Source organism: Fusibacter fontis, from assembly GCF_055378735.1.
The window spans coordinates 1,095,758-1,211,100 of sequence record NZ_AP042445.1 but is presented as its reverse complement, the minus strand read 5'-3'; the positions used below and the strand labels follow the sequence as shown (position 1 = coordinate 1,211,100).

The window sequence follows — 115,343 nt, the reverse complement described above, 5'->3', positions numbered from 1 at the left end:
GCCCGGAGCCGCTCCGTTAGCGAAGAATTTCGCACCGTATTCCTCTGTGGCAATGGCAAGTCCCACGGCATTCTTCGCCATTGCGATGGGAGAGTAACCGACCAGACCGTCAAAGCCAAGACCAGGAATATGCAAGACATCGGAAGGAGCCAAGTAGACTTGACTGTCTTTGCCGAGGGAGGGAGTGTCCTCGTTACTGCGCTGGTACAAATAGAAAAGCCGACCGTTTGAATCTCGGTCGACCGTCATTTTGTTCGGCATTAGAGGATAAAGTGCAACGACCTCGCCACGGGCGTTTCTAATGATCTGCGCATAGGCGTTCCCCCATAATAAAAGATGACTCATCAGCGTTTCTCTAAACGCAAAGGAAGTCATCTCAGGATTTGGTTCGTCATGAAGCAGTTTGTACAGTGGGTGTTTGAGGTGTTTTTCCTTGCCTCCGGAATCATTGTATTGATATATATGGAGCGGAAGCCCTGCCAATGTTTCAGACAATATCCTCACGCAGCTGTATACGGCTGTCATTTGCATTGCGGTTTGCTCATTAACAGGCTTTCCCGCGCTGGTGCTTCCGAAAAAGAAGCTGTATCGGCTGCCACCGAGGGCATCTTTAGGCTTGTCTCGCGCCTTAAATATTCCTTGCAGTATTCCCATAGACATCACTCTCCTTTACTAAAAAACAAGTAGGCCACGATCGTCATAGACCGAAGCGCCACTTTCGTTGCCACACCGAATCGCCCGGTCGAGGGCCATAATGGTGGCGACTGCTCCGTCGATTTTCTCGGTTGATTTCTCTTTGTCCGCTTTTATATTGCCTGCCGGGTCGGTGCGGATATAGATGTTGTCCATCATCCAGCGCAGGACCGGATGACCGCCGTGGGCAAGCTTTTGTTCTAAGGTTAGCTTCATGAGCTCCTTGGTCGGTGGACTCATATCCTTGAAGCCCTGACCGAACGGAACAACTGTAAAGCCCATGCCCTCAAGGTTCTGGACCATCTGTACAGCACCCCAGCGGTCAAAGGCAATTTCGCGGATGTTGTATTTCGAGCCCAATTCCTCAATAAAGCTTTCAATGAAGCCATAGTGGACCACATTGCCTTCGGTAGTTAAAAGGTAGCCTTGCTTTTTCCATACATCATAATTCACATGGTCACGCCGCACACGCAAATCGATGTTGTCCTCCGGTATCCAGAAGAATGGGAGCACGACATACTTGTCATCTTCGTCCAGCGGCGGGAATACCAGAACAAAGGCAGTAATGTCGGTGGAAGAGGATAGGTCAAGCCCGCCGTAGCAAATACGGCCCCGTAAGGCTTCCGGATCTACAGCAAAAGCACAGGCATCCCATTTGTCCATTGGCATCCAGCGTATAGCCTGTTTGACCCATTGGTTCAAGCGAAGCTGCCTGAAGCTATTCTCCTCAGCGGGATTCTGGCGGGCTGACTCAAAGGCTGCCTTTACCTTATCTATGCCGACTGTAATACCGAGGGAGGGATTGGCTTTTTTCCACACCTTTGGATCTGTCCAGTCATCCTCCTGCGCTGCACCATATATGACCGGATAAAAGGTCGGATCGTTTTTTCTGCCGTCGATGATATCCAGAGCCTTCTGATGCACCTCCCAGCAGATGCTGTTCTGGTTGTCTCCTGCGGTTGTGATCAAAAAATAAAGCGGCTGCATTCTCGCATCACCGCTGCCTTTAGTCATAACATCATAGAGCTTTCGATTTGGTTGTGTATGCAGCTCATCAAATACCACGCCATGTGTATTGAAACCGTGCTTGTTGCCGACATCGGCAGACAGTACTTGATAGGTGCTCCCGGTTGGCAAATAAACAAGCCGTTTCATGGAATCGAGAATTTTGACTCGTTTTGCGAGCGCTGGGCACATCCTGACCATATCCGCCGCAACGTTAAAGACGATTGAGGCCTGATTGCGATCGGCAGCGCAGCCATAGACCTCGGCGCGTTCCTCATTGTCGCCACAGGTCAGTAGAAGAGCAACAGCAGCGGCGAGCTCTGATTTACCCATCTTCTTTGGAATTTCCACATACGCTGTGTTGAACTGCCGATAGCCGTTGGGCTTGATGGTGCCAAAGATATCCCTAATAATCTGCTCCTGCCAGTCAATCAGCTCAAAACGTTTGCCAGCCCAAGTTCCTTTTGTATGCGAAAGGGATTCTATAAAGGCAACCGCATAGTCGGCTATATCCTTGTTATAGTGGGAATCCTTCGCCATATAAGCGGTGGGTTTATATTTTTTTAGTTTTCGCATCTATAATCAACTCCTAAAATGAGAAAAGCTTCTTTAAATTTGACATTTTGACTATAAAACCGCATACATAGTATGGATTTCATTGACTTTTTGAATACCATATATTACCATTTAATCATATATGTTTTGGAGGTCACCATGAAGTCTACTGGTATCGTTAGAAAACTCGACGAATTAGGTCGTGTTGTAATCCCAATTGAAGTCAGGAGAGTATTGAATATTGCAGAAAAAGATGGCTTAGAGATTTATACAGAAAATGAAACCATCATTCTAAAGAAGCACGCACCTCACTGTTCCATTTGTGGAGAAGCAAAAAACAACATCAAGTTTAAAGACAAGTTAATATGCATCGAGTGTATCAATGTAATAAAGGAAGCAGGCCGTTAATGAGAGCCTGCTTTTTTCATTCTATTTAAATTGATATCATTATTTGGCTATTTTTCGTTTCCGGTCAGGATAAAGTGAGCATATTCCTTGCGGTTTTCCTCGAGGTATACGACCAGCGTATAAAAGCCCATGTCGTTTGCTAGAAGCTGCACCGCTAATACATCAAACATATTTGTTAAGCCGGTGTCGCGAATGGCCAAGATCTGCTTTTGCACCTTATCGGTCATCATCGCACCTCCGGCAGAGGTCCTCGCCATAGACCACGTTCAGTCCGCTGCCGTTGTCCCAGCTAACCATGATGCTTGCTGTGTCATCCACACCGGTTACGGTGCCTTTGGTGCCGATGGGCGGAGCCTGCACATCATCCATGCGAAGAAGCTCAACGCGGCAACCGACCGGAAATTGACGGCGGATGCGCTCGACTATTTCTTTATTCGGAAATCCCATCGTTAGCCACCTCCTTTTCGCTTAGCAGGTCCTCTGCGCTAAAGCCTTTCTTGGCTCCGGTTCGAAATGCAGCGCTGCCGGTCAGGTTCCGAAGAAGCGTCCGGCGCGTTTCCTTGAACTCATCGCCAATAAAACCGAGCCTTAGGAGGAAGCAGCGGAAGGCATATTTCTCATTGTCGGTTTCCTTTTCCTTGGCAGTCACACGCTTATGGCTCTTAGCTGCATCAAGTAGATGCCCAAGGAAATGAGAAGCTGCGCTGATGACCTCGGGCTCCGGAATGCGATCAAACCAAGGGAAGCGGATACGTTCCTCGGTGACCTCAATTTTTAAGCTGTCAGAACCGAGCGCCTTTTTGATGAGCGTTGCTTTGCTATCCACCATCCTGCGTAGGTTTTCAATCGCCGCTTCGGTGGTGTCCTTTAGTGGAAACTCGATGCAAAGCCCATCGGTGACTTCCTTGGTCTCAGCTTCAAAGCCCATTTCACAAAGGCGCTCGATAAGCTGTTCGCCTTTTGCGTGGTCGTTGAAGGAAAGGATGCCGTCCTTGCTAATGGTGTAGTTGTCCACCTGATAAGCACAGGATGGAACGCCGAGGTACTTGGCGTCGCTTTCGAGAACTTGTGCGATGGCCTGTACCAGTCGCTTGCGGTCGGGTCCAGTTACGTTGTACTTAATTTCCATTTTCAAAACCTCCTATCGTTTGGGTATGTACATACATCACTCTAAACGCACCATATAGCAAGTGATTTTCGAGAAATATATGTGCCAAATCGAATCGGAGTAATCGACTGTTTATCATCAGCAGTGCTGTCGTCAAGCCTTGCTATCCTCGCTGGCTGTCACCTCCGCATAGGAGTAGAGCAGACCATCGCGCTGGACAGAAACCTTGTCGCTAGAACCGACATGTTCGATGTACCGTTTGACGATAACGTCGCAGAACTTCTCATCAAGCTCGATGGTGAAGCAGGATCGGTCAGACTGTTCACAAGCGATGAGCGTTGAACCGCTGCCGCCGAAGGGATCGAGCACAAGCGTGTTGCTCATGCTGCTGTTCATAATCGGATACGCCAAGAGCGGGACCGGCTTCATAGTCGGGTGATCGCCATTTTTCTTAGGTTTATCAAACTCCCAGATGGTGGTTTCCTTCCGACCGGTGTACCACTGATGCTTTCCGGTTATCTTCCAGCCGTAGAGCACAGGCTCGTGCTGCCATTGGTAAGGAGAGCGCCCTAACACAAGCGACTGCTTTTTCCAGATGCAGCAGCCGGACAAATAAAAACCGGCATCCACAAAGGCTCTCCTGAAATTCAGCCCTTCGGTGTCGGCATGGAAAACATAGATGCTGGCGTCAGCTGCCATTACCGCTTCAGTGTTTGTAAAGGCATCGAGCAGAAAGTGGTAGAAAGCGTCGTTACCCATGTTGTCGTTCTTAATTTTTCCGGCGCTGCCTTCATAGTTGACGTTGTACGGCGGGTCGGTGATCACGAGATTGGCTTTGGTACCGGCCATCAGCAAGTCAAAGGTGTCCTTCTTGGTACTGTCGCCACATACCAGCCGGTGCCGACCAAGGGTCCAGACGTCGCCGAGTTTGGTAATGGGAGGTTCCTTTAGCTCTGCTTCTACATCAAAATCATCATCGTGGATGCCGTCTTTGGTACTATCCTTAAACAAATCATCCAGTTCAGCGGGATCAAAGCCTGTGAGCGATACATCGAAGTCCGCACCTTGTAAATCTGCAATGAGCAGAGCCAGCTTTTCTTTATCCCATTCGCCGGAAATCTTGTTCAGCGCGATGTTGAGAGCCTTTTCCTTCTCGACGTCCATTTCGACCACTACGCACTCAACTTCGGTGATGCCCATGTCGATGAGCACCTTCAAACGCTGGTGCCCACCTACAACACAGCCGGTCACCTTATTCCAGATGACCGGCTCGACGTATCCGAACTGTTCAATTGAGCGCTTCAGCTTATCGTATTCCGGATCGCCGGGTCTTAAGTCCTTGCGGGGATTGTAGTCCGCAGGCAGAAGCTCGGCGGTTTTCTTTTTCTCAATCAGCATATTTTTTTACCACCTCTCGTAGTTCGTTATAACGGTCCAGCCATTCCCAGCGAGAAAGCGTTCCGCTGAAATGGCCATAGGTTGCTGTATCTGCATAGATGGGATCTCGCAAACTCAGCGTTTCGATGATTGCAGCTGGACGGAGGTTGAAAACCTCGATGACCGCTTTGCGAAGAATTTCATCAGAAACAGTACCTGTACTGAAGGTATCAATCTCAACTGCAACAGGATCAGCCTTGCCGATAGCATAGGAGATGGCCACCTGACAGCGTTTGGCATAGCCGCAACGGACGATGTTCTTTGCGATGACCCTTGCCATGTATGCACCGGAGCGGTCAACCTTCGTCGGGTCCTTGCCGGAAAACGCACCACCGCCATGAGCAGCAAGTCCGCCATAGCTATCGACCATAATCTTTCGACCGGTCAATCCGGTGTCAGCTGCAGGTCCGCCCTCGACAAAACGTCCGGAGGGATTGATGAGGATTTCAGTGTCATCATCAAATGGGAACTTCTCGAACACCGGCCACAGCACTTGGGAGATGATCTCACTGCGGAGAATCTCTAAATCCTTATTAGTGCGGTGCTGTACAGAAACAATAATCATTTTGATGCGTTTGGGCTTGTCATCTTCATACTCGACAGTGACTTGGGCTTTGCCATCAGGACCGATGCCTTTGATGATGCCGTTCTTCATGGTGCTATCAAGCTTTCGACAAATGCTATGAGCAAATACCAGAGGGAGCGGAAGTTTTTCTAGCGTCTCATCCGTAGCATAGCCATAAACAGTACCTTGATCGCCAGCGCCGAGCATGGAATACCAAGAGGTATCTCCGGTGCGAGATTCCAGCGCTTGATCCACACCACCCGCGATATCCTTGCTTTGCTGGTGGACGAATACAAATACAATGAATTTCCAAGGGTTGTAGCCGACCTCCTCAAGAACTCTACGGACCACCCAGCGGATGTCTACTTTCTTCGAGCAGGTGATTTCGCCCGCTACGATGATTTTTCCTTTAGTCGCCATGACCTCGCAGGCCACGCGAGAAGTTTTATCTTTGCGAAGACATGCATCAAGAATGCTGTCTGCAATCAAGTCGCAGAGTTTATCTGGGTGACCCTTGCAGACACTTTCAGAAGTTTTGTATTTTGTCATATCATTTTCCTTTCCGGGCGGTTAAGAGCCGCTCCATAACATCATCTTGCGGATTCACACCGCTGTACTCGCCGGTGCAGTTTTCCTTTACGATCTGAAAAATCTCCATCCATAGGCGGTTTGTTTGGTTCATGTAGTTTTGACCCATCGCCACATAGGGGCTCTGAATTGCATTGCCTGTAGTGGGATGCTTTGCCAGAAAGCCGTATTCAGTGACTGCTTCCTCGCACTGAATCCACCTGGCCACGCTCATGGCGTACCGCTCCAGAAGCTGCGGAGCTACAAGCACCGCACAGCCACGTTCGTTCAGCCAAGTCCAGGCGGATTTATAGATCTCGCTTGCGACGAGTGTCTTACCGTCTTTCTGTATGGCTTCGAGCATTTTGTTTGGTTCAGGCATTTCAAGTCCTTTGAGATCTGCTGCATCTTGAAATTCCATCACAGTAAGTTTTCTGCCGCCGGGATTGCCCTCGGCTATTTTGTCGGCTAAGGGCTTCTTTTTTGCGCCTGCACCGATACGAGCGCCGCCACGGTTGGTACCGTCTTTTGCCAAAAATATCACCTCACTTTGCGGGGATGGGGCTATTCCCTCGTTTGAAAGTGCGTTTTTTAACACGAAGCCCCACGCCGCTGTCCAGTTTGAAAAGTTTTAGAGATTTGATCACCCCCACCGGTCACCGCTTTCAGCAGTAATTCGGGAGTGACAGGATTTACATAGAGCCATCAGATTACTCTTTTCATTGCCGCCACCCTTGGAGAGCGGAAGGATGTGGTGGACCTCTTCGGCAGGCGTCAGCTTGCCTTGCTTCTCGCACTCCTCACAAAGGGGATGCAACTTGATGTAGCGGTCGCGGATGCGCTTCCAGCTTCTGCCGTAGCGTTTGTTGGACTTGGGGTCTCGCTCGTACTGGTTGTACTGTTTGTCCACGACCTTTTGATGCTCGGCGCAGTATTGCTCACGATCAGCGAGCCGACCGCATCCGGGGTAGGCGCAGGGACGCTTTGGTTTATATGGCATGGGTTCACCTCCTTGTGCACAAGAAAAGCCCTGCGGGATTGCTCCCACAAGGCTCTCTTAGATTCTATCTTCCTGATTATAATGATATCAGGAGTGGCACGTGTCTTTCAGTGTCTTTTTGTGTCTACTTCATTGGGAGCAGGAATTCTGCAGTCATCCAGTGCCCGGGTGTGGAGCTTATGAATATAGCGAAGGTCATAGCCCATATCCACCGCAATCTTCTCCCAAGAGAGGAAGCAGAGATAACGCTTCTCCAGTATGGTCTGGTGCTCCGGATTTACCACAGCCTTGATGACACTCATGATTTCTTTCTTGAGATCAACCAGCATGTCGATGTCATGATTAATATCGTTCTGCAGGTCAACGATCTTGCAAATTGCATCAGCCATGCGGGAGGTTGAGCCGCTGGGGTTTCTCGGCATACGATGTGCAGGTTGTTGCCAGTTCGTTCAGAGAATCAACTTGCTGGAGCTTGGATTTGATACGCATATCCAGATAGCGTGCCTGAGAAAGGTAGGTTTTAGTATTCATAGCGCACCTTTTCCTTTCTCAGCTTAGTGATGAGGATTTCTGGATTAATATTCGTGAGAACACCAAACCAATCAGAACGGAAGAAGCGTTCGATGCTGGCAAGTTCTTGCTCATCATCGTGCAGGCGGTAGTCCTTAACTGCCTGAAGTACGATGGCGTTTGCTAATTCTTGATAAGGGTCCATAATCTGTACCTCCGGATTTTTATTTCTCTCGGATTGGCACTGATTGTCGTTGATTGTCTCAGGCTTGCAGATCGGCCTTTACAGCATCGATCAGGGCGGCTTGGGTGCTGTCCTTCTTGGATAACACCTTTAGAATCCGCTCGTCGATGGTGTCTTTGGCCACAATGTGCTGCACCACAACCGTTTCAGAATTTTGTCCTTGTCGCCATAGGCGGGCGTTGGTCTGCTGATATAATTCCAGTGACCAGGTCAGCCCGAACCAGACAATACAGGAACCGCCACTCTGAAGGTTTAAACCGTGACCGGCAGAGGCGGGGTGGATCAGAGCTACGGGTAGTTCGCCAGCATTCCACTTTCGGATACTGTCGGCGCTGTCCAGCTTAGAAAACGGAACATGAAGCTTTTGTAGACGCTCCGTGATGCGGGCAAGGTCATGCTTGAACCAGTAGGCCACAAGAATCGGCTTGCCACCAGCGGCCTCGATGATATCCTCCAGTGCATCCAGCTTTCGGTCATGGATGGAGAAGGTGTCGCCATCGTCGGTGTAGATCGCACCATTTGCCAACTGACATAACTTGCCGGTGAGCGCGGCGGCATTAGCAGCAGTGATATCTCTGTCAGGAAGTTGCAATACGAGGTCCTGCTTCAGCTCGTCGTAACGCTGGCGCTCCTCGTCAGAGAGGCGGACGGTGTATTCGCTACTGACCAGTTCCGGCATTTTCAAAAGGTCGGTAGACTTCATGGAAATGGTGATGTCGGAGATCTTGTCATAGATGCGCTGTTCAGCTCCGGGCAGAGGCTTGTAGCTGAAGATGACCTGTCCGTTACGTTTGTCTGGCTGGAAGTAGTCTAGCCGGTAGTGGCTGATGAATCGTCCGAGGCGAGCACCCATATCCAGAAGCCTGAACTCAGCCCAGAGGTCCATGAGACCATTTGCGGAAGGGGTACCCGTGAGGCCAATGATGCGCTTGACCTTAGGTCGTACCTTCATCAGAGCCCGAAAACGCTTTGCCTGATAATTCTTGAAGGAGGACAGCTCGTCTACCACGACCGTGTCAAAGTTAAATGTCAGCTTACTTTCCTCAATGAGCCACTGAATATTTTCCCGGTTGATGATGTAGATGTCAGCGGGTTTGATAAGCGCCGCACGACGCTCTGCTTCAGTGCCGACTGCAACGGAGCAGATGAGGTTCTGAAGATGATCCCACTTATCTGCTTCAGCAGGCCATGTATCCCGAGCTACTCGCAGTGGTGCGATCACCAGAATGCGGTGGGCTTCAAAGCTGTCAAACAGCAGATCGTTCAGCGCCGTCAGCGTGATGCTCGTCTTGCCAAGACCCATATCGAGTAGAACAGCGGAGATGGGATGCTCCTCGATGTAGCGGGTGGCGTATTTCTGGTAATCATGCGGTTTGTATTTCATCAAGAAGCCCTCCAATCTGCTGCTCGTCATCAAGTACATAAACCTTGAAGCCAAGCCCGCGTAGTAATTTGTGCCTTGCCAGCTGAAGTGGTCTGGGCTTTTCGCCGGGAGCCTTAACTTCAACGAAAGCGATATGACCACCCGGTAGAAGCACGATGCGGTCAGGCATTCCGTCAAATCCAGGACTCGTGAACTTTGGTGCAATGCCTCCGGCAGCCTTAACTGCCGTAACCAGTATTCTTTCGATTGTTTTTTCTCTCATATTCACTCTCTCCATCAGGATTTTTAAGGATGGGGTAACCTCGATGCATGTCATATATAGAACTTTTCTTAGAGCTATTTTTTTAGTCCTTAAGAGACTTTTTGTATATGACCTTAATCGAGGTTACCCCATAGTCCATCAACTCAAGAAATCCTCAAAATCTCCGTCATCGATTTTAAGCCTCAGTCCTGAAAAGAACCGCTTGTTTTTGACCTTGATACGGCCATGCCCAGCAGCCTCCAGTGCAGAATAGAAGTCCGTAGTGCTGCGGATATATTCATTTGTGTCAACGCAGTAATTGCGATACGCCCGATAAAGCGAACTGGAACTTTCGCGAAAGCTTGCATCAAGCTCGCATTTCTCCTCAAGAAAATGGCCAAACCAGTCGTTTTGCGACCGGTACTCCGATATGGCTTGCTGCACGCACTCCGGCACAGGAATTTTGTAATCCAGCGCAATGACCTTCTTGGCACCCTCAATCACCCATGCGAGAATGCTCTCGCCAGCGTTCTGATAGAGGTACTCGCCGTAGTTCTTAATGTCACTGCTACCCTCAATCTTGGCGTCGAAGGGTATAACAACCAATCTGCGCCAGATACCGTCATCAGAGGCGCTGACCTTCGGCAGGTGGTTTGTATAGAGCACCAGCGTATGGCAGGGCGTGAAGCTGAACGGGTCCTTGTACTTCTTTTCAGCGAATACATCGTCGGTAGAGCAGAGTTGCTTGACTGTAGAGTCGTTGAGTCGAGCGCCTTCCTGTATCTCAGCAGCGATAAGCAGGCGCTTGCCCTTAACCTCGGCCATTTCCGGCTTGATATTTCGGCGGCATCCAACCGTCAGGGTATCTGCGGAGATGTTGCCGCTATAAAGGCCAAGCACACGGGAGATGGCGTTCCAGAAGGTAGATTTACCGTTGCGCCCGCCGCCATAAGCGATGATCAAGGCTTCCACGTAGACTTTGCCGATGGCGGCTAAGCCGCAGATCATTTGCACATAGTCGATAAGCTCCTGATTGCCACAGAAGATAAGGTCCAAACTGTTCTGCCAGATCTGTTCGCCCTTGGAACTGGGTGAAACGGACGTCATTTTCGTAATGAAGTCATCAGGTGAATGCTCTCTGGCTCCTGTCATCCCTTTGCGCAGATCGTAAGTAGCAGCAGGCGTACAAAGTAGAAAGCAGTCCGCATCAAGATCACGTGGAGAGATTTCCAGCATAGGACGGGACTCCTTTAGCGTCGCGGTGATATTCTTTGAATCTCGGCGACGGATGGCGAAGGACTGGTATGCTTTGGCTGAAAGAAATGCTTTGTAAGCCTCGAGCTGTGTATCGTTCATAAGTGATTCAGCCTTTGCCTTTGATGCGTTTGCTAGGATTTCCTGAGCGCCGTTTTGTGTCAGGAGCATCATTGCAGCCTGCAGATCCTTTGTGGCTTCCTCCAATTGACGGCGAGTCAGCTCATGCGCAACGGCCTGTGCGCCGGGTTCGCTTTCTTGCCAGTAATGGCTGGTGTAACGGATAAAATGGGTAGCCGGAGAATACCGTAGTTCCCCAGAGAAGTATTTTGCCAGCACCTCTGCTTGTCCTACATCAGAGAAATCGCCTGGCATATAGGACGTCGGGTCGTTGTAGACCTCCGGAGAAACATAGCCGTCCTGCTGCTGTACCTTTGAAAAGAAGCGCTGGGCGCTGTGCCAAATGGTCATGAGCTCTGCTTCATCAAGCGGAGGTGAGCATTTTGCAGCTTCCTCTAAAAAACATTGAAAAGCGGCGTCGCTGTCACCGTATTTTTTGATGACTCGACCGGCAAAACGGGACATGGTGGCGTTTCGACTTCCTTCTGGTATGACTTGAGTGGAACGATGGCTACCTGCCATATCAGCATCGAACTCTTCGCCCACCAGAAACTCACTCAAGTTCATGCTGCCGGTGTAGATTTCAACTTCCGGAGAGGTCGTCCCGAAGAAGAAACGTGCGGCATCCAGCGCCTTGGTATCGAAGTACGGAAAGATGGCGTTGACCAGCTTCTTCATATCGCTGTAGCAAGCCGCGTTTGTAACGTGGTCAATGGGAAACAGTACATGGAATTTGGGTCGAGCGGGCTTGCCGTTTTTCTCGCGCATATTGTAGCGGCTATAATGAACGGCAAAGGTGACGCTGGGGAACGCCTCCATGACGTCGGCGGGTAGCACCCAATCCTCCGGTTGCTCTGAGTGATCATTGTCGCAGTCCACCGGTAGGCAATTGCTACCGATGTAGTTTTCACCATTCCTGTAGCTGTTCCGGTATTCGGCGCACACATAGTCATGGCCAACAGCTGCGATCAAGGAACTTGCGTCAGTGACCTCAACCTTGTGTGGATATGAGCAGTTGCCGGGGTTGCCGATGAAATCGGCGTGATAAAGAGTGAACATCAGTCGTTCACCTCCGTTGCGCCATCCTCCAGCACTTTGATGATGAATTTGAGTGCGGTGATGATTGTTTCAAGCTCGCAGTCACCACCAAGAGACACCTCTATGCCATCTGTGCCATACGGCCCGATCAGATGCGCTTCAATGTCGGTACCTCCAGCGTTCTCGATGCGAAAGTAAGTGCGGCTGCCGTGGCCGGAATCTCCACCCTTATAACCGTTGGTGCCAGCCTCGACTTCGAGAACATTTGCGTTGAATATGTCGCGGCTAAAGGTTGTGATAATGGTGCCGTCGATATTTCTTTCCTTTTCTGTGATAGCGTACATGATTTAAACCTCCTCGCAGTTTTCAGTAAAGTAGCGCAAGCGGTAGTTCTTCCACTTGGCTCTCTTGATTTCAGCCGACATACCAGCTGAGATGGTGCTGCCGAACACCCAAACCTCGGAGCACTTGCTCATCAGCGCATTCCCAAAGAACAGTCCAAGCTGGCGTTCGGCAGGAATGTCGTCGTTCAAAAACTGCGGAAATAGCAAATGCGGCGCAATGGGGATAAAGCCCTTGTCAACGGCGAAACGGCTGTAGCGTTGTGCAGCCTTTACGTTTGCTTCTACATCTCCTGAAAAGGGAGAGCAGATGTAGACAATTGGCCTGAATGCTCGAAGTGCCTTTTCTTCTTTTTCGATAGCAGACAAGGCTTCGTAGGCGGTTGGGTCGTAGTAACCCTCGCTGTTAAATTTATCAATGCTCATTTTGACCTCCAATCCGGGCGGGCTTTTTGTCCACCTCTATTACCCAATGGAGGTCAAAAACGGGTTTGAACGAAAAAGGCTCAATCTTTTTTATAAAAATCTGTCTCGTAGCCATCGGCTCGGAGCAGTAGCCCCTTAGCCCAAGACGGCGTCCGGCCCATCAGCTCACAGACAGCTTTCAGAGACACTCGTGGATCAGCCTCGATGACGATTTCGTCGTGGACATGCATGACGATGGAGCAGTGCCGGAGTGTTTGCATGGCACTGCAGAGGATGTCGCGGGCAGTTGCCTGCACAATGTTTTCCACGAACTTTGGTCCGTAGGAATCCAGCCGTTCCCACTTTTTAGTTGCGCCTACACCTTCGTAGGTGATGCACTGCCCACCGAACTTGTTTTCACCGATTCGTGGCTTCACATAGGCAAGCCGCCTACCGGAAGGAAGCGTAATGAAAAGCATCCCACTCTGGCAGGAGAAAGTGATCCCATGTGTCAAGTTGGTGCGTTTATACCGAACCGCCTCCATAACGGCCTTATCCACGTCCCACCAGAATTTCACGATGCGCGGATTGGATTGCCGCCACGCGTCAACCAGCGGATGGAGTTCGTGCTCATCGAGCCCCATTTCGATGGCGCCCATTGCTTTGAGCGCACCCACTGAGCCGCCATAACCGAGCGCGAGCTCAGCAATCTTGCCTTTTTGACGAAGGTGGCCGTTGACACCATGCTTTTCAACCGGCACCTTAAACATTTGTGATGCGGAAGCGCAGTAGATATCGCCACCCTTGGCAAAGACGTCCTGTCGCCACTGTTCACCGGCCAGCCATGCGATCACGCGGGCTTCGATGGCACTGAAGTCTGATACGATGAACCTAGCCCCGGCCCTTGGGACGAAGGCAGTGCGGATAAGCTGCGAGAGCGTGTCCGGCACATCCTCATAGAGCATTTCCAGGGCATCAAAATCACCGGAGCGAACAAGGGCACGCGCTTCGGCCAAGTCCTCCAGATGGTTCTGAGGGAGGTTTTGCATTTGAATAAGCCTGCCTGCCCAGCGCCCGGTCCGGTTGGCTCCGAAAAATTGAAACATCCCACGGGCGCGACCATCGGTACAGATCGCATTTTCCATAGCCTGATATTTCCGAATCGATGATTTGGCAAGCTGCTGTCTTAGTAAGAGTACATCTGCAAGGTCCGGAGGCGCTGTTTTGAGTAACTCTGCCACAACCTTTTTCCCAAGCGTGTCGGTTTCCATGCCATTGTCGGCAAGCCATTGCTTCATCTGCTGTACCGAATTTGGATTTTCAAGTTCTGTCAGCTGTTTCATCGCGGTGGAAAGCTCTGACCGCGAGCGACCGTCCATTGCGATAGCCTCTTTGACCAGTGTCATATCCAGCGCAACGCCTTGGTCATTAATCTCCTGATCGAGGTGGTATTCGTCCCAGATACTATCCTGAACCGGGAACCTGGCGAGCTTTTCTTGAATGGACATTTCAGCTTCAACATCACGGATATTATATTTCTTAAACGCAGACCATTTATCGGGTGCGTGATAGGGATGATTCCGGCTGCGCTGACCGTTGGCTTTCGTTGGAGCACAAGGTTGACAGAAGTATTTGATGAGGTCCTTGCCTTCGGTGAGTTTCTGCTTATCCAGCTTCAGCACCGAGCCGACGCCTTCCAGCGACAGAGGCAGCCCCATCGTCGCTGCCCATACCATTGAACATTTCCATGAGGCAGGGTTGATGTATTTGCCGGTAGGGAGCCCAAGAAAACGTGATAGGCAGACCCGTTCAAAGTTTGCGTTGAACGCCCATTTGATCACTGTTTCATCCATGAGTGCGGTGATAACATCGCTGGGCAGCTTCTCTCCGCTGGCAAGGTCAACGACCTGGACATTATCGCCGTCAATGCTGTAGCTGAAAAGAAGTATCTCGAAATCTGGTGATTCGACATAGCGGTATACACCTGATTTGGCGAGATTGGCGCTGCTATAGGTTTCAATATCTATTGAGAGTGTTTTCATAGTTGACCATCCTTTTATAAGGAACGGCGGTAAAGAAGTTCTCTACCGCCGTCCACAGTTTTTTATTTGAAGTCACGCATCCGTTTTTCGTGATACTCTTTATCACGAGCTTCGCGTTCTTCATCGCGTCTTGCTCTCTTGCGATCACTTCCAATGCTCTGAACCATTGAGACCAGGAACGTGACACACAGAGCTGAATACAATCCCAAAAGGATGTTTAGTAAAATAGTTGTCATTGGTTTACCGCCCTTCCTTAAGACAAAAAGTCGTCATCATCGTCTGTTGCGAAATCGGACTCGGCACTAACCTTGCCACCGAGAGGCTCGCCGTCGCGCACCTTCTGCAGGTTGTTCAGACCGCAAGCGATGCCCTTGTTGCCGTTTGAATTGAAAGCGTAGAAGCTGATGCTGGCCCTGCCATACACGCCGGAGTAAACCTCGGAGCGGGTCAGAACAGGATTGCGATCAGCGTCCACGATGCCAGGAGCAGTAGCGGAATTGGCGTTGATGAAGTATGCATTGGCGTAGGCCGGATCATCTGGACGCTCGCTGTCGCCATCTCTGAGCGGAGTCTTGATTGCCGCCATCGGGGGCACGGACTTGCCACTACCTTTGAGCTTGGCTTCGCCTTCGTGGTAAGCAGCTTCAATAGCCGCCTTGATCTTTGCGACGGTTTTGGTATCAGACTTCGGTATAATGAGCGAAACAGAGAACTTAGGAGTGCCGCCGTTGATACTCTTAGCCTCCCAGATGTTTGCATAGCTCCAACGGGTGTCGGGTCCAGTGATAACCTTCATTGGGTTGTTGGCTTTGTTTGTGTTGTTATTCATAATTGTTTTCCTCCATAAAATCATTTTTGGCTGTGTTCATGACCGGGCGTTTGTCGCTCTCCGATACAAGCGTGGGTTTACCTTGCGGCTTTTCGATGTAGGGCGCGAGTAGTTCGTCAAAGCGGGATTTGCCTAGCAGTTTCTGCATGGCGGTGACACCGAGGACCTTGTGGTCATATGGGTCATAACCTGCGCTGCTTACTGTGTTGGCGACTGCTGTTTCATTGGTGTACCTGCGATTTGAGCGGCCTTCGACCAGCTTCCAACCGTTCCATTCCTTGCCGCTGATGGCCTGTTGCAGGGCATATTCCTTGATATCTGTGGCCCAAGAGACAAGGTCATCGACTCGGGTAAGGATTTCTTCGACTTCCTCATTAGTAAGTAGCGGCGGCAGCTTGAAGTCGTAGCGGGCAAGCTCCATATTGGCATCGGCTCTGGCGCGGCAGTCGTGCTTTGCCTTACAGAAACCACACCATTCACCGCAGAGAAAGTTACCATCACCGGCAAAAGCAAGATCGGCGGTAGGCTTGAGAATCTCGTCTGCCCAGCGGTAAAGCTCATCTTTTGAGAGCTCATAGGTTCTGATGTTATCGCGCCGGGGCTGATAAATGGTCATGAGAACGGTGTCGATGTCGTAGATTCCGTCAAACAGCTCCAGGGCACCAAGGGCGTAACACTGCATTTGCGGATTCTTTTCAGCGCTTACGAGAACGCCTAACCCGTGTTTGTAGTCGCATATCTGCAAGGTGCCGTCTGCAATAATGATGCAGTCAGCGGTGCCGAAGCCGGATTCTACCCAGCGAGAGAAGTCCACACGCTGCTCGATCAGGACAACAGGGTCAGAGCAGTTTTGCTTGGCTGCTTCTACTTGTTCAAGGATGTAGGCGGCGTAACCAGAAGCGCAGTCAGCCATTTCTTCGTTGAACCAGGTGAGGTTCTCGGTCGGGTCCTTTGCCTCCATGCCAAGTGCCCGGCGGAGCTTGTACTCACAAAGCTCGTGAGCGTCGGTGCCTTCGGCAGCGTAATTGCTGCCCTTATCGTCGTAGCTCTCGCAAAGTCGAGCGCTGGGAGGGCAATGGAGCCAACGCTCCGATGAGGATGCGGATAGAAGTGCATGTCCTTTAGGTGGCATCGGTTAGTCCCTCCACATCTTCAAGCAGGGCCTTGTAGTTTGCCGGGTCAATACCGGACAGCTTATCGGCACCGTACTTCTGGAGCAGAGAGCGAATCTGAGCGGTGAAGCCAGTGCGGGACTTATCCGCAAGAACTGCTCTGACCGCTTCCAGCGTAAGCACCGGTTCGGTGGGTGTGGGCTCCGGAGTTGGTTCATTGCTGCTGAACTGCTCCGCTAGCCAATTTGCGGCTTCGTTAATAGCTGCAGCTGCGCTGCGTAGTTCTTCGATGGTCATGGCCATGTCGCTCATTTTGCTCATGTGCTTTTCCTCCTTCCTTGGATTGGCTCTGTCCGGCGAGCAAGGTCAATTTTCTTGCTAACCGCATGGATACAACGCTGATCGCAGTGAGAACATCTACGAGCTCATCATCAGCAGCGCAGCTCCGTGGTCTTGTCTGTGCCTTTTGCATTTCTTTCACCTCCTTGGAAGGAGCGATTGTCGTTTTGCTCTTTCCACTACCCAATGGAGGTGAGAATGCGGTTTGAACGAAAATCAGGAAAAAAGATTTTCTCCGGCCACCAATTTTGGCAGCCGGAGAAGGATGGATTTACTAATAGATGTAGTCGCGCAGAAGCTCCCGCAAAGCGTCAAACGCCTTTTTCTTCTTGTAGTTGATGGTGGATTGCCGGGAAATGCCCATGATGGAAGCAATCTCTCGTTCGGACTTTTCCTGGAGTAGTAGCTCGCAGATGCGGCGACCGTCGGGGTCGAGCTTGTCCAGTTTGCATAGAAGGGCGTCTAATAGTGCACGCTCCTCCAAGATAGACTGAGCGCTTGGAGCATCGTCTGCTAAATCGTCGAGCCAGCTCTTTTCGTTGCCGTCCTCGTCAGTAACGGTGTAATCAAGGGAAAGCTCATCGCCAGCCTTGTGAAAACGGCAGGTCCAGCAATCCATATCACAAAGGTAGCGCTTGTTTGCTGGGCAGACACAGCGGCTGTGCTCCTGTTGCCTGCGGCGATAGGCATTGATATCGCGGTAATAGTTGTCGTAGTCGGTCTTGCTGACTTGCACCCATTGGTGCAGGTCCTTGAGGTAGATTTTCCGTTCGTTGGTTTGGTCCTGATTGTCATGGTTTGACATAAAAATTCCTCCGTTTTTCGTTGTCTCGAAACGGAGGAATTGAGCTGCTCAGCTGAAAAAGGCAATAAAAGCCCGACCGCAGTCCAACACAGATTTCTCCGTTTCGGATTGCAGCTCCCATTTCCAGTTGGCAGCCGTAGTATTTAGTTGTTCTGCCAAGTGACACTGGAACATCCGAGGCCAGCGGATGTATCACTTAGCAGCGTGGCGTTAACCACTATCTGTAGAATACTGGGGATGGGGTTTTTCAAACAGGAAGTGCGACTTCCGAAAAAGGCTTATGAAATGGCTTAAAAGGGCAAAAAAAATAAGACCCTTGCGTCTATGACAGATATCTGTCAGACACAAAGGCCTTATTATCAAGAGAATATTCTACCGGAAGTCGCACTTCCGAATTATTTATACAACGGCGTTTTTATTTCCGTTTTTGGGCAATTGCTGAGGTATCCCAGCGTCTTGTAGCTTCTGATTCCACATATAGATGCTTTCCATATGATGATGATCTATTAGGAAGCGATAAACAAGGTACTCCTCAGATGGGATCATGATATTATGGCCAGCTTTAGTGATTAAATCATATGAAAAGGCTGGCTGCAGATTAAGTCCAATACAGAGGGCTAGTACACTTTGCAACATTGGTTTTGCATCAATTTTCTTTCGATAGTCCTGAATTGTTCGTGAGCTTATACCCGATAGTTCTTCCATCTTTTCATTTGTATAGGACCGTCGATTTACATGAAAATCAAGAGTACCGCAAAATGTGGGAGGAAGCTGGCACATTATATCCTGTACTCTTTTTGCTTCATTTCGGACTAAAGCCATCTCTCGAGCACGTTTTTGAACATCTTCGTTTTTACCTTCGTTTCGATTGAATCTTGCCTCTACAAAACTTTTTGAATCTGCATCTCGGCAGAGAAAGCAAATTCGATAGAAGGAGTCGTCGAAGTTGTTGCTAACACGAGTCGTCCTATCAAACACGAGGCAGCACTCGTCAGCATGCTCGAGGGCGTAATCTGTCAACGTGGCTTCGTGGCCTTCTTGAATGTTGACAAACTTTGGATTATTGATGACAAACATACCGCCAGCGTATATAAAATTTCCAGCTTTTATATCATCAATGAGATCTGGATTGAGCACCGCTTCGACAATAGCGTTATTACGATCAATGATGAAAGTTTGTCCTTTTTTCAGGCTACCGTTATCGAATGAAAACGGCGGGTAATTTCTACCGTCGACAAAATTGAATACACCAGCAGCTTGTTCGAAACCTAACTCGACAGCCCTAATTTTTGCAGCGGTAGTAGAGACCTTGAAAAAGTCTGCAAACTCACTTATTGTAAGTTCCATTACATAAGCGCTACGAAGACTAGAAAATGCTTGCTGTAAGCGGTTAAATATCTCGATAAGTTTTGCACGACCGGTTCGGGCTGGAATGAGAATTTTTGGAGCTATGGCATTTGCTTGCCACTCCATCCATGCCAGTTCTTCGGAAAGATGATCAGAACCTTTTTTGTATTCCTCCACCACTGCGCATGATAATGACGAAAAATCAGGGTTTAAAAGCTTTTGCAATTCAAAAAACTTAAAGTGTTTGTCCCAGTGAACGCACTCGTGGATAATCGTGTTATTCACAGAACCGATATTCCTCATGAAAAAGTTATCAGGGTTTACAAGAATTGTCCCAGGTTTGATTTCTTCTACTGTGACATTGCGATCCGTAGTGTTATTGAATACCTCAACAGCTGCATCATTAAAATATGTACGACCAAAGACCTCATCTGATAACGGAGCCAGACGAACTGTTAAATTCATTGAATTAAGAATTTCTTTGATCGGTAATGCCATTGGCTCATTTAATGCGCGAGGACAATACTTTAGAAGAAATTTTTCCGCATGTGAATCTAAATCCTTAGCGTAAACATAGGGGACCAGGTATTTAGTAAGCGAATCTTCAGCATTGAAACGTTCTTTGGAGTATTCGCTGATATCGAGCAATTTCACTTGATGCAGGCCATTATTAAGGACTGCAGAAAAAGAGATAGAAAACCAGCAATCCGTAGTGTCACTCTCAAAATCTCTACGTCTTTTGCCGGAGATTTCAATTTCTGTTTGTATTGACGCTCGAAATTCTATCTGGTCATTATCCAACTCACGGAAAGTGACACTCATAACGTGAAAATCACTCAACTCTGCGTAGCTCGGATCAGGCACAGAATAAGTGGAAAGGTTCATTCTCTCTCTGTTGTTAATGATATAAAACTTTATCCTATCGAAGATTTGATTGTAATAGACATCTTCAAGATAAGAAGAAAACGAAGTATATTTCTGTGCCAATGCTGCGCCTCTTTACGATCGTAATCACAAAGTATGAGTATACTAAAATATATCATGAAAACGGAGATAATTCAATATATAGCAACGGTAATTCTTGCGAATGCAGAGATTTACTCTTGTGACAAACACACTTTTCATGATATAATAATTTAGTCTCGCATGGAGCCCGTGTGTTTATAGAATTTCCGAGAGGTGGTCCATATGGAAGTAAGTTATAAAAAGCTTTGGAAGATTCTTATAGATAAGGATATGAAGAAGAAAGATCTGCAGGCTAAAGCTGGAATCAGCTGGGCATCTGTAACGAAGCTCTCTAAAGGCGAAACCGTTAGTATGGATGTCCTTATTAAAGTATGCAAGGCTCTCGACTGCGATATTGGTGACATTGTGGAGTTAATACCTAATGAAGATAAGTGAGGTGTTAGTTTTGGCGAACACAAGCAACGATGAAGTAATCAGCAGAGCTAGTGCGCATACCATAAAGAAATTTGAGTTGATCGAGAAATATGTTCAAACATGGGCTCAAAAGCTGCTAAACAACCAGTATTGTAAGGGCCTTGTCTTTATAGACTGCATGTGCAATAGCGGTGAGTATTATGATGATGATGGACAGCAGGTGTTCGGCACTGCTGTGCGAGTATTTAAAGTGCTACGTGATGCAGCAGGTCAGTATGCAAATAAACAGATTGACCTGTATTTCAATGATATAGACGCAAACAAAGTTAACCATTTGAAGCAGCTTCTCAGCAACAAGGACAAAAGGAATTTTCATGTTCATTTTAGTGAAGAAGATGGGAACGAGCTTTTGAAGAAACAGGGACAGAACATATATAAAAACCAAGATATCCATTATTTGCTTATATATGACCCATATGATGCAAAGATAGATTGGAATGCCGTTTATCCCTTCTTTAACAACTGGGGAGAAGTGATTATTAATCATGCGCTTATGGACTCTACACGTGCTGTGAAAATGGCAAAATCTGAATCAGCAGTAAATAAGTATGAAACTACATATCAGATGAAAATTGGTGAGTTGAGCGCTTATGGAAGCGATCGAGCTGCATTTGAAAAGCGTATCGAAGATATTATCGTGGCACTTCGATGTGATAAAAGGAAAAACTACTATATTGCTGCTGCCCCGTTTTTTAATAAGAAAAATGCTATCGCTTATAATTTGATTCACTGCACAAGCAATATTGCAGGTTTCCGGCTTTATAAAAAGTCAGCTTGGCAGACATTTGGTGGGAAATCGTCAACTAAGGATACTCATGGTGCTGAGAACCAACTTGTTCTGGATCTTAACTGCGGGTGCAGTCCTACTACCAAAACAGACGATGACTGCTATTACTCTAAAGATATTGCTAAGTATTTGCAGTCCGTTTTCGATGGACAACAGGATGTAGGTTTGGATACGGTCTGGGAAGCGTTAGATCGCCATCCGATTTTTCCATACGACTGCTGTCGAAAAGAAATTAAGGATGAACTTAAACAGTATTATGGCGCTAAGATTCAGAAAAGCTCAATATGCTTTTCTTCAAGGAGTTAAAAGGCATGAAAAAGGTAACCGGATATATTCAAAGAAAGACCATGCTCTACAAAACCGGTGTAGAGTACGGCGACTATACCATGAACCATGTGCAAGGTTGCGCGCATGGTTGTAAATATCCTTGTTATGCGTTCATGATGAAGAAGCGTTTCGGACAAGTTGCCTCATATGAGGATTGGTTGGAGCCGTATCTGGTTTCCAACACTTTAGAACTTCTTGATAAAGAGATCCCGAGGTTGAAAGATAAAATTGAGTCTGTACAGTTATGTTTTACAACTGATCCTTTCATGTATGGATATCCAGAAATTGCAGAGATGAGCATTGCTGCTATTAGAAAACTAAATGACGCTGGAATTAAATGCTGTGTCTTAACAAAAGGGACTCTGCCCAATGACTTAGCGAAGCTATCGAAGCGTAACGAATATGGCATAACCCTTGTCTCATTGGATGAAAATTATCGAAAGAAAGTCGAGCCTGGGGCCGCACCTTATTCTGAACGCTTGGCGTCATTGAAAGTGCTTCATGAAAAAGGGTACCAGACATGGGTCAGTGTCGAACCATATCCGACGCCGAATCTTATACAGCAAAAGTTAAATGCTATTCTTGAAGCTGTTGCTTTTGTAGATAAAATAATTTTTGGGCGCACAAATTATAGCAAAGAAGTTAGTGCATACAGAGAACACCGAGAGTTCTACAATGAGCAAGCGAAAATCGTGATTGCTTTTTGTGAAGAACGAGGAATTTCGTATCACATTAAAGATGGTACCATCACACAATAAATAAAGTGTAGAAAATGTAACCTGCTATACATAGGCAGGCTTTATCTCTTTATGTGAAATTAGGAATGATGAATACTTAAAGCGGAGGGAAAAATTTTGATACGATTTAGAAATCCAGGAACACAATATTCAACACAGGTTCAGGTTATAAAGCAACTATACAGTTCTCTAGGTGCACAAGCATTCTTTACGTTGGAAGATATGGCAATAGTCATTGCGCAAGGACGTTTAATGACCGCTTATGGTTATGCTGGTGATGACGCGCTAAGGTTGAGTAATACAGATCAGGACAGTATGAATTCTGCATTAATGAATGCCAAAATGTACGCAGAGGTATTTCGCATGCTTGGTTGGGTTACTCCCTACAGCGAAAAGGCATCGTATCCATTGGTATTTACATACATTGGAATTCACGTAGCTATATCTAATGGCGATATTTCTCGTTTATATGAGCAATGTGTTTTAGGCATTAATAATCCAACACAACTCACTGATAGAATGAGGTACGATGAAAAAGTTCGGTTTTTCAAGTGTGCCCTAAGAACATTTATAGATTTAGACGGAGTGATGTACAAACATGAGCTCTGCTTGGGGCCGATGAGTGTCAATGATGAAGATGAGGAAGAATATCAGAAAATGCTTGTTAATATAAGGTCAATAAGAGGAAATTATTCTCATCTGAAAAGAGCATTTTCAGACTTGGCTGATAGTCTTGGAATGAAAACTACACCGGTTGACAATTGCACACGCCTTCCTATTGGTTTTATGAAAAGTTGTAATTGGGTGGAAAGTGTCACTGATAGTAGCTTATATAACAAATCAATGTCTTGCCTAAGAATCACACAGCATGGGATTGATACTTATGAATCCATTAAAAACATGTATGATCTCCGTCTTGATCAATTTAACCGACTAGAAAAGCCAGAGCAAATGTCGATGATTAGACTTGGTACGTACGCGATGCTTGGAAGGTCAGGATATGATATATCTGGCGTTGAAGAGGTAATTGAAACCGATTTAAACATATGTAAGGATATTCTAGATGGAAAGGAACTTTTATTTTCGCCATGCCAAACTATTAGGAGAAGTCTGGTAGAAGAAGCCTTAGGTGTAGAACTTGGCAATGGAACAGATTCAGAATTTAGCATAGATATGTTTGAAAGCAGTGTTGGTGAACGTGTGGCACTTGCTATGACACAGGTTTGGTCGTTAAACATTCCTGAGGGCGCAGCGACCGACCTTCTCACTGAGCCTGAAGATATAAATTTTTTGTCTAGAGTTGAAAACTTAAAAGCTCGTGGATATGACAGTGTTGAGATTGTGGAATTGCTTTTTGTTCATTATGAAGATGCGAATCAAACAACATTTTATCCACTAATAGCAACTTTATTTAAAGTCATGGGATTCCAATGCTCGTTTTCAAGACCGGGAGATAATGGCGCCCGTTGGGATGCCATTATTGTTGATGAAACAAGAAGCATACCAATTGAGATCAAGTCACCAACTGAAGAACAACACTTGTCAATTAAAGCAATAAGACAGGCGCTTGAGAATAAAATCGTACTTTTATCTCGTAGAACGCATGAAACAACCCCGGATATTACAACCTTAGCTGTTGGGTATTACATGCCGAATGAACGTGCAGAAGTTAGCTGATTGATTATAGATTTCAAGGCTACATATGGATACCCAATAGGTGTAATAGATTTGAAATCATTATTATCATCTGCAGTTAGCATTCTTGTTGATGGTAGAGGCTTCGACAAGGAAAAACTATATTCGTTGGAGGGATTGATGAATGCAAGTATTTAAAGAGACTGCAAATAGAAAAAGAATATCAATTTTAACAGAAGTCCCAATTACAATTAGCTATGCTCCGGGCGCTCCTGCGGAAGCACATTTTTCTGATAGGACGAATTGCTCGATTGCTTGCTTAGGATGCATAAATCCGAAGTGTATGTATTTAAATGAGAGCGAAGTAAGCTGTGACGTTATAGACGGCTTTCCGCATGACCAAACACTGAATGCCTGTCCTACAGACGCAATAAAGTGGAACGAAGAATTGGATGTTCCTGAAATAGATTCTACAAAATGTATAAATTGTGGTATATGCGTTAGCAGGTGCCCAGTTGGTGCGTTGTATTTTGACAAAAAAATCAAAGTCAATTCTGCTACATCCATAAAACAGGGAAATTATCGAATTGACAATAACAGTTTAGATATTCATCATCACCAAATTGAATCCTTGTCACATATTAAAAAGAGTGGAACAATGGTCATCGAAACTGACGAATTGCTTGAGTCAATTTATAACAAACTCTCTGGCATTCGTAATAATTATCATAATATTATTGGTCGCAATTTACTTATTGCTCTTGGATGTAAGTGTTCTATGAGACGCATAGGTGATGTCTATACAAGAATGGATGCAATTTATTCATCTATGGGAGGAACCTTTGGTGCTGTAGAAATTGAATTTGGTAGAGATACACTTGATGCATCTAGAGGTGTACTGGACGATATAGCAGTTTTGTATACGCGTTATGGAGTCGACAAGCTTCGCAACAAGGCTCTAGTTATATGCCTGCAGTTGCCAAATGCCAGACAAGGATATTGGCAAGTGGTCAAAGATATTATGCATGTTGAACAGGTTAAAATAAGTACAACAACCATTGGTGCATTGATGCTTCTTATCTGGAACAGCTGCACGCTAATCCCAGAGAACGATTATTATTATGTGGATTACGATAATATGACTATAAGAGATACTATAGCCCAACAAATTGGAAGGCAAATAGAGCTAAGTGATAAGTCCTTAGGAATACTTGAACCTCTGAAATAGAATTAATAGTGTTGAATAGTGTTGAAATGTGTTGACAATATGCAGCTTTAGCGATATGCTATAAGCTGCATATTAATGTCGGGAAGGCGGGTACGAATTTGTCAAATAACGTAGTGAGTACAAAGAAAGCTGCAGAAATACTTGGAGTAAGCGTTTCTACAATTTATAGGATGATTGAGCAAGATATTCTTCAACCGACCAAAACTCCTGGAGGTCAACGGAGGTTTGATGTTAGTCAGTTGAATGAATTCCGAGATAAAAGTCGGAGTATAGTTGCGCCACAAAATCCATCTATTACAAGAAGTGCTAACAAGGAAGTAGAAGATATTGAATCTGAAGAACAGGATGGTCAGATTCTTCCTGTAGAATCTGAGAAACCAGTAGACCCTCGTAATCCCCTAAATGATTTGAATGGTTCTCAGTGGCTGCCGGAAACGAAGAGCTTTTTTTACCAAAAAGGATTAGGGGCTAAACACCCCCACGCTCAGATTGAAAGACAACACCCTGCACCATTCTCATATCAGGATGTATCGCACATGATCACTTTTTTTACAAAGAAAGGTATGCGCGTGCTAGATCCGTTTGGTGGAATTGGATCAACAGCAAAGGCATGTGAGCTTGAAGGTCGTTTCTGTACAAGTATAGAATTACAGCAGAATTGGAAAGACTTGGCTATTCAGCGCCTCGAAGTTGAAGTTGCTGAAGGAGCCGCAGCTAAGCATGATTTTATATTAGGAGACTCAAGGGAGATTCTTAAACAATTTGATTCTAGTTCTTTTGATTTTATGATTACAAGTCCTCCATATTGGTCAATTCTCAACAAGAAGGCCGACCATAAAGTTAAAAAGGAGCGTCTCGCTAATAAGCTAGCAACGAATTATTCTGAAAATGATCAGAGTGATTTGGCACATATACCGAATTATGAGGAATTTCTTAAAATCCTTGTTGATGAGATTTTTTTAGAGTGTGGGCGAGTACTGAAACCAAAAAAATATATGTGCTTAGTTGTGTCTGATTTTAGGAATAAGTCAGAATTCATCAGCTTCCACAGCGATCTAATTCAAGCATTGAATCACCGCGAAACTCGAGATGGATATAGAATAGCATTGCAAGGCGTTAAGGTTCTGCTACAGAACCATAAAACATTACTGCCATATGGATACCCCTTTGCGTATGTAGAAAATATTCACCACCAATACATCCTGATTTTCAGAAAGGATAAAAAGTGATTATCATGGATTATAGTGGTGTAATATGTGGGAATTCTGATTTTCTCCTACAAAAAATGCTTGACGATGGTGTTAAGGTTGACTTGATATTAACAGACCCACCATACAATTTAAATAAAGACTTCGGAAACAATAGTGATAGCCTTTCGTTGGATGATTTTCTTGCGATTTCGAGAAAGAGAATAGCATTGTGTCGAGACTTATTGCTTCCTTCTGGGAGCATTATATGGTTTGGTATACATCATTACATCGGCTTTATTCAGTCTATTATGTTTGAGGCAGGCTTGAATTATAGAAGGATGAACATTTGGTATTATGAAAATGGCTTTAGTCGATTGACAACAGCCCCTTTGACTCAATACGAACCTTTCCTCTGGTATTCAAAATCACCAAAGAAGTGGACTTATAATGTGGACGATGTGCGGGTTCCTTACAAAAGCACAGAGCGTCTGAAAAATCCAGTATACTACAAGAATTCAAAAGGAGAACGTGTAAAGTGGGAGCCTAATCCCCTTGGTGCTATGAGAGGAGATATATGGGCATTTCCAACTCTTGCCGGAAAGCTATATCAAGACGAAAAAACACCACATCCTACTCAAAAACCAGAGGCATTAATTACAGAAATAATCAAAGCTTTTTGCCCCAAAAATAGTGATGGATTTTACGATGGAGTGATACTTGATCCGTTTCATGGTTCTGGCACACTGGGTGTATGCTGCGAAAAGTTGAATAAGCAGGGTCATAATATTCGTTGGATTGGTATTGAGCTCGAAGAAAAATGGTGCGAAATTGCACGAAAGCGAGTGAAACTGATTGACCGGCTTGAAAAATGAACAGTGTCAAGTAACTAATCACCATAAAGAAAGTATAACTTTTAATTTTGCCACACTTTTTAATTATTACTTAGTTGGCTATTTTGCGGGGTAAGCACACTCAAAATCTATATATTACGCTGCAAATAAAATAAACAAAAAAGGGCTCTCGAAGCTCGCATTAAAAAGTTGCGAGACCTCGAAAGCCCTTATTTCAAGCTCTTTTCAGCACATTTGTGCCGGAGAGGGCTTTTTCTTTTTGTATCAAAATCAGCAGGAACATAGAGCCGTCATGTGATACGGGAGGTTTTTAATTGACTTGTTTCCGTGTACGGGTATAAACTGAAATAATAAGTGGATAAGAGTTGATGATAATATTCTGTCAAAAGGAGAAGTTATGGCTAATGAAAACAATATCAATAATAGATGATGCTATAATTCCTAAGACCATCTTTCACTATACTAGTTTTGAGAAATTTAAATGTATATTGCAGTATGGCACTTGGAGATTCAAACTGAGTACCCAATCAAATGATTTGCTTGATACTACTTACATAATTGAAATCATTAAGAAGCTTGAGATACAAAAAAATCTAACTGATGATCATCGAAAACTATTGGAGATGTTAATAGGTTACTTCAAGAGGGATGAATACGAGAGACAGTTTTTGTCGTATGTAACTTGCTTCACGGATAAATCTGATTCCAGGCTTTTATGGGATGCTTATACAATTAATAGGCCAATTACAAATTTAGATGACGTAAGAGATTATAATGGTGTTTGTATTGGTGTAAATAGAGATAAACTGCTTAATACGTTACAAAGTAAAAAGCCTGAATATTGCGATGCAGGATTTTTGGCACCAATATATTACACCCCCCAACAACAAATGCTCGCACTTGATTTCCTTTGCAAGAATGCTTTAGATAATTGGGACAAAACAAAAGATGATGAAGACCAATCCCAAGATATAGTACCGACAATACGAACGGCTTATGCGATAAAATTTGGAGATTATGTTGGGAAACCACATTGCATTGAGATGAACCTAAAAAAATCTTTTGTAAACTCCATGTTATCTTACATTGAATCCGTAGAGAAAACAGCACCCTACTTGAAACATCAGTTTTGGGAAGAGGAAAGTGAATATAGAGCATCACTGAATATGCATGTTTCAAAAAAGCCAAAGCATGATTATATTGATTTAGATATTAATGAAGAAATAATTGATTGTATAATTCTTGGACCTACGTTTTCAGGTAAGGAAGAAGAAATTATTCGGAAGATTCACAATGCTAAGTTAGATTTTAGTAAGATTAAGAAAGAAAAATCTGTAGGTACTGGTATTATACAAATGAACTAAGGCTCATTTTTTCATATGGTTACATCAACATCTTGGTTAAAAAGGGATTGAATTGTTCCCTTGAATAGTTAAAGCAGTAGTTTGAAATGAACATCAATCCTGCGATAGCGATGCATCCCATTATATGGAGTCCATCCAAATCGAGCACTCAACCTGGAAAAGTGGACGTATTTCCTTTAACGAGTAAAATGGAAAAAACGGTGTGGACCTGTTTCCTTGCACGAGAAAATTCGAAAATACACTCAAGACATTCAAACGGGAGCTTTTAGCCACGTAGAGTGCGTCGTGAAGCTGGAGAAGCGGTAGAAGTAAGTAATATCAATAATTTAAGCCACTGAATGAATATATGCCCTTCAGAGGCTTTTTTATGTGAAAATCATTCTGCTTCCCAAAAATAAATTGATTTTGGGAAATAGAGCGATGTTTACAATATTCCGATATCGGTATATTATATTTATGAGGTGATTTTTCATGAAATATATGAGTGTGACTGAAGCGAGTGAAAAGTGGCAAATCAGCGACAGAAGAATACGCGTATTATGTACAGAAGGAAGAATAGAAGGGGCTGTGAAGTTTGGCAGAAACTGGTCAATTCCGTATGCTGCTGCTAAGCCAATCGATGCAAGAATCAGTCAAAAAAAATCATATAAGGGCATTGGGTATGATTTTAGTGAAATTGATGAAATGAAAGAAAGAATCGATCAAAATAGACCATTTTCTAAGCGACTAGCAGAGTCGTTACATGAAAAGTTGATTATAGAATGGACCTATAACAGTAATGCCATTGAAGGGAATACATTGACATTATCGGAAACGAAAGTTGTTCTAGAGGGAATAACCATCGGTGGTAAAAGTGTTGTAGAACACCTTGAGGCGATCAACCACAGAGAGGCAATATTGTTTATCGAAGAACTTATTGAGACGAACGAGTGTTTGTCCGAATGGAATATAAAGAGCATTCATGGACTCATTCTTAAGGAGATAGATGCACTGAATGCAGGTAAATATAGGACGGAAAACGTAGTGATTGGAGGAGCTGTTCATATTCCGCCTAAGCATTATGAAATTGATTTATACATGCAGAACCTTATTTTAGAATATAAAGAAGAGTGGAAGAAATTTCATCCAGTATTAAAAGCAACTTTACTTCATGGGGAATTTGTAAAAATTCATCCTTTTATTGATGGAAATGGGAGAACGTCAAGACTTCTACTGAACTTTGAACTTATGAAAAGTGGTTATACACCCATTATAATAAAAAATGAAAATAGAGCACATTATTATGAAGTGTTGGACCACGCACATACCACAATGGATTATCAGCCATTTCTTGAGTTCGTTGCAGGATTAGTGATTGAATCAGAAAAGCTTTGGCTATCTTTATTGGAGTAAGAAACATCATTTAGGGGCTAAGTTGAAGGTCATACAAGGGAAAATCAGCTTATTTTTTTATTATGAAGTCCACACGCCTGAATTGAAAAAGGAAGTAGTGGCATTTGCAAATACAAACGACGGAACCATATCTATTGATTTTTAGAAAAGAGAGTGTATGAATAAAAAATTTGAAAACATGGGACTAGATGAAGTCCTACTAAAATCCATCAACTTATTGGGATATGAACAGGCGACTCCTGTACAGGAAGTGGCGATACCGAAGATTCTAGAAGGGCGCGATCTCGTCATTAAGTCACAGACGGGTAGTGGCAAGACAGCTGCATTTGCAATACCGATTCTCAATCAAATCACTTGGGAAGAAAGAGAACCTCAGGTCTTAGTATTAACGCCAACGCGCGAACTGGCAGAACAAGTAAAAGAAGAAATCTTTAATCTTGGTAGGTTCAAACGAATCAAAGTGGCTGCGATATATGGCAAGTCACCGATTCGAGCGCAAATCAAAACTCTAAAAGAGAGAGTTCACGTCGTGGTCGGTACTCCGGGGCGCATCCTTGATCACTTAGATAGAGGCACCTTATGCCTAAGCCGCATTCAGTATTTCGTCTTAGATGAAGCCGATGAAATGCTGAATATGGGCTTTATTGAACAGATAGAAGACATCATCAGTTTACTGCCGTCCAATCATGTCACGACGCTGTTATCGGCAACGATTCCTGAGAAAATTGCGACACTTTGTGAAAAAACCTTAAATAATCCTGAGTTTGTCGAGATTGAAGATTCCATACAAAAACCTGCCATCGATCAATGGTTATATGACGTTCAAAAAAAACAGAAGATGACGCTACTATTTGATGTGATTTCTGTGGTGAACCCTGAAAGCTGTATGATATTCTGTAATACTCGTAACGAAGTTGATGCCGTTAGTGAAGCGCTGCAAAAAGAAGGCTATCCGTGTGAAAAACTTCATGGCGGGATGGAACAGGACGATCGCACGAAGGTGATGCAAAGGTTTAGAAAAGGTGGATTTAGATACCTTGTAGCGACAGATGTGGCAGCCCGAGGTATCGACATCGACAATATCTCATTGGTTGTTAACTATGAACTCCCAGAGGAACCAGAAGTCTACGTCCACAGAATTGGTCGGACGGGACGAAAAGGAGATGAAGGCATTGCCATTAGCCTCGTATCTCCGAGCGAACGAAACATGCTGAGACTGATAGAGACATTGATAGAGGAAGAGATTCCCGAAAAAACGCCACCGTCTTTAGAACAGGTCGAAGCAGCAAAACAGGACCATATGGAGACACTTGAAACGGAGCGGTTGGTGAAAACAGATAAAAGTGCACTACTGTCAGAAGGCATCCTCAAACTCCACATCAACGCAGGGAAGAAAACCAAAATGCGTGCCGGTGATGTAGTCGGTGCAATCTGTAGTATAGAAGGCGTCACAGCAGACGACATCGGAATTATCACCATTGTAGACGTTTCTACATTCATCGAAATCCTCAATAACAAAGGCGAGATGGTCTACAAAGCGCTTCAATCCAAAGAGATCAAAGGACGCCTGAGAAAAGTCAGTCGGGCGAATGAATAGTAATTACACAAGGAGTCAAAATGAGATTATTACTGCTTTATGGCGTTAATTGCACAAGCAAGGTTTGGGACAGGCTTCGGCCATATTTAGAAAGATATGAAGTGGATTATGTAGAATATCCACACTCGATCACACAAGAAGCAAATGAGGTAGAGGTTATTTCAAACTGGGTGTATGAACAGTATCATCATCAGTCTTATGATGCGGTTATTGGACACAGTCTTGGTGGCATCGTGGCATTGCAATTGGCTACAAAATATAAAATGACGTTTCATAAGATTATCTACTTAGACACGAATTTGAGACCAGCGAACGAATTTTATCGAAATCTAATGACCGATGCGCATATGAATGAATTTGGTGATGAAATGATTTCCATGTTCAAAGAAGAAAGTAAGTTTTATCCATCAACGTTATTTAAATCAATACAAGAGGATTTCGACTTTACACCTTACTTAGAAGAATTGACTCAAAGAGTCTATGCGATTTATGGCGATCGAAATCAACCAGATTATGAACATCAAATTGATGACTTAAATTTACCAAAAGATGCATTATCAAGATTAGAGATTCGATTTATTCATAATGCGTGCCATATGATGATGGTAGAGAATCCTCGTGAGCTTAATGAAATGATTGAGGAGATATTAGAAAGTTAATATGCTCGAGCGAATCCATCAAGTAGAAAAGATTTCTTCTCCTTGATGTGAAGAATTTCAAATGCAAAATACTTTTGTCATGTGACTTAAACAAAAGTATTTTGCATTTTTTTGTGAATTAGCATTTAGTTGGACGCAGTTTTTTTAGAATGGTTTGTTTTTCGAGTCAAAAGATATAAAAGTGGCCCAAAAGAGCCAAAAGCCAAAGTAATGACAAGCCAAAAAGGAAAGTTTCGATTCATTCTCAGGGCATCTTGTCTTAGCCAAACTATAAAGAAAAAAGCACAAATGACTAAATCTAGCAAAATTTGTGTGGTTGCTGAGTTTTGCAGTCCCTCCTTAAAAATGCCAATCAGTCCAAATTGTCTCGTGGCAATAATGGTTAAAATTGTGAATGGTACAATGATGAGAAGTAAAATCGGTTTTGGAATTGAATCTACAAACGATGAATTTTTATCTAAATTCATATGAATCCTCCTTAAAATTTGAATGTAGTGTCCACTACATGGTATAATGTAGCACACACTACATTTGTTTGTCAATAGTGACTTATTTGTTTTGCATTTAAATAAAATGAACTTTGAGGTGAAGTATGGAAAGTTTTGAATTAAAAAAAGAAAAATATATAGAACGAATTTCCGAGTATGTTTTAGTCAATGGAATCTCGGATTCAAGCCTAAAAAAAATGGCTGAGGCAGCTTTGACAAGTGATAGAATGCTGATGCATTATTTTAAAGACAAATCAGAAATTATGGTTCATGTACTCAATACTCTTAACCGACAACTAATCTGTTTATTAGGTGGAAATTCTCAGCTTAGAATGGAATTCTCTGATTGCTTACATTATATTAATCAAGCATTAAAAGAACCGAGTTTTGGGCCATATTTAAATTTATGGTTTGAGATTGTACATTTATCATCAAAGGGAGAAGAACCTTATGTTTCTATTGGTAAAGAAATAGGAGAAACATATATGGAATGGTTAAAAACCATCTATCAGCCAAAAGAAACTGAAAATTATGAAGGAATGACATCGCTTTTATATGCTTTAACCGAAGGCTTCGTTTTTCTTAATAAGATTAATATGAATAATAGGATTACGCTTGCGATAGGCGCTCTAGATGAATTAAGTGCTGTAAAAAAAAGAGCACTCTTAATGTGAAAAACATAATGCTTTTGAAGACATGATTCACTAATTTCATGTTTAAAGAGCCCTAAACATAGGTAAATGAATATAAGCAACTTAATTGAATCATGTTAAAATGCGAACAATTAAAAGGTAGGTTAAAAATGAGTAAGTCAGTAGAAAAAACTCCGTTAAACAGCTCAATTAAAGTCCAATATAGTACACCTGAAGATTATATTGCGATGCAGCCTATAGAGCGACAAGTGGCATTAGAACAATTAAGACAAGTGATTCAAGCGAATTTACCTGAGGGGTATCAGGAGACAATCCAGTATGGCATGATTGGATATGTCGTGCCACATACGCTTTATTCAAAGGGGTATCATGTGAATCCAAAAGAGCCACTACCGTTTATTGCACTTGCGAATCAGAAGGGATATATAGCATTTTATCATCTTGGAATCTATGCGGATCAATCCTTGCTCGAATGGTTTGTAAAGTCTTATGAAGCTTTGAATATCGGCAAGCTTGATATGGGGAAAAGCTGTATCCGATTTAAAAAAATCGATAAACTTCCACTGGAGTTAGTGGGGGAGCTCTGCTCAAAACTAACGGTTGAAGCATATATTCAAATGTACGAAGCGAACAAACCAAATAAATAGAATCAACTGAATCAACTGAATCAATGAAAGTAGATCAAAATCTATCGAAAGAGGTGAATCGATTGAAAACGACCATGACAGGCAATGAAGCAATTGCAAGAGGTTTTTATGAAGCAGGTGGATTAATTGCGACAAGTTATCCGGGATCGCCAACAGTTGAAATGATGGAAACCATCAAACATCAGTATCCAGAAGCGTATTCCGAGTTTTCCGTCAATGAAAAAGTCGCTCTTGAAGTGGCAATAGGAGGGTCTTTTGCAGGTGCAAGGGCCATGGCAACTATGAAGCACGTCGGTGTCAATGTAGCCATGGATCCATTGATGACATTTACTCAGACTAAGATTCACGGTGGATTTGTCCTTGTGACTGGAGACGATCCAGGGATGGCATCGTCTCAGAATGAACAGGACAATCGACATCTCGGCAAGTTTGCCAATATGGCAATTTTTGACCCAGGAAGCAGTCAGGAAGCCATTGACTATGTGAAATTTGCATATGAAATCAGTGAAAAATATACGATGCCAACGCTCATTCGAATCACTAGCCGAGTGTGTCACAGCCGTGGAGTTGTGCATACAAAGGAGCGTATCGAAAAGCCAGTCTCTGGGTTTAATGGCGATATCAAAGATTACGGGATGATACCGCCCAATACATTTGCAAAACAATATGTGATGAAAGAGCGCATCGAAAACTTAGAGACGGATGCGATCGGTTTTGATATCAATCAGTATGAGCCTTCGCATAGTGGTCGAAAAGACTTTTTAATCGTGACATCAGGACTTCCTTATTATCATTTAAAGGAACTCGATACGGATCTGAGTATTTATAAGTTGGGAATGGTCTACCCATTACCAGTGGGGAAATTGAAAGCGTTGTCAGAAAAATATGAAAAGGTTATTGTTATAGAAGAAATGACGCCGTTTATTGAAAACGAGATCAAAATAGCGGGCATTTCTTGTGAGGGGAAGGCATATTTTCCATTTACAGGAGAACTTACGACAGAGCTGATTGAAAAAGGATTGGCAACAGCTGGTGCACTTGCTGAAGTGAAGCCAAACACTTCAGTAGCTGTGGAAACTGTCAATCGTCCAGCACTTTTCTGCGCAGGATGTCCTCATAGACCTGTCTTTGACATTCTGAAAAAAAGTAAAGCAAAAGTCATCGGCGATATCGGATGTTATTCATTGGCTGTCTTATATCCAATTGAAGTAAGTTCTTCGATTATTTCTATGGGGGCATCTCTTGGAATTATGAAAGGACTTAGCAAGGCATATCAATTAGGAAATATCAAAGAGCCTTTAGTTAACGTGATAGGAGATGGGACATTTTTTCATTCAGGAATGACTGGGATGGTCAATATGCTACATCAACTGGATCCGGATTTGAATATGACGGTGATTATATTGAATAATGGCCTCACTGCCATGACAGGCGGGCAACCATCGGCAAGCTCTGGACCTTACTGGAAGACGGGAGCGGATATGAATGTAAAAATCCCTGATTTGTTATCAGCTATGGGATTTGATCGTATCCGTATTGTCGATCAGTTTGATTATAAAGAAACCAAAAAAGTCATTGAAGAAGAAATCAAATTTGAAGGACTTTCCATTGTCATGACCACTAGGCCGTGTGCACTTAACTTTAAAGTCAAAGAAACGCCATTTTATGTGGATCCAAACGTGTGCATTGGCTGCAAAACGTGTATTAAAACCAATTGCCCACCACTTTTGCTGAAGCATTATGATGGAATTGAGAAAATGAAATCGTCTATCAACCCTGACATGTGCGTGGGGTGTTCCGTATGTTCACAGGTATGCCCTGTCGGTGCAATTAAACGGGTGAATCAGGCCGTGTCAATTGAGAAAGGAGAGTAGATAGAAATGATGAATACGATGAATACGATGAATACGATGAATATGACAAATATGACAAAGAATATACTTTTGGCTGGAGTAGGTGGTCAAGGCTTGGTGCTAACGACGAAACTCATTTGTTATGCCGCTTTTAATGCAGGATTTGACTTTAAATCCAATGACGTCATAGGTCTTTCTCAAAGAGGTGGCAAGGTGTGGGGAAGTGTCCGCATAGGAACTCAAGTTCAGTCGCCCAATATACCTCAAGGATGCGCAGATGTTTTGCTTGGACTTGAGCCATTAGAAGGATATCGGTGGAGTGGAATGTTAAAAGATGGAGGAATGGTTATTCTCAATACGTCTCAAATTCCACCGGTACCTGTTGTATTTGAAAAAGCAGAGTATCCAATGAATATTGAAGCCGAGTTATCTCAAAAATATCAGGTGATTGCATTTGATGCCAATGAAAAAGGACGTCAAATAGGCAGTCCGAAAGTTGCAAATACATTTTTAGTGGGTGTTTTAGCCAAGAATCTTCCGGAAATAGATGTGATTCATTGGGAAAATGCCATCCGCAATAATGTGCCTGAAAAAATGATACAGCTCAATTTAGAGGCATTTAAGATAGGATACACTTGGTAGAGACGTATAATCATTAAGGGGGATACACATGAACTGGGAGCCGTGGACGGGATGTTACAAAATAAGTGATGGCTGCACCAACTGTTATTTTTATGGGCCACATGCGAAAGGGTATGGTCAAAATACCATTCAAAAGACAGATAAATTTGACTGGCCCATAAGAAAAACGGCAAAAGGTGAGTATAATATCAAAGGTGATAAAATTCTGGCGACTTGCTTTGCAACAGATTTTTTTCTTCCCGAAGCAGATGAATGGCGTCAAGAAGTTTGGGCAATGATTAAGGAACGATCAGATATTGATTTTTTAATTTTAACTAAACGGGTCGATCGATTTCTTGTCTCGCTGCCAGACGATTGGGGGGAAGGGTATGACAATGTAAACATCGGCTGTACAGTTGAAAATCAAGAAGCAGCAGATTATAGACTGCCATTATTCCTCTCGTATCCAATCAAAAGGCGCTTCATCGCTTGTGCACCACTATTAGAAGCGATCAATTTAACGCCATATCTTCACGGTGTTGATCACGTTACAGTTGGCGGTGAATCGGGCCGTGATGCGCGCGAATGCGATTATGAGTGGGTTTTAGATATTCGTGAGCAATGCGTTAATGCAAATGTCACCTTTTGGTTTAAAAATTCAGGGTCTTATTTTAAGCGAGATGGAGTCGTTGAAAAAATCAATCCATTTAAGCAAACTGGAGTGGCAAAGGAATGTGACATTGACATTTTAGATGGGAAAAAATTGTTTTAAGAGTTGTACCAATTTTATGTGCTTATTTTGATAGTGTCAGCTAAAATTTGATTCGTATGCATCATCATCTATGATAGACGAAACATTCCGAATTTTGTATAATGAAAATGAGTGTTCAATTAATTGTTAAATTAAAACAAATTTTGGAGGAATTCATGGCTTTATATATAGCTACATACAGCATTGATGTAGTTGCACTTCTTTTTTTGCTCAGCATGCTTTGGACGGGAACATCATTGAATCGGGAACGAAAAAGCCCATTTGTGATGAGTATTCTATTAACGATCGTGATTATTTTTTCGGAATTTGGTACCATAATAGCCAATCATGCGAGCCTAGATTTACGCAGCTTACACATGGTGTTTAACGTGATTGGATTTTCACTTGCGCCTTTGATTCCGATTGCCATTACTCTGATATTTGATAATAGGATTTTGACAACCCACAAAATATTGTTTATCCCAGCCATTATCAATATTCTCGCAACGGGATTTTCTCCAGTTTTTAGATGGATTTTCTATATAGATGCGGCGAATCAGTACATGCGTGGAGATTTCTTCTTCATATTTATCATGGTGTATGTGTTCAATTACCTTATACTCGTGATGAGTACTCTCGATATTGGTAGAAGGCACAATTATCCAATAAAGGGAAAAATGATGGCATTATTTCTTTTTTCCATAGTTGGGACAAGTATTCAGGTCGTGAATCCGAGTATTTATTCTTCGTGGCATTGTATCACTTTGACTTTATTCCTCTATTTTCTCATGATGTCTGAATTTGATAGAAGTTTCGATACTTTGTCGGGACTCTATAATCGGGCAGCTTTGGACTCTGTAGTGAAAGGGCTTATAAAAGAAAAAAATCTCAGTGTGATCATGATCGATATTGATGACTTTAAGCGCATTAATGATACGTATGGTCACGATTGCGGTGACCGCGTGATCGAGCAAATTGCTGCAGTGATCAAAGAATCATTTGGCAGACATTATAAATGTTACCGTTTAGGTGGTGATGAGTTTGTCATCATCAGTGATGAAGTCGATCCAACAAAACTAGAAACCCATATTCAAAAAATGATGAAAATGCTCGCTGATATGAGAACAAAATGGGATATTTTACCCACCGTTTCACAGGGATATAGCATAAATAAACGCGGAGAAGGCATGGATTATACACAACTACTTAAACTAGCGGATGAACGCATGTATCAGAATAAGCGCTCTATCAACAAACAATCAAATATTTAAATGAATACAAAAATCTCCTACATCATGTGTCACATCAATGTGTCACTATTGTAGGAGATTTTTTTAGATTAGAAAATTGCATAAATCTAAATTGAATAATACATGATTTTCACACTTAAAAGGTAATTATGCAGTTTCCACAATTGTCTTATACTTGCTTTTTATTGAATATCAAAATAGAGATAGACAAAGTAGCTGCGATTAGTAGTGTACATACACTCATCGCCACTATAAAATCCGAAGTTTTAATTGCGTTAGACAGTAGCGCAACATTTTGTGTCGAAAGTGTCACGGGATTAAAACGCACGGCTTTCGGAAAAAGGTTGATGAGATTGAGTATAGTCACAGTCGCTCCTGTCAATAGCAGATTCCCATAGATATTTTTAAACAGAATACCTCCAAGTATTACCAACGATAGAAGTAAAGCACCAAATAACCAAAGTCCAAATAGGGATAAAAATAGATTTGAGATACCATCCATTGACCAAAAATATGCAGTATAAAAGTACGTAAGCAAGACGCAGAGGACGTAAGAGAGTGTCCATAGGCTCAGTGACGCCATCATCTTTGAGAGAATAACAGTTCGTCTTGGCAGTCCTTTAGTAAGGATGTTAATCAAGGTTCCTTTGCTGAGTTCGGTTGCCATCGATCCGCTGAACATCACGACAAGAATGATCAATCCCATCTGAGAAATGTTCTTGAAAAATTGCATCCATGAATCGATTGCAGCTGGTGGCGCCATAGTGAGGGTCATTCCTTCCGGTAAAAATGATTTTAAAAGTTCAGGCATGACCTTTGCAGCGAAGGGATTTAAAAATCCAAACAGCACGAATAAGGTCACAAGAATAAAAAATTTATAAGTTCGAATGCTTTCCATCCACTCTTTTTTTGTAAATGCAAAAAAGGCTTTCATGAGACCACCTCAATGAAAAGATTTTCAATACTGGGTTCAATGCGCTCTAGTCTTAGTGGAAAGATGTTTTGATCAACGAGGCAGCGAAGCAAAGCTTGTTGAATGGAGGCTATATTTGGTGCCATGAAATGGACACAAAGATCGGTTTCCGTCATATACTCGCTTAGCGCATGAGCCATATCACACGACATAAATTTCATTTTATCAGTCATGGAACTGAATTCTATCAATACCTTATCTTGTCGATGTCTTGCTTTTAGTTCGGGAATTGTACCGGAAAGTGCAATTTTTCCTTCATGCAAAACGGCGATTTCATCACAGATACGTTCTACATCAGATAATATATGCGTTGAGAAAATAACGGTGGTTTTCCCTTTTACTTTTAAGAGAATATCTAAAATTTCTTTTCGTCCAATAGGGTCAAGAGCGGATGTTGGCTCGTCGCAGATTAGAAGTTTTGGTTCATTTAAAAGTGCTTGTGCGATGCCCAGTCTCTGCTTCATCCCTCTAGAAAAACCTCCAATGCGTTTGTTCGCATGTTCTAAACCGACCATTTCAAGGAGTTCAGAAATTCGATTTTTATAAGATGAGCGAGGCAATCCGGTAATCTCAGCACAAAGTTTCAGATACTCTGAAGGTTTCATGTAGTGATAAAATTCTGGTACATCTGGTAAATAACCAATAAATGAATTGGTTTTATTTTGACCGTATCTCACTGGCTCACCACAGACTTCAATTTTGCCTGAGTCGATGCTTAAGAGTCCAAGAATCATCTTCATCGTAGTCGTTTTACCTGCACCGTTTTGACCGATAAAACCGAAAATCGAACCTTCTTTAACGGTCAAATTTAGGTCATTCAGGACGATGTGATCTCCAAAACTTTTGTGTAAAGAATCAATTTTAAGGAGATCCATTATTCGTCACCTCTTCCGAAAATAAAGTAAACAATTGGTCCTATAATTTGGATGAAACTCATGAAAATCCAGAAGGGTCGATTGCCAAATTTGTAGCTTTTATGCGTTAAAACATGGATTAAGGCAGCAATTGTCAGCGAAAGCTCTAGTATGATAATCGGAACCAGTATGGGTAAATAGGGCATCATTTCATTCATTAATTCATTCATTTGAATGACCTCCTTGTACATAGTATTTGAGTTTGTTGAGACACTGGATATAACGAATTTCCTCTTGATATTTTAAAAAGATTGGATTCTGAGTCAGTCCCAAAAGCATACTGTCTTTGATGACTTTTTCACCCCTCGGGGCGTGGTTTCCAAGGTCAAAATCTTGAAACCAACTCTCAAGAGCATCAAAAAAATCATCACCCTCGAAACGAAGCGGAAATTTCATGGAAAGACAGACATGTGTATATTTCTCAAGCATTTCTAGAACTTGATTGCGTGCATTTAATTGGTCATAGACGATAGCGGAAGCATAATATAATTGAGCCATGACATTGGGATTGAGAGCTTCTAAGTTAAAACTGTTCGTCACCGTCATCAAGCGATCGAGGATTAGATTAAAACTGTCCAAAGTATGATCGACGACTTGAAAATACAATGGAGCCATGCCAATAAAACTCATTAAGTGCTGATACATACATATTTGTAATACCGATTTTGCTTTTGAACGTTCTCCCATCATCTGATAAGCAGAGGCGAGAGTTGATTCATCGCCCATGATCGGTTTTATCGTGTGTTCTAATAGATCGATAGCGGAAACAGGATCACCTTGCATCAAAAATCCAAGTGCTTCAAACGAGTTCGCTTGTTTGACAATCCAGACGTCCTCACACTCTAATTTGATCCGTCTACATAACTCAATGGATTCTGATAGTACAGCAAGTTGTTTTGGTCGTTCGCCAGCCAACATGTGATGATTCAGATAAAGTAATGCCATCTGCAGTAAAAATGGGAAACAAGCATAATACTTTTTGATCATTTGCTGTGAATTTTCGTAGACTTCATCAAATGATTTTGTTTCAAAATCGAGCATAAGTCTTCGATAGGTCTTTTGAATGTCTTCCTTGGTCATCTGAGGCATATACCCCATCAGTTCATCAATGCTGATGTTAAAATACGTCGCTAGCATAGGCAGTAAAGTAATATCAGGATAGCTTTGAGCCGTTTCCCATTTGGAAACAGAAGCTTTGGTGACCCCCATGTGCTCAGCAAGCGTATCTTGTGTAATGGACTTTTCTTTCCGTTTTGCTATGATGACATTTGCAATATTGATTTCTCTCATGTTAACCTCATTTCTCTATGGTTTCATTCTGAACTTTGTCATTTGATCAAACTATCATACGATCAAACTATCAAACTATCAAACTATCAAACTATCAAACTATCATACGATTGTCGTATCAATCTTTAATTCTAATATATGCTTACATGGGAAAAGAGTAAATGGATTTAAACTATATTTTGGTTAATAAAATCAACTGCAGCGATACTTCGATGATACTTTGGCGATACTTCGATGATACTTTGGCGATACTTTGCCGGAGTTTGAGTATATAATAGTTGTTTGAAATGGATGCATTCAAAAGGGGTATAACTCATATAAGGAGGTGATGATATGAGCCATTATGAAACACCAGATTATGAACTAATTCAAAAAGAAGAGCCTTTTGAGTTAAGAAAATACCCGTCCTTTTATTTAGTAGAGTACGACAACGATGCTGATCCAGAAATTGATGATGGATTTAATACGTTGTTTTCGTACATTGGTAATAATAATGAAGATCATCGTAAAATTAAAATGACCATTCCAGTGATTGAAGAAATGGAACAAAATAAGAAAAAAATGGCATTTGTCGTGCCTAAGGAGCTCGGGGAAAAAATTCCTAAGCCGAAAGACAGTCATTTAAGCGTCATTGAATTTGAGGCAGGTTTTTACGCAGTTATCATTTACAGTGGGAAATCAACAACTTTAATTGAACACGAACAAGCAGACAAATTGCATCGTTGGATTGAAAAAAATGAATGGCTTGTGCAGTCAAACGACAAATTGGCATTATATAATGCCCCTTTTATACCCGGTATTTTTAGGCGAAATGAAATAATGGTAAAAATACAGAAAACCTTATAACAGAACGCTTGTTCTGAAATGCCCCAGATGATATAATAAAGTCAAAAAAGGAGAATTCAGATGACAGTGGGTGAATTAGTTACATTTGGGGATTATACTTGGCGAATTTTAGAAATAAAAGACGATCAAATGTTGTTGATTACAGAAGAGATTATTGAACAGAGAGATTATCATCATCAGTTGAAAGAGATTACTTGGAAAGACTCTGAAATACGAGCTTATCTTAATAGCACGTTTTATCAGTCTTTCAATGAAAATGATCGCGCAAGAATTCTTCCGACGATTAATTTGAATCCAGAGAATAATTGGTATAAGTCTCATGGAGGCGAAGAAACGAAAGACTATGTTTTTCTGTTGTCCATGGATGAAGTTGTGAGATTTTATTTTGGAAATAGCAGTCGCTTATTGGATTTCCCTGCGAAAAATCAACGCTATTGGTTCCAAAGAAAAGATGAAAACAATATCAAACGGCGAGCAAGATATCTAAATTCATCTTGGTGGTGGTGGGTACGGACTCCTGGGAAAAATAATAAAGTGGCTGTCTACATCCATGGAGATGGGAATATTGGCATTCAGGGGAATGGCGTGGCAAGGAGAAATACCAATGTCATCCATCCCATCACCAACGATACCAAAGGTGGTGTGAGACCCTCTGTTTGGATTAAAGTTGTGTCATAATGACCATCATGGGGACACCTGTTTCTGGAGGTGTCGCTAATTCCAGAACGATACCAGTACTTTTATCCGGAATAATTGGAGGGCCTTTTGTTGGGACCTTATCTGGTGTTATTGCTGGTTTACACAGAATGTTCCTATTTGAAGGCGGCGACCTAACGGCGTTTTCATGTGGTGTTTCCACGATTATTGCAGGAATTATGGGTGGATATGCCAAAAAGAAATCGCCTAAACGGTATTATAAAGGATTCCTGATTGGCATAATCGTTGAAGTGATTCAAATAGGCATCATTTTAGTATTAGCCACACCTTTTGATCAAGCACTTGCCCTTGTGAAGATTATTATTTTACCGAGGACATTTTTAAATGCATTTGGCGTAGGGATGTTTCTATATTTTGTTCAACAAATTTATGACGAAAATGATAATGCTTCTGCGAAAATGGCACATTATGATGCAGTGGCAATAACCGATACATCCATGATTTTATCTCATATTGGTGCTGGAGAGGATCATCATCGTCCAGGTGGACTTATATGGACGCAAAAGACAAAAGAAACACTTCAAACAGAAACTATACAGGAAGCACTGAATTTTAAAGACGTAAGTTGTAGTAAATGATATTTCGACGACTTTGCTTGGCGGTTTTGGTGGCGTTTTAGCCATTCTTGGAGTTGTAGCTGCGCCAATTACATCGGGTGATACAGCATTTAGAAGCGCAAGACTTGTTATTGCAGATGCTTTTAATTACAAACAAGAAAAGCTTAGAAGTAGATTTTTAATTGCAGTTCCTTTATTTGCAGTGGGTATAGGTCTTTGCTTTATTGATTTTACGATTGTATGGAGATATTTTGCTTGGTCAAACCAAACATTAGCGACCATTGTTTTATGGACTTCAGCAGCATATCTATATAAAAATGCAAAACCACACTGGATCGCATCAATTCCTGCAACTTTTATGACTGCAGTGGTAACATCCTATATAATCGTTGCTCCAGAAGGTTTTAAAATGTCAGAAAGTATTGGAATTCCAGTTGGAATTGCAGTTGCAGTGATCACATTTGCCTTTTTTATGATGAAAGCTACTATGGAAGGAAAGGCAAGATTAGCTGGAGAAAAAGCAAATAGTTAAACTAAAAGCAAATAGTTAAACCAAAAGTATTAAATCAATAATTGAATATTTGTTAGCATAAAAAAGCGGCTCGCTATCTCATTATAGCGAGCCGCTTTTGCTTAGTGGATAAGTCTGTTAATTCATTTTAGTTGGGTCTAATTGGGTAACACACTTCAGTTACAAGTTCGTCTGGATTTTGAGTTTGTGCAGGGCTGACATGGTAGATGCAGAACATGGAACCGTCAAAGGAATATCCGTTGTCATTTACCCAATGAGCAACTGCAAGGTTGACATCCGTTAGTTGCTCGTAACTTCCTTTGTACGTTGAAGAGGCAAATTTGATCTCAGGAACTGTTTTAAATACTACATGTTCGGTATTTTCAAAGGTTCCTTTAACAGCTACTTGAATTTCTACATCGACATCACTTTCTTTAAATCCTTCATCATGGAAAATTGCCATCCCTTCACCTACACATGCTTGTTGTAAGTTATTTTGAGCAGTTTCTGACATGAGTGTATTCCAAAGCATTCCTTCATGTTGATAAGACGGTATAACTTTACGGACACTTGCAACATATCTTTCGGGCATAGTTTTTAATACGACATTATATTTCATAGCAGTATCATCCTTTCTTAAACGTGTGATTGTCGTTTCAAGGAGGCGTATTCGTTGACTGATTTCTTTGCTTTGTTCTTCTAATTCAGTTTGTTTAATTTTTAGATACTCAGACAACGCATGTGAATCATCATAACAGTTAAGTATTTCCACAATTGCTGAAAGACCAAATCCCATATCTTTAAGGGATATTATTCTATTCGCTATGAGCAGTTGCTCTTCGCTATAGTAGCGATAATTTGTAGAGGGATCAATCAATTGTGGAACGAGTAATGCCATCTCGTCGTAATGTCTCAACATTCTGATGCTAATCCTTGATAACTTTGAAAAATCTCCTATTTTTAACATGAAATAACCTCACATATATGTGTTTGTTTGAGCTCATTTTTAGTATAAAGTATACCATTGTGTTAGAGTCAATACGAAAATTAAAAATATTATTATTGCGTGTGAAGAACTTTTGTATGCAGTTTTACTTTTTTAATCGCCCAATCATAATGGCTCGCTGTTGCTGAGGTGCAGTAACTACCAAGGGGTGAAGTTCCTGTCCAAGGAAGCGCATTTTTAGCAAATAACTCTTCGTTTGTAAACCGATCGATTAACTCTAAAACTTGTTGGTGGCTTTCATTAAGGAACGTAGTGGCATCATCCAGTGTTGTATTCTGATGTTTTTCCCAAAAAGCAACGTTCATCTGTCCATAGTTTTTCCAGTTATAAGGCTCGGGTAGAAACGGTTTTGAAACACCTGCGAGATTAGACTGTACCCAGTTGAGAAGTAATTGATGCCATTCATATAAGTGTATAAGAACATCTCTTAGATTTTGATCTCGATTCCAATGTGCCTCTTTCAGATTCGAAATTCCATCGAAATGAAAAGTAGCCTGTTTTTCTTCATCGGATAAGCGGTGGATGATGTCCCATAATTTTTCATATTGTGTCTGTGCAGACTTAAGTAAATCTTCTTTTGTAGTTGCTCTTGGCATTGGATTGACCTCCTATTGTCTTCATAATGTATGGAAGGGATTGGTTAGTTTTATTATACAAAAGATAATATGACAACAGCGTGTCATATTAAAAAAGAAAATGATCAAAATATAAACTGAGTGGGTTCATCATCCATCATCGCTTTTATGCGTAAAATGTTTCAAGCGTTTTAATGTGTTGATAGAGTTCATCTTTAAGACATAGGGGTTCAAGAATCTTTATATCCGTTCCAAAGGATAAAAGAAATCCGTATAGCCAACGGTCTTTAGGAACCTGAACACAAATGTTATAAGTGCCATCAGAATTTTTTTGAATTTGATTTTCATCGAATTCATCATAGATACGATAAGCTACGGACTGAGCAAATTGCAACTTTAAATGAATCCATTCAGATTGAGATGTTTCTTGAACTGATTCTGTCGTAACCGCCAGCGATTGGGGAACAAAAAATTCATGATGAAGCACGAGATGATGCATTCTTGAAATCTTAAAAGTTCGAGTGGATTGCTTTGTTTTGCAGTGTGCAACAAGGTACCAAGCATTGGACTTGTATATAAGTTTCATCGGATGAACCGTTCTCATGGTAATTTCACCATAGGTGCTTGCATACTCAAATGACAAAATTTTGTGTTCAGTCACAGCAGTTTTTAAAGTTTCAAATTTTATGTGATCGGACGTTGCGCTTCCCCAACGTGAAAAATCAACTTCGATCCAGTTTGTCTCAGATTTATGAAATAGAGCACTCAATTTTGACTCTAGACCACTGGATTCAATAAATTTCGTAGACGCTAAACTTTGTAAGCCAATCAGAATTTGATTTTGTTCTTCATCAGTAAAAGCAGCTTTGTCAAGAATGAAATGCTCATCTATGAATATGCCACCGCCTTTGCCTTTTGAAGTATAGATGGGAATTCCAGCTAACGTCAAAACATCTAAGTCCCTTAGTATCGTTCGCTCAGAAACTTCAAAATGTTCTGCTAAAAATCGCGCTGTTACTTTTTTTCGTTCTATCAAAATATAGATCATCTCAAATAATCGATGGCTATGCATAATTCACCTCGTGTTTTGTTAAGTTAAGTATACTACAATTCTTCTTAGAAAATTATTTTATTCAAGTTAATGAGAATCAAAAATGAATTTTATGATTTTTATAAGATCTAAAGGGTAAAGGGGGAATGAAAGATGGAAATATATCGTGTGCAGAAATAAAAATGTCATTAATGTAAGCGTTTAATTATGCACAGAAGTATTTTACGTGTCTGATAGTAGACGATTTTTATGGAGGTGTGATTATGAGTATGTTCTGTTTTCAATGTCAAGAGACTGCAAAAAATACTGGATGTACAGTTAAAGGCGTTTGCGGTAAGAACGAAGAAGTCGCAAAACTTCAAGATTTATTGATTTACGCATGTAAAGGCGTAAGTGAAGTGGTAACTAAAGGTCAAATGAACACGTCATCTCTTGGTGAAGTCAATCACGAAGTGATTAAAAGCCTTTTTATGACCATTACAAATGCGAATTTTGACGAAATTGCGATTGAAATGCAAGTACATAATGTTCTAAGACTCAGAGATGATTTAATAGAAAGCCTAGGTGATATTCCACTACACGATGCAGGAAACTTTACAGTGACAGATCGCCAATCGATGCTTGATAAAGCTTCGCTTGTAGGCGTTCTTTCAACTGAAAATGAGGATGTTCGTTCGCTGAGAGAACTCATTATTTATGGTTTGAAAGGGATGGCAGCTTACACGCATCATGCACTTAATATAGGGAAAGAAAATCAGGATATATATGGATTTATCTATGAGGCGCTTGTTGCAACATTAGACGATACACTCACAGCGGATCAGTTAGTGGCATTAACATTAAAAACAGGTCAATTTGGCGTTGCGGCAATGGCACTTTTAGATGATGCTAATACTTCTCGATATGGTCATCCTGAATTGACGACAGTCAACATCGGTGTTAGAAACAATCCGGGGATCTTGATTTCAGGACATGATTTAACCGACTTAGAACAATTGTTAGAGCAAACAAAAGGAACTGGAGTAGACGTATACACACATAGTGAAATGTTACCTGCTCATTATTATCCGTTCTTTAAAAAATACGATCACTTCGCAGGAAACTACGGTGGATCATGGTGGCGTCAAGTGGATGAATTTGGACCATTTAATGGACCAATTTTATTTACGACAAACTGTATCGTTCCGCCTAGAACAGAAGAACTCAAAAACAAAATTTACACATCAGGCGCTTCAGGGTTCCCAGGTTGTATGCACATTATTGCCGATAAAAATGGCAAAAAAGATTTCACTGCTGTGATTGAACATGCTAAAAAGTGTCCGCCACCAACAGAAATCGAATCGGGATCAATCGTCGGTGGATTTGCGCATGAACAAGTATTTGCCTTGGCGGATCAAGTTGTTGATGCAGTAAAATCTGGTGCTATCAAGAAGTTCTTCGTCATGGCTGGTTGTGATGGCAGAATGAAATCGAGAGAGTATTATACTGAATTTGCTGAAAAATTGCCAAAAGATACCGTTATTTTAACAGCTGGATGTGCGAAATACCGCTATAACAAATTGCCTCTTGGTGACATTGGCGGTATTCCAAGAGTTCTCGATGCTGGACAATGTAACGACTCATACTCATTAGCAGTAATCGCTCTGAAGTTAAAAGAAATTTTTGGTGCTGAAGATATCAACGATTTACCGATTGCCTTTAATATCGCGTGGTACGAGCAAAAAGCTGTAATCGTATTACTTGCACTTTTATATTTAGGTGTTAAAAATATTCATTTAGGCCCAACATTACCAGGTTTCTTATCTGCAAATGTCGCAAAAGTGTTAGTTGAAAACTTTGGAATCGCAGGAATTGGAACAGTTGAGGATGATATTAAACTTTTCATGGATTAATATATAAACATCCGAATGATAGTGATGAAAGCAGTCTCGATTTTGAGGCTGCTTTTTTAATTGACGATGTTGGATTCATCATTAGATAAATAGTATGATTTTTATAACAATTGATTAATTAATATGAATAGAGGGTAATCTAAAGAATACGGTTGTAAAATAAGTAAAAATGAACTGAAATTTCATGGAAGTAGGTGTGAGCTTAAGCGTATATTAAGGCTAAAAAGATGCTAAATTAATAAGTTTTACAGAATAATTACAAATATAAATGTGCGAGGTATCTTTCCGTGAAAAATAAAAGTTTACATAAAATAATACTTAGATTAATGTTTTTTTCTGCAGCACTTCCTATTTTAATACTGGGTATTTATGCTTATGTCAGTGAAATTGATGTATACAGTAAAGAAGTTGATACGAGTGCCAACGATTCACTTATGACGATTCAAGCGGTTATTGATGACTTCGATACAACAAGCAGAAGTCTTGTAAAAGTAATTGCAGACAGTATAAAAGTTATGAATACTGCGACAGACACGATTCATTATGAAGAAATTGGGAAAGAAATGAGACGGTTTGAAACGCAATTTACCCAGATTGAAAGAATTTATTTAGTGTTGAATGATGGACAAGTCATTGACAAAGAGGGCATTGTAAATAAATTACATGAACAAAATGATTTGAGAACTTCAATAGCCTATAAGAGTGCCTTAGCTTTACCAAATAAAGTTGTCTTGAGTACAAATAGTCAGACATTTCAAAAGTCAGATTCACCATTTTTGTCATATTCCATGGCTGTCATTCATCCAGATTCCAACAAAGTACTTGCAGTTATTGTGGTTGACATAAACCCAGAAAAATTGGAAATTATTCTGTCTGGAATTCATTTGAGGATTGATGGAACTCTTGTGGTTTCAGATGGTGCAGGGAATATAATTTTTGGACAGTATACACCACTCAGATATAAGCTGAGAAAATCACCTGAAGATGTCAAGCAGTTAATTGAGATGAAATCAAGCGAACAAATTAATTTATATAATGAGGACTATAAAATATATGGTAATAGAGGATTAAAGACTGGGTGGTATATTTTAAGTATTATACCAGTTTCCGAACTTAAGACTCTCCAGAAAAATATGCTTATCTCTGTCATTGTTGTAATTGTCATCATGCTAATTGCTGTAATGTGGTTATCGTCAAGAATTCAAACATACGCGACAAAACCAATTGATAAATTGGTGGATATCATCGGAAAATTTGGATTAACTGAACAAATTGATTCCATTGTATTTTCTGAAAATACGCCTAATGAGTTAGTTGTTATTAGCCATACGTTGAACCAAATGATTGAGAGAATTAGAGGACAAGGTGATGAACTCATTCAAGTCTTGTCAAATGCAATTGAAGCGAATGATGAATATACAAAAGGGCACTGTGAGCGAGTGACAAAAATTTCTTTGAGGATCGGTGAAATAATTGGGATGTCTAGCTCAGAACTTAATGATTTGGCGCTTGCTGCGATGCTTCATGATATTGGAAAATTAGGCGTTCCAAGCAATATACTGAATAAAGCAGACAAATTAACAGACGAAGAGTTTGAAATAATGAAGTTGCATCCCAAGATTGGATCTCAAATTGTAAGTGGTGTCTCCTCACTTGCAAAGGCGACAGAAGTCATTCATCAGCATCATGAGAAATTCGATGGAACAGGATATCCAATGGGGCTCAAGGGTGAAAATATTTTATTGATGGCAAGAATTTTATGCATTTCAGATTCGTTTGATGCAATGACGACACGACGTTCATATCGAATGACGCCACTGAGTATGGATAGAGTGAGACAAGAACTAATAAACGGCAAAGGCACTCAGTTTGATCCAGAATTAGTGGACATATTTATGGATTTAGTTGAATCGAAAGAGGACGAGGAGGCATTGTAGCATGAAAAAAATATTCGTTATTTTAGTAATCATAACTTTGGCTTCTAGTTTATTATGTGGATGTTCAGATTCAAAGGAAATTTCATTAGAAAATAGCGACACCCCAGACATGATCGGTTTGGTGGTGTCCACACTTAACAATCCTTTTTTTATAGAACTAAAGGAAGGCGCAGAGTTAGCCGCTAGTGAACTGGATTATGAATTCATTATATTAGATTCGCAGAATGATGTAGATAAAGAGTTAAGCAATATCAATACTTTAATAGAAATGGGAGTTAAAATAATTCTATTAAATCCCTGTGATTCAAGTCAATCAATAAGTTCTGTTGAAGTAGCAAATACGGCTGGAATTCCGGTGATTACACTAGATAGAACTGTTGATAAAGGATCAATTGTTTCTCATATTGCATCCGATAATGTAGCTGGAGGCGCAATGGCAGCTGATTTTCTGAATGATCAACTGTCTGGAAATGGTAAAATTATTGAATTAGAAGGAATTGTTGGAACCTCAGCTGCATTAGAACGTAGTCAAGGTTTTAACGAAAGACTCAATAGTTATCCTGACCTTAAGGTTGTTTATTCTCAATCGGGCAGTTTTGATCGAGCGATTGGTTTATATGTCATGGAAGATGTTTTAAAGAATTATAGTGATATTCAAGCAGTTTTTGCACACAATGATGAAATGGCGCTCGGTGCAATTCAAGCAATTGATGCAAGTGGTAGATCCATTATCGTGGTTGGATTTGATGGGATTTTAGATGCTCTAGTTGCAATTAACGAGGGCGAGATGGATGCAACAATTGCTCAACAACCTAGTCAAATTGGAAATTTAGGAGTTCATATTGCGGATCAATATCTCAACGATAAGCAGGTGGATTCGCTGTATTTAGTTGATTTGAAGCTAATTACAAAATGATCTTTGATTGTAAACTAAAATGCGTATTCAATGTAATTCAAATGTAAGCACAAATGTAAGGACGTTTAAAACCTGAGTAAGAAACAACGTATATAAAACGCTGCTTCTTACTCAGGTTTATTTAAATTAGCAAGCAAAGAATTAAAATTTAGAATCTTATTATATAAAGTGGAAGAAAATAATTGTTGATTTTATACCCCTAGGGGGTATAATGAGATTATAAGAGAGGTGACAGATGATGAAAACGGTTCAAATAAATATCGGTGGCATGACATGTTCTGCTTGCGCATCAGCAGTTGAAAGAGCGGTGTCTAAACTGCCTGGAACTTCTGATGTTACTGTTAATTATGCCACAGAAAAGTTGAGTGTCACATTTGAAGAAGAACAAGTACAAATGGAAGATATAAAGCAAAAAGTTGAGAAAGCGGGTTACCAAATTATTGAAGATCAAACATTTAAAGGTCACCCCATCAAAGAAGTGATCATCCCAATTGAAGGGATGACTTGTTCAGCGTGTGCAGTTGCAATTGAGCGTGCAACAAAAAAGCTACCCGGCGTTGAAACGGCAAATGTGAATTACGCGTCTGAAAAATTGAGAATACAATATCATTCTGGTGAAGTGAGATTATCAGAAATCAAGCAGGCTATTATCAAATCCGGTTATCATCCATTAGAAGTAGATAATTCAAATCAAGTAGATCGAGAGCCGTCTAGAAAAGAAAAAGAAATTCAAGTGATGTGGAGCAAATTTATCATCGCACTTGTCTTCTCTATACCTCTTTTTTACATCGCAATGGGTGGTATGTTAGGGTGGCCTTTACCCTCTATACTATCTCCAATGGACTATCCATTAATTTATGCGTTAGTTGAACTGATCTTAGTCATACCGGTTTTGGTTGCGGGTTATCGATTTTATACGGTTGGCTTCTCGGCGATATGGCGTAGACGTCCGAATATGGATTCACTCGTGGCCATGGGAACCTCGGCAGCAGTTTTTTATAGTCTCTTTTCTATATATAGAATCACAATTGGAGAATTTCATCATGTAGAGGATCTCTACTTTGAAACCGCTGGTGTGATCATTACTTTGATTTTATTAGGAAAGACTTTAGAAGCAGTATCAAAGGGACGAACATCTGAAGCAATTAAAAAATTGATGGGACTAAGTCCAAAAACGGCTCTTATCTTAAATGGTGATCAAGAAATTGAAATTCCTATCGATGAAGTTGAAGTCGGTGATCGGATTGTCGTTAAACCAGGCGCAAAAATACCAGTAGATGGAGAAATTATTTTTGGAAGTACTTCAATTGATGAATCTATGATTACCGGAGAGAGTATTCCGGTGGAGAAAAATGTAGGGGATTCAGTAATTGGAGCAAGTATTAACAAAAATGGTTTGATTCACTTTAAAGCAACACGCGTAGGGGCTGACACTGCTCTAGCACAGATTATCAAACTCGTTGAAGAGGCTCAAGGAACAAAAGCGCCTATTGCACACTTAGCCGATGTTGTTTCTGGGTTCTTTGTACCAGTGGTTTTTGTAATTGCGGTATTAGCATCTCTTCTTTGGTATATCAGTGGTGAATCAGAAGTCTTTTCGCTCACTATCTTCATCTCTGTACTCGTAATTGCATGTCCATGTGCACTTGGACTTGCGACACCGACGGCCATTATGGTTGGGACAGGAAAAGGTGCTGAAAATGGCGTATTGATAAAAAGTGGGGAAGCGCTTGAAGTTGCCCATAAGATTCGAACCATTGTATTTGATAAAACAGGCACTATTACTGAAGGTAAACCTCAAGTGACCGATTTGATTGTTGAAGAACCTTTGACAAGTGCGGAACTTTTGGTAATTGCGGCTTCAGCTGAAAAGGGATCAGAACACCCCCTAGGTGAGGCAATCGTTAAAAGTGCCCAGTCATTGGGGTTGGTATTAAAAAATAGTGAAAGTTTTCTGGCAATCCCTGGTCATGGAATTCAAGTTACAATAGACAAACAAGTCGTTCATTTGGGAAATAGAAAACTGATGAACAGTCAAAATATCGAAATTGAAGGATTCATCGAACATGCAGAGCGATTGGCAAATGAAGGTAAAACGCCGATGTATGCTGCGATTGACGGAAAGTTAAAAGGTTTAATTGCAGTTGCAGATGTGATTAAACCATCCAGTGTTGAAGCAATTAAACTATTACACGAAATGGGCATTGAAGCGTTGATGATCACTGGAGATAATCACCAGACTGCAAATGCTATAGCAAAACAAGTTGGGATTGACCGAGTTCTTTCAGAAGTGCTCCCTCAAGATAAAGCAAATGAAGTGAGGAAACTTCAAGCTGATGGGAAAAAGGTTGCGATGGTAGGAGATGGAATCAACGACGCGCCTGCACTTGCCCAAGCAGATATCGGTATTGCCATTGGAAATGGAACAGATGTGGCGATGGAATCAGCTGATATCGTCTTAATGCGAAGTGATTTGATGGATGTTCCAACGGCGATTAAACTCAGCAAAAGTACCATTCGAAATATTAAACAAAATCTTTTTTGGGCATTTGCGTACAATGTCGCAGGTATACCAATAGCAGCTGGTCTCCTTTATGCATTTGGTGGTCCAAAGCTAAATCCAATTTTAGCTGCAGCAGCAATGTCGTTTAGTTCGGTATCTGTGTTAACCAATGCACTCAGACTCAAGAGATTTAGACCATATGAAAGAAAGGCGTCAGTCGAAAAAGCTGACACGAGCTCAAAAATGGACACAAGCTCAAAAACGGATATAAGAGTAACGGTTATAGGAAACAACACATATAATCAGTAATGCTTTAAGTAAAAAGAAATTGATAAAAAAATGAAAAATACAAAAAATAAAAAAAGAAAGAGGTATCAGTATGACAAAAACAATTTATGTAACGGGAATGTCGTGTGGACACTGTGTTCAAAGAGTAAAAAATGCACTTGGAAGTATCGATGGTGTTACTGATGTAACTGTGAATTTGGAAGAAAAAAGAGTAGTCTTGCAATCCAATCAAGAAATTACGAATGAAGTACTAATAGAAGTCATAGACGATGCGGGTTACGATGTAACTGAGATTCAGTAAGTAGTTGATGAGAGCATCTGTTGTAGATTCAATCTGTAAAATTAATGGTTGTTGAGCTTGATAGACTCATGGAGGAGAAATGGAAAAAAACAGTGTGAGTTTTATCGTCAAAAATATGACTTGTGTGAACTGTGAGAAAGTGATTTATAATGCACTGATTCACTGCAAGGGAATTTTCACAGTTTCAGTGAGTTACCGGACTCAAATTCTTGAAATTGTTTATGATTCTGAAGAGACGACTCTGTCTTCCATTGTAAAAATTTTGAGTGAAACTGGTTATGAAGTTAGCGAATTAAAGGCGCAAAGTGATAATAAAAAATACACTTTATTACAGTTCGCTGGAATGTTGATTCTTGTGATGGGTGCTTACCTCTTGATTTCTAGGGTAGAAATTTTAGACAGCGAGTTGAAAGTTCAATCTACCTTCGGTTATGGGATGCTTTTTGTCGTTGGTTTATTAACTTCTATGCATTGTATTGCCATGTGTGGTGGTATTAATTTATCACAATGTATTCAGCCGTTGCCTGTGAAATCATCTCAACATACGTATCAAAGAAGTCTTCTTTATAATATTGGTCGAGTGATTTCTTATACAATAATTGGTGCATTAGTTGGAGGAGTAGGATCTGCAGTTTCCTTATCTGGCCATTTTAAAGGCTCGATATCCATTGTTGCAGGTATAATGATGATTTTAATGGGCATTAAGATGCTTCATATTTTTCCGAAATTTAGTAAAATTAACATTCATTTTCCTCCTAGGCTTAGAATGATTTTTTTGGGAAGAGATGAAAAGAGAGGCCCTTTTGTCGTGGGATTACTCAATGGGTTAATGCCTTGCGGACCTCTTCAAACGATGCAAATCTATGCTTTGGGAACAGGTAGTGCTTTGACAGGAGGATTGTCAATGCTAGCATTTAGTCTTGGAACTGTTCCTTTAATGTTCGGATTTGGGGTTCTAGGAACTTTGATAAGTAAGAAATCTACTCAAAAAATGATGAAAACAAGCGCTGTTATTATTGTTATTTTGGGAGCAGTTCTATTACAACGTGGTTTTATCATAAGTGGAGTAACTATTCCTTCAATTCAAGAAAATGTTGACGCAACTGATACTGAAATCGTAATTGAAAATGGCGTACAAATAGTCACAGTTTTGGTTCAATCTAGAAATTATCCTGAATTTGTATTAAAAAATAACATTCCAGCGAGAGTTAATTTTAAAGTAAGTGAGCAAAATTTGAATGGGTGTAATGATGTTGTTTTAATACCTGAGTTTGATATTGAGAAACAATTATCTGTAGGGGATAATTGGATCGAGTTCACACCAACTCAAACAGGGAGTTTTCCTTTTAGTTGTTGGATGGGGATGATCAATAGTCAATTTCAAGTCATTGAATAAATAGAATCATTTTATTTAATCACGATGACTTCGTTAAATTAAAATGAGCAATCTGATTTTGTTATGATGCAAGTTAATTGAAAGAAGAAAGAGGTGAGTCATGAAAAGAATTTATGTCATGTTGATGCTATTGATGGTGGCATCATTTTCAATTGGGTGTCAGTCCTTAGATGTCGTTGGTAAAACAGCTGTAACAACATTTGATGCTGTCTTAAAGGTGGATTCGAATCGTGTGATTTTGGATGAAGCACTAAATAGTTGGTCGCTGAACTCACCTGAAAATGAACGCTTTATATGGAGTCAGGATTTTAGTAGTAAAGAGTATTCAGACTTTGTTGTTGAAATAGATGCCACTCCTTTTATTGACGCGGGTCTTGATGTAACACGACTTGAAAATGATCAATATATTTACGATGCCAGTAAAAATACTTTGCAATTGCATTTTGATGTAGGAAATACATCGTTCGATGAAGCTTCTTTATCTAAACCAATAGATACATTTAATGCAATCGTAAAAGCGTATCGCGATTTAATAGGGTATCATGAAGCACTTGATCACTATGGCATTAAGTTAGGTAATGGAAATATGTTTGAATGGGCAAAAAACATGGACACCAACGAACTTGATATTGTGTTTGTGCTCGAACCTAAACCCTTTATAGATGCGGGTTTAGATCCAACCAAAATAGCAAGTTGGAAATACGCTCAAGTTGAAATTAAGAATGAACAGGGAAAAGAAGTTCTTGTTTATAAGTTTCTAAAACCATATAATCTTAAGTAAATCATGTTCATAATGAAATCCTCCTTCAAATTAAGGAGGATTTTTTTATGGATTTAGTTGAATGTTTATCACCGTTCAAGGGTAAGAATCAAGTAAATCTGCAGCAATAAGAAAAAATAATCACTAGACTGGCGGGACAAAAATGACGAAGAAGATAAAAATATTAATATGTGATGATAATATTGCAGTACATGAAAGCTTGAGTATGTATCTAAAGAATGATGTGACAGAGATTGTTTCAGTTTATAACGGGATAGACGCTTTAAAATGGATTCGAGATAAGTCGTTTAGTTTAGTTGTCCTAGACATTATGATGCCAGGACTTGATGGAATTGAAGTCTGTCGAGAAATTCGAAAAGTGAGTGAAATTCCCATTATCATGTTAAGTGCAAAAAATGAAGAGTTTGATCGAATATTAGGACTTGAGATCGGAGCAGATGATTATGTCACGAAACCATTTTCACCAAGAGAAATGGCGGTTAGAATTAAAAAACTTCTTAATAGAACAAATAAAAGTATGAATGAAAATGATTCAAATTTAATCTTTGTTGGTAAGATGACCATTCAAGTGGATGGTTATGAAGTTACAATTAATGAGCAAAAAATCGATTTAACACCGAAAGAAATTGAAATTCTCATTTGCTTTTCTAAATATCAAAACAAAGTATTATCAAGAGAACAAATTTTAAATCAAGTGTGGGGGTACGATTATTATGGTGACACTCGAGCTGTAGACACTCTTATAAAAAGGTTAAGATTAAAATTACAACCCTATGAGCTGGGGTTTGAGATAAAATCTGTCTATGGAATAGGTTACAAAATGGAGGTTTAAGTGCGCATACATTCAATCAATCGATTTGTTTTAAATAAAAAGATCCTATTCATCGTAATTTCAATATGTTACATTGCATCTCAAGTACTTGGAACCTTTGCCATCAAGTCGTTTTTTATTCAATATAAAATAAAAGAGCTTTCTCCAAGACTCGACTATTTTGTTACTGAAATCGCCAATGGAAACCTCGAGATTTCAAAAAATAGCGACATTATTTTGATCGCATATGACGTATATGGCAATAAAATGGACGTCTTTAAAGAAGAGTCGAAAGCACAACTTGAAGTGGACGAAGGAAATATTGACACATTTTTAAGCAATTATTTGCCTAAAGTGATTTCAGGCAATCCGCTCGCGTCAATCAAAAAAATTGAGCAACAAGAAGGGGCTTCGGTTGTCATAGGAAAACCCATCACTAAGAATCGTGTCATTATTGGTGCGGCTTTTCTCATAAAGCCTGCCAGTGATTTTAACGCTATTCTGAGCGGATTTTACTGGATTTTTTTTATCACATTTATGATGGGAATGTTGATAATCGGGATTTTAATCTATAAATATTTTCAAGAAAATAAATCGCTTGAGCAAATGCGTAGAAATTATATCGCAAATATAAGTCATGAATTGAAATCGCCATTAACATCTATAAAAGCATTGACTGAAACGTTACTAGATGACATTGTTAACGATGATGAAACGAAAGAAAGATACTACTCGATTATTTTATCGGAAAGCAATCATTTACAGAAAATGATTACAGATATGCTAGAATTGTCTAAATTACAAAGTGGAAAGGGGGCATATAAAACAGATACCATAGATATAAATACAATCCTTGAGCATGTTAAGTTAAAATATGACTTTGTCATGAAAGAAGTTGGAATTGAATTTGAAATAACGGATCAAACACTTAATCTACCTCTACTTGAAACCAATCGAGAGAGGATCATACAAGTGTTAAATATTTTGATGGACAATGCAATCAAGTTTACGAATGCCTCTGGTAAAATTACAATTGATTCAATGGTAAAGCATAAAAAAGTAATCATCAAAGTCATTGACACGGGGATTGGTATTGAAGAGGCATCACTCCCCTATATATTTGAACGATTTTACAAGACAGAACAGCCACAAAACACCTCAGGAACTGGGCTTGGACTGGCAATTGCAAAGACGATTCTTGAAGAGCTTGGTGAAAAAATCTCTGTAAATAGCCATTTAGGTAAAGGGTCAGTTTTTAGTTTTACGATTAAAAGAGCGCATTAACCAAATTGTGCAAAGTGGATTTTACATTTGTTTCATGATTTTGCCATTTTTATGCCATGATGTTTTTTTATCATGAAGATAAGAAGTTTTCGCAAACACAAAAGTGTGATTTAGAAAGTGAGGCAAATGAATATGATGAAAAAAACGATGGTCATTTTTTTGATGAGTTTAGTCGTGTTTAGTTTGACAGCGTGTGGAAATACAACGACAACGAATCAATCAAGTACAGATGTAACCGTGTCAACCACTGATTCAAGTGAATCTTCAAAGGAAACAAAGGAAGCAAAAACATCAAGCGGTGGACTTGGAAATGAAAGTGCAAATACAGCTTTAATTAGTCGACAATTCACCGATGTCCCATACGGAACAGTTTCTAGTACGCAGACATTAAATGTTTACTTACCAAGTGAAGGAGAAGGACCATTTCCGGTTATTATTGCAATTCATGGTGGAGCATTTAAAATGGGAAATGCAACAGGTGGTGACGTAGCTGCGATGTTAGAAGGTGTCAATAGAGGATATGCAGTGGTGAGTATAAATTATCGATTATCAGGAGAAGCAATTTTTCCAGCAGCAGTGAATGATTGTAAAGCGGCAATTCGATTTATTAAGGCAAATGCAACGACTTATCATATAAATCCAGATAAAATCGCTGTATGGGGTGATAGTGCAGGTGGAAATTTAGCTGCAATGGTTGGTACGAGTGGGAATGTTGACGAACTCAATGGAGACAATGTTGAAAATTTAGAGTTTGATTCAACTGTTCAAGTTGTAATTGATTGGTTTGGTCCATTGAACTTCTTGAAAATGGATGAACAGTTTGCTGCTGCTGGAATTACTCCAAAGTTTGGAAAAACAAGCAGTGAAAGCTCTCCAGAAAGTCAATATATTGGTCAGTTAATTACCAATGATCCAGAGCTTACCTTAAAAGCAAATCCAGAAACTTATATTGAAACAATGGATTTAACAAATGCTCCAAAGTTCTATATTCAACACGGTACGGCTGATTCAAATGTGCCATCACAACAATCCATTGACTTTGCTGCTGCATTAAAAACAGCAATTGGTGAAGAAAATGTGAAATTGGAGTTGTTAGATGGAGCAGGCCATGGTACTGAAGAGTTTACTGCAACTTCAAATTTGGACAAAGTATTTGAATTTTTAGATCAGTATTTAAAATAAGGCAAAGCGTCAATTTATCCAAAACCATCATATGCATTTCATATGGTGGTTTTTTTGTACAGTTGTACCTAGTTTAACTTTAAATACTTAGATGACGTTAACACACTTCGTTAAACTTGAAAAGTATGTCCGTTAAACACCTCTCGTATGCTATAATCATACTAGAACGGTTCTTAATGAGGTGAAGCTATGTATGAAATAATCGCAATGTCCACAAAATATGTTTTAACATTTATCATTTATGTATTCATTTTTCGAATAGCAAAATTAATTTATCGAGACATAAAATCTATGACTATGTGGGAAGATGCAAAGGTAACAAGTCCTCATTTAATATTGATGTCTTCATTAGAGTCCGCTGAAAAACAGACTGGCACAGAGATTTTTCCTTTAACCCATCTAACCACTATTATTGGACGTGCGCTTGATTGTGGGATCGTGCTTTCTGATCCGCATGTATCATCACGTCATGTTCAAATTGACCGGACGCATCTAGGGTTTACATTGACGGATCTCGGAAGTGTCAACGGCACATATATCAACGACGTTAGACTATTGAATCCCGTTTTATTAAAAGAAGGCGATGAAATCCTCATGGGAATGAGCAAGTTGGTTTTTTCTGAAGGTGGGAAGTATTATGGATAAATTCGTCGATATCAACTCTCATAAAGAGAAACTGAGATTTCCAATCTACTTAGTGGCACTCGTCGATCTCATCCTCTTTGGTTTGCTATCCATGAATCAGGGGATTTTTAATCAACACATCATGATCATGGGGGCTTCTAAGATCCTATTGACTTATTTTATGTACTTTGTGATAAAAAAAGTTCAAAAGGGTGATACGTATCTCTCGCTTATTATTGCCATGATTTTAAGTATGGGCTTAGCGATGCAGGTCAGATTGTCTGAATCAGTGGGGACGAAGCAATTTATTTGGTTTCTTATGGGGATGTGTCTATTTATCTTCATCAGTTTAATTTATCCCTATTTTTCAAGAAAGTTTCGTTCCATTTGGCTGTATTACGGATTGATGATAATTCTATTTATAGCAACTTTAGTGATTGGATCGAGAATTAATGGAGCTAAAAACTGGATAGTGCTTGGCAAAGTATCCATTCAACCTTCGGAATTTATTAAAATTCTATTTGTCTTCTTTATGGCTTCTTTTGTAGCCAATCCAGAGGTGCTAGAAATTAGACTATTTGGAAAAAATATCTCTGCTAAATGGAGTCTCATGTTCATGGTATTTGTTATCATGGGATTTTTTGTTTTGCAACGGGAATTTGGAACGGCGTTATTGATTTTCATGGTGTACTTATCCATGTTGTATGTATTTGAAAAAGCGCTTTTATTTGTACTGATGAATACGGCTATAGCAAGTGCTGCAGCTTATATAGCATTAAAGATTATGCCACATTTACAAGTACGCGTAGAAAGTTGGCTCAATCCTTTTGCCGATGTAGCAGGTAAAGGGTATCAAATTACTCAATCTCTATTTGCAATAGGAAGTGGCAGCTATTTTGGGACGGGATTAAGATTGGGGTATCCACATTTTATTCCAAATGTTGAGACAGATTTTATTTTCTCGGCAATTTGTGAAGAAATGGGGATTTTCGGAGGCATTGCACTCATCTTCTTGTTTGTTCTACTTGTTTATCGTGGAATCAAAATTTGTTTGTTATTGAGAGAGTCGTTTACAAAAGCATTGGCATTTGGACTTACTATCACTCTTGGTTTTCAGACATTTCTAATCGTAGGCGGTGTGACAAAGCTCATTCCGCTCACGGGAATAACACTTCCCTTTGTCAGTTATGGAGGCTCATCTCTCATCTCTAGTTTTATGATTTTGGGATTTTTACAAGCACTTTCAGGCGCAGTATTAAAAGGGGAGGTGTTAAGCGATGAAAAAATCCACCATCAATAGTCGAATTTTACACATTTTCATCGTGATCAACATACTCTTTTTAGGTTTGGTTGTCTACATGAGTTACTTTGAACTTTATGGAAAAGACGACATCATGGCGAATAATTACAATAGAAGGCTAAAAGCACACGAAGAGGGCATTATTCGTGGTCAAATTCTCGATCGTAATGGTGAACCCCTTGCGACGACAAATTTTGAAAATGGGCAGTCCATTCGTCAATATCCTTATAAAAAACTTTACGCTCACGTGATTGGTTATAGCAACGATCGATTTGGAAAAACACTTTTAGAAGCTCAGTATAACGATACACTTCTGGGGAACAATGCACTTGGATTGGTTGGGAATACAGTGAGTTTGATTAAAGGTGAGGAAAAAACCGGAAATAATCTTGTACTTACGATTGATCATGCACTTCAAGCTCGTGCGCGTGAACTACTGGGGGATAAGAGGGGCGCAGTTGTTGCCATAGATCCTAATACAGGCGAAATTCTTGCGATGGTGAGCACACCTGATTATAATCCGAATCAAGCTGCACTTGAAGAAAGTTGGGAAGAACTTTCTACAAATGAAAATAGCCCGCTACTTCCAAGAGCTGTTATGGGGCTTTACCCACCGGGTTCGACATTTAAAGTGGTGACGGCAGTTGCAGCGATTGAAGAAGATTTATCCAATTTTATAGTGACAGATAATGGTAGTACAGTAATAGATGGTAAGACGTTTTCCAATGCAGGAAGTAAAGCCTATGGAGACATTGGCCTTACAGAGGCTTTGACGGTTTCAAGTAATGTCTATTTTTCAGAACTCTCAAAAGAGCTTGATTCAGAGCGTTTTATTGAGACTTCGAAATTATCCGGAATGAATCAAACATTTGATTTTGATATTCCCATGAGTAAGAGTAAAACAAGTGAAGACATCACGAGTAAAACGGAATATGCTGCAACAACCATCGGACAGGGGAAACTTCTCGTGACACCTCTTCAGATGGCGATGATTTGTTCAGGAATTGCAAATGAAGGCATCATCATGAAACCCTATCTTGTTAAAAGTGTGACAGATAAAAATGGCCTCATTTTAACTAGTACAATGACACATGAATTATATGAATGGACGGATCAGACGACTGCAAACAGCGTTAAAGAGATGATGGTTGAAGTGGTGAAGAGTGGAACTGGAAGAAAAGCAGCGCTTAACGACATCGTAGTGGCGGGAAAAACAGGGACTGCTCAAAATGAAAAATCCATTCAAGGGAATGGATTGAATCATGCTTGGTTTATAGGTTTTGCACCTGCTGACGATCCAGAAATCGCAATTGCGGTCATCTTAGAAAATCAAGAAGCAGAAGGCGGACAGGTTGCTGCTCCAATTGCTCGGAAACTGATCAATCAGTGGATCAATGGTCAATAAATAGTCAGCACATAACTATTCGTAGATACCAACGACTGGGGCGTTATCTGTTAAATTATCTGCTGAATGAGGCGCTTTATTATTGAGAATGTCAGTATAATCTTTACCCGCTTCAAACTCATTTTGATGAATACCACCTTTCCATGCCTTGATATTGGTTACGTCGTATACTTTACCTTCATAGGCAACGTAGGCTGGGTTGCCCTCTTTACCATTGTATTTAGCAAGGTCTTCAGCTGTAAATATAGGAAGTGATTCTGTATCTGTTGCAGTGACTGAGGTGTTCTCAGTCGCTGTTTCTTTTTTTGAATCCGTACTGCAAGCAACTGTAAAAATCCCAATGAGAATGATCAAACTCATAATCATGAGCATTTTTAATGTGTAATTTTTCAATTTAGATGTATGAGTCATTCTTGATGTATGAGTCATTCTTGATGTATGAGTCATTCTTTTTTTTAATGCCATATGTTTCATATCTCCCTTCTAGGTCATAATAAGTTTTCGTTGTTATGAAAATTTTATACCCGAACAAATCCAAACGAATCGGATTTTGTTCGAATAATTGATAATGTTTCTCAATATAAGCCGACCAATTTTCTTCATTGAATGAGGTACCTAAAAGAGGGTATTAATTTGTTAACAATCTAAGGAGGTCATTATGAATTTACATTCATTACTCAATGTCACATTATTGGTCGTTTTGTTAAGTTTTCCAGTCGTTTTAGAGATAAATAAGCGATATGTAAAAGGGAAGAATAAACGGTTCAATGACTTGATTAAAAACGGAAGAAAATTGCATCCCATTGTTGGAGGTGCACTTATTTTATCTGGCGCGTTACATGGATACTTGAAACTTGGTGGTAAGTTGATGTTTCACACTGGCTCGCTTTTACTCATGCTATTACTCGCAAATGGCGTAGTGGGCTTTATTTATAAAAAGAAACACATTAAAAATCTTGCATGGATGCATCGAATAATTGGCATATTCATTCTCCTTGCATTTTTGATCCATTATTTAAAACCTTGGTTGTTTATTTAGAAATTTATCTGAAGTAGATGTCCTCAGTATTTTTCAAAATTGATTAGCTTGTTTATTTTTAATTGCGAGTACTATAGGTGATAGGTGTTAGGTGACCATATGCGAATTAGAATAAGAATTACACTTGTTTTAATCCTGATAGTAAATGTATCTATTATTGTATCAGGTGTGTTTATTTATAAGAGTACTGATAAAATCATTCGAGAGAATATTGAAAAAAATGTGATCAACTTATTAGAATCAGAAAAACGAGTGATTGAACAGCAGATTCATATGGAGATGCTTTCACTGGAGTATTTAACGCGCAATCAACATATTCTTGAGTTGCTCCAAGATCCGGAGCATTTTTTTGATAATGAAAGTGTGGAGTTGGCATTAATAGACTATTTTAGTAAACATCCAGATTATGAATCTGTTTTCGTTGTAAATACCGATGGATTCATAGTTGCTGATATTAATTCTAAAATGTTGGGCGTCGATTTATCCGATAGGGAATACCATATAAAAACTATTGAGAGTAAAACGGGCGTTATTGGTAAAACGATTACTTCAAGAAATACCGGCGATCCAATTTTTATGTTAACAAATCCAATTTTTGATATAATCCAAAAAAATATACTTGGATATATTGCAATTGCTGTGCCTTCAAAAAATATGGCAACTAGTTTAGAACGCGTAAAACTGAATGGTTCTGAGCTGAGCTATGCGTATCTAATCGATGAAAATGGATATTATATTTATCATCCTCAAATTGAACAAATTGGACAAAAGACCACAAATATAGAAATTTTAAATGTTATAAGCAATTCAAATTACAAAGCCTATCATTCAACCGTTCTTAGTAATTACGAACTTGACGATGAAAAAATGGTGATGGCATATTCAATGATTAAAGATGCAAACTGGATTATTGTTGTCACAGGAAACACTCAAACTGTGATGACCGAAATTAGAGAATTAACCTATAAGTTGGCAATTGTTGAAATTCTAATGATATCTCTAACATCTTTTTTATCTTTTTTTATCGCGAAAAAGATTTCAATGCCTATTATTCATAAACTAACTCTAAATAATCAAGAATTGACTGCACTTTACGAACAAATTGCTGCATCTGAAGAAGAACTTCATATGCAACTAGATGAGATACAAATGAGTAAAGAGCAACTCGCTTTAAGTGAAATAAAATATCGTACGCTATTAGACAATTCAGATGATATGATCTATAGCTGTGATTGTGATCAAACCTTAATAGCTGTCAATGAAACTTTTTGCAGATTTTTTAAAAATACACACAATTGCGTGGGACAAAATATGTTAACTTTGATAGAAGATGATTGGATCAAAACACTTTGGCATGAGCATTTTCAGTCCGTAGTCGAGTATAAAAATAAAGTGACCATGGATTATAAAGAAACTTTGGAGGGTGAAGATAGGTACTTTACAGAAACGCTATCACCTATAAGAGATGTTAATCAAAATTTAATTGGTATCATGGGAACTAAAAGAGACATTACGTTTAGAAAATTAAATGAAGATCAGATTATAGAGATGGCATATCATGACTTTTTAACGCATTTACCGAATCGAGTTTACTTTTATGAGGAAGTTCAAAAAAATATTGAAGAGTGCACAAGCAATCAAAGCAGGTTTGCAATCGCATTTTTTGATGTAGATAATTTTAAGCAGATTAACGATACATCGGGGCATACGGCAGGTGATGAATTATTGGTAAAAATTGCCGAAAGATTCATCCGAGTAATGGATTCCGAAACTTTGGTTGCAAGGTTAAGCGGTGATGAATTTGCGCTACTGATAAAAGGTGGAAAGAGCAATCAAGATATTATGGCAGTCATTGATGCGGTTTTTTGCGGATTTAAAGAGGAGTTTTCTATTCGCAATACACTGTATAAAGTCTCTTTCAGTGTTGGTATCGCAACTTTCCCAGATCATGGTCTAAGTGTAGAAGAACTTATGAAAAATGCTGATACTGCAATGTATCGAGCAAAAGATCAAGGGAAAAATAATTATAAATTTTACGATGATACCATGAATTTGGAGCTCATCAAGCGAACCACCCTTGAAAGACATTTATTAAAAGCAATTGATAACGGTGAAATGTTTCTTCATTTTCAACCACAATACTTATTAAACAATGATCAAATCATTGGATATGAGGCGTTGGTAAGGTGGAATAATCCTGAGCTAGGGATGATTCCTCCGTCTGAATTTATCCCGATTGCTGAAGAGACAGGACTGATTATACCAATTGGAGAATGGATTATTGAACAAGCGTGTATGGCATGCAGACATTTTGTCGACTTAATGAATAAGGACATCGTAATGGCGATTAACATTTCGCCGATTCAATTTAGGAGCCGGAATTTAGTGCGTATCATTACAAAATCCGCAGAATCAGCTGGTATTCAGTTAAGTCACTTAGAATTTGAGATTACGGAGGGTGTTTTTATTGATGATTATGATTTAGCTTTAGAAATGTTATACGAGTTAAAGCATTTAGGCGCAAAGATTGCTCTGGATGACTTCGGAACCGGATATTCGTCACTAAACTATATAAGAAAACTTCCTATTAGTAAGCTTAAAATAGATAAATCGTTTATCGATGACTTTGAAGGCGACTATCAAAAGGGGCTCATTGAATCGATTATTCTGATGTCCCATAAGTTGAAAATCGAATGTCTAGCTGAAGGCGTTGAAACCGAACATCAAAAGGATTGGTTAAAGCATATTAATTGCGATTCGGTTCAGGGATATTATTATAGTAAGCCGCTGAGTGAAGAGTCAATTATAAAAACATTGATCCAGACAAAAGAAGAAATCAAGTAAAGAAGGATATGGAGCGATTATAGTCTATCGTCACAACTATCAATTCAAAAAAGACAGAAAGATACTCGAAATGGAGTATCTTTCTATTTTTCTAACTTAACAAGTCCATGAGATGACGTATTTAAATTTTGGATGATTCGGGTGAGGCAGCGTTTTAAATATGCCGCCGAGTCCTTTTTCTTCAGAGGATAATGAAAGATGACACATTGCGATGCCTATATCCACTTGACTCATATCTATTTTCCCTGCGGAATACATATGAAGCGTATTTCCATCTTTTAGAATTCGCCAAGGTTGCTTGTTCATAGCAGATGGAGCCATTCGAATCATTTCAAGTACGTCTGCATAGGAATTCGCTTTTTCTTCAGTGAGTGCAGTTTCAAAATTTGTATCAAAAAACACTTCTTCAAAAGCAAATCGTTTTGATGAGTTGCCACCCATAAGCTTTGATAAAAATGATTTTTGACTACTTTCGTAGCCGACTGGCGAGACAATAGGTAAAATTTCATTTGATTTGAGATTCATCGCCTTTGAAAAATTGCCTTTATTAAAGGTGCCACCGATCCATACCGTTCCCAATCCAATGGAAGTACAAAATAGAATGACCTTTTCAAATAAAAATCCTAAATCTTCTAATGCATGATCATTTTTCTCACATGCGACTGCTAAAAACGTTTGCGCACCTTTGATAACCCCGTAAGTGCCGAGTTTGAACTCTTGATTTTGATCGTCTTTATCAACGAGCTCAATGCGGACTTTATTTCCAAATGGGCCTTTTAGTTGATTGATATCTGCAAGGTATGCAGTTAACTGTGATCTTACTTCAGGTGTTAATGGTTCATATTGATAAGTTCTTACTGAGCGTCTAGCGCGCATGCTATCCATAAATGTTAAGCTTGAATCCATAGTCAAAAGGTTCCTTTCATAGTAGGGAGTCGTAAATTTATATTTCTTTACTTTATTTTTTTGATTTATTTTTTGCTTTACTTCTTTGTTTTATTGTTGAGCACTTTAGTAAATACTTCTGGAGGTTGAGCACCTGATATTTCATAAGAATCATCAAATACGAAGTATGGAACTCCCGTAATTCGTCTTGCTACAGCGTCTTGTTCATCGCGTCTTACCTCATCTGAATACTGGTCAGATACTAATACTTCCAGTGCTTTTTCACGACTGAGTCCAACTTCTTCAGCTAAATCTGCTAGGGTCACATGGTCGGATATGACGAGTGAATCCACAAAGTAGGCTTTTAGAACGCGTTCTGTGAATTCCGCCATTTTTCCATTTGCTTTTGCAAAATGAGAGAGGCGATGTGCATCAAATGTATTGGTTGGTTTTAAATCGTCGAAATTATAATTTAGACCAATTGATTTTGCCTGCGCTACGATTCGATCGTTTGAAGATTTTGCTTGTGCTACAGTTAATCCGTACTTGTCAGCGATGATTTCATGTATGTTGTTTTCATATTTTTTCTTTGCCTGCGGATTGAGTTCAAAACTTTTATAAATGATTTCAATGGGTTCATCGGATTCAAATTTCTCAAGTGCGAGTTCTAGGTGTTTTTTTCCGATATAACAAAACGGACATACAAAATCCGACCAAATTTCAATTTTCATAATGCCTCCTATAAAATTCGTGCAAATTAATTCGTACGTGAACGAATGAACTGGGTAAAAAAAACACTTTTTACAGGTGTTTTTTTATACTGATAAGCGCTTCATCAACTGTTTCTTGAAAAAATTGTTTTTTATCAGAATCAAAAGAATCGAGCATGGCATCCAAAAATTCTGATTCCATTTGACTCAACTTTTGCTTGATGACAAATCCAGGTGGCTCTAAACTCACATAGACACTTCTTTTATCTTCTTCACAAATGGTTTTTTTGATCAAACCCTGAGTTTCATATTTGTTGATGATATCAGAAAGAGAAGACTTTGAGATGTCCCAGATGTTGGAGATTTCATTGAAAATCATAGCGCTGCCATCTTCAGGGAGTATAAAAAATAAGGGCATGTGATTTTGCAAAATCGGGATGTTTTCTTCTTTGATCTTCCTTACGATAAACTTGTATAAATACGTATGAATTTCACTTAATTTTCCTAAAATACAACCTTGTTTCATCTTTCACCTCGTTCGTTCGGGTACGAACAAATAATATCAGATTTATACGATAGAGTCAACGGATCTATTCGCATGTTAAGTTAGAAAATTGCATAATTCTAATTTGTGAGAACTTCAATTTTGAGAATGACGTGATTGAGCCATTTTGCTTTTAATGATACATGATTTTCGCACTAAAAGGCTATTATGCAATTTTCACAAGTAAACAATTTATGAATGAATTGTGATCTTGCGATTGTCAACTTGAATGAAGCCCTCATCTTCCATTTTTTTAAGTTCTCTAAATAGTGAAGGCCGTTGAACGCCAAAATAATCAGCGAGTTCTTTCTTCGTGATTGGCAAATAGACAGTACGTGTTTCTTGTTCTCTAGAAAGAACGGTTAAATAATCCATCAAGTTGTCTCTGAGTGTCTTATGCGTGAACATGGCGATTTTTTGATTCATTCCTTGAGCATTTAAGGATAGATTTTTTATAAATCGCATCGTAAATTGGTAATCTGTTAAAAGCAATTCGATGTCTTCGCGTCGAAAGGAGAGAATGTTACAATCTGAAGTTGCATAAATATTGAAAGGGTAGCGATTAAGATTGCCAAATAGGAGATTCGCGCCTATGATACTACCTGTTTCAAATGAAAAAATCCAGCTTTCTGAGCCGTTTTGTGCAAGTGAATAGGCGACAAGTGTTCCGGATAGTACAACATCCATAGATTGACAGTTAGAACCTTTGCTATAGAGAGTCATGCCCTTTGTGTAATGAGATGATTTTGGTGATATTTTATTTAAAACTTCAGTACGGACATCTTTAAATAATTCAAGATCATGATATAAAAAAGTTTTCATATTGATATCACGTGAGCTCTTCATTCATTTTCCTCTATTCTAACAATTTTTAAGAGTTTCTTATTTCCTTTTACCTCATGCATAGAAGCAAAAATTATTATATCAAAAAGTCACATAGGTGTCTATTGAGTGATGATGTTTTTCTTTATGATTATGATATGAAATATATTGGATGAGGTGAAAAATGGACGTTTTTACATTGGCAATATGGATTGCTACTGCAGTTTTACTTGGATTTTCTTTTTATAAGGACAAAGAAAAAACAATAAGTGCATTAAAAAAGGCACTGAGTATGGGAAGAGGCATGGCACTTTCAATTTTTGGGGTGATATTCGCGATAGGACTTATCTTGGCAATCATTCCTCCTGAAACAATAGCTGACATAGTTGGTAAGCAAAATGTTTTGGTTGCAACTGTTGCAGCAGCAGCCTTTGGGACTGTTACTTTGATTCCTGCGTTTATTGCATTTCCTTTAATTGGGACACTTGCAGGCGCAGGAGTTGGGATTATGCCTTCTGTGGCATTTTTAACCACGTTAACGATGGTGGGTGTGGTCACTTTTCCACTTGAAAAAAAACAGTTTGGGACTAAATTTACAATAGTGCGTAACGGGCTTAGCTTTATTTTCGCAATTGTAATTGCACTGATGATGGGGGTGATTCTATGACAAACTCGAAGACAAACGCGACGCCAAGCTCGAAGACAAACGCGACGCCAAACTCGAAGACAAACGCAATGATAAAATGGGTCAAAAACAATATGTTTATTTGCATCGTGATATTAATTTATGTCTTTCTAATGGCCATCGCTCCTAAAATAAGCCTACATGGGATTAAAAATAGTGGGTATTATATTAAAGAGATGTTCATGATTATGCCTGTGATTTTTGTATTAACAGCACTTTTGGACACTTGGATCCCAAAAGAAACCATCATGAAAGTTTTAGGAAAAGAATCAAAGCGTAAAGGTGTCATATTTTCATTTATATTAGGGAGTGTATCTGCTGGTCCAATTTATGCGGCATTTCCTTTATGTGGAATGTTATTGAATAAAGGCGCTAGTATTCGAAATATCGTCATCATCTTAAGTTCATGGGCAGTTGTAAAAATTCCGATGCTATTGAATGAAGCGAAATTTTTAGGGACTAAGTTTATGGCTTTAAGATGGTTACTAACCATAAGTGCCATCCTGATTTTTTCATGGGTGATGGCTCAAATCATAAAAGAAGATGACATGGTTGTGCAACGTCGAGACAATAAAAAAGGACTATATATTAACCGCGATGCGTGTATGGGCTGTTCAATTTGTAGCAAACTCTATTCAGAAGTTTTTAATATGGAAAATAAAAAAGCATCTGTAATTCATCAAATTGAGATGGATTATGAGAAATTGAAACATGCGATAAAATCGTGTCCTGTAAGTGCGATTGAATATCATGATTGAGGAGGATTCACATGGAGAATCATAAAGTCTATGCAATGAGTTTTTCAAAAGTATATCCGCTTTTAGTTGCAAAAGCAGAGCGGAAAGGACGGACAAAAGAAGAGGTGGATACGGTTATAAAATGGCTCACGGGCTATACACAAGAAAAACTTGATGAGCAACTCAGTCATCATGTAAGTTACGAGGTGTTTTTTAATCAAGCACCTGAACTGAATCCCATGAGAAACCAAATAACAGGATCTATTTGTGGCGTGAAGATACAAGAAATTGTAGAACCTCTAATGAAGGAAATCCGTTATTTAGACAAGTTGATCGATGAACTTGCAAAGGGGAAATCGCTTGAAAAGCTATTAAAATAACAGATATGGCGCGTTCATTCAAAATTTAACAGGATGCAAATTATGGTTTATTCGCGACAGTTCACGCAGTGCTCAAAAAATTTCATAACCCCTACGATATAATTTGACTATCGACATTCCAAGGGGGTATAGTTTATGAAATTTAATTTCAAAAAATCACTGTCATTACTTCTAATTGCAGTAATGATCTTGTCACTTATGACAGGTTGTTCGAAGAAAAAAGAAACAGTTGAAGGTGAAAAAACAACAGAAGCTGCTAAAGAAGTGGTTATTGCTTTAAGAGATCCACTTCCAGTTGAGGAATTAGGATCAGGCACTGTTAAATGGTCGGAGTCAGAAACTGAATATGGTTACAATGTAGTAACGAATGAAGGTGGCGCGACTTTAAGTTATTCTCCTGAATCTGGTGTGAAACTCGTACAATTAGACGGTTTCGCGTTTAAAGATTTAAACAGAAATAATCTTCTTGATCAATATGAAGACTGGCGTGAACCAGTTAAAGCAAGAGCAATGGATCTTTCAAGATTATTGCCAAAAGAAGATATTGCAGGTTTAATGCTCTACAGCGCACACAACATGGCGATTGGTAGTGAATTATCAGAAGATCAAATTAGTTTCTTAGATAATGGTGGTCGTTCAATGTTAAATGCAGCTTCTGCTGCAACAAATGATGTATCAGCACAATGGAACAATGCATTACAAGCATATGCAGAAAAATCAGCATTTGGTATTCCAGTAAGTACTAGTACGGATCCAAGAAATACAGGGATTTCATACTGGCCATCAAATTTAGCGCTCGCTGCGACATTTGATCCAGCAATTGCAGCAGAATCAGGTCAAGTGATTTCTAAAGAATACAGATTAATAGGTATTTCAACATTACTTGGACCACAAATCGATCTTGCAACAGAGCCTAGATGGGTGCGTGTTCAAGGAACATTTGGTGAAGATCCTGCTTTAGCAAGAGATATGACTGCTGCATTTGTCAATGGCATTCAATCATCATTTGATGCAGATGGAACTGACCTCGGTTGGGGAAATGACAGTATGAATGCAATGATTAAACACTGGCCAGGTGATGGCGCTGCTGAAGGTGGTAGAGAAAGCCACGCTGAAGTGGGAAATGCAACTGTATACCCAGGTGGTCAATTTGAAACACATTTCATTCCGTTTGTTGATGGCGGTTTAAAATTAGAGGGTAAAACCACTGAAGCAAGTTCAGTGATGTCTTCTTACTCAATTGCTTTTAGCGAAACAGAAGAATACGGCGAATTAGTTGGTAGTGCTTATAGTACGTACAAAATCAAAGACATTTTACGTGGTCAATATGGATACGAAGGCGTTATCTGTACAGACTGGGGTGTTATTAACGATTATGAAGAGTTTATTCACACTTCATGGGGTGCGTTTGATTTAACAAAACCAGAACGTGTTTATAAAATCTTAACTGCAGGCGCTGATCAATTTGGTGGACATAATAGCAGTGCTGAAATTATTGAAGCATATGCAATTGGTGTTGCAGATATCGGTGAAGAAGCAATGCGTGCACGTTTTGAAGAATCTTCAATTCGATTATTAACAGGTATTTTCCAAGTTGGTTTATTTGAAAATCCTTATACAGATGTCAATGAAGCTCTTACAGTTGTTGGAAGTCCTGAAAATCAAGAAAAAGGATTCCAAGCACAACTTAAATCAATCGTTATGTTAAAAAATGCAAACAATACAATTAAAGCACAAACAGGTACTGAAAAACCAACTGTGTATATTCCAATGATCTACAAAGCTGCTCAACCAGCATTCTTTGGTCCAGCAGTTCCAGCATCTTGGGTACTTCCAGTGGATCTTGTATCAGCAAGTGAGTACTTTAATGTCGTAACAGATAAAGTGAGCAGTCAATTAACAGGCCCTGCTGGTGAAGATGGAAAAGCAACTGTATCCGTAAATGATATCGTTCGTGCAAGTGCATCTGAACTCGCAGCATGTGATTCTGCTTTAGTCGTTGTCGACGGTCCAGAAAATGAAGGCGCTATGTTTACAGGTTACGGATTTAATGGTGAAACAAAAACATATCGACCATTGTCATTACAATATGGAAAATATGTTGCCGATTCAGAATTTGTAAGAAAAGAATCTTTATCAGGCGCAATGAAAGAAGAATCTCAAGAATCAGCATATGGCGCTCAAAAAGTTATGGTTAAAGAAAACAGATCTTACTTTGGCGCTGAAGCATCAGTTGTAAATAGTGCAAACTTAGACAACATCTTATATGCAGTTAAAAATATGCCAGAATCAGCTCCTGTAACAGTTGCTCTTAGAGCAAAAGGTTCTGTGATTGTATCGGAATTTGAAAAAGAAGTGGATGCAATTATCGTCGGATTTGGCGTTCAAGACAAAGCATTATTTGAAGTAGCTGCAGGTAAATTTGAACCATCAGGTCTTTTACCAGTTCAATTTGCAAAGGATATGCTTACTGTTGAGAAACAATTCGAAGACGTTCCAAGAGATATGGAATGCTACGTAGATAGCCAAGGCAACACATATGATTTTGCATTTGGTCTAAACTATTCAGGTGTCATTAAAGATGAACGTACTGAAAAATATTCAGTCGCTCCACTGACAGCACCTACGAATACAGGTAAATAAAATTAAATAAAACCAGAGACTGTTACTTTTCAATTAAGGAAGTAACAGTCTTTTTCTGCGTTATTGTTTCTGCTTGAATTTTTAAATTTTGGGCATGTTATACATGAAATTTAACTTTTAGCATGTCATACATGCTTTTAAGTATTTAGCATGTTATACATGATTTTTAGTATTTAGCATGTTATACATGAAATGGTTTCGGCTTACGCATTTTTAGGCTGGATGATATAATAAAGCAAATGCAATACGACGCGATGCGCGCTTGGCAATAGGTGGAGGTAAATGTGATTAGAGTGGCAATTGTTGATGACGATTCCATTATCAGTAACAAACTCAAAGAGTATTTAAGTGAGTATGAGAAAACGAAAAATGAAAAGTTTCATATCACAATGTTTACAGATGGTGCAGATCTTTTAAAAACATATAAAAAGCAATACGATATCATTTTTATGGATATTGAAATGCCTATTATGAATGGCGTAACAGCAGCAGAAGAAGTTCGCAAAGTAGATACCACAGTGAACATTATTTTTGTTACGAATATGGCGGGATATGCCATCAATGGGTATAAAGTTGACGCACTCAGTTATGTTGTGAAACCTGTTTCATATATTGATTTTGCTCAACAACTTGATAAAGCTGTGACTCGTGTTTCTTATAATAGAAAGGCATTTCTCTTAGTGACCATCGGAAGTGAAATCATACGACTTGATATCTCAAAAATCACTTATATGGAGAGTATTGAACATCGAGTGGCGATTCACATGGAACATGAAGAACTTATCATCTATAACTCATTGATGAAGCTTGAAAAATTGGTGAAAGATTATCATTTCGCAAGATGTAATAGCGGATATTTAGTCAGTTTAAGTCATGTTGAGTATATTGATCGAGACATCGTTGTCGTCAGCGGCGATAAACTTGTCATGAGTCGATCTAAAAAGAAATCATTTATGAATGCATTATCTGAGTACATAGGAGGCGAATTTTAATGTTATCAGATCATTACCTTGAGATTCCAAGAATATTTACATCGATCGCAGAGATTATCGCATGTCTGATCTATATTATGCCATTAAAAAAGAGATTTACTGGCATTCGACATTATCTTTACCTCATAAGCGGTGCCGCAATTTTGATGATGATTCAGCTCATTAGCGGTGAATTGCCTTTGATCTTTTGGATACCGGGGATGATGGCAGCCATGACGGCGATGTTTTTATATATATGGTCGGTTTGTGACATCTCAGCAAATGATGCGGGTTTTTTATTTGTCAGGGCATTTATTCTCGCTGAATTTGCAGCGGCTGCTGAATGGCAACTCTATTATTATTTGCTTTATATCGGCGTTCCACATCAATGGGTGCTGTCTGTCTTAATTATGCTACCGGTTTATGCTGTCATTTTTACATTGGCATTTTGGATTGATGCGCGCAAAGTATTTAGAGATCGAGGACTCGGCGTAACGTTTAGAGAACTGATGAATGCCATGCTCATTGGTTTGACGACATTTCTTATTAACAACATGAACTTTGTCGTTGAAAATCCGTTTACTCAAAGTACCGTTCGAGCGAATCTATTGTATATTCGAACGCTTGTGGATTTTTGCGGATTGCTCATTCTCTTTGCGTCAAATGAGCAGAGAAGAGAAATGTATTTAAATCATGAACTCAATGCCATTAACGAGATTCTACACAAGCAATACGATCAATACCAAGCGTCTAAAGAAAATATTGATCTGATTAACCGAAAATATCACGACTTTAAGCATCAAATCGCGTTGATCAAAAGTGAAACAGATCCAGTTAAAAAAGACGCTTATTTAGATGAGATCAGTCACACCATCAGTGTCTATGAGTCGAGATATGAGACGGGAAATACAGTTGTAGACACGATTTTAACGGGAAAAAGTATCTTTTGCCACGATAATGATATTACATTAAGTTGCGTCGTAAATGGAAATTTACTAAATTTCATGTATGTAATGGACATTTGATCAATCTTTGGCAATGCCATCGACAATAGCATCGAAAGTGTAAGTAAAATTGAAGATAAGGAAAAACGCATTATTCGTGTGGCTGTTTTTTCTAAAAATGGATTCTTAATGATGCGTTTTGAAAACTATTTTGAAGATACTTTAGTGTTTCAGGATGGACTCCCTCTGACGACGAAAACAGACAGTTTATATCACGGCTATGGCATAAAAAGTATCAAGAAAATTATAGATGCGTATAATGGAAATTTAACGATTGCCACTGAAAACAATTGGTTTGTTATGAAGATCCTCATTCCAATTCCCAGTGACAAATCAAGTAAGATCAAAGATGAGGAAAATAAGTGATGAGAACGATGGAAACGAAGAAAACGTTTGAGACAACGGAAATGAATGATGCGAAGAAATTTGGGAATACCGAAGTCTTATATGACTACTTAATCGTAGGTGCCGGGCTTTATGGATCCGTTTTCGCCCATGAAATGACAAAAAAAGGGAAGAGATGCCTCGTTATTGAGAAAAGAAATCACATTGGTGGAAATGTCTATACAAAAGTTCAATCCGATATACACGTTCATGTATATGGTGCACATATTTTTCATACGAATCAAAAAGAAACATGGCAATACCTCAATCAATTTGCTGAGTTGAATCAATACATCAACAGTCCTATGGCAAATTATAAGGGAAAACTATACAATTTGCCTTTCAATATGAACACGTTTTATCAAATGTGGGGGAAAAGTCAACCAAGTGAAGTTGAAGCCATTATTCGGGAACAATGCGCAGAAATTCAAGGCGAGCCACAGAATCTAGAAGAGCAGGCGATTCGATTGGTCGGTCGCGATGTTTACGAGAAGCTCATCAAAGGATATACAGAAAAACAATGGGGGAGATCTTGTACGGAACTTCCATCCTTTATCATCAAACGCATTCCGGTCAGATATACGTATGATAATAATTATTTTAATGATAGATATCAAGGTATCCCAATAGGTGGTTATACTGCGATTATCGAAAAAATGTTAGAAGGTTCTCAGATCATGTTAAATACAGATTATCTGAGCGACCCAGAAAAATGGAATCGTATTGCGAAAAAGGTTGTTTATACAGGTCCGATTGATGCTTTTTATCAGTATTGTTTTGGCGCGCTTGAATATCGAAGTGTGCGTTTTGAGACACAAGAGTTAGATATACCCAATTATCAGGGAAATGCGGTAGTCAATTATACTGACAATGAGACACCTTTTACACGAATTATTGAGCATAAGCATTTTGAGTACGGCAATCAGCCACATACGATTATCAGTCGAGAATACAGTGAAGAATGGCAATTAGACAAAGAGCCGTATTATCCCATTAATGACGCACGCAATCAAGCCATCTATGAGCGTTATAAAGATCTAAGCGAAGCTGAGCCACATGTTATATTTGGTGGAAGATTAGCAGATTACAAGTACTACAATATGGATCAAGTCATTGAAAGTGCATTAGAAAGTGTTAAAAACGAGAGATAGAGGCAATTGCCCTATCTTTTTATTATGAGTTCGGGTTGTGAAAGAATTGGTTTCTTTATGGATTAATTGCAAATTGTGAATGAAAATTGACTGTTCACGCAGTGCACAGTTATTCAAAATAATTTGTGTTATGATGAGAAAACTGAGAACCCGTAGAAAGGAGAGCAAGTATGAATATTTTATCTGTTATTGTGCCAAGTTATAATTCTGAAAACTATTTAGAGCATTGCGTGAATACGATTTTGGATAGCGGTGATGGCATTGAAATTCTCATCGTCAATGATGGCTCAATAGACAAAACAGGCAGTTTGGCGGATCGTTTTGAAACAGAATATCCTGGTCGTGTTCGCGCACTTCACCAAGTCAACTTAGGTCATGGCGGCGCGGTTAACACAGGCATTCAAGCTGCTACAGGTAAATATATTAAAGTTGTTGACAGTGATGATTGGGTGAATTCTCACGCTTTAAAAGCAGTTGTCAACAAATTGAAAGAGATGATTCGCACTGGAAATGAAGTCGATATGTTTCTTGCAGATTTTATGTATGACAAAGTGGGCGAAACCAATAAGACCATTATGCATTATAAAGGGATTATTCCAAAAGAAAAAATCATTACTTGGGATGAAGTTGGTCATTTTAAACCGGGCAAATACATTTTAATGCATTCCGTTATTTATAAAAAAGACGTGCTTTTAGCATCTCAATTAAAGTTACCAGAGCACACTTTCTACGTGGATAACTTATTTGTCTATCAGCCGATTCCTTATGTAAAGACACTCTATTACATGAATCTCTGTGTGTATCATTATTTTATTGGAAGAGATGATCAGTCGGTAAATGAAAAGAACATGATCAAGCGAATTGATCAGCAACTTTTTGTCAATCGAATGATGCTTGAATGCACAAATTTGGAAGCTGTAGAGGAATCCAAAAAGAAAAAATATATGATGCATTATTTGACCATTGTAACGACAGTTTCGTCTATCTTACTGATGAGAATTGGTACGAAAGAGGCTTTGGCGAAGAAAAAGGAATTGTGGCAAGCCATTCGAAATTTTGATTATAGCATGTATTTAAAAATGAGAACGACTCTAATTGGCGGCGTCATTACGCTTCCAGGGCATTTAGGAAGAAAGATTTCGCTTTTTATCTATGAAAAAGCGAGAGCGAGAGTAGGATTTAACTAGAAAGGGGGATGGTGATGCCTTCAAAATATTCATCATTGATAGCGCAAATGACTTTAGAAGAAAAAGCGTCACTTCTGTCGGGAGCAGACTTTTGGCGAACGAGAGGGATTAAGTGGTTAAATGTTCCTCAGATGGCATTTGCAGATGGTCCACACGGATTGAGAAAACAAGCAAGTGAGGGCGATCATTTAGGTCTTGTGAAAGGTGTTGAAGCAACGTGCTTCCCAACGTCTGCCACGCTTGCAAATAGTTGGGATCGCAATATTTGTCACCTCGTGGGTGAAACAATTGGGAAAGAAGCGGTGTATCAAGACGTCAACGTCGTGTTAGGACCGGGTTTAAATATCAAAAGAAGTCCACTCTGTGGTCGAAATTTCGAATATTTTAGCGAAGACCCTTATTTATCTGGTAAATTAGCAGCAGCCTTTGTCAACGGTGTACAATCTCAAGGCGTAGGCGCATGTTTAAAACACTTTGCTGCAAATAATCAAGAGTACTTGAGAATGACAAGTGATTCTATTGTCGATCTGAGAACGCTTCATGAAATATACCTGACAGGATTTGAAATTGCAACTAAAGAGGGAAAACCCAAAGTGGTCATGTCCTCATATAATAAAATAAATGGCGTCTATGCACATGAAAACAACTATCTTCTGAGAGAGGTTTTAGTCAATCGTTGGAATTTTGACGGATTTGTGGTATCGGACTGGGGTGGAAGTAACGATGCGGTTTCAAGTGTCATTGCGGGCGCACATGTGGAAATGCCATCGACAGGGTATGACAGTATTTGGCAAATCACTGAAGCGGTTCGCACGGGAAAGCTTGAAGAAAGCATCTTAGATGAACGTGTAGATGAATTTTTAAATATCTTGTATTCAACAGAAATCAAACATAAAGAAGCAGTAGATTTTGAAAGTCACCATCAAATTGCACAACGTGCTGCGGAAGCATCTGCCGTACTTCTTAAGAACGACGGCGTGTTACCTTTAGGTTCAGAACAGCGAGTGGCTATTATAGGTGACTTTGCCAAGTTACCGAGATATCAAGGTGCAGGTTCAAGCATGGTTAATCCCTATAAACTTGAAAGTACTGTTGAAAAAATCGCCGATTCGGGACTGAATATTATTGGCTTTGCAGAAGGCTTTGATCGAAATGGTGCACCTTGTCAAACCAAGTTAGATGAAGCTATTCGGTTAGCTGAAAATGCTGACGTCGTACTTCTTTATATTGGACTGAATGAAGTAGATGAAGTTGAAGGGCATGATCGAAGCCATTTGTCTATTTTACAAAATCAAATCGATCTCATTCATGCATTATCTCAAGTGAAAGCAAATTTAGTTGCGGTGGTGAGCTGTGGTTCAGTAATTGAGATGCCATGGCGAGATGAGTGTGATGCGATTTTACATGGATACTTAGCCGGTCAAGCGGGTGCAACTGCACTGTTCAATCTTTTAAGTGGAAAAGTAAATCCAAGTGGTAAATTAAGTGAAACGTATCCTGTAAAATTATCAGATGTTCCCAATCAAAATTATTATCCGGGTAAAGAAAAAACCAGCGAGTATCGCGAAGGATTATATGTCGGTTATCGCTATTATGATAAAGCAAATTCGGAAGTTTTATTTCCTTTTGGATTTGGATTATCCTATACAACGTTTGAGTACTCTGGTTTAACCATTACTGATGAGGGCGTTTCTATTCAGGTTAAAAATACGGGAAGTCGAGTAGGCAGTGAAATTGTACAGCTTTATATAGGCAAGGAACAAAATCGTATCTATAGACCAATTAAAGAACTTAAAGGCTTTAAAAAAGTCGAGATTCAACCGGGTGAAACCGTATGTGTGGAAATTCCGTTTGATGACTATTCTTTCCGTTATTTTGATACGCATTTTAATCGATTTGTCACAGAAAAAGGATCTTATACTTGTTATGTGGGGAGTTCTTCAAGAGACATCCACGTTTGTGGTCAGATTGAGATTGAAGGCGTCGAACCTATCGGAGATGATTCAGTTCAGCTCGAAAAATACTATCGTGGTGAGGTTAAAGACTTATCCGCTAAAGAATTTGAACGTCTATACGGAAAAGCTTTACCAAATCCAAACTGGGAGAAACAGATCCTTCTCGGTTTGAACGATTCTTTAGCTCAAATGGTTCATGCGAAAAGTGCTTTAGCGCGTTTTGCAATCAAAGGTCTCATTCATCTAAGAAATCGATCGGTTAAAAAAGGAAAACCGGATTTAAATCTTTTCTTTTTAACAAATATGCCTTTCAGAGCGATTGCAAAAATGTCCAATGGTGCATTTTCCATTGAAATGACAGAAAAATTACTCGTGATTGTCAATGGACATTTCTTTAAAGGCGTAGGCGGTTTGATTCAATCGTTTTTTAAATATCGGAAGAGGGGATTAAAATCATGATTCAAGCAATTAAGAGTTTCAAAGCTAAACACGCAGAAATATATGAGTTTATCCTCTTTAATCTGCTGAGCAATATTGCAACCATTACCAATTTTGTCGTATTAAATTTGGGAAATACCGTATTCTTTAAAGCATTATTAGACGTGCCTTTTGCCTTTTGGATTTTTGACTACAATGTTGAAAATGGAGGATTAGGTGGATTCTTGGCATTTTTAGTGAGCTTTTTCTGTGCACAGGCAGTGAATTTTATTGTACAACGTAACTTAGTTTTTAACTCAAATAATAAGTTGGGGAGTGCCGTTCCAATTTACCTTGTGACAGTGATTATTGTTTATGTAATTTGTATGTATATTCCAACACTGATACTCGATGATTTGACAGCCATTGTTGGAAAATTTTGGGGAATGAATCTCACGAACGTCATCAATATTCTCGTTCAAGTGGTGATCATTTATCCAGTCTTAAAGTTTGTCGTAATGAAACGCATTCCAGTACAAAATGATCAAACAATGGAGGGGTAGTCGTGGAAAAGAAAGCAAAGCGAAAAGGTAAAAAAGTAGCAGGTAGAGTGGCATTGGCATTATTTGTTGTCGTAGTACTCGTTGTAAATGTGGCACTTGGTATTTTCGAAAGCCATGTCAATTTATATCTTGGCAATGGCGAAATGATTATTACTAAAGCTGAAGGTTCTGAAAACTGGGATAGCAACTATTATTCAAGTGATTATACAGATTCAAAATCTCTAGAAACTGCAGCTGCTGAATTGGTACAAAATATTGCCGATGAAGGGTTTGTCTTGATGAAAAACAACGGCGTGTTGCCACTTAAATCAGCTAAAAAAGTCACTTTACTTGGTCGTGGAAGTGTAGACGCTGTTTATGGTGGATCTGGCTCAGGTGCATCTTCAACAGAAGGATTAGTGGATTTAAACTTAGGATTAACCAATGCTGGTTTTGAAGTCAATAAAACCGTAGTGGATGTATTGACGAAGTTCTCTTCATTTAAAATGGATAAAGGCGCTTTTGGTGCTGTAAAAGTTTATGATCATCCAAAATCCAATATTGTGATGGACGATCCAGCTGCTTCAACCTATTATATTGGAGAAATGCCTGTTTCTGGATATACACAAGAGGCAATTTCTAGCTTTAAAACGTATGGCGATGCTGCAATTATCACTATTAGCAGACCAGCTGGTGAAGGTGGCGACCTTACTATGAATATGAAGGATTGGGATAACAATTATGTTGAGGGTCAACATCAATTAGAACTCAATCAAGATGAAAAAGAAATGATCGCACTTGCAAAAGCGAACTTTGAGAACGTCATCGTACTTGTCAACTCAAGTGCTGCTATGGAACTTGGAACGCTTGAATCAGACGAAGCAATCGATGCGATTTTATGGATTGGTTTCCCAGGAAAAACTGGATTCAATTCAGTTGGTAGAATTTTAAACGGAAGTGTTACACCTTCTGGTCATACTGCAGATATTTATCCAGCTGATTTAACAAAAGATCCAACGTTTGCAAACTTTGGTCATTATCAATATTCAAATATCAGCAAGAAAAATGCAACAGGTGATGCCACATTTGTTCAATACGAAGAAGGCATCTACGTTGGATATAGATATTATGAAACGGCTGCAAAAGAAGGCTTTATTAATTATGATGAAGCGGTTGTATACCCATTTGGTTACGGCTTAAGCTATACGACTTTTGACTGGAAAGTCGTTGATCAAAAGCTTGGAAAAAATGATGAAGCCATCACTGTAGATGTTGAAGTCACTAATACAGGAGAGTACGCTGGTAAAGAAGTGGTTCAAGTATATTTCTCAGCTCCTTATACAAAAGGTGGCATTGAAAAATCAGAAGTTGTCTTAGGTGATTTTGCAAAAACAGACTTACTAAATCCAGGCGAATCACAAGTTGTTACGTTGTCTTTTGCAGTTGAAGATATGGCATCTTATGATTATAAAACTGAAAAGGCATATGTTCTTGAAGAGGGAAAATATGAAATTCGAATTCAAACAGATTCACATAACCTCAAAGAGGGCATTGAACCAATCGTTTATGAAGTGAATAAAAATATTGTATACGATGGAAATAACCATAGAGCGTCAGATAAAGATGAAGTAACCAATCAATTTGATGATGTATCTGCTGTATTTACAGATGTTCCAAAAGAGGGATATGCACTTAATTTATCACGTGCGGATTTCGCAGGAACATTCCCAACATCTCCAAAAGCTGCTGATAAAGTAGCTTCAGATGCAATCATTGCTGATTTTGGTGCATACGTTGCGAAGGATCATGAAGATCCAGAGGCTGAAATGCCAAAAACAGGTGTCGATAATGGTTTATCGCTGATCGATTTAAGAGGTAAAGATTATAATGATCCATCTTGGGAAGCGTTATTGGATCAAGTTAAAACAGAAGAAATCGTCGACGTGATCATGAACGGTGCTTATACAACTTTTGCGATGCCTTCTGTTGCAAAACCAGTAACGATTGATATTGATGGTCCAGCAGGTTTAAGTTCATTTATGGGAACTGAGATTAAAGGAACGGCATATCCATCTGAAGTTGTCATTGCATCAACTTATAATACAGAACTCGCAACACAAATGGGTCGCATGGTAGGAAATGAAGCACTTGATAAAGGTGTCAATGGTTGGTATGCGCCAGCACTTAATGTACACAGATCACAATTTGCAGGTAGAAATTTTGAGTACTATTCTGAAGATCCAGTGGTGAGTGCGAAAATCACTGAAGCTGTAATCGAAGGAGCAGCAGAAAAAGGTGTTTATACGTTTATTAAGCACTTTGCTCTCAACGATCAAGAAACTAATCGTGTAAACAACGGTGTCGCAACATTTGCAAATGAGCAAGCGATGCGTGAAATTTACCTTAAAGGGTTTGAAAAAGCAGTTAAAAATGCTACGATGACGATAAAGTATATCGGTGATGAAAAAGGCACAATGGTAGAAAAAGAGATGAAAGCTGCAACTGCACTTATGAGCTCATTTAATAGAGTTGGAAGTAAGTGGGCAGGTGGAAATGAAGCATTACTTGAAAATGTTTTAAGAACAGAGTGGGGATTTGAAGGAACAGTTATTTCAGACTTTAACCTTTATGAGCATATGTATGCAAATCAAGGTATTGCAGCTGGTACAGACTATTTTATCACATTCTCTTCTATGAAATCACTTGAAGATACTGAGAGTGCAACAGCGGTATCCGACTTAAGAAAATCTGCTCATAGATTGCTTTACACGATTGCAAACAGTAATGCGATGAATGGCATCGTTCCAGGTTCTACGATTACGTTTAAAATGCCAATGTGGAAAATAGTTCAAATTATCGCAGATATTGTGATTGCAGTGGGCTTATTACTCTTAGTGGTGGTTAAGCTTAGAAAAAGAAAAAAAAATGATGTTCAACTTGAGTTAAAAGCATAAGCTTAAACGATTGAAAAAAGACCAACACATTTTATTCATGATACTTCACTAAAAGAAGGGTTCGAGAGAACCCTTTTTTTATGCTAAAATAGAAGTGAATGAAAGAAGTGAATGAATGTTGAAATGCGAATCAGAAAAGCGTTTAGGGAGGCTTAGATGATTAGAGTTGCAATTGTTGATGATGACCCAGTTTACGTCAATGAAATTAATTCGCATTTGCTGCGATATAAAAATGAGAAAAATGCGGACATTCACATCACGCAGTTTTCAAGTGGATTTGAACTGATGTCGGAGTATAAACCCGTTTATGATATTTTACTTCTCGATATTGAGATGCCTCATCTAAACGGTATGGAACTTGCTAAGGCCATTCGCCAGTTAGATCCATATGCAGTCATTGTATTTATTACCAATACAGCAAAATACGCCATCAATGGCTATGAAGTAAATGCATTTGATTATATGATGAAACCCATCGAATACACACAGTTTGCTATTAAGTTTCAAGCTGCCTCAGAGAGCATTGTTAAAAAGACAGATGTCAGCATTCTAGTTCCAACAAAAGACGGTAGTAGGCATATCAAGGCACAAGACATTATTTATATTGAAGTTCGCGATCACTGGATTCACTTTTTTACGAAAAACGGTGAGTACAAAATGCTGGGAATTTTAAAAGAAATAGAAGCGAAACTCAGCGCGCATCATTTTATTAAATGTAATAAGAGCAATCTCATTCATCTACAGTACGTCACAAGGCTACGAAATGATACCGTTGTTCTATTTGACCGATATGAGCTCAATGTGAGTCGGTCAAAAAGGAAAGAAGTTCAGGCGGCATTTGTCGATTATTATAATAATATGAGTTGGTAATGTGCATATCAAATGGGTAGAAATAAGTAACCGGTAAAACGTATAGGATTGGAGTTAGATATGAGTGCTTCGATGAGCCATTGGAAAAAGAATATTCGTACTTTTTTAATGAGTCAAACCTTATCTTTATTTGGGTCTTCACTAGTTCAATACGCCATCATGTGGTACATCACTTTAGAAACGAAATCAGGCATTATGATGACCATTTCCATCTTGTGTGGTTTTATCCCAGCGTTTTTTATGTCGCCGTTTGGTGGGGTATGGGCAGATCGTTATGACCGAAAAAAAATGATCATTTTCTCGGATGCGGGCATTGCAATAAGCACGTTAGTCTTAGCGGGCTTCTTTATGCTTGGATATAAATCCTATTGGATGTTGTTTTTAGTATCGGCAATACGATCTTTTGGCGGAGCGATTCAAGCGCCTGCAGTGAATGCGTTTATTCCTCAAATTATTCCAGAGGACAAATTGATGCGTGTTAATGGGCTCAATGGCGCACTTCAATCGACGATTATGATCATTTCTCCAGCAGTCAGTGGTGTGTTATTATCCATGACTTCCATTGAAAACATATTTTTTATCGATGTTGTAACAGCTGCGATCGCTATTTTGATTTTACAGTTCTTTTTAAAAGTCGACAAAGGAGCACATGAGATGTCGAGGAGAGCAACCGATGTCATGACTGAGTTAAAAGATGGCATCCTATATATTAAGAATCATTATTACGTCATGTCATTTTTTACAGTCTGTGCGGTGTTTTTTGTATTGATTGCCCCAGCGGCATTTTTGACACCCTTGCAGGTAACGAGAAGTTTTGGCAGTGATGTTTGGCGACTAACTACAATTGAGATTGCCTTTTCTGCTGGTATGATTCTCGGTAGTGCGTTGTTGGCATCATGGGGAGGTTTTCAAAATCGCGTGAAGACCATGATTTTATCTATGATCGTAATGGGGATATGCACGATTTTACTCGGATACGTCGATTTGTTTACCATTTATCTGGCAACAATGGGGATCTTTGGTATTGCGCTTCCATTCTTTAATACACCCTCTATGGTCTTACTTCAAGAAAAAGTGGAAGACAATTATCTCGGTAGGGTTTTCGGTATAATGGGAATGATCTCAAGCTCTACCATGCCGATTGCGATGCTATTATTTGGACCTTTAGCAGACTATATTTCAATCGAAATACTTTTATATGTAACAGGTGTGCTAACGGTAGTGCTCGCAGTTTACGTAAGTCGTCATAAGAAGCTCTTAGAAGCTGGACAACCAGCCGCTAAATTAGAAAGCGTATACGAATCAAATTAAATGATTTAATCAAATCAATCAAATCAAAGGAGGCACCACATGCATTTATTCAGTATCATACTCGTCACATTGGTCGCACTAGAATTTTTCTTTATTTTTTATCTTGAGACCATTGCCACCACTTCACCTAAAACAGCGAAAACATTTGGAATGACAACTGAAGAGTTGAAAAGAGATTCAGTTTCCACCCTATTTAAAAATCAAGGTGTGTACAACGCATTGATTGGCGTATTATTGCTTATTCAATTATATGTTTTACACTCTCAGCTAAATGTTCAATTGTTACTCGGTTACATCCTCTTAGTTGCAGCATATGGCAGTGTGACAAGTGATCCAAAGATCATCTTAAAACAAGGTGGAATTGCGATGCTGGCGATGATATCACTCTTTGTATTTGGGATATAGTCTAGCCCCAATCGGTAAAAAATCTATAGAAATCCCCCTTTCTTAAAAAGTGATATGCTCCCTCCTCGATAAACAGTTTTATTATTTTAACTGTCTACCTAGAAGGGAGCATATCACTAAAAAAAGAAGTGGGGATTTTTTTATGGCAATTTTTATTGCGTTTTTTATTTCGATAAGTTCATAGTGACTTTGGAGAATATATGGTAAAATTAGATATAACCCCCCTAGGGGGATAATAATTTTGACAGGAGTTAATTTCATGGAACGAATAAAGCATCTAAAAACATTACATAAAAGTGGTCAGATGAACTCAATCGCAATGGCGCTATTCGCAGCGATCTTATACGGGATGAGTGCCCCGGCATCAAAATGGTTGTTGACAGAGCTTTCTCCTACGTTTATGGCAGCACTACTTTATTTGGGAGCAGGATTTGGGATGCTATTTGTATACCTCGTAAATCAACTGATCCATCCATCCACCACAGAAGCCAAAATTACTGCAAGAGAATGGCCATATGTTCTTGCGATGATTCTTCTGGATATCGTCGCACCAATTTTGTTGATGATTGGACTTAAAAATACGACTGCTTCAAATGCATCTCTTCTTAACAATTTTGAGATTGTAGCAACGTCTTTAATTGCCTTATTTATTTTTAAAGAAGCAATCGGTAAGCGTATGTGGTGGTCTATTATGTTCATTACTTTAGCGAGTATTGTTTTGTCATTTTCTGGATTGGAAAGCTTGAAATTTTCAGTTGGATCCATTTTTATTTTGTTTGCTTGTTTGGCTTGGGGATTTGAAAATAACTGCACACGTATGTTGTCTTTAAAAAATCCACTTCAAATTGTCATCATAAAAGGACTTGGTTCTGGTGTCGGCGCATTGATGATCGCGATTTCGTTAGGTCAAGTGGAGTGGAATCTCTTTTTTATCTTATTGACTTTGATGTTAGGCTTTGTGGCTTATGGACTCAGTATTTTCTTTTATATACGCGCACAGAGAACACTCGGAGCGGCTCGAACAAGTGCTTATTATGCCGCAGCCCCTTTTATAGGCGTTTTAATATCGTGGTTCGTTTTAAAGGAATCACTTTCTATTAATTTTGTAATTGCACTTGGAATTATGGCGGTAGGATCCTATTTGGCAGTTACAGAAAATCACCATCATCATCACTTCCATGAGCGAGTGGTTCACGAGCACAAACATCGACACGATGATGGGCATCATTTGCATCATCATGTTGATTTGACCTCTATTGAAATGGAAGAGCATACACATTTACATGAACATGAATCTATGGAACATCAACATGGTCATATGCCTGATTTGCATCATCGACATTTACATGAATAAAAAAATAAGTTTTTTTCTATTTGTTTTGTTAATAAACGCACCTAAAATGGTATACTAATAGTACTTCTTATGTGACAGAAAGGATGCTTATGTTGACGAAACACTTAGAAAATGACATGTATCATGGAAAAAAATTCATCGCATCATATAGTGGCGGAAAAGACAGTGTGTTGGCAATACATCGGGCCATTAAACTAGGTATGACGCCTGTAAGCCTTTTGACAACTTATCATATTGAGAGAGAACGGTCATGGTTTCATGGGATTCCAAAAGATCTCTTGAACTCAGTTTCAAATGCTTTAGAGATTCCGATTTATTTAATTGAAACAAAAGGTGCAGAGTACGATGTGAACTTTGAAAAGGCACTTAAAGTATTTAAAGATCAAGGAATTGAGTTTTGTGTATTTGGTGATATAGATCTATCAGCACACAGAGAGTGGTGTGAATCAAGGTGCCAATCGGTTGGCATGGAAGCTATTTTTCCACTATGGCAAGAGAACCGAAGGGCGTTAGTTGAAGAATTTATTGAAAGTGGGTATACCGCGAATATTACAGTCTTGAATACCACTCAGTTAAGTGCAAAACACTTAGGACTTGCATTATCAAAAGAAACGATTGCATCTATTGAACACGAGGGTGCAGATGCATGTGGAGAAAACGGTGAGTATCATACGTTTGTATCGGCTGGTCCACTGTTTAAAAAGCCAGTTTATTTTTGCTTTGGAAATAAGGTGGAACAGTCGCCATATGCGATTTTGCCTGTTGAGATGTGTAAATTTTAGGTTGTCAATGAGTAGACAATATGTGAAAGTCACCGAAAAAATGAAAATAACAAGTTAGAAAATACGATAATTTTATCGTATTTTTTTTATACATTTTTAATCATTTGTTTGTAGAACCACAATGCGTCATTCTTATTAAGAAAGATTCTTGTTCATAATGAATGAATTTGATATAATAATAAATACGAATAGTGCAAACGGTTGCATAACTGATATATGTGTTAAATAGGGGGATATATGAAACGAATAATAAGCGTAGTTCTGCTAATTGCAATGGTATTGTTTATATTGCCGACAGATGTTGTATCAAATGCTCTGGCGATGCAATTATCGAGTGACGATCAACTCAATATGACTGTACATTACCATCGTTTTGATGAACAATATGACGGGTGGAATCTTTGGATTTGGGTTGTTGGAAAAGACGGCAAAAGCTATGAGTTTAACACGGAAGATGCTTTTGGTAAAAAAGCGGATTTTGTGATTGAGGGGATTAGAGGTGCGGAAGAAATTGGTTTTATTGTCAGAAAAGGTGAGTGGGAGGCAAAAGACACTGATGCAGATCGATTTGTTAAAATATCGGCGGTCAATGCAGAGGGCGTTTTAGAAATTTATGTGGTTCAGGGGGCTGAAACAGTTTATTACAACGAATCCGAGATCGATTTGTCCCCAAAGTTTTTAAAGGCAAATTTTATTGATGAATCCACGGTGAAAGTGGTTACATCAAAACCGATTGATGCAAGTTTAATCAGAGAATCATTCTCGCTTTCCACTCAAAGTGGAAGTATTCTAAGACCGACTGCAGTGAGTTCTGGAAGCGGCTCTTTATCAACAAATTTTGTCATTTTATTGGATGGTAAAGCATTAGTCAACGAAAAATACACGACGAATTATTTGGATTATAAACCCATAAACGTTGATTTGACGGGACTATTTGATACAGAGATGTTTGAAAATACCTATACGACGAATCAAACACTAGGTGCGATTTATTCAAAAGATCAAACGGTTTTTCGCGTATGGGCGCCGACAGCTGAGGCAATGCGTGTCAACTTGTATAAAGCAGGAGATGGCGGCGATGCTTTTAATCAGATTGATATGGAAAAACAATCCGACGGCGTATGGGAGACGACTGTTTCCGGAGATCAAGATGGCGTTTATTACACCTATACTGTTATGAGAAATCAACTTGCTTCTGAGACGTATGACCCATATGCAACTGCTGCTGGCGTCAATGGAAATCGTTCTATGGTAGTTGATTTTTCTAAAACGTCACCTGAGGGCTGGGAAAAAGATAAAGGTCCTGAGGTCATGAGTCAAAATGATGTCATTGCATATGAGATGCACATTAGAGACCTTTCTCAAGATGTGTCATCAGGCATTGAAAGCAAGGGTAAGTACCTAGGGGTTATTGAAGAGGGAACAGTTTCGCCAAAAGGAGTGAAAACAGGATTAGATCATCTTAAAGAACTTGGAATTACACATGTACAGATTTTGCCTATGTTTGATTATAACAGTGTAGATGAAACAAGTCTCGATCAAAATCAGTTTAATTGGGGATATGATCCTAAAAATTATAGCGTCCCTGAAGGGTCTTATTCAACGGATCCTTACCATGGTGAAGTTAGAGTTCGCGAGATGAAGCAGATGATTCAAGGACTTCATAATGATGGAATTGGCGTTATTATGGATGTTGTTTATAATCACACAGCATTAAGTGATGATTCTAATTTTTCAATAATTGAACCAGGATACTACTATCGAATGGTAGATGGAAAATATTCCAACGCATCCGGTACGGGAAACGAAATCGCAAGTGAGCGAGCAATGGTGAAGAAAATGATAATAGATTCACTCGTACATTGGGTGAGTGAATATCACATTGATGGGTTTAGATTTGATTTAATGGGCGTTTTGGATATTGAGACAATGAATGAAATTGAATCCACTCTGAGGGCAATCAATCCGGATATCATCCTTTACGGTGAAGGTTGGACAGGTGGCAGTTCGCCTCTTCCTGAAAATCAGCGTTTGATCAAAGCAAATATGAATCAAGCTCCTATGATTGGTGCATTCTGTGATGATATGAGGGATGGCATTAAAGGTCATGTGTTTCATGCAGAGGAAGGCGGATTTGCAGGTGGCATATCCGGACTTGAGGAGAGCGTTAAATTTGGAATTGTCGGGTCAGTGATGCACGATCAAATTAACTACAAAGAGGTAAATTATTCTAAAAAACCATGGGCAGTAAATCCTTCACAGTCAGTAAATTACGTGTCAGCTCATGACAATTTAACTTTGTGGGATAAATTTGCTGTAACGAATCCAGATGCAACGGAACTTCAGAGAATTGAGATGGATAAACTGAGTAATGCCATTGTGTTGACATCTCAAGGCATGCCATTTTTACATGCAGGAGTTGATTTCTTAAGAACTAAAGACGGGGATGAAAATAGTTATAAGTCATCAGACGAGATCAATGCCTTGGATTGGTCGTTGAAAGAACAACACTCAGAGGTATTTAATTATTATAAAGGGCTTATTGCCGTAAGAAAAGCATATCCAGCTTTTAGCTTAGACACTCAAGAAGAAATCCAAAATCGATTACATTTCTTTAGTACCGATGCGAACTCAGAAGTTGTACTTCATGAACAAATGATTGGCTACAAAATTGATGCAAACAAGGCAATGGCATCTTCTACCTCACCATCTACTTCACCATCTAATTCTTCTCAAGATGTATATGTATTTTTTAATGGAAATCTTGAAAATAAAAATGTAACATTACCAGAAGGTCATTATAAAGTGCTTGTCAATCATAAGTCTGCTTCTCCGGAAGGGGTTGAGTATATTGAGGGTGGCGTATATGAGATGCCAGCTTCATCTGCCTTAATATTAGAAGTTTCAGAAGTTTCGCAGGTTTCAGGAAACACCACACGTGTAATCGTCATAGTTGGTTTTGGTTGTTTATTAGGCATCATCATTCTAGTCGTAATTGCTCGTAAAAAATCAAAAAAATAACAACATGAAATTTGCTTTTTTGATGTATGTATGTTAATCTGATTGACGTTGAGCTTAAAACGTAGGTTAATAATCAGATAGGAGAAATACATGTTTAAATGTCCAAATTGTCCCAAATGTCAATCGGAATACACTTATGAATCAGAAATGATGATCATCTGTCCTGAATGTGGACACGAATGGCCAATTGAAGGCCAAGATACTTCAAGTGAAGACGTATTCATTGTTAAGGATTCAAATGGTAATATCCTCAAAGATGGAGATTCGGTGACGATTATCAAAGATCTAAAAGTAAAAGGAAGTAGTACACCTTTAAAAATAGGGACTAAAGTTAAAAGTATTCGACTTGTGGAAGATGGAGATCATAATATCGACTGCAAAATAGATGGCTTTGGAGCCATGAAATTAAAATCAGAGTTTGTAAAGAAACTCGGATAGTTTGAAAGTATAAAAACAAATGCATCTCCTATTCATCCTTTGGCATGAAAACTGTCTTAGGGAGAATAGGAGATTTTTTTATGCTTAGTTGATGTAGGCGTTTGAATTCAATATTCAAATGTGAAAAAATAAGCCAAAAGATGTGTATGATATTAGCTTTAGATGAGGTAAAATAGAACTAACAAAATATATAGTGTATCTAAGTAAAATAATTACGGAAGATGATGGTGTTTCATGCAAAAGAGGCCAATAGAAGAACAAATGGATAGTCATTCTCAACAAGAAATGGATCCTTCGAAGATTCTTTACTTTTCTAATAGAGTAACAAAATCTTTAAAGGAAATGATGCATTACCCACTGACAATTGTTGAAGCACCTATGGGGTATGGAAAGAGTACAGCTGTGAGAGAGTACCTAAAAAATGAAGATGCACGCGTATTTACTCTACGACTTTTTGATTCGTCGAGGTCTGCATTTTGGAGTGCGTTATGTGCTCTTATTTCAAAGTATCATAGTGAAGTTGGCGCTCAACTCAACCAATTGGGATTTCCTGATGAGAGCATCATGGTTTATGACGCCATTAGCAAGATTGAAGAGATCGCCTTTCCAAAGAAAAGTGTTTTGATGATTGACGATTATCATTTGATTGATTCACCAGAAGTGAACTTTTTTATTGAATCTCTGATTAAGTGTGAGATTGAAAATTTGCATATCGTGATGACTACTCGATATATCAGTTTGAACAATCTGGAGGAGTTAAAGCTCAAGGGGTATATTCATCATTTGACAAAAGATGTATTGGAGCTTCAACCAAATGAAATTGGACAGTATTATAAGCTTTGTGGGATCAAGTTATCAGACCGAGAAACGGATCAATTGTTTTCCTATACTGAGGGGTGGATTAGTGCGCTTTACTTACTGCTTCTCAATCACTCGGAGAAAGCGGCAATCGGTAAGATCAACAGCATCTATAAACTCGTTGAAAGTGCTATTTATGAACCTTGTACAGAGGAACTTAAGTTATTCTTATTGAGCATTGGAATATTTAATCGATTTACTCTGGAACAAGCGATGTTCATGTGGAACCATTCAACAGCGCACGATTCTAAAGTAGTTCATTTTATAGATGAAATCACTAAAAAAAATGCGTTTATCTGTTATGATTCGGTTGCAAAATTATATTCTAATCATCACATCTTGTCGCATTTTTTGACGAATAAATTGGAAAATTCACCTTATAAAAACGAAATCTATCAAAAAGCAGGGTTATGGCACCAATCGTTAAACGAGTATGCCACTGCAATGCATTACTTTGCGCTTTGTGGTCACTACGATTTGCTATTACAAACATTGATATTAGATAAAAGTAGTAGCTTTAATGGGGATAATCAAGAGGTCTTGATTGAGTATATGGAATCTTGCCCGAGTGATGTAAAATTTCAGTATCCACTTGCGATGCTCATTTATGCGATGCACTTGTTTACTTTTAATAAAATAGAACTATTTGGAAAAACATGTGGAGAAATTGCTGAACTGATTGAAACGGATGCGTCATTATCAGACGAAGAACGCCAATCATACATGGGTGAATTTGAACTCATCATGAGTTTTACCGAGTACAACAATATTCAAAAAATGGCTGCACACCATAAAAACGCGTGTGCGCTTATGAATAAAACCACTCAAATCTATGATACAAGCCATAAATGGACATTTGGATCTTTTTCAGTTTTATACATGTTCTATCGTGAATCTGGCAAGTTAGAAGAACATGTTCAGGATGTTTTAGAGTGCATGCCCTATTATTATCAATTGACGGATTTTCACGGAAGTGGGGGTGAGTTCTTATTTGAAGCGGAAAGATACTTCTATATGGGGGATTATGAAAACGCAACAATTAGTATGCACAAAGCCCTTAATAGAGCACAATCAAAGGCAGAAATAGACATCATTTTAGGTTCGGAATTTTTACAAATTCGTTTGGAGTTGATGAAGGGCAAATCCGACCATGTACTTGAAAAACTCAGCAGTATGCGAAAAGATGCCAAATATAGTTTGGATTATTTTTATCTTCATACCATCGAATTAGGGGAAGCTTACATTTATGGTCTACTTGGACATCTTGATAAAATACCTGAAAGGGTAGCGGACGGTCATATTCATACAAGTCGGTTGATGTTTCCAGCACATGGACTTATTCATATTGCACATGGTAGAGCATTACTCGTTAAAGGGGCGTATTTAGAACTCATAGGTAAATCGGAAGAATACATGGAGTTTGCTTCTGTTTTTCCAAATTTATTGGTTCAAATTCATACGAATATTTATTTAGCTGCGGCATATTACAAAATTAATCGCGTAAAAGAGGCAAAAGAATCATTGAAAAAAGCACTGGATGTCGCTTTACCAGATCAACTGTTTATGCCGTTTGTTGAGAACTGTGATTATATTGAAATTCTGCTTAAGGATTTTGAGCATTCTGGCGTGTATCGAGATCAGATCGCAAAAATAATGAAACTTCATACGAGTTATTCTCTATCTAAAAAACAACTTATAAGTTATCTGAGTCAGAATACAAAAGTAAAATTATCAAAAAGGGAACGCGAAATTGCAGAATTAGCTGCTGAGGGCTATACCAATAAAGAAATCAGTGAGAAACTCTATATCTCTCAAAATACCATCAAGACACAGTTGAAAGCGGTGTTTGAAAAACTGGAAATCAATTCAAGAGCCCTATTAAAGCAAGCGTTATATCAAAATCACCCATTGGGTGATATGTAAGGAATGAATACCACTTTATACTGAATAAAGTGGTATTTTTTATTGTGTCAACTCATAAACTATTGGAGGTTAAGGATGAGTTCAATTACCAAAGTAGAGCCGCTGGAGGATTATCTTGTGAAAGTGCTTTTAGATAATGGCAACTTACTGATACTCAATATGAAAAGCCGTCTCAAAACAGTTCGATTTGGTCAACTTTCAGATCCAAAGTTTTTCAATGAAGTGACAACAGATGGGCATTTTATACAGTGGGGCAATCAAGTTGAGATTTCTGTAAGTGAGATGTTTCAGCTTGCTCAGAAATAAAAAACGAAAACGGTATCAGAACAAATTTATAAACAATTGATGTCATGAATAAAGTTGACTCAATAAGACACTAGGAAGGGAAGGAATGTATGAAGAAAAAACAGAAATTTTTAGCGTGGTTTTTAATGTTTACAATGGTATTAGGACTTTCGGGAGGAGCACTTCCCACTTATGCAGTGCAAGGATCTCCAATAATCTCCACAGATACAGTATTAAATGCTGTAAATCAGTATCAAATCATCAAAGTTGTAGCAGATAACAATGAGTTCGTAAATCAACTACAAGTGCAATTTGATTTTGGTACGACAGGACTCACAACGAATGATATTACTATAGCTAAGAAAATAAGTACGAAAGAGTATAACATTTATCTAGAAAAAGCGCCTAAACCTGGTACGATTCAGTTAAAAGTATTGGCAAATGGATTTAGTCACTATTCAGGTTCTGATTCCAATACACTTTCAATAACCGTTAATGACTTTATCACTGAGAACAATTTTAAGTTTGATAACGGATTTATCGTAGGCTACGATAAGCCAGAAGTAGATCAAGTTGATGAGTTTGGACAAGAAGAAGAGGTTGTACCTGTTGTCATTCCAGAGACGATTAATGGACAAACTGTTATCGGTATTGGTCAACGTGCATTTAATGCAAAATATATTGGGGCAGTTGTGATTCCAAGTACTGTTACGAGAATTGATGAATATGCGTTTCAGTCGTGTAATTTAGATGAAGTTGATTTGCCAAGTGGGCTTACAAGACTTGGAATTGGTGCATTTAATGCAAATAACTTGACATCAATTACCATACCAAGCGGCATCACTGTTTTAGAAGAAGCGGCTCTTGCAAATAATCGATATGAAAGTTTGGTAATTCCTTCTACGGTTAAAGAAATTAAACCCGAAGCACTTAGATATTGCTATTATCTTGAGGACGTTAAGCTCCCAGAAGGATTAACTAAAATTGGTTTTAATGCATTTGTAGGGTGTGGCAATTTAAAGAGCATTGTTATTCCTGAAAGTGTTACAGAAATAGGTAATAGTGCATTTGATTATTGCCGTAGCATGGTGAGTGTATTTTTCTTAGGAGATGCACCGTTAAATTATTTAAATGCATTTAGAAGTGTTTCTCCTGAATTTAAAATGTACTATGTTCAAGGTAAAGAAGGATATGATAGTTCAAATGCCACTTCCTATATTCCTACAGTATCATATGAAGTTGATTTTACATCAGAATTTGGATCTGGTGCTATGAATGGGCTGAAATCTGGGAATGCAGGTACAGGTTTAGTACTTGAAGATATAAATGAACAATTTTCTTATCCTGGCTATCGTTTTATGGGGTGGAATACGAATTCAGACGGCACAGGCGCTCATTATAAAGCGGGTGATCTTTATACATTCCCTCCAAAAAATGTGCAACTTCATGCAATTTGGGAAAAAATATATGATATTATACTGGATGATTCAATCGAGCACGGTAAACTCATGGTCTATTCTAATGATGTAGAAGTAAGCGAAGGCATTTATAAAGAAACCATTTTTGTGAAAGCAGTGGCTGATCCAGGCTATCGTTTTGTCGCTGGAACCATGCAATATCGTACAGATGAAAAAACAGTTGTACTTAGCCGTAGAAGTGGTTTTGATTTGTATAGTATGAGCATGCCAGAAGCGTCAATCGAACTATCAGCGAAATTTGAACCAAGTACCAATATGTTTAGTGCACTTGATAAAAATGGCATCTGGACGATTTCTGATTACCATGGTGATGGTGGAAATGTCATCATGCCGTCTGTGATTAGCGGTAAAAATGTATTGGCTGTCAGAGATTTTCTATTTTATTATGTCGATACAATTACTGGTATAACCGTTGAAGAAGGGATTCTAACGATTGGTGATGGAAGTTTTGGTCAAATGGAGACCTTGACATCGATATCGCTTCCGGAATCGTTGACGACTATGGAAGGTGAAGCAATCAGTTTTAATGACGGACTTCAATCTATCGTTATCCCGAAAAATGTAGCAAATTTAGGTGATGATAACTTTAGACAATGTCCTCAGTTATCAACCGTTATTTTTGAAGGCAATGCACCAACTTTATTTAGAAGTGAGCCTGATTATGGACCAGGTCCTGATTCCGCCAATAAAACGGAACCACTTGAGGTTATACCTCCAGGCGATCAGTCGGATGAGCTTAAGCTCTTTGCAGATACTGATCCGAACTTAGTGATCTATCATAAAAAAGGCACAACAGGTTATGATCAAGCACCATGGAACCAATTTAACGTAAGTGAATATGACTACCTCGTTAAATACAATGTCAATCAAGCAGTAAGTGGTATTGCGCCTAAATCTGAACTTGTTGTCAATTCAACAACTGCTGCTCCAATTGTTATTCAAGCCAATACTGGGAATTTAGAAAGACCAGGATATACGTTTAATGGTTGGAATACAAAGGCAGATGGAACGGGTGTCAATTATGCAGCGGATTCGACGATTAATCCTGCTACCATGACAGCTGATATGGTGTTATATGCAAACTGGAAACAAAATAATGTACCAGTACCCGATCCGACACCAACACCAGATCCAACGCCAACACCAGTTCCAAATCCAACACCAACGCCTGCACCAACACCTGCGCCAGGACCAGCACCTGCACCAACTCCAACTCCTGCGCCTGTTGTTGATCCGGTAAATAAAGAAGTTACTGTAACACCAGTTGTAAAAGTGGATCCATCGGGTAAATCAAGTGCAGAAGTGACTGAAAAACAATTAGCAGAAGCCATTGCACTTGCCGAAAAACAAGCAAATGAAAAAGTTGTGAACATTCAAGTCGGTGGGGACCCAAATACGAAGTCCGTTGAGACGAGTATTCCAAAAGCTTCTGTTGACGCCATGACAAAAGGTGAAGTCGATGGATTAACTGTATCAACACCAGTTGCAACCTTAGCATTTGATTCAAAATCACTTGAAACCATTTCAGGTGAAGCAAAAGAAGCTATTAAAATCACATGTTCAAAAGTAGATGCAACGACACTTTCTGCAGAAACTGCGAAAAAAATTGCGGATAAACCGGTCTTTAATTTCAGTGTAACAAGTGGCGATAAGACGATTTCTGAGTTTGGTGGTAGTGTAACCGTTACTGTTCCTTACAAACTTGCAGATGGCGAAGATGCAAATTCAATTGTCATCTACTATATCAATGCAAAAGGCGAGCTTGAAATCGTTAGCAATTGTCAATACGATGAAAAAACAGGAACTGTATCTTTTACAACGACACATTTTTCAATGTATACTGTTGGATACAACCCTGTAACGTTTAAAGATGTTCCAGCTACTGCATGGTATAAAAACGCTGTTACATTTGTTGCAGCTAGAAATATCGTTAGTGGTTTTGAAGGTGGCGTATTTAATCCAAACCAAAAAATTACACGCGGTCAATTCTTAGTGATGATCATGAATGCATATGGAATCAAACCACTAGAAAACAGCGATTCAAACTTTGTGGATGCAGGTCAAACTTATTTTACTGGGTATTTGGCAAAAGCCAAAGCTTTAGGCATCACTCAGGGCATTGGTAGCAATCAATTTGCTCCAAACCGCGAAATGACAAGACAAGAGATGATTTCTATGCTTTATAGTACATTAAAAGCAATTGGTCAATTACCAGCAAAAGTAAATGACACGAAATTATCAAGCTTCAATGATGCAGCAAAAATTCAACCTTGGGCTGCAGAAGCGATGACTTATTTTGTCAATGCAGGCATCATCACTGGAACTCAAGGTAATTTGAATCCTGATTCGAAAACGACTCGTGGCGAAATGGCACAAATTATTTTCAATCTTCTTTCAAAATAGATGAGACGATTTAGTCGACTCATTCAGAACCGAATATAAATGAAAAAGCAGGTAATCCTTCAAATAGATTACCTGCTTTTATTTTATGATTCGTTAGTGGGCTTTACTGAACTGTTTCATATGGTGCAAAAGAAGTTGTTTTATGAATTGTAGGATAAAGAGTATTTTATTGAATTCAGGGTATATAGAATAAGTAGATTAAATTTTCTCAATAACTAGGGTAATACTTGTAAGGAAGTGTTGTTATGAACGAAGAACATACGACTTCTAGCGATAATTTTAATCACATTGTAGATTTGCATGATAACGATATTACTTTAAAAGATATTCAATATATTTCATTAAATTTAAAGACAAGAATACAATATGAGACTGAATTTAATCAAAACGTTTATTCGGATGTATTACTTTATTTAACCCATAAAATTTTTCCTGAGAACGAAGCCAGACGAATTTGGTTTAATGTATTGTATCATAGAAAAAATCTAATAAGTCAATTAGCAAGGGATCCTGGAATAATTGTAGCTACTTTAGATTATTTGACAAATCTTGAAAAAAAATTGTATGAACCCAAGATTATTGAAAAAGATAAAAGTGATTATATTTTATCCTCCACTTTAATTGACAATTTAACCAATTTATTTATTCGAAATGTTTTTGATGTTATTTTAGAGAAAGAGTATGATTTGGCAGTAAGACAAAATTTGCCCATATCCTTATTGATGATTGACCTAGATAACTTTAAACAAATTAATGATTTGTATGGACATACAGAGGGAGACTATGTATTAAAGCAAATTGGTAATATTGTAAATCATTCAATTCGTAAAATGGATATTGCTGCGAGATATGGTGGAGAAGAAATTGTTATTATTATGCCTAATACTGAAGTTTTATCTGCTTTTAAAGTGGCAGAAATCATTCGTAAAAAAATTGAGCAATCCCAATTTTCGAGTTATAAAATTACAATTAGTGCTGGAGTAAGTGAAATTGAATCACGAGATGATAATTGTAGAGATTTAGTCATTAGAGCGGACAAAGCTTTGTATTATGCAAAAAACCACGGTAAAAATACAGTCGTGATTTTTGATGAAGAGATTATAGAATAGCGAGTTGATGTGAGGAGAAATGAATTACAATTTTAGCAGGTAATCCTTCAAATAGATTACCTGCTTTTATTTTATGATTCGTTAGTGGGCTTTTTTGAACTGAATTTGGATACGATTTTTCCTGATTTATTAATAATAGCATAAATACATATTTCGTCTTCGTCACTACCACCAAATCCATGTTCATCTGCAAAGTAGCGCCCATCCGGTTGAACTGTCCATGTGACGCTGGCAAGGTTATGGTTAAACTCATTGACTGAAAACCCATAATGCGGATGGAGATGCTTTAGGGTACTTTTATAGTCATTGATAACGGGATCATCATATTGGAAGTCATTTTCACTGATAAAAAGTGCGTTTCCCTTATAATCAAGGAGCTGGATAATTTCCTCGTTTTGATGATTATATAGCGAGTAACTATGATCATAGCTATTTTTGCTAATCATGATGTACATATCATCACCACGATACATCAGGTGGCAATTGTTCTTGAGTTTAAATAGAAACCATTTAATTGACTGGATGGATTGCATCATTTGATTAACCTCTTTTTTTATAGTGTACCCAAAACGTTTTAACTTCGGATTCAAAGAAATCTCCATGTTCACCGCCTTCACCAGAGCCCTCTCGGTAGAGAATTTTCACTGGGCACGCACTTGGATCAATCTGTATTTTAAGTTGGATTTCTTTCGTTCCATAGATAGGCGATCTCGTTTTTTCATGAAAAGTAACACCTTTGACGATTTCATTCGGTTCCAAACATTTACTGCGCGCCAAATCTAATTCGATGCGATTGCCTTCTTTTGTCTCAATTGCATGTGGAAAGCAATAGGAATAGTGATAAGCACCAATGTGTGAGTGGGATATTTCACCACAGTGAATTTCCTTTGGCTGATCAATCCATACTGTTTTTACAGCATGTTTAGAGAGTAACTTTGGACGTTTAAATGTCAAGTCTCTTAAATTCATATGGCACCTCGCGATATAATATTTACCTTGAAAGTCAAGAAATCTAGTTATATGATGAGAGTGTGAACATTTAGATTATACCATGTTTCACTTTTTACTAAACGGTGTAACTTATAAATTTCACTTATAAATTTTGACGAATGAGCAAATAGACACAGCATGCATTTATTTGTGGAAATTGCATAATTACCTTTTAAGTGCCAAAATCATGTATTATTAAATTTAAAATGGCTCAATTACGCAATTTCAAAAATTGAGATTCTAATAATTTATAATTATGCAATTTTCTAATTTAAGAACCGAGAAAATGTCGCAGTATAGGAGAATACCCATGATTAGACTATGGAAGATATTAGCCAGTTTTATTATTTTTTATTTTATCATGACCATTTCAAGTTCAGTGGTAGAGTTAGCCAAATGGATGAGTTTTGGCAACGAATGGATTGAACTTGGATTTTATGGGTTACTGATTGTATTATTTTGGTTTTACATGGTGATTCCATGGCTAGACTATACGTCTCGACCTTCGATGGCTTGTATACAAAAAATGATAGATGGAGATGAAAAAGCCACTAAAAAAATATATCATTATTATAAAAAGATGCTAAAGAAAAATACGCCTGAAAGCTTTAAACAGATTGATTGTGCAAATTCAGAGTCTGTTAAAAAGTGGGTACTCTCATCGATTTCTGAAGAGGTAACAGAAATGGACGCAATTATTAAAGAATTTGCGTTAAAGTTGACAGCAGGTGTCTTAATTTCACCGAATTCGTTTATAGATGGTTTAATGATATTGTATGGCAATAGTTGTATGATGTATAAACTCACTCATAAAGTCAAAATTAGATATTCATTTAAGGAACTTTGGAATCTTTATTTTGCCGTGATGTCAGTTGCGTCAATCACAGGTCTTCTTGAAGAATTCGACGATGTCATTGAAGATATATTTGAGGAGTTGGCAGAGGAATTTGAAGAACTCATTAGCGATGAAACGGGCAAAAATATTGGAGATTCTATTCCAGTTCTTAATATTTTAGTAAAAGCATCCAGTCCAATTATTCAAGCAGCAAGTAATTATGCGTTTATTTTGTATAATGGAAAACGGTTTAAATATAAAATGTTAAATTTAGTCAATCAGCAACAATTATCCGATGAAGAAGTTCGAAAAATGGCGAGAAAAGATGCCCGAAAGGCAAAATATCAATATATTGAAGACATGGTTAAAAAAGTGGGTTTGAGCGGAATGGATCGCATCAAAAAAACATTTAAATCGAATAAAAAAAAGGCGGAAGCACCTGCATTGGAAACTCACGATGAATCAAGCGGATTTTTTAAGATGGGTATGAAAAAATAGAAAAGTGGAATGCAGATTATAGAATGGCGTAGAGCCTTGGGATCAATAGATGCCAAGGCTTTTTATTATGTCTGAAAGGCCATATAGATATACTATCTGGACATGTAATATCGAAAACCGATATTGACAACCGATATCGAATTAAGATACAATAAAATCACCAAATAGCCATTTGGTATATGGCACTATTTAGAGGCATTTCTAGTGAATATAGAAAACGATACAAGAGGAGAAGAACACATGCCAGATAAAGTATTGAGAAAACTATTTTTAGGATTTATTCACATTCATATTTTACATCATGCTAAAAAAGAGCCGATCTATGGGCTGTGGATGATGGAAGAACTGAAACATCATGGGTACAACATGAGTGCAGGAACTCTTTATCCCATATTAAATAGTATGGAAAAAGAGGGGCTATTAGTATCTTCAGAAGAGAACGTAGATGGTAAAATCAGAAAGTATTATCGAACCACTGAACATGGTGAAGCAGTACTCATAGAAGCGAGAGAAAAGGCGTATGAACTTTTTAAAGAAACGAAAGGATAACTTATGGAAAAGATTAAATGGAAAACTTTTTTAAAAGATGTTTTTATATGTTCGTTAGGCGCATATGGTGGCCCTGAGGCTCATTATGGTGTATTTACCGATCAATTAGTGGTGAAAAAAAAGTATTTAACAGAAGAAGAGTTAGTTGAACTGATTGCACTGACAGGTATTCTGCCTGGGCCAAGTAGCACTCAGACGATTGTTGCCATTGGTCATAAAATTGGGGGCCCGTTATTGGGACTTCTGACAATGTTGGTATGGGCTTTGCCTGTACTCATTCTTATGACGATTCTATCGTTTTTAAGTCAGTTTTTAGAAAAGTTGAATTTAACTCAAGATGGGCTCCGATATATTGGACCAATGGCTGTAGGTTTTATCGTTGTTGCAGCTTATCGCATCAGTAAAAAAGTCGTATCTGACTACATGACGTGTTTTCTATTGATCTTTGGAGCCGTCACAACGTATTTTATACATGAACCATGGATCTATCCGTTGGTATTACTCACGGGTGGCGCTGTGAGCGTCGTGATGTCTAAAGAAAAAAATCTTTGGAATCATGTGAAACTCAATCCTCCTTGGAAATATTTAATTGCATTTATTGCCATTGCGGTTGGAGCGCTTGCATTGACATTTGTGTGGGATCATAAAATCATCCATTTGTTTGAAAGTTTTTATCGATATGGTTATTTAGTCATAGGTGGTGGACAAGTGGTCGTTCCTCTTATGTATGGAGAACTCGTTGAGATTTATCAGTATATGACTCATGCTGAGTTTTTAACTGGTTTTGGACTCGTCCAAGGTCTACCTGGACCAATGTTTAGCTTTAGCGCTTATGCCGGTGGCATGGCAGCGCGTGGAAGTGGCACGTTGATGCAGATCACAGGTGCAATCGCAGGTGGGATTGGAATCTTTTTACCGGGTCTACTTTTAATCTATTTTGTCTATCCAGTTTGGGAAAATTTAAAGAAAATCAGGGGAATTAAGGTGTCACTGAAGGGCATCGTAGCAGTTGCAGGGGGACTTATTTCTGCATCGGCTATCCTCTTAATGCAAAAAAGCGGATTTGCTTTGGACAATCTATTGATTTTAGCTTTATCAGTCGTACTCCTTCTTTCTAAGAAAGTACCAGCGCCATTAATCGTGCTGATCATCATTGTGATTGGATTCGTGATTTAAAATAGCTTTATCACGACATTTTTGAGTTTAAAGTTCTAGTTAATTCGAACTAGAGTCTCAAAAATTATTATGATTCAAATTTTTATATTAAAAAAGTCTTAAAGTACTTGTAAAGCGAATTCAAAGTGATATCATAATAATATCAAATTAACTCAACTCAAATTCGTAGCGAGTCTGTTAACTGTGGAAATTGCATAATTACCTTTTCAGTGTGAAAAATCATGTGTTGATAAAATTAAAATGGCTCAATCACGCCATTTCAAAAATTTGAGATTCTAATAAATTAGAACTCGATTCTAATAAATTAGAACTCAATTCTCACAAATAAGAATTATGCAATTTTCTAAACTAAATGAGACTGTTAACAACTTTAAGGAGGAAAATTGTCATGAATGAAAAAATTTTAAAAGGAAAACCCGGAATGCCCATGTTGTTTTTATTTCTTATTCTTTATATGGGCGCTATTGGACTGACCGTCTTAGGAGGTATTATCGTAGGGAATCAGAGCCTACTCGGTACACTTTGCCTTGTTGTGGGAATTACTTGGTTAGCAATTGGTTATATTCCATTTTTCGGATTAAGAATCATCAATCCACAAGAGGCATTGGTCGTAACTTTATTTGGTAAGTATACAGGTACTTTAAAAGAACCAGGTTTCTATTTTGTTAATCCTTTTTCATCGTCGATGAATCCAGCTTATAAAACGCGATTAGGTCAAAGTGAAGATGTGAGCAGCATATCTGGTACTAGCCTCAAAACTGAAAGCACAACGGTTCAAGCGAGTTCACCTTCTAAAAAGATCTCTTTAAAAATAATGACATTAAACAACCGCAAACAAAAAATCAACGATGTTTTGGGAAATCCGATTGAAATTGGTATTTCTGTTATGTGGAGAGTAAACGATACTGCAAAAGCGGTCTTCAGCGTTGACAACTTTAAAGAATACCTTTCACTTCAGTGTGATGGTGCACTTAGAAACATCGTTCGTAAATATCCATATGATATAAGTCCAGGCATTGACACAACAGGTGATGGCCACCCTGATGAAGGCAGTTTACGCGGATCAAGTTCCGTTGTAGCTGAACGTATTCGAAGTGAAATACAAGAAAAAGTCACTGATGCTGGTCTTGAAATTATTGAAACACGCATTACACATCTTGCTTACGCACCTGAAATTGCTTCTGTCATGTTACAAAGACAGCAAGCAAGTGCAATTATAGATGCGAGAAAGATGATCGTCGATGGTGCTGTTGGTATGGTAGAGATGGCTTTAGAAAAACTCAATGAAAAAGAAATCGTACAATTAGATGAAGAACGTAAAGCAGCGATGGTATCTAACTTGCTCGTTGTCCTCTGTGGAAACAAGGATGCCCAACCGATTGTAAATAGTGGAAGTTTATACTAAGATGAGCATAAAAAAGCAAATCCCTCTTAGAATTTCTTCGAAGCTATATGATGAACTAGCCGCTTGGGCGGAGGATGATTTTCGGTCAATCAATGGGCAGATTGAATTTCTATTAACCGAATGTGTCCGCAAAAGAAGAAAGCCTAGCAAATCGACTTTGAATGCGACTTCGAATGCGACTTCTGATGAGATTTCAAATGAGACATCTCACGATCAACAAGAGGAATAACAAACTGAATTGTTTACATGTAAAAAAACTGTACTTAAGAGTAAATCTTGAGTACAGTTTTATATTTTGATGACAAAAATTATTCAGTTCGTAAAGCGACAACAGGGTCTTTATTAGAAGCCATTTTAGCTGGGATAAGACCTGCGATTAAGGTGAGAATCATGCTTCCAATGATAAGAGCAATTGCATGTGTTGGACTTAGTGCAGCGATGTTATCTATTTTAACAAGGTCGCTAATGATGGCATTAATCGGCAATGAAAGCAAATATGAAATGCCGACTCCGAAGACACCAGCTGTAAATCCAATGATCATAGTTTCTGCATTGAACACACGTGAAATGTCCTTTTTTCGTGCGCCAACGCTTCGCAAAATACCGATTTCTTTCGTTCTCTCAATAACAGAGACATAGGTGATGATACTGATCATGATTGTGGAAACAACAAGCGAAATGGCTGCAAACCCAATTAATACATAAGTGATCGTATCGAGCAGCGTTCCAGTCATAGATGTAATCGTCTCAGCTAAGTCAGAATAAATCAACTGATCTTTCTCGTCTTTTGAATCATTATATGCGTCCAAATAGGATTTGATTTGATCTTTTGCTTCGTAGTTAACTGGATAAATACTGATGCCAACTGGCGTTGTATCAGCACCAAGGAGCATGAGCATGTTCTTTTTAGAGGATTCATCATTAAATGGTGTTCCAATGAGAACATTGGTATCGGATGCAAGTTGTGCTTTAGCAATTTCGCTATTTTTTGCATTTTCTAATATTTCAGTAGTAAGTAGCGGGCTGTAGGCGATTCCTGTTGAAAGATAGCTATTATCAGATGTATCTTGTTTCGCCCTTAAAATGCCGACGATTGTAAGTGGCGTTCCTGAGTTCGCATCGTTATAAATCGCATCATAGGATTGTGGAAGCGCAGCTGTATATAAATCACCATTTTTTTCATAGAAATCATTGTTTGGAATCACTTTTAGTAGGGTTTTTCCGATAAAATCAGAAAGTTTATATTCTTCTGTAGCAGACGTGATCCCTAGCTTTTCAAAGAAAGCTTGATCAATACGATTGTATTCATCAACGACGAGTACAACTTCATTTGAAGTCTGTGGAAGACGGCTGTTTGAACCAATCAAGTCGTATAATGATAAAATAAATTCGTCATTATTCGGGAGTTCTTGCCAATAGGTGTTACCTGCTCCAAACATAGACACGCCAGCGTTTAATGAAGATGTTTCAAATTTCACAACGGTATCGGCTCCTTTTGCCAGCAGATTGACACCGGTTGCTTGAGTGTAGGATATTGTATTTACCGCATCTGGAAGTTCAGATTCTAGATTTGAAATCGTCTCTAAATATGCATCTGTGAAAGTATTTTGATGTCTGGTACTATTTTTCTCACGGTCATAAGAAATGAGTAAATCGTCCTTTGGATACGATTCGAGTGCCGGTTTTTCTTCATTATTGGGTCTTCTTTCGGCAAAATCAACAACTTGTTCGCCTGCGGTAATGGTTATAGGAAAACCAGAAAGTGTGTCAGATTGCATGCTGTCCATATAAGTCGATAATCCACTTGAAAGTGCTAATACCAAAGCGACGCCGATAATTCCGATACTACCTGCAAAAGAAGTGATGATGGTGCGTCCTCTTTTGGTTAACAAGTTTTTTAATGATAATGATAATGCCGTTGTCGCAGACATAGATGTTTTTTTGAAGCTTGCTTTTTGAGGTTTATTGGACTTTGAGTCTTGTGCGTGAACAGGAGTTTCAACTTCAGCAATCGGCTGACTATCTGAAACGATTTCCCCATCTTTTAAACGAATGATACGACTGCTGTATTCATCAGCAAGCTCACCATTATGTGTCACCATGATGACCAATTTGGTCTTGGAAACTTCTTTGAGTATTTCCATGATTTGGACACTCGTTTGACTATCAAGTGCTCCCGTTGGTTCGTCTGCAAGGATAATATCTGGATTGTTCACGAGTGCTCTCGCAATGGCAACTCGCTGCATTTGACCACCAGAAAGTTGGTTCGGTTTTTTACTCAATTGATCTTCTAGACCGACATCGATCAGCGCTTGTTTTGCTCTTTTTCTGCGTTCTGAAACAGAAACTCCAGAAAGTGTCATAGCGATTTCGACATTTTGAAGAACGGTTTGATGTCCAATTAAATTGTAGCTTTGAAATACAAAGCCGATGGAATGATTCCGATAGGCATCCCAATCACTATTTTTAAACTGCTTTGTTGAAAATCCGTTGATGAGTAAGTCGCCACTATCATAGCGATCGAGTCCACCAATGATGTTTAATAGAGTGGTTTTTCCACAACCTGACGGTCCAAGTATGGATACAAATTCCTGTTCTCTAAATCCTAAGGAAATGCCTTTTAAAGCAACCACTGTTTCACTACTTTTATAGGTTTTTCTTATATTTTCTAATTTTAACTTAAGCATATGTGCCTCCTCTTGATGTTTTTAGTATATAAATGAAATATCAACTCAACATCAACTGAATATGTATAAACTGTGACATTTTTAAATAATGTATAAACTGTGACATTTTTAAATAATGTATAAACTGTGACATTTTTAAACATTGTATAAACTGTGACATTTGTAAATTGTTGTACATTTTATAAGTTGATTTTCAGTTTACTTTGGGGGCATATAATGTATGATAAAAGAAAACTAAGTTTTATAGACGATCATTCTAGAAAGGTTTTATTATACGGAGGGATGTACATGATGACAATACTCGTCGTTGATGACGATCAGAATACGAGAAGGCTGATGCAGGCTATTTTAAAACGCAATTATTTTAATGTGTTATTAGCGAACGATGGTGTTGAAGCACTCGATTTAATGGAGAAACATCACGTGGACTTGGCCATAGTAGATGTGATGATGCCTAGAATGGATGGCTATGAACTGACACAAACATTACGAGATGGGTGGCCTAATTTGCCAATCCTAATGGTAACCGCAAAGCAAACGCCTCAAGATAAACGTCAAGGTTTTCTCGTTGGGACTGATGATTATATGACGAAACCGGTTGATGAGGAAGAGATGCTTCTAAGAATACAAGCACTTCTCAGACGGGCTAAAATTGTTTTTGATCAAAAACTAATGGTTGGGGATTTGACCCTCGATTATAATTCTCTATCGATTATAAAGGGAAAACAAGTCACAGCATTGCCTCAAAAGGAATTTTTACTTTTATATAAACTTTTGTCCTATCCGAATCGGATTTTTACGAGATTGCAGTTGATGGATGAAATTTGGGGACTTGAATCCGAAACAGACGACCATACACTTAACGTTCACATCAATCGGTTGAGAGAGCGTTTTAAAGACGAACCTTCTTTTGAAATTGTGACAGTGAGAGGGTTAGGTTATAAGGCGGTGAAGCAAAATGAATCACTTTATTAAAAAACGCATGAATTTGGCCCTGACATTATCTCTGTTTGTATTTTTTGTGATGATGACGACCTTTATTATTTCAACTTTAGCCGCTTATTTGTTCCATGAGCTTGGGTGGCTGGATTTGCCGTGGCTCCATAGGAAAGCGGTGACTGAATCAGAATCCTCACCATTTCGTTTTTTAATCGGAATTTTTATCTTTTGTTTAATTCTAGGGCAAGCACTAACGGGTTTTTTGAGCAATCGGACTTTAAAGCCCATTCGAAAAGTCGTCGAAGCGACTGAAGCTGTAGCAAAGGGGAATTTCGATGTGAAAGTTTCTGCAAAGGGTATTTATGAGCTGGAAGTGTTGACACAGAGTTTTAACCAGATGACGCTTGAACTTGCGTCAATAGAAACTTTAAAACGCGATTTTATCAATAATTTTTCTCATGAGTTTAAAACGCCTATTGTATCCATCAGTGGTTTTGCGAAATTATTGAAGTCTGGAAATTTATCCGATACAGAAAGACAAGAGTATTTGGATATTATTATTTCTGAGTCTGAGCGTCTAAGTACCTTGTCTACGCAAATTCTAAACTTAGCAAAATACGAAACTATCGAGATTGTCTCAGAAAAAACGAAGTTTAGATTAGATGAGCAGATTCGCAAAGTACTCCTGTTATTAGAGCATAAGTGGGAAGCTAAAAATCTGGATTTAGTATTGGAGTTAGAGCCAGTTTGGTATTATGGAAACGAAGATTACACTCAGCAAATTTGGCTGAATCTCATAGATAATGCGATAAAATTTTCTGATGAAAATGGGCGATTAGGTATTCGATTGATCTCTAGTCAAGAAGAACTAACCGTTGAAATCAGTGACTCTGGATGCGGGATGGATCAGCAAACACTATCTCATATTTTTGAAAAATTTTACCAAGCAGATACAAGTCATCAAAAGATGGGAAACGGTATTGGACTTGCCATAGTCAAGAGATTGATTCATTTGATGGATGGAACCATTACTGTAATAAGCGAAGTGGGAAAAGGCACTTCTGTTTTGGTTCATATGAAGCAGTAAAGCGTATGTTTTCACATACGCTTTTTTGATATTAAATGATTGATCAGTATCCCTCAAATAGTGGGAAAATCACTATTTCAATGAATTGATCAAAGCAACTGGATCAATCAAATAAGAAAGAGTGTCTTTGCCTAAAAAATCGAAAGTGATTTCTTTTTTTGTCTGATTGGCATGATTCCAGAATTCTTCAGGTGTAATAGAAGGTTTAGTTTCGCATGCAAGTGCATAAAGTCCTGCTACATACGGAACTGCCCAGCTCATACCACCATCTCGATAAAATGCATAGTCGTTTGGCCCATTTGGTGCGGCGATACAGCGTGAATCCATAGGAACTAAAAGCGTTTTTTCAAAGGGATATTCATTTGTATAAAAAAGTCCGTTTTGAAAAGAATTAAAGTCATTTGGATCAGTGAGCATATCGCGACCTGCACCGTCAAAGTGCTCTGAACTTACAGTAACTGTGTAGATGTTATCCTTCAAAGCGCGAGCAACCGCTTCAGTGAATTCGGTATATCCGGGGTTATCAGGCCTAAAACCTAACGAAATAGAGATGACTCGAATTTTTTCATCTTGTGGCAGTAACTGATTGATTTCGATGATTCGATCAATATTTTTAGCAACGATTGTATAGTCATACTCAAACTTACCTTGAGCGCTTCTTTGCCCCACTGTTTCTGCGATGTAATAGAGATTAGCGCCTGGAGCCACGCCGACATTTTTCCCTAGTGCAATAGATGCGACTGCAGAACCGTGCATCTGAGCCATTTCATCAGAACAATTAATTTCTTCATATAACTTGAGTTGATCCTTATATTCTTCATGTTCAACAAGTAGTGCTTGATCGAGAATGGCGATGCCAACACCTTTACCTGTGATTCCAGTGCGATGGATGTTCTTAACATTTAAGCCCGGATCTTTGCCATACTGCATAATGCGCTCAAGATTGAACTCTTTTGGCAGTTTATTTGGCCATTTAGTATGGGTGTCAAACGTTACGAATTTCAGTGCATCCATTTGATGTGTCAAATCAAGCTGAGTTAAATCTGCATGACGAATATCGATATCATAAAATCCTTGATCTGGATCGTAACTTGGAAGTTCGTTTAAAGGACTATCGAATAAATAGGAGTAATCTGCTGAAGGTGGTTTTCTAACAATGCTCATTTTACCCGCAGGTGAGATGAGAGTATGTCTCTCTATAGGCGTGTTGTCTTCAGTAGGTGTGACAGATTCGGATGATGAATCTGACTCTGACTCTGAAGTGGATTCTTTCGTTATTTGAGTTGAACTTTCATTGTTTATTGCAGTGTTTTCAGTCGTTTTTTGCGTAGAAGTACGCTGTGAACAGCCTGAGAGTGTTAAATAAATCATGACGCACATCGTTAACAATATAACTATCTTGTTTTTTTTCATAGAGTGCTCCTTCATATGTATTTTAATTCTCCAAAGATGACGTTATACTTATACTGTCTGTTAGAAGTAGTCTAAAATAAAACGAATTTTACTACATTAGAATGACATTAAAAACACCTGTGTTTTTTATTAAACAAATATATATTATGATTGACTCTCCAGTAAGGGGAGGCCTTAAACTAAAATTAATTCAAACGTGCGCATGTGAGGAGACTATGTTTAAAATTGGCGAATTTTCAAAAATGGGAAATGTATCTATTAAAACACTGAGGTATTATGATGAAATAGGATTGATGAAACCGGCTCTAATTGATGAAATATCTGGTTATCGGATATATAGTGCAGATCAGTTGAGTGTGCTTCATCAGATTAAAGTATTAAAAGATTCTGGTTGTACACTTGATGAGATTAATCAATTGATTCATGAATCGACTGGTGTAAGAGAGATGATTTTTATTCTTGAGAAAAAAGTGCTTGATCTTGAAAAGAAAATTTTAGACGATCAAGAGCGAATTCAACGACTTAGGACCAATATATTTTTGATGAAAAATGGAGGCGTACTGATGAATCAGGAAATTTTAATAAAAAAAGTTGAACCAATATGTGTTGCATCATATAGAAAAGTCATTGGTGATTTTGAAGAGATGGGTGAAATGTGGGAACTTTTAAACCGAGAAATTGATCAATTAAAAGGGAAAAAGACATTGCCTTGTATGACGCTTTATTACAATGGTTGGGATACTCAAAAGGGTATTGATGTTGAAGTCATTGAGCCACTTTTTAAGGCGATTGAAGGTACGCAACTGATGAAAGTATATGAACTTGAAGCTGTTGATAAAATGGCGAGTATCGTGCATAATGGACCTTTTGAAACCATAGCAGACACCTATAAAATATTAGAAGCGTGGATCGAGAATCAAGGGTATTCTTTAGTGGGGCCTGTACGTGAGATATATCATAAAGGAGACTGGCTCACAAGTGACCCCAACGAGTATGTGACTGAAATTCAAATGCCCATTGCATAACGAAACATAATCAAATAATCTTCTGTAAAAATAAAAAAGGTGCAACAGTTTCTACGAGACATGTAGAAGACGCGTTGCACCTTTTGTGTTTGACTATTTCAAAGGTTCAATGAGTTTGTCGATTAATGATCCTGGTGAAGTGAGTGTTTCATCTGGTCCTACGACAACACAGTAACTTTTGTTGATGCCTTTTTCAATAAAATCCGCAAAACTATCAAGTTGATCGACTTTTGTATCGAGCATTTCTTGTAGTAATGCTTGACTGTCAATATCACTAGGCATGAGATACGATTCAACGCCGCCATCTACACTAGAAAAAACATCTTGTGTTTGATACATGCGGCCTGCGACAGAGACAATGGCATTATCTACTTCCGCTTGTGTCAATTTAAGACTTCTCAAATAAGAAGGGATATTTTTAACCGCATCGACTGTCGTCATAAAATCTGGAGCTCGATATGCAGTAAAATATACAGCATTGTTATTGGTAATGCCAGAATAACCGCCGTAAGCGCCACCTTTTAATCGAATGGATTCGTACATATACCCATCACTGAGCATTTGCATAAAGATATAATCAGATCCTTTAAGTGCGTGATCCACTTGGCTGAGGTGGAATCCTTGTTCAACGTAATGCATGTCTGAACTAATGGCAACACCGTGGATTTTACCTGCATTCTGAGCGATACTTGGTTTCCATGATTGCTCAGAGATTTCGACTTCAGGTAAAGATTCAATAAGCTTCTTAACAGATGGAGCGATGTATAAG

The 115,343-nt window shown here is 39.0% G+C and carries 107 protein-coding genes and 1 pseudogene (2 of these 108 running past the window's edge); 68 read left to right on the top strand and 40 right to left on the bottom strand.

Annotated elements, in window-relative coordinates; translation table 11 throughout:
- Both ACZ41W_RS05415 and ACZ41W_RS05410 read right to left on the bottom strand, forming a co-directional pair.
- A protein-coding gene (locus ACZ41W_RS05415; protein ID WP_464313867.1) for a phage portal protein crosses the window boundary here: on the bottom strand, nt 1-654 show its 5' portion. The gene continues 603 nt to the left of window position 1, outside the view; 654 of the gene's 1,257 nt are visible here — the first part of the coding sequence; it begins with the start codon at nt 652-654; the stop codon falls past the left edge of the window.
- Between the two features lie 18 nt (nt 655-672).
- The gene (locus ACZ41W_RS05410) at nt 673-2,274 is read right to left on the bottom strand and encodes a terminase large subunit (RefSeq protein WP_464313866.1); all 1,602 of its coding nucleotides are present in this window, start codon (nt 2,272-2,274) and stop codon (nt 673-675) included.
- A 138-nt stretch (nt 2,275-2,412) separates the two neighbouring features.
- Here ACZ41W_RS05410 and ACZ41W_RS05405 point away from each other — a divergent pair, with 138 nt between their 5' ends.
- Nucleotides 2,413-2,661 (top strand): AbrB/MazE/SpoVT family DNA-binding domain-containing protein, encoded by a 249-nt coding sequence (locus tag ACZ41W_RS05405; RefSeq protein WP_464313865.1) that lies wholly within the window; start codon nt 2,413-2,415, stop codon nt 2,659-2,661.
- A gap of 47 nt (nt 2,662-2,708) precedes the next feature.
- On the opposite strand, the gene ACZ41W_RS05400 is transcribed toward ACZ41W_RS05405, so the two are convergent.
- The 20 genes from ACZ41W_RS05400 to ACZ41W_RS05305 form a co-directional block, all read right to left on the bottom strand.
- Nucleotides 2,709-2,891, bottom strand: a complete 183-nt coding sequence (locus ACZ41W_RS05400; protein ID WP_464313864.1) for a DUF5049 domain-containing protein — start codon at nt 2,889-2,891, stop codon at nt 2,709-2,711.
- The gene (locus ACZ41W_RS05395; protein WP_464313863.1) at nt 2,878-3,108 is read right to left on the bottom strand and encodes a DUF4314 domain-containing protein; all 231 of its coding nucleotides are present in this window, start codon (nt 3,106-3,108) and stop codon (nt 2,878-2,880) included. The genes ACZ41W_RS05400 and ACZ41W_RS05395 overlap by 14 nt, the downstream gene beginning before the upstream one ends.
- Nucleotides 3,092-3,790 (bottom strand): virulence protein, encoded by a 699-nt coding sequence (locus ACZ41W_RS05390; protein WP_464313862.1) that lies wholly within the window; start codon nt 3,788-3,790, stop codon nt 3,092-3,094. The genes ACZ41W_RS05395 and ACZ41W_RS05390 overlap by 17 nt, the downstream gene beginning before the upstream one ends.
- Before the next feature lie 132 nt (nt 3,791-3,922).
- On the bottom strand, nt 3,923-5,167 hold the full coding sequence (locus tag ACZ41W_RS05385; RefSeq protein ID WP_464313861.1) for a site-specific DNA-methyltransferase: 1,245 nt from the start codon (nt 5,165-5,167) through the stop codon (nt 3,923-3,925).
- Nucleotides 5,157-6,320: a methionine adenosyltransferase gene (gene metK, locus ACZ41W_RS05380; protein WP_464313860.1), complete on the bottom strand. Its 1,164-nt coding sequence runs from the start codon at nt 6,318-6,320 to the stop codon at nt 5,157-5,159. The genes ACZ41W_RS05385 and metK overlap by 11 nt, the downstream gene beginning before the upstream one ends.
- 1 nt (nt 6,321) lies before the next feature.
- Nucleotides 6,322-6,873 (bottom strand): P27 family phage terminase small subunit, encoded by a 552-nt coding sequence (locus ACZ41W_RS05375; protein ID WP_464313859.1) that lies wholly within the window; start codon nt 6,871-6,873, stop codon nt 6,322-6,324.
- A 108-nt stretch (nt 6,874-6,981) separates the two neighbouring features.
- A complete protein-coding gene (locus tag ACZ41W_RS05370; protein WP_464313858.1) occupies nt 6,982-7,338 on the bottom strand; it encodes an HNH endonuclease in 357 nt (118 codons plus the stop codon).
- Nucleotides 7,339-7,445: 107 nt separating this feature from the next.
- Nucleotides 7,446-7,727 carry a hypothetical protein gene (locus ACZ41W_RS05365; protein WP_464313857.1) on the bottom strand — a complete coding sequence of 94 codons (282 nt, stop codon included), beginning with the start codon at nt 7,725-7,727 and terminating at the stop codon, nt 7,446-7,448.
- A gap of 131 nt (nt 7,728-7,858) precedes the next feature.
- Nucleotides 7,859-8,053, bottom strand: coding sequence for a hypothetical protein (locus tag ACZ41W_RS05360; RefSeq protein WP_464313856.1), 195 nt, complete (start codon nt 8,051-8,053; stop codon nt 7,859-7,861).
- Nucleotides 8,054-8,111: 58 nt separating this feature from the next.
- On the bottom strand, nt 8,112-9,476 hold the full coding sequence (locus tag ACZ41W_RS05355) for an SNF2-related protein (protein ID WP_464313855.1): 1,365 nt from the start codon (nt 9,474-9,476) through the stop codon (nt 8,112-8,114).
- Nucleotides 9,457-9,738 carry a VRR-NUC domain-containing protein gene (locus ACZ41W_RS05350; protein WP_464313854.1) on the bottom strand — a complete coding sequence of 94 codons (282 nt, stop codon included), beginning with the start codon at nt 9,736-9,738 and terminating at the stop codon, nt 9,457-9,459. Before ACZ41W_RS05350 ends, ACZ41W_RS05355 begins: the two co-directional genes overlap by 20 nt.
- Nucleotides 9,739-9,876: 138 nt before the next feature.
- The gene (locus ACZ41W_RS05345; protein ID WP_464313853.1) at nt 9,877-12,150 is read right to left on the bottom strand and encodes a phage/plasmid primase, P4 family; all 2,274 of its coding nucleotides are present in this window, start codon (nt 12,148-12,150) and stop codon (nt 9,877-9,879) included.
- Nucleotides 12,150-12,473 carry a hypothetical protein gene (locus ACZ41W_RS05340; RefSeq protein ID WP_464313852.1) on the bottom strand — a complete coding sequence of 108 codons (324 nt, stop codon included), beginning with the start codon at nt 12,471-12,473 and terminating at the stop codon, nt 12,150-12,152. Before ACZ41W_RS05340 ends, ACZ41W_RS05345 begins: the two co-directional genes overlap by 1 nt.
- A gap of 3 nt (nt 12,474-12,476) precedes the next feature.
- Nucleotides 12,477-12,896: a DUF7768 domain-containing protein gene (locus ACZ41W_RS05335; RefSeq protein WP_464313851.1), complete on the bottom strand. Its 420-nt coding sequence runs from the start codon at nt 12,894-12,896 to the stop codon at nt 12,477-12,479.
- 80 nt (nt 12,897-12,976) lie between these two features.
- Nucleotides 12,977-14,917: a DNA polymerase gene (locus tag ACZ41W_RS05330; protein WP_464313850.1), complete on the bottom strand. Its 1,941-nt coding sequence runs from the start codon at nt 14,915-14,917 to the stop codon at nt 12,977-12,979.
- Between the two features lie 253 nt (nt 14,918-15,170).
- Nucleotides 15,171-15,746 (bottom strand): DUF2815 family protein, encoded by a 576-nt coding sequence (locus ACZ41W_RS05325; protein WP_464313849.1) that lies wholly within the window; start codon nt 15,744-15,746, stop codon nt 15,171-15,173.
- Nucleotides 15,739-16,878 (bottom strand): DUF2800 domain-containing protein, encoded by a 1,140-nt coding sequence (locus ACZ41W_RS05320; RefSeq protein ID WP_464313848.1) that lies wholly within the window; start codon nt 16,876-16,878, stop codon nt 15,739-15,741. The genes ACZ41W_RS05325 and ACZ41W_RS05320 overlap by 8 nt, the downstream gene beginning before the upstream one ends.
- Entirely contained in the window at nt 16,868-17,179 is a 312-nt protein-coding gene (locus ACZ41W_RS05315) for a DNA ligase (protein ID WP_464313847.1), read from the bottom strand. Before ACZ41W_RS05315 ends, ACZ41W_RS05320 begins: the two co-directional genes overlap by 11 nt.
- Nucleotides 17,180-17,471: 292 nt before the next feature.
- Complete coding sequence (locus tag ACZ41W_RS05310) at nt 17,472-18,002, bottom strand: RNA polymerase sigma factor (protein ID WP_464313846.1); 531 nt, start codon at nt 18,000-18,002, stop codon at nt 17,472-17,474.
- Between the two features lie 399 nt (nt 18,003-18,401).
- Nucleotides 18,402-20,336 (bottom strand): ImmA/IrrE family metallo-endopeptidase, encoded by a 1,935-nt coding sequence (locus ACZ41W_RS05305; RefSeq protein ID WP_464313845.1) that lies wholly within the window; start codon nt 20,334-20,336, stop codon nt 18,402-18,404.
- Between the two features lie 201 nt (nt 20,337-20,537).
- On the opposite strand from ACZ41W_RS05305, the gene ACZ41W_RS05300 reads away from it, so the two are divergent.
- The 11 genes from ACZ41W_RS05300 to ACZ41W_RS05250 all read left to right on the top strand — a co-directional run bounded on the left by ACZ41W_RS05300 (nt 20,538) and on the right by ACZ41W_RS05250 (nt 32,556).
- Nucleotides 20,538-20,750, top strand: a complete 213-nt coding sequence (locus tag ACZ41W_RS05300) for a helix-turn-helix domain-containing protein (protein ID WP_464313844.1) — start codon at nt 20,538-20,540, stop codon at nt 20,748-20,750.
- The gene (tcmP, locus tag ACZ41W_RS05295; RefSeq protein WP_464313843.1) at nt 20,737-21,882 is read left to right on the top strand and encodes a three-Cys-motif partner protein TcmP; all 1,146 of its coding nucleotides are present in this window, start codon (nt 20,737-20,739) and stop codon (nt 21,880-21,882) included. Before ACZ41W_RS05300 ends, tcmP begins: the two co-directional genes overlap by 14 nt.
- 5 nt (nt 21,883-21,887) lie before the next feature.
- Nucleotides 21,888-22,661 carry a radical SAM protein gene (locus tag ACZ41W_RS05290; protein WP_464313842.1) on the top strand — a complete coding sequence of 258 codons (774 nt, stop codon included), beginning with the start codon at nt 21,888-21,890 and terminating at the stop codon, nt 22,659-22,661.
- A 96-nt stretch (nt 22,662-22,757) separates the two neighbouring features.
- On the top strand, nt 22,758-24,317 hold the full coding sequence (locus ACZ41W_RS05285) for a hypothetical protein (RefSeq protein WP_464313841.1): 1,560 nt from the start codon (nt 22,758-22,760) through the stop codon (nt 24,315-24,317).
- A 142-nt stretch (nt 24,318-24,459) separates the two neighbouring features.
- Nucleotides 24,460-25,503, top strand: coding sequence for an NADH-quinone oxidoreductase subunit I (locus tag ACZ41W_RS05280; RefSeq protein WP_464313840.1), 1,044 nt, complete (start codon nt 24,460-24,462; stop codon nt 25,501-25,503).
- 98 nt (nt 25,504-25,601) lie between these two features.
- The gene (locus ACZ41W_RS05275; protein WP_464313839.1) at nt 25,602-26,732 is read left to right on the top strand and encodes a DNA methyltransferase; all 1,131 of its coding nucleotides are present in this window, start codon (nt 25,602-25,604) and stop codon (nt 26,730-26,732) included.
- A 5-nt stretch (nt 26,733-26,737) separates the two neighbouring features.
- A complete protein-coding gene (locus ACZ41W_RS05270) occupies nt 26,738-27,565 on the top strand; it encodes a DNA-methyltransferase (RefSeq protein WP_464313838.1) in 828 nt (275 codons plus the stop codon).
- Nucleotides 27,566-27,948: 383 nt separating this feature from the next.
- Nucleotides 27,949-28,908 (top strand): DUF2971 domain-containing protein, encoded by a 960-nt coding sequence (locus ACZ41W_RS05265; protein WP_464313837.1) that lies wholly within the window; start codon nt 27,949-27,951, stop codon nt 28,906-28,908.
- Nucleotides 28,909-29,379: 471 nt separating this feature from the next.
- Complete coding sequence (locus tag ACZ41W_RS05260) at nt 29,380-30,300, top strand: Fic family protein (protein ID WP_464313836.1); 921 nt, start codon at nt 29,380-29,382, stop codon at nt 30,298-30,300.
- 157 nt (nt 30,301-30,457) lie between these two features.
- On the top strand, nt 30,458-31,897 hold the full coding sequence (locus ACZ41W_RS05255) for a DEAD/DEAH box helicase (RefSeq protein ID WP_464313835.1): 1,440 nt from the start codon (nt 30,458-30,460) through the stop codon (nt 31,895-31,897).
- Nucleotides 31,898-31,917: 20 nt separating this feature from the next.
- Nucleotides 31,918-32,556, top strand: coding sequence for an alpha/beta fold hydrolase (locus tag ACZ41W_RS05250; protein WP_464313834.1), 639 nt, complete (start codon nt 31,918-31,920; stop codon nt 32,554-32,556).
- 125 nt (nt 32,557-32,681) lie between these two features.
- On the opposite strand, the gene ACZ41W_RS05245 is transcribed toward ACZ41W_RS05250, so the two are convergent.
- Nucleotides 32,682-33,023 (bottom strand): DUF2834 domain-containing protein, encoded by a 342-nt coding sequence (locus ACZ41W_RS05245; RefSeq protein WP_464313833.1) that lies wholly within the window; start codon nt 33,021-33,023, stop codon nt 32,682-32,684.
- A 125-nt stretch (nt 33,024-33,148) separates the two neighbouring features.
- Between ACZ41W_RS05245 and ACZ41W_RS05240 the strand changes: the two genes are divergently transcribed.
- The 6 genes from ACZ41W_RS05240 to ACZ41W_RS05215 all read left to right on the top strand — a co-directional run bounded on the left by ACZ41W_RS05240 (nt 33,149) and on the right by ACZ41W_RS05215 (nt 38,840).
- Nucleotides 33,149-33,718 carry a hypothetical protein gene (locus ACZ41W_RS05240; protein ID WP_464313832.1) on the top strand — a complete coding sequence of 190 codons (570 nt, stop codon included), beginning with the start codon at nt 33,149-33,151 and terminating at the stop codon, nt 33,716-33,718.
- A 128-nt stretch (nt 33,719-33,846) separates the two neighbouring features.
- Nucleotides 33,847-34,344, top strand: coding sequence for a DUF1801 domain-containing protein (locus ACZ41W_RS05235; protein ID WP_464313831.1), 498 nt, complete (start codon nt 33,847-33,849; stop codon nt 34,342-34,344).
- Between the two features lie 53 nt (nt 34,345-34,397).
- On the top strand, nt 34,398-36,218 hold the full coding sequence (locus ACZ41W_RS05230; RefSeq protein WP_464314274.1) for a thiamine pyrophosphate-dependent enzyme: 1,821 nt from the start codon (nt 34,398-34,400) through the stop codon (nt 36,216-36,218).
- 6 nt (nt 36,219-36,224) lie between these two features.
- Nucleotides 36,225-36,839, top strand: coding sequence for an indolepyruvate oxidoreductase subunit beta (locus ACZ41W_RS05225; protein WP_464313830.1), 615 nt, complete (start codon nt 36,225-36,227; stop codon nt 36,837-36,839).
- Nucleotides 36,840-36,867: 28 nt separating this feature from the next.
- Nucleotides 36,868-37,590, top strand: coding sequence for a DUF5131 family protein (locus tag ACZ41W_RS05220; RefSeq protein WP_464313829.1), 723 nt, complete (start codon nt 36,868-36,870; stop codon nt 37,588-37,590).
- Between the two features lie 155 nt (nt 37,591-37,745).
- Nucleotides 37,746-38,840: a GGDEF domain-containing protein gene (locus ACZ41W_RS05215; RefSeq protein ID WP_464313828.1), complete on the top strand. Its 1,095-nt coding sequence runs from the start codon at nt 37,746-37,748 to the stop codon at nt 38,838-38,840.
- Nucleotides 38,841-38,988: 148 nt separating this feature from the next.
- Here the strand turns inward: ACZ41W_RS05215 and ACZ41W_RS05210 are convergent, their stop codons facing one another.
- Genes ACZ41W_RS05210 through ACZ41W_RS05195 form a run of 4 tightly spaced genes read right to left on the bottom strand, consistent with a single transcriptional unit; the run spans nt 38,989 to nt 41,996 of the window.
- Complete coding sequence (locus ACZ41W_RS05210; protein WP_464313827.1) at nt 38,989-39,753, bottom strand: ABC transporter permease; 765 nt, start codon at nt 39,751-39,753, stop codon at nt 38,989-38,991.
- Complete coding sequence (locus ACZ41W_RS05205) at nt 39,750-40,667, bottom strand: ABC transporter ATP-binding protein (RefSeq protein ID WP_464313826.1); 918 nt, start codon at nt 40,665-40,667, stop codon at nt 39,750-39,752. The genes ACZ41W_RS05210 and ACZ41W_RS05205 overlap by 4 nt, the downstream gene beginning before the upstream one ends.
- Nucleotides 40,667-40,876 carry a PLDc N-terminal domain-containing protein gene (locus ACZ41W_RS05200; protein ID WP_464313825.1) on the bottom strand — a complete coding sequence of 70 codons (210 nt, stop codon included), beginning with the start codon at nt 40,874-40,876 and terminating at the stop codon, nt 40,667-40,669. Before ACZ41W_RS05200 ends, ACZ41W_RS05205 begins: the two co-directional genes overlap by 1 nt.
- Entirely contained in the window at nt 40,869-41,996 is a 1,128-nt protein-coding gene (locus ACZ41W_RS05195) for a helix-turn-helix domain-containing protein (RefSeq protein WP_464313824.1), read from the bottom strand. The genes ACZ41W_RS05200 and ACZ41W_RS05195 overlap by 8 nt, the downstream gene beginning before the upstream one ends.
- Nucleotides 41,997-42,329: 333 nt before the next feature.
- On the opposite strand from ACZ41W_RS05195, the gene ACZ41W_RS05190 reads away from it, so the two are divergent.
- The 4 genes and pseudogenes from ACZ41W_RS05190 to ACZ41W_RS05175 all read left to right on the top strand — a co-directional run.
- Nucleotides 42,330-42,842, top strand: coding sequence for an SOUL family heme-binding protein (locus ACZ41W_RS05190; protein ID WP_464313823.1), 513 nt, complete (start codon nt 42,330-42,332; stop codon nt 42,840-42,842).
- 60 nt (nt 42,843-42,902) lie between these two features.
- Entirely contained in the window at nt 42,903-43,520 is a 618-nt protein-coding gene (locus ACZ41W_RS05185; protein ID WP_464313822.1) for a DUF6273 domain-containing protein, read from the top strand.
- Nucleotides 43,520-44,137 (top strand): LytS/YhcK type 5TM receptor domain-containing protein, encoded by a 618-nt coding sequence (locus tag ACZ41W_RS05180; RefSeq protein WP_464313821.1) that lies wholly within the window; start codon nt 43,520-43,522, stop codon nt 44,135-44,137. Before ACZ41W_RS05185 ends, ACZ41W_RS05180 begins: the two co-directional genes overlap by 1 nt.
- Nucleotides 44,127-44,648, top strand: a pseudogene (locus ACZ41W_RS05175) (carbon starvation CstA family protein); the annotation flags it as partial. The gene ACZ41W_RS05180 and the pseudogene ACZ41W_RS05175, both read left to right, overlap by 11 nt.
- Nucleotides 44,649-44,775: 127 nt before the next feature.
- Here ACZ41W_RS05175 and ACZ41W_RS05170 read toward each other — a convergent pair.
- From ACZ41W_RS05170 to ACZ41W_RS05160, 3 genes are all read right to left on the bottom strand, one after another.
- Entirely contained in the window at nt 44,776-45,594 is an 819-nt protein-coding gene (locus tag ACZ41W_RS05170) for a MerR family transcriptional regulator (protein WP_464313820.1), read from the bottom strand.
- Between the two features lie 92 nt (nt 45,595-45,686).
- Nucleotides 45,687-46,229 carry a ClbS/DfsB family four-helix bundle protein gene (locus ACZ41W_RS05165; RefSeq protein ID WP_464313819.1) on the bottom strand — a complete coding sequence of 181 codons (543 nt, stop codon included), beginning with the start codon at nt 46,227-46,229 and terminating at the stop codon, nt 45,687-45,689.
- Between the two features lie 145 nt (nt 46,230-46,374).
- Nucleotides 46,375-47,280, bottom strand: coding sequence for a helix-turn-helix transcriptional regulator (locus tag ACZ41W_RS05160; RefSeq protein ID WP_464313818.1), 906 nt, complete (start codon nt 47,278-47,280; stop codon nt 46,375-46,377).
- A gap of 242 nt (nt 47,281-47,522) precedes the next feature.
- Here ACZ41W_RS05160 and hcp point away from each other — a divergent pair, with 242 nt between their 5' ends.
- The 13 genes from hcp to ACZ41W_RS05095 all read left to right on the top strand — a co-directional run bounded on the left by hcp (nt 47,523) and on the right by ACZ41W_RS05095 (nt 63,879).
- Nucleotides 47,523-49,151, top strand: coding sequence for a hydroxylamine reductase (gene hcp, locus ACZ41W_RS05155; protein ID WP_464313817.1), 1,629 nt, complete (start codon nt 47,523-47,525; stop codon nt 49,149-49,151).
- A 287-nt stretch (nt 49,152-49,438) separates the two neighbouring features.
- Nucleotides 49,439-51,088, top strand: coding sequence for an HD domain-containing phosphohydrolase (locus ACZ41W_RS05150; protein WP_464313816.1), 1,650 nt, complete (start codon nt 49,439-49,441; stop codon nt 51,086-51,088).
- A gap of 1 nt (nt 51,089) precedes the next feature.
- The gene (gene rbsB, locus ACZ41W_RS05145) at nt 51,090-52,004 is read left to right on the top strand and encodes a ribose ABC transporter substrate-binding protein RbsB (RefSeq protein WP_464313815.1); all 915 of its coding nucleotides are present in this window, start codon (nt 51,090-51,092) and stop codon (nt 52,002-52,004) included.
- A gap of 238 nt (nt 52,005-52,242) precedes the next feature.
- Nucleotides 52,243-54,816 carry a heavy metal translocating P-type ATPase gene (locus ACZ41W_RS05140; protein WP_464313814.1) on the top strand — a complete coding sequence of 858 codons (2,574 nt, stop codon included), beginning with the start codon at nt 52,243-52,245 and terminating at the stop codon, nt 54,814-54,816.
- A 70-nt stretch (nt 54,817-54,886) separates the two neighbouring features.
- Entirely contained in the window at nt 54,887-55,096 is a 210-nt protein-coding gene (locus ACZ41W_RS05135; protein ID WP_464313813.1) for a heavy-metal-associated domain-containing protein, read from the top strand.
- A 79-nt stretch (nt 55,097-55,175) separates the two neighbouring features.
- The gene (locus ACZ41W_RS05130; protein WP_464313812.1) at nt 55,176-56,492 is read left to right on the top strand and encodes an urease accessory protein UreH domain-containing protein; all 1,317 of its coding nucleotides are present in this window, start codon (nt 55,176-55,178) and stop codon (nt 56,490-56,492) included.
- Between the two features lie 100 nt (nt 56,493-56,592).
- On the top strand, nt 56,593-57,273 hold the full coding sequence (locus tag ACZ41W_RS05125) for a hypothetical protein (RefSeq protein ID WP_464313811.1): 681 nt from the start codon (nt 56,593-56,595) through the stop codon (nt 57,271-57,273).
- 142 nt (nt 57,274-57,415) lie between these two features.
- Complete coding sequence (locus ACZ41W_RS05120) at nt 57,416-58,105, top strand: response regulator transcription factor (protein WP_464313810.1); 690 nt, start codon at nt 57,416-57,418, stop codon at nt 58,103-58,105.
- A complete protein-coding gene (locus ACZ41W_RS05115; protein ID WP_464313809.1) occupies nt 58,106-59,368 on the top strand; it encodes a sensor histidine kinase in 1,263 nt (420 codons plus the stop codon). It begins immediately after the preceding gene.
- Between the two features lie 132 nt (nt 59,369-59,500).
- Complete coding sequence (locus tag ACZ41W_RS05110) at nt 59,501-60,550, top strand: alpha/beta hydrolase fold domain-containing protein (protein WP_464313808.1); 1,050 nt, start codon at nt 59,501-59,503, stop codon at nt 60,548-60,550.
- A 189-nt stretch (nt 60,551-60,739) separates the two neighbouring features.
- Nucleotides 60,740-61,195, top strand: coding sequence for an FHA domain-containing protein (locus tag ACZ41W_RS05105; protein ID WP_464313807.1), 456 nt, complete (start codon nt 60,740-60,742; stop codon nt 61,193-61,195).
- On the top strand, nt 61,188-62,474 hold the full coding sequence (locus ACZ41W_RS05100) for an FtsW/RodA/SpoVE family cell cycle protein (RefSeq protein ID WP_464313806.1): 1,287 nt from the start codon (nt 61,188-61,190) through the stop codon (nt 62,472-62,474). The genes ACZ41W_RS05105 and ACZ41W_RS05100 overlap by 8 nt, the downstream gene beginning before the upstream one ends.
- The gene (locus tag ACZ41W_RS05095) at nt 62,452-63,879 is read left to right on the top strand and encodes a peptidoglycan D,D-transpeptidase FtsI family protein (protein ID WP_464313805.1); all 1,428 of its coding nucleotides are present in this window, start codon (nt 62,452-62,454) and stop codon (nt 63,877-63,879) included. Before ACZ41W_RS05100 ends, ACZ41W_RS05095 begins: the two co-directional genes overlap by 23 nt.
- A gap of 15 nt (nt 63,880-63,894) precedes the next feature.
- On the opposite strand, the gene ACZ41W_RS05090 is transcribed toward ACZ41W_RS05095, so the two are convergent.
- A complete protein-coding gene (locus tag ACZ41W_RS05090) occupies nt 63,895-64,344 on the bottom strand; it encodes a cytochrome b5 domain-containing protein (protein WP_464313804.1) in 450 nt (149 codons plus the stop codon).
- Nucleotides 64,345-64,537: 193 nt separating this feature from the next.
- Between ACZ41W_RS05090 and ACZ41W_RS05085 the strand changes: the two genes are divergently transcribed.
- The gene (locus tag ACZ41W_RS05085; RefSeq protein ID WP_464313803.1) at nt 64,538-64,918 is read left to right on the top strand and encodes a hypothetical protein; all 381 of its coding nucleotides are present in this window, start codon (nt 64,538-64,540) and stop codon (nt 64,916-64,918) included.
- A 99-nt stretch (nt 64,919-65,017) separates the two neighbouring features.
- Nucleotides 65,018-67,762 carry a bifunctional diguanylate cyclase/phosphodiesterase gene (locus ACZ41W_RS05080; protein ID WP_464313802.1) on the top strand — a complete coding sequence of 915 codons (2,745 nt, stop codon included), beginning with the start codon at nt 65,018-65,020 and terminating at the stop codon, nt 67,760-67,762.
- A 96-nt stretch (nt 67,763-67,858) separates the two neighbouring features.
- Here ACZ41W_RS05080 and ACZ41W_RS05075 read toward each other — a convergent pair whose 3' ends face one another.
- From ACZ41W_RS05075 to ACZ41W_RS05060, 4 genes are all read right to left on the bottom strand, one after another.
- Nucleotides 67,859-68,668 carry a nitroreductase family protein gene (locus ACZ41W_RS05075; RefSeq protein ID WP_464313801.1) on the bottom strand — a complete coding sequence of 270 codons (810 nt, stop codon included), beginning with the start codon at nt 68,666-68,668 and terminating at the stop codon, nt 67,859-67,861.
- Between the two features lie 77 nt (nt 68,669-68,745).
- A complete protein-coding gene (locus ACZ41W_RS05070; protein WP_464313800.1) occupies nt 68,746-69,378 on the bottom strand; it encodes a DsbA family oxidoreductase in 633 nt (210 codons plus the stop codon).
- A gap of 70 nt (nt 69,379-69,448) precedes the next feature.
- Entirely contained in the window at nt 69,449-69,883 is a 435-nt protein-coding gene (locus ACZ41W_RS05065; RefSeq protein WP_464313799.1) for a MarR family transcriptional regulator, read from the bottom strand.
- A gap of 210 nt (nt 69,884-70,093) precedes the next feature.
- Nucleotides 70,094-70,747, bottom strand: a complete 654-nt coding sequence (locus ACZ41W_RS05060; protein ID WP_464313798.1) for a Crp/Fnr family transcriptional regulator — start codon at nt 70,745-70,747, stop codon at nt 70,094-70,096.
- 160 nt (nt 70,748-70,907) lie between these two features.
- Here ACZ41W_RS05060 and ACZ41W_RS05055 point away from each other — a divergent pair, with 160 nt between their 5' ends.
- The 23 genes from ACZ41W_RS05055 to ACZ41W_RS04945 all read left to right on the top strand — a co-directional run bounded on the left by ACZ41W_RS05055 (nt 70,908) and on the right by ACZ41W_RS04945 (nt 101,970).
- Nucleotides 70,908-71,390, top strand: a complete 483-nt coding sequence (locus ACZ41W_RS05055; protein ID WP_464313797.1) for a permease — start codon at nt 70,908-70,910, stop codon at nt 71,388-71,390.
- On the top strand, nt 71,387-72,166 hold the full coding sequence (locus ACZ41W_RS05050; RefSeq protein ID WP_464313796.1) for a permease: 780 nt from the start codon (nt 71,387-71,389) through the stop codon (nt 72,164-72,166). The genes ACZ41W_RS05055 and ACZ41W_RS05050 overlap by 4 nt, the downstream gene beginning before the upstream one ends.
- Nucleotides 72,167-72,177: 11 nt before the next feature.
- Nucleotides 72,178-72,525 carry a DUF2200 domain-containing protein gene (locus tag ACZ41W_RS05045; protein WP_464313795.1) on the top strand — a complete coding sequence of 116 codons (348 nt, stop codon included), beginning with the start codon at nt 72,178-72,180 and terminating at the stop codon, nt 72,523-72,525.
- Nucleotides 72,526-72,660: 135 nt separating this feature from the next.
- Entirely contained in the window at nt 72,661-75,168 is a 2,508-nt protein-coding gene (locus ACZ41W_RS05040; protein ID WP_464313794.1) for a glycoside hydrolase family 3 protein, read from the top strand.
- A gap of 284 nt (nt 75,169-75,452) precedes the next feature.
- Nucleotides 75,453-76,160 (top strand): LytR/AlgR family response regulator transcription factor, encoded by a 708-nt coding sequence (locus tag ACZ41W_RS05035; RefSeq protein ID WP_464313793.1) that lies wholly within the window; start codon nt 75,453-75,455, stop codon nt 76,158-76,160.
- Nucleotides 76,160-77,164 (top strand): hypothetical protein, encoded by a 1,005-nt coding sequence (locus tag ACZ41W_RS05030; protein WP_464313792.1) that lies wholly within the window; start codon nt 76,160-76,162, stop codon nt 77,162-77,164. The genes ACZ41W_RS05035 and ACZ41W_RS05030 overlap by 1 nt, the downstream gene beginning before the upstream one ends.
- A 3-nt stretch (nt 77,165-77,167) precedes the next feature.
- Nucleotides 77,168-77,509 carry an ATP-binding protein gene (locus tag ACZ41W_RS05025; RefSeq protein ID WP_464314273.1) on the top strand — a complete coding sequence of 114 codons (342 nt, stop codon included), beginning with the start codon at nt 77,168-77,170 and terminating at the stop codon, nt 77,507-77,509.
- A 41-nt stretch (nt 77,510-77,550) separates the two neighbouring features.
- Nucleotides 77,551-78,678 carry a UDP-galactopyranose mutase gene (gene glf, locus ACZ41W_RS05020; protein ID WP_464314272.1) on the top strand — a complete coding sequence of 376 codons (1,128 nt, stop codon included), beginning with the start codon at nt 77,551-77,553 and terminating at the stop codon, nt 78,676-78,678.
- Nucleotides 78,679-78,848: 170 nt separating this feature from the next.
- Entirely contained in the window at nt 78,849-79,865 is a 1,017-nt protein-coding gene (locus ACZ41W_RS05015; protein ID WP_464313791.1) for a glycosyltransferase family 2 protein, read from the top strand.
- Nucleotides 79,866-79,879: 14 nt separating this feature from the next.
- Complete coding sequence (locus ACZ41W_RS05010; protein WP_464313790.1) at nt 79,880-82,279, top strand: beta-glucosidase; 2,400 nt, start codon at nt 79,880-79,882, stop codon at nt 82,277-82,279.
- Nucleotides 82,276-82,800 (top strand): hypothetical protein, encoded by a 525-nt coding sequence (locus ACZ41W_RS05005; RefSeq protein ID WP_464313789.1) that lies wholly within the window; start codon nt 82,276-82,278, stop codon nt 82,798-82,800. The genes ACZ41W_RS05010 and ACZ41W_RS05005 overlap by 4 nt, the downstream gene beginning before the upstream one ends.
- Before the next feature lie 2 nt (nt 82,801-82,802).
- Complete coding sequence (locus ACZ41W_RS05000; RefSeq protein WP_464313788.1) at nt 82,803-85,733, top strand: glycoside hydrolase family 3 N-terminal domain-containing protein; 2,931 nt, start codon at nt 82,803-82,805, stop codon at nt 85,731-85,733.
- Nucleotides 85,734-85,889: 156 nt separating this feature from the next.
- Nucleotides 85,890-86,603, top strand: coding sequence for a LytR/AlgR family response regulator transcription factor (locus tag ACZ41W_RS04995; protein ID WP_464313787.1), 714 nt, complete (start codon nt 85,890-85,892; stop codon nt 86,601-86,603).
- A gap of 60 nt (nt 86,604-86,663) precedes the next feature.
- Nucleotides 86,664-87,914 carry an MFS transporter gene (locus tag ACZ41W_RS04990; RefSeq protein WP_464313786.1) on the top strand — a complete coding sequence of 417 codons (1,251 nt, stop codon included), beginning with the start codon at nt 86,664-86,666 and terminating at the stop codon, nt 87,912-87,914.
- 39 nt (nt 87,915-87,953) lie between these two features.
- Nucleotides 87,954-88,319: a DUF1304 domain-containing protein gene (locus ACZ41W_RS04985; protein WP_464313785.1), complete on the top strand. Its 366-nt coding sequence runs from the start codon at nt 87,954-87,956 to the stop codon at nt 88,317-88,319.
- 259 nt (nt 88,320-88,578) lie between these two features.
- A complete protein-coding gene (locus ACZ41W_RS04980) occupies nt 88,579-89,673 on the top strand; it encodes a DMT family transporter (protein ID WP_464313784.1) in 1,095 nt (364 codons plus the stop codon).
- 89 nt (nt 89,674-89,762) lie between these two features.
- Nucleotides 89,763-90,455: a Dph6-related ATP pyrophosphatase gene (locus ACZ41W_RS04975; RefSeq protein WP_464313783.1), complete on the top strand. Its 693-nt coding sequence runs from the start codon at nt 89,763-89,765 to the stop codon at nt 90,453-90,455.
- Between the two features lie 237 nt (nt 90,456-90,692).
- Nucleotides 90,693-93,476, top strand: a complete 2,784-nt coding sequence (gene pulA, locus ACZ41W_RS04970) for a type I pullulanase (RefSeq protein ID WP_464313782.1) — start codon at nt 90,693-90,695, stop codon at nt 93,474-93,476.
- Nucleotides 93,477-93,566: 90 nt separating this feature from the next.
- On the top strand, nt 93,567-93,914 hold the full coding sequence (locus tag ACZ41W_RS04965; protein WP_464313781.1) for a zinc ribbon domain-containing protein YjdM: 348 nt from the start codon (nt 93,567-93,569) through the stop codon (nt 93,912-93,914).
- A 234-nt stretch (nt 93,915-94,148) separates the two neighbouring features.
- On the top strand, nt 94,149-96,695 hold the full coding sequence (locus ACZ41W_RS04960; protein WP_464313780.1) for a helix-turn-helix transcriptional regulator: 2,547 nt from the start codon (nt 94,149-94,151) through the stop codon (nt 96,693-96,695).
- Nucleotides 96,696-96,770: 75 nt separating this feature from the next.
- On the top strand, nt 96,771-97,001 hold the full coding sequence (locus ACZ41W_RS04955; protein ID WP_464313779.1) for a DUF2442 domain-containing protein: 231 nt from the start codon (nt 96,771-96,773) through the stop codon (nt 96,999-97,001).
- An 89-nt stretch (nt 97,002-97,090) separates the two neighbouring features.
- The gene (locus tag ACZ41W_RS04950) at nt 97,091-100,861 is read left to right on the top strand and encodes a leucine-rich repeat protein (protein ID WP_464313778.1); all 3,771 of its coding nucleotides are present in this window, start codon (nt 97,091-97,093) and stop codon (nt 100,859-100,861) included.
- 245 nt (nt 100,862-101,106) lie between these two features.
- Entirely contained in the window at nt 101,107-101,970 is an 864-nt protein-coding gene (locus ACZ41W_RS04945) for a GGDEF domain-containing protein (RefSeq protein ID WP_464313777.1), read from the top strand.
- A gap of 71 nt (nt 101,971-102,041) precedes the next feature.
- Here the strand turns inward: ACZ41W_RS04945 and ACZ41W_RS04940 are convergent, their stop codons facing one another.
- Nucleotides 102,042-102,506, bottom strand: a complete 465-nt coding sequence (locus ACZ41W_RS04940; RefSeq protein WP_464313776.1) for a hypothetical protein — start codon at nt 102,504-102,506, stop codon at nt 102,042-102,044.
- 4 nt (nt 102,507-102,510) lie between these two features.
- On the bottom strand, nt 102,511-102,939 hold the full coding sequence (locus ACZ41W_RS04935) for a hypothetical protein (protein ID WP_464313775.1): 429 nt from the start codon (nt 102,937-102,939) through the stop codon (nt 102,511-102,513).
- A gap of 331 nt (nt 102,940-103,270) precedes the next feature.
- Between ACZ41W_RS04935 and ACZ41W_RS04930 the strand changes: the two genes are divergently transcribed.
- The 5 genes from ACZ41W_RS04930 (at nt 103,271) to ACZ41W_RS04910 (ending at nt 107,652) form a co-directional block, all read left to right on the top strand.
- Nucleotides 103,271-104,293: a hypothetical protein gene (locus tag ACZ41W_RS04930; RefSeq protein ID WP_464313774.1), complete on the top strand. Its 1,023-nt coding sequence runs from the start codon at nt 103,271-103,273 to the stop codon at nt 104,291-104,293.
- Between the two features lie 240 nt (nt 104,294-104,533).
- Nucleotides 104,534-104,842, top strand: a complete 309-nt coding sequence (locus ACZ41W_RS04925) for a PadR family transcriptional regulator (protein ID WP_464313773.1) — start codon at nt 104,534-104,536, stop codon at nt 104,840-104,842.
- Nucleotides 104,843-104,845: 3 nt separating this feature from the next.
- Nucleotides 104,846-106,018: a chromate efflux transporter gene (chrA, locus tag ACZ41W_RS04920; protein ID WP_464313772.1), complete on the top strand. Its 1,173-nt coding sequence runs from the start codon at nt 104,846-104,848 to the stop codon at nt 106,016-106,018.
- A 388-nt stretch (nt 106,019-106,406) separates the two neighbouring features.
- Entirely contained in the window at nt 106,407-107,423 is a 1,017-nt protein-coding gene (locus ACZ41W_RS04915; protein ID WP_464313771.1) for an SPFH domain-containing protein, read from the top strand.
- Nucleotide 107,424: 1 nt separating this feature from the next.
- Nucleotides 107,425-107,652: a type II toxin-antitoxin system antitoxin gene (locus ACZ41W_RS04910; RefSeq protein WP_464313770.1), complete on the top strand. Its 228-nt coding sequence runs from the start codon at nt 107,425-107,427 to the stop codon at nt 107,650-107,652.
- A gap of 79 nt (nt 107,653-107,731) precedes the next feature.
- Here ACZ41W_RS04910 and ACZ41W_RS04905 read toward each other — a convergent pair whose 3' ends face one another.
- Nucleotides 107,732-110,110 carry an ABC transporter ATP-binding protein/permease gene (locus ACZ41W_RS04905; protein WP_464313769.1) on the bottom strand — a complete coding sequence of 793 codons (2,379 nt, stop codon included), beginning with the start codon at nt 110,108-110,110 and terminating at the stop codon, nt 107,732-107,734.
- Nucleotides 110,111-110,398: 288 nt separating this feature from the next.
- Here ACZ41W_RS04905 and ACZ41W_RS04900 point away from each other — a divergent pair, with 288 nt between their 5' ends.
- Nucleotides 110,399-111,085, top strand: a complete 687-nt coding sequence (locus ACZ41W_RS04900; protein WP_464314271.1) for a response regulator transcription factor — start codon at nt 110,399-110,401, stop codon at nt 111,083-111,085.
- Nucleotides 111,069-112,136 carry a sensor histidine kinase gene (locus tag ACZ41W_RS04895; protein WP_464313768.1) on the top strand — a complete coding sequence of 356 codons (1,068 nt, stop codon included), beginning with the start codon at nt 111,069-111,071 and terminating at the stop codon, nt 112,134-112,136. The genes ACZ41W_RS04900 and ACZ41W_RS04895 overlap by 17 nt, the downstream gene beginning before the upstream one ends.
- A gap of 72 nt (nt 112,137-112,208) precedes the next feature.
- Here ACZ41W_RS04895 and ACZ41W_RS04890 read toward each other — a convergent pair whose 3' ends face one another.
- A complete protein-coding gene (locus ACZ41W_RS04890; RefSeq protein WP_464313767.1) occupies nt 112,209-113,549 on the bottom strand; it encodes a S8 family serine peptidase in 1,341 nt (446 codons plus the stop codon).
- 215 nt (nt 113,550-113,764) lie between these two features.
- On the opposite strand from ACZ41W_RS04890, the gene ACZ41W_RS04885 reads away from it, so the two are divergent.
- A complete protein-coding gene (locus ACZ41W_RS04885) occupies nt 113,765-114,574 on the top strand; it encodes a MerR family transcriptional regulator (RefSeq protein WP_464313766.1) in 810 nt (269 codons plus the stop codon).
- Nucleotides 114,575-114,667: 93 nt separating this feature from the next.
- Here the strand turns inward: ACZ41W_RS04885 and ACZ41W_RS04880 are convergent, their stop codons facing one another.
- A protein-coding gene (locus ACZ41W_RS04880) for an insulinase family protein (RefSeq protein WP_464313765.1) crosses the window boundary here: on the bottom strand, nt 114,668-115,343 show its end. The gene runs 2,381 nt beyond the window's last position; 676 of the gene's 3,057 nt are visible here — the last part of the coding sequence; the start codon falls outside the window, past its right edge; its stop codon occupies nt 114,668-114,670.

Bases quoted from the DNA above. Each gene is read 5' to 3' on its own strand.
- ACZ41W_RS05410 (WP_464313866.1), bottom strand. From the start codon at position 2,274: ATGCGAAAACTAAAAAAATATAAACCCACCGCTTATATGGCGAAGGAT.
- ACZ41W_RS05405 (WP_464313865.1), top strand. From the start codon at position 2,413: ATGAAGTCTACTGGTATCGTTAGAAAACTCGACGAATTAGGTCGTGTT.
- ACZ41W_RS05400 (WP_464313864.1), bottom strand. From the start codon at position 2,891: ATGATGACCGATAAGGTGCAAAAGCAGATCTTGGCCATTCGCGACACC.
- ACZ41W_RS05395 (WP_464313863.1), bottom strand. From the start codon at position 3,108: ATGGGATTTCCGAATAAAGAAATAGTCGAGCGCATCCGCCGTCAATTT.
- ACZ41W_RS05390 (WP_464313862.1), bottom strand. From the start codon at position 3,790: ATGGAAATTAAGTACAACGTAACTGGACCCGACCGCAAGCGACTGGTA.
- ACZ41W_RS05385 (WP_464313861.1), bottom strand. From the start codon at position 5,167: ATGCTGATTGAGAAAAAGAAAACCGCCGAGCTTCTGCCTGCGGACTAC.
- metK (WP_464313860.1), bottom strand. From the start codon at position 6,320: ATGACAAAATACAAAACTTCTGAAAGTGTCTGCAAGGGTCACCCAGAT.
- ACZ41W_RS05370 (WP_464313858.1), bottom strand. From the start codon at position 7,338: ATGCCATATAAACCAAAGCGTCCCTGCGCCTACCCCGGATGCGGTCGG.
- ACZ41W_RS05365 (WP_464313857.1), bottom strand. From the start codon at position 7,727: ATGGCTGATGCAATTTGCAAGATCGTTGACCTGCAGAACGATATTAAT.
- ACZ41W_RS05360 (WP_464313856.1), bottom strand. From the start codon at position 8,053: ATGGACCCTTATCAAGAATTAGCAAACGCCATCGTACTTCAGGCAGTT.
- ACZ41W_RS05355 (WP_464313855.1), bottom strand. From the start codon at position 9,476: ATGAAATACAAACCGCATGATTACCAGAAATACGCCACCCGCTACATC.
- ACZ41W_RS05350 (WP_464313854.1), bottom strand. From the start codon at position 9,738: ATGAGAGAAAAAACAATCGAAAGAATACTGGTTACGGCAGTTAAGGCT.
- ACZ41W_RS05345 (WP_464313853.1), bottom strand. From the start codon at position 12,150: ATGTTCACTCTTTATCACGCCGATTTCATCGGCAACCCCGGCAACTGC.
- ACZ41W_RS05340 (WP_464313852.1), bottom strand. From the start codon at position 12,473: ATGTACGCTATCACAGAAAAGGAAAGAAATATCGACGGCACCATTATC.
- ACZ41W_RS05335 (WP_464313851.1), bottom strand. From the start codon at position 12,896: ATGAGCATTGATAAATTTAACAGCGAGGGTTACTACGACCCAACCGCC.
- ACZ41W_RS05330 (WP_464313850.1), bottom strand. From the start codon at position 14,917: ATGAAAACACTCTCAATAGATATTGAAACCTATAGCAGCGCCAATCTC.
- ACZ41W_RS05325 (WP_464313849.1), bottom strand. From the start codon at position 15,746: ATGAATAACAACACAAACAAAGCCAACAACCCAATGAAGGTTATCACT.
- ACZ41W_RS05320 (WP_464313848.1), bottom strand. From the start codon at position 16,878: ATGCCACCTAAAGGACATGCACTTCTATCCGCATCCTCATCGGAGCGT.
- ACZ41W_RS05315 (WP_464313847.1), bottom strand. From the start codon at position 17,179: ATGAGCAAAATGAGCGACATGGCCATGACCATCGAAGAACTACGCAGC.
- ACZ41W_RS05310 (WP_464313846.1), bottom strand. From the start codon at position 18,002: ATGTCAAACCATGACAATCAGGACCAAACCAACGAACGGAAAATCTAC.
- ACZ41W_RS05300 (WP_464313844.1), top strand. From the start codon at position 20,538: ATGGAAGTAAGTTATAAAAAGCTTTGGAAGATTCTTATAGATAAGGAT.
- tcmP (WP_464313843.1), top strand. From the start codon at position 20,737: ATGAAGATAAGTGAGGTGTTAGTTTTGGCGAACACAAGCAACGATGAA.
- ACZ41W_RS05290 (WP_464313842.1), top strand. From the start codon at position 21,888: ATGAAAAAGGTAACCGGATATATTCAAAGAAAGACCATGCTCTACAAA.
- ACZ41W_RS05280 (WP_464313840.1), top strand. From the start codon at position 24,460: ATGCAAGTATTTAAAGAGACTGCAAATAGAAAAAGAATATCAATTTTA.
- ACZ41W_RS05270 (WP_464313838.1), top strand. From the start codon at position 26,738: ATGGATTATAGTGGTGTAATATGTGGGAATTCTGATTTTCTCCTACAA.
- ACZ41W_RS05265 (WP_464313837.1), top strand. From the start codon at position 27,949: ATGAAAACAATATCAATAATAGATGATGCTATAATTCCTAAGACCATC.
- ACZ41W_RS05260 (WP_464313836.1), top strand. From the start codon at position 29,380: ATGAAATATATGAGTGTGACTGAAGCGAGTGAAAAGTGGCAAATCAGC.
- ACZ41W_RS05255 (WP_464313835.1), top strand. From the start codon at position 30,458: ATGAATAAAAAATTTGAAAACATGGGACTAGATGAAGTCCTACTAAAA.
- ACZ41W_RS05250 (WP_464313834.1), top strand. From the start codon at position 31,918: ATGAGATTATTACTGCTTTATGGCGTTAATTGCACAAGCAAGGTTTGG.
- ACZ41W_RS05245 (WP_464313833.1), bottom strand. From the start codon at position 33,023: ATGAATTTAGATAAAAATTCATCGTTTGTAGATTCAATTCCAAAACCG.
- ACZ41W_RS05240 (WP_464313832.1), top strand. From the start codon at position 33,149: ATGGAAAGTTTTGAATTAAAAAAAGAAAAATATATAGAACGAATTTCC.
- ACZ41W_RS05235 (WP_464313831.1), top strand. From the start codon at position 33,847: ATGAGTAAGTCAGTAGAAAAAACTCCGTTAAACAGCTCAATTAAAGTC.
- ACZ41W_RS05225 (WP_464313830.1), top strand. From the start codon at position 36,225: ATGATGAATACGATGAATACGATGAATACGATGAATATGACAAATATG.
- ACZ41W_RS05220 (WP_464313829.1), top strand. From the start codon at position 36,868: ATGAACTGGGAGCCGTGGACGGGATGTTACAAAATAAGTGATGGCTGC.
- ACZ41W_RS05215 (WP_464313828.1), top strand. From the start codon at position 37,746: ATGGCTTTATATATAGCTACATACAGCATTGATGTAGTTGCACTTCTT.
- ACZ41W_RS05210 (WP_464313827.1), bottom strand. From the start codon at position 39,753: ATGAAAGCCTTTTTTGCATTTACAAAAAAAGAGTGGATGGAAAGCATT.
- ACZ41W_RS05205 (WP_464313826.1), bottom strand. From the start codon at position 40,667: ATGGATCTCCTTAAAATTGATTCTTTACACAAAAGTTTTGGAGATCAC.
- ACZ41W_RS05200 (WP_464313825.1), bottom strand. From the start codon at position 40,876: ATGAATGAATTAATGAATGAAATGATGCCCTATTTACCCATACTGGTT.
- ACZ41W_RS05195 (WP_464313824.1), bottom strand. From the start codon at position 41,996: ATGAGAGAAATCAATATTGCAAATGTCATCATAGCAAAACGGAAAGAA.
- ACZ41W_RS05190 (WP_464313823.1), top strand. From the start codon at position 42,330: ATGAGCCATTATGAAACACCAGATTATGAACTAATTCAAAAAGAAGAG.
- ACZ41W_RS05185 (WP_464313822.1), top strand. From the start codon at position 42,903: ATGACAGTGGGTGAATTAGTTACATTTGGGGATTATACTTGGCGAATT.
- ACZ41W_RS05180 (WP_464313821.1), top strand. From the start codon at position 43,520: ATGACCATCATGGGGACACCTGTTTCTGGAGGTGTCGCTAATTCCAGA.
- ACZ41W_RS05170 (WP_464313820.1), bottom strand. From the start codon at position 45,594: ATGTTAAAAATAGGAGATTTTTCAAAGTTATCAAGGATTAGCATCAGA.
- ACZ41W_RS05165 (WP_464313819.1), bottom strand. From the start codon at position 46,229: ATGCCAAGAGCAACTACAAAAGAAGATTTACTTAAGTCTGCACAGACA.
- ACZ41W_RS05160 (WP_464313818.1), bottom strand. From the start codon at position 47,280: ATGCATAGCCATCGATTATTTGAGATGATCTATATTTTGATAGAACGA.
- hcp (WP_464313817.1), top strand. From the start codon at position 47,523: ATGAGTATGTTCTGTTTTCAATGTCAAGAGACTGCAAAAAATACTGGA.
- rbsB (WP_464313815.1), top strand. From the start codon at position 51,090: ATGAAAAAAATATTCGTTATTTTAGTAATCATAACTTTGGCTTCTAGT.
- ACZ41W_RS05140 (WP_464313814.1), top strand. From the start codon at position 52,243: ATGAAAACGGTTCAAATAAATATCGGTGGCATGACATGTTCTGCTTGC.
- ACZ41W_RS05135 (WP_464313813.1), top strand. From the start codon at position 54,887: ATGACAAAAACAATTTATGTAACGGGAATGTCGTGTGGACACTGTGTT.
- ACZ41W_RS05130 (WP_464313812.1), top strand. From the start codon at position 55,176: ATGGAAAAAAACAGTGTGAGTTTTATCGTCAAAAATATGACTTGTGTG.
- ACZ41W_RS05125 (WP_464313811.1), top strand. From the start codon at position 56,593: ATGAAAAGAATTTATGTCATGTTGATGCTATTGATGGTGGCATCATTT.
- ACZ41W_RS05120 (WP_464313810.1), top strand. From the start codon at position 57,416: ATGACGAAGAAGATAAAAATATTAATATGTGATGATAATATTGCAGTA.
- ACZ41W_RS05110 (WP_464313808.1), top strand. From the start codon at position 59,501: ATGATGAAAAAAACGATGGTCATTTTTTTGATGAGTTTAGTCGTGTTT.
- ACZ41W_RS05105 (WP_464313807.1), top strand. From the start codon at position 60,740: ATGTATGAAATAATCGCAATGTCCACAAAATATGTTTTAACATTTATC.
- ACZ41W_RS05100 (WP_464313806.1), top strand. From the start codon at position 61,188: ATGGATAAATTCGTCGATATCAACTCTCATAAAGAGAAACTGAGATTT.
- ACZ41W_RS05095 (WP_464313805.1), top strand. From the start codon at position 62,452: ATGAAAAAATCCACCATCAATAGTCGAATTTTACACATTTTCATCGTG.
- ACZ41W_RS05090 (WP_464313804.1), bottom strand. From the start codon at position 64,344: ATGGCATTAAAAAAAAGAATGACTCATACATCAAGAATGACTCATACA.
- ACZ41W_RS05085 (WP_464313803.1), top strand. From the start codon at position 64,538: ATGAATTTACATTCATTACTCAATGTCACATTATTGGTCGTTTTGTTA.
- ACZ41W_RS05080 (WP_464313802.1), top strand. From the start codon at position 65,018: ATGCGAATTAGAATAAGAATTACACTTGTTTTAATCCTGATAGTAAAT.
- ACZ41W_RS05075 (WP_464313801.1), bottom strand. From the start codon at position 68,668: ATGGATTCAAGCTTAACATTTATGGATAGCATGCGCGCTAGACGCTCA.
- ACZ41W_RS05070 (WP_464313800.1), bottom strand. From the start codon at position 69,378: ATGAAAATTGAAATTTGGTCGGATTTTGTATGTCCGTTTTGTTATATC.
- ACZ41W_RS05065 (WP_464313799.1), bottom strand. From the start codon at position 69,883: ATGAAACAAGGTTGTATTTTAGGAAAATTAAGTGAAATTCATACGTAT.
- ACZ41W_RS05060 (WP_464313798.1), bottom strand. From the start codon at position 70,747: ATGAAGAGCTCACGTGATATCAATATGAAAACTTTTTTATATCATGAT.
- ACZ41W_RS05055 (WP_464313797.1), top strand. From the start codon at position 70,908: ATGGACGTTTTTACATTGGCAATATGGATTGCTACTGCAGTTTTACTT.
- ACZ41W_RS05050 (WP_464313796.1), top strand. From the start codon at position 71,387: ATGACAAACTCGAAGACAAACGCGACGCCAAGCTCGAAGACAAACGCG.
- ACZ41W_RS05045 (WP_464313795.1), top strand. From the start codon at position 72,178: ATGGAGAATCATAAAGTCTATGCAATGAGTTTTTCAAAAGTATATCCG.
- ACZ41W_RS05040 (WP_464313794.1), top strand. From the start codon at position 72,661: ATGAAATTTAATTTCAAAAAATCACTGTCATTACTTCTAATTGCAGTA.
- ACZ41W_RS05030 (WP_464313792.1), top strand. From the start codon at position 76,160: ATGTTATCAGATCATTACCTTGAGATTCCAAGAATATTTACATCGATC.
- glf (WP_464314272.1), top strand. From the start codon at position 77,551: ATGAATGATGCGAAGAAATTTGGGAATACCGAAGTCTTATATGACTAC.
- ACZ41W_RS05015 (WP_464313791.1), top strand. From the start codon at position 78,849: ATGAATATTTTATCTGTTATTGTGCCAAGTTATAATTCTGAAAACTAT.
- ACZ41W_RS05010 (WP_464313790.1), top strand. From the start codon at position 79,880: ATGCCTTCAAAATATTCATCATTGATAGCGCAAATGACTTTAGAAGAA.
- ACZ41W_RS05005 (WP_464313789.1), top strand. From the start codon at position 82,276: ATGATTCAAGCAATTAAGAGTTTCAAAGCTAAACACGCAGAAATATAT.
- ACZ41W_RS04995 (WP_464313787.1), top strand. From the start codon at position 85,890: ATGATTAGAGTTGCAATTGTTGATGATGACCCAGTTTACGTCAATGAA.
- ACZ41W_RS04990 (WP_464313786.1), top strand. From the start codon at position 86,664: ATGAGTGCTTCGATGAGCCATTGGAAAAAGAATATTCGTACTTTTTTA.
- ACZ41W_RS04985 (WP_464313785.1), top strand. From the start codon at position 87,954: ATGCATTTATTCAGTATCATACTCGTCACATTGGTCGCACTAGAATTT.
- ACZ41W_RS04980 (WP_464313784.1), top strand. From the start codon at position 88,579: ATGGAACGAATAAAGCATCTAAAAACATTACATAAAAGTGGTCAGATG.
- ACZ41W_RS04975 (WP_464313783.1), top strand. From the start codon at position 89,763: ATGTTGACGAAACACTTAGAAAATGACATGTATCATGGAAAAAAATTC.
- pulA (WP_464313782.1), top strand. From the start codon at position 90,693: ATGAAACGAATAATAAGCGTAGTTCTGCTAATTGCAATGGTATTGTTT.
- ACZ41W_RS04965 (WP_464313781.1), top strand. From the start codon at position 93,567: ATGTTTAAATGTCCAAATTGTCCCAAATGTCAATCGGAATACACTTAT.
- ACZ41W_RS04960 (WP_464313780.1), top strand. From the start codon at position 94,149: ATGCAAAAGAGGCCAATAGAAGAACAAATGGATAGTCATTCTCAACAA.
- ACZ41W_RS04955 (WP_464313779.1), top strand. From the start codon at position 96,771: ATGAGTTCAATTACCAAAGTAGAGCCGCTGGAGGATTATCTTGTGAAA.
- ACZ41W_RS04950 (WP_464313778.1), top strand. From the start codon at position 97,091: ATGAAGAAAAAACAGAAATTTTTAGCGTGGTTTTTAATGTTTACAATG.
- ACZ41W_RS04945 (WP_464313777.1), top strand. From the start codon at position 101,107: ATGAACGAAGAACATACGACTTCTAGCGATAATTTTAATCACATTGTA.
- ACZ41W_RS04940 (WP_464313776.1), bottom strand. From the start codon at position 102,506: ATGATGCAATCCATCCAGTCAATTAAATGGTTTCTATTTAAACTCAAG.
- ACZ41W_RS04935 (WP_464313775.1), bottom strand. From the start codon at position 102,939: ATGAATTTAAGAGACTTGACATTTAAACGTCCAAAGTTACTCTCTAAA.
- ACZ41W_RS04930 (WP_464313774.1), top strand. From the start codon at position 103,271: ATGATTAGACTATGGAAGATATTAGCCAGTTTTATTATTTTTTATTTT.
- ACZ41W_RS04925 (WP_464313773.1), top strand. From the start codon at position 104,534: ATGCCAGATAAAGTATTGAGAAAACTATTTTTAGGATTTATTCACATT.
- chrA (WP_464313772.1), top strand. From the start codon at position 104,846: ATGGAAAAGATTAAATGGAAAACTTTTTTAAAAGATGTTTTTATATGT.
- ACZ41W_RS04915 (WP_464313771.1), top strand. From the start codon at position 106,407: ATGAATGAAAAAATTTTAAAAGGAAAACCCGGAATGCCCATGTTGTTT.
- ACZ41W_RS04910 (WP_464313770.1), top strand. From the start codon at position 107,425: ATGAGCATAAAAAAGCAAATCCCTCTTAGAATTTCTTCGAAGCTATAT.
- ACZ41W_RS04905 (WP_464313769.1), bottom strand. From the start codon at position 110,110: ATGCTTAAGTTAAAATTAGAAAATATAAGAAAAACCTATAAAAGTAGT.
- ACZ41W_RS04900 (WP_464314271.1), top strand. From the start codon at position 110,399: ATGATGACAATACTCGTCGTTGATGACGATCAGAATACGAGAAGGCTG.
- ACZ41W_RS04895 (WP_464313768.1), top strand. From the start codon at position 111,069: ATGAATCACTTTATTAAAAAACGCATGAATTTGGCCCTGACATTATCT.
- ACZ41W_RS04890 (WP_464313767.1), bottom strand. From the start codon at position 113,549: ATGAAAAAAAACAAGATAGTTATATTGTTAACGATGTGCGTCATGATT.
- ACZ41W_RS04885 (WP_464313766.1), top strand. From the start codon at position 113,765: ATGTTTAAAATTGGCGAATTTTCAAAAATGGGAAATGTATCTATTAAA.